Below are 113,858 nucleotides of genomic sequence, written 5' to 3' on the forward strand. Positions count from 1 at the left end.
GGCTTCATTGACCGCATGAAAATCAGCAAAGGTGGTGGAGACCAGCGCCGAGCCATCCTCGCCCATCTCCACGTCATCGGCGCCCGCTTCCAGGGCAGCTTCCATCAGTGCATCTTCGTTGACCCCAGGCGCGAAGCTGAGTAGCCCCTTGCGGTCGAACATGTAAGCCACCGAGCCATCGGTGCCCAGATTGCCTGCGCACTTGGTAAAGGCATGGCGCACTTCAGCGGCCGTGCGATTACGGTTATCGGTCATGGCCTCGACAAAGACTGCCACACCACTCGGCGCGTAGCCCTCATAACTCAGCTCGGCCATATTGTCGGCTTCGTCCGCGCCGGCGCCACGGGCAATCGCCCGGTCGATGGTGTCGCGAGTCATGTTGGCGGTCAGCGCCTTGTCAACCGCTAGACGTAAGCGTGGATTGTCGGCCGGCAGCGCACCGCCCTTGGCCGCCACGGTCAGTTCACGAATGATCTTGGTGAAAATCTTGCCGCGCTTGGCGTCCTGACGCCCTTTGCGGTGCTTGATGTTGGCCCATTTGGAATGACCAGCCATAACTCACTCCGTAATTCGTCAAATCAGGTTTTGTCACATCAGTAACCAAGAAGCCTGGAAAATCCAGGCTTCTTGTCGTCACTCAGGCTTACTCAGCCTTGGGTTGCTCACGCAGGCGAATATGCAACTCACGCAGCGACTTGTTATCCACCTCGCCCGGCGCCTGAGTCATCACGCACGCAGCGCTCTGGGTTTTCGGGAAGGCGATCACTTCACGAATCGACTGCGCGCCGGTCATCAGCATCACCAGACGATCGAGGCCGAAGGCCAGACCACCGTGCGGCGGCGCACCAAACTTCAGAGCATCAAGGAGGAAGCCGAACTTCTCCTGCTGCTCTTCTTCGCTGATACCGAGCACGCGGAATACCGTCTGCTGCATCGACTTGTCGTGGATACGGATCGAACCGCCACCTAGCTCAGTACCGTTCAACACCATGTCATAGGCGCGCGACAGTGCGGCGGCTGGGTTAGCCTCCAGCTCGGCCGGGCTGCAGCTTGGTGCGGTGAACGGGTGGTGCATCGCGGTCAGGCTGCCGTCGTCGCTTTCTTCGAACATCGGAAAGTCAACAACCCACAGCGGCGCCCACTCGCAGGTCAGCAAGCTGAGGTCGTGACCGAGCTTGATGCGCAGCGCGCCCAGCGCTTCGGAAACAATCTTGGCCTTATCAGCACCGAAGAACACGATGTCGCCATCGACCGCACCAACGCGATCAAGGATCACATTGATGTTGTCCAGCGGGATGTTCTTGACGATTGGCGACTGCAAGCCTTCGGCACCATTGGCGCGCTCATTGACCTTGATATAGGCCAGGCCTTTGGCGCCGTAGATACCGACGAACTTGGTGTAGTCGTCGATCTGCTTGCGCGGCATGCTCGCGCCGCCCGGTACACGCAGCGCGGTAACGCGGCATTTAGGATCGTTAGCCGGGCCACTGAACACCTTGAAGTCGACCGCTTGCAGCTGATCAGCTACATCCACCAGTTCCAGCGGGTTACGCAGGTCCGGCTTGTCGGAGCCAAAGCGACGCATGGCTTCGGCCAGGGTCATGTGCGGCAGCTCGCCGAACTCAACATCCAGCACTTCTTTGAACAACTGGCGAACCATCTTCTCGGTGATGGCCATGATGTCAGCCTCATCCATAAAGCTGGTTTCGATGTCGATCTGAGTGAATTCTGGCTGACGGTCAGCACGCAGGTCTTCGTCACGGAAGCACTTGGCGATCTGGTAGTAACGATCGAAACCCGCCACCATCAACAGCTGTTTGAACAGCTGTGGCGACTGCGGCAATGCGAAGAAGCTGCCAGCATGGGTGCGGCTCGGTACCAGATAGTCACGCGCGCCCTCAGGGGTGGCACGGGTGAGGATCGGCGTTTCCACATCGAGGAAGCCATTGTCATCCAGGTAGCGACGAATGCTGCTGGTGATGCTCGAGCGCAACTTCAACTTGGCCGCCATCTCAGGACGACGCAGATCGATAAAGCGGTAGCGCAGGCGGGTTTCTTCGCCGACGTCGGTGTATTCATTAAGCGGGAACGGCGGAGTTTCCGCTTCGTTCAGCACTTCCAGCTCATAACCCAGCACTTCAATAGCGCCGGAGGCCATGTTGGCATTACCGGCACCGGCCGGACGCAGGCGCACCTTGCCGGTGATTTTGACGACATATTCGCTGCGCACTTTATCGGCAGTGGCAAAGGTCTCGGCACGATCCGGGTCGAACACAACCTGAGCCAGACCTTCACGGTCACGAATGTCGAGGAAAATCACCCCGCCATGGTCACGGCGGCGATGTACCCAACCGCAAAGGGTGACTTCCTGGCCGTCCAGGCTCTCGTTCAGTTGGCCGCAATAATGGCTGCGCATCATGGTGGTGGTCGCTTCTCTTGAGTCTTGAATTCGTTGGGCCGCAGTGACTGCGACGCTCGTTGGCCGGACAACCGGCTGGCGCATGCGCCATTTTCCGCAATTGCACTGCATTTCAGGGGCATTGAATGCCCGGCGGGGCTCATTGCCCCCGTCCGCACCCACAAAACACAGTAAAGCGCGGGATTATATATGGTTAAGCCGCCACTTGCAGCCGCCGCCCCACGCGCTTTTGCCAGCCTTTCCTATACTCAGGCATGCAGCTATTTGACTGTCGATAAGTGGAGAGGCTTATGGCCACGCCGAACCTGGCTGAAATACCCAGTGATTTGCTGGCAGACTTTCGTCTGGAATCCAGCGAACAATTCCAGCGATGCGAGCAGTTGCTGATCGAACTTGAGCACGCCCCCGATGACCGCGAGCGTCTGCGCGAGCTGTTTCGCCTGGTACACACCCTCAAGGGCAACCTGGGTTATATCGGCCTGGATACGCTGATGAGCGTGCCGCAAGCCATGGAAGACGTACTGTCTTGCTTGCGCGAAGGCCAGCTGCACTTCGATAGCCTGCTGGGCGATATCCTTCTACTCACTCTCGACCATCTGAAAGAGCAGATCCAACACGCACTCGGCGGCCCGCAAGCACAACTTGATGCAGCCCAAAGCAAAGCACTCAGCCAGGCACTTAGCGCCCTGGCAATTGCCCCGCAAGCTCAACAAACCGGAATTCGCAGTGCATTGCTGCAACAACTCGACCCCAGCTCTCGCCCTCCCCAAGCCATTGCCACTAACGAACCGGCGGCCGCCGAGATACTAAGGCGCTATGCCATTCAGCCCGACGCCGACTTGCTGTTTTTTATCGAACTGATGCAAGCCAGCGAACGCCGCTCGCACTTCTGGCAAGGCCGCGGTCTGCGCCAGCTCGATCTGGCCCTGGCGATCAATCAGCTGGGCGGCAGCCCGGAGCAGCCCGAACAGCTCGCTGCCGCAATCTGCCTGCATGATTTGGGAATGGCCTTTCTGCCGTTGGACATGCTGCACAAGGAAGAACACTTCAATCGCGAAGAGCGTCGGCAAATGCAATCCCACCCGCGCCTAGCCTACGACCTGCTCAAGCGCATGCCGCGTTGGGACACGGCTGCGGAAATCGCCCTGCAACATCAAGAGCACGCCGACGGCAGCGGCTACCCAAAAGGCCTCAAGGAAATCGAAACTAGCCCCGGCGCGCTGATCATTAACATCGTCGACACCTTCGATGCACGCACCCACGAGCGCGCGCATCAGACGCTTAACAAACGTCCGCTGCTACGCGCCATCTTGGAAATCAACAACCTGGCAGGACGACAGTTCAGCGCACACTGGGTCGAGCTGTTTAACCAGACACTGCAACAGCACCCAGAGCTGGCGCATCGCTAAGCCCTAGATAAATTGAACCCACGCCAAACAATAGCCTCCAATCATCACTTTCATTGATATAAACCACGGTAAAGCTCGGCAAAACCCATGGTAGGCTCTGCCCATTAGCGGGCAGCCAAACCCCGAGCCACCTGAGAGGAGAAACGCTATGGAAATCAATATCGGAATTGCCGAGCCGGACCGCGCCGCCATCGCCGAAGGCCTGTCGCGCCTACTTGCCGACACCTACACCCTGTATCTGAAAACGCATAACTTTCACTGGAACGTCACCGGTCCGATGTTCAACACCCTGCACCTGATGTTTGAAGGCCAATACACCGAACTGTCGCTGGCCGTCGACCAGATCGCCGAACGTATACGCACCCTCGGTTTCCCAGCCCCTGGCACCTACGCCGCCTATGCCCGCCTTTCTTCTATAAAAGAAGAAGAAGGTGTGCCGAGCGCGCCAGACATGATCAAGCAGCTGGTTCAAGGCCAAGAAGCAGTGGTACGCACGGCTCGCGGCATTTTTCCTTTATTGGATAAGGTCAGTGACGAGCCAACGGCCGACTTGCTCACTCAACGTATGCAAGTTCATGAAAAAACTGCCTGGATGTTACGCAGCCTGCTGGCCGACTAGGTCAATCACACAAAGGCCCGCATCCTCGGGCCTTTTGCTAGGCGCTTGAGCCGCAGCTGTTCTATGCTTTGGTCAATTGCAACTTGGCCACAGTGACGTGCATGAACAAACCCGCAAAAGCCCCCAGCATTCTGGAACTGTACCCCGAGGAAACCCGCGATGCTGCGGCGCTTCTGAAGAAAGCGGTACCGCTGATGATGCGCCACGACATCCCCCCTAATCCGGTGCACTACGCTCTCTGGTACACCTACAGCAAAGGCTTGGAACCAGAACTCAATCGCCGCCTGGATAAAACCGTCGCTGACTTTGACAGCTTCCCTCCTGAAACTGCCGCCAAACTATTTCGCGACTACATTATCAACGGTGAACTCGAAGAAGCCCGCGCAGGGCAGCAACAGGTCATCGAACTGGTCGACGACATTGAGGGCAATGTTTCACGCAATATAGTTGGCAGCAGCAATTATCAGACTAGCCTGGAGCACGGCCTGGCTGCTTTGCAGGAACCGTTCATTGAAGACCTGCCCAACGTCCTCAATGAGCTGCAGCAAAGCACCCAATTGATGCAGGACCAACAAGACAAGTTCCTCTATCGCCTCAAAGCCGCCCAGCAAGAAATCAAAAGCCTGCGTAACCAGCTTGAACGGGCGCATATCGCGGCAACACTGGACAGCCTGACCCAAGTATTCAACCGTAACGCCTTCAGCCGTCTGCTCGAACAAACCTTGAGCAATGACCATGAAGGTGTAGTTCTGGTCATGCTAGACATTGACCATTTCAAACAATTTAACGATCAATACGGCCACCCGCTGGGCGATCGCGTTCTGCAGCATGTCGGACAATTACTGCGCGAATTTCTTCCCGCCCGTGCAATAGCTGCGCGCTATGGCGGCGAAGAGTTCTGCATCATCCTGCGCGATTGCGTCGACAATACTGCGGCCTACGCTTATGCCGAACAATTGCGAGTGAAAATCCAATCTTTGCGCATCAAAGTACGCCGCACTGACGAAGTACTCGACAGCATCACCGCCTCCTTCGGCTTCGCCCTTGCAGAGCCAGGCGACACTCTGGAAACATTGCTTACCCGCGCCGACGATGCGCTTTATCAGGCCAAACGCGATGGCCGCAACCAGGTTAACCCTAACCTTAGCGAAACAGCCCTCAGCGCCTGATTGAGAACCCCACCTCTTTGCTGTTAAATACGCCCCGTGTCGCCGAACCGTCTCCATGGTTCGGCGCACAGGCTGGTACCACGCGCTTTTACTCCCTCCCAGCAACGAAAAATACGCGCAGCCGGCCCTTCCTGTTGATTCTTTACATTAAGCGAGCTCATCCAACATGTTGAAAATTGTCCACCTTCTGACGGGCGCTCTAGCCTTGTTGTTGTCTTTTGCACCATCCCTACGCGACACCTATGAACCACTGCTACAACAGCCTGACGCCCTAAGCCTTGGCCTGTTCGGTCTACTCAACCTGCTGCTCGCCCCACAACTGCCGATTTGGCATGCAGGTCTGCGCCATCAATTGCAAAACCTGGTCTCCGCCCTACTGATTCTCGGCACACTGTTACAAGCTTTAATTTTGCTCGCGCCGCTGCCAGAAATCGCCAGCCAACCAGCCAACCTGTTCAGCTTAATCATCATCGCAGCAGCCGTAGCCCTGCACCTGGCGACTAACCTGCGCCTGAAATCACGCAACACCTCAAGCTCGCAAGATCTTGGCGACCGTGAGACAGGTACGGTCAAATGGTTCAACACCTCAAAGGGCTTCGGCTTTATCTCGCGTGACTCTGGTGACGATATCTTTGTGCACTTCCGCGCCATTCGCGGCGAAGGACACCGCGTACTGGTAGAAGGTCAGCGCGTCGAATTTGCTGTAATGCAGCGCGACAAAGGCCTGCAAGCTGAAGATGTGATCGCCGCATTACCTATACGGCGTTAATCGCACACATAAAAAGGCCCGCATGACGCGGGCCTTTTTGATTCTATAACCGTCAATAATGAGGCGGCGGCGCCTCATCTTCAGCCAGCCCGAATTGCGACCCCACTTCATCCTGGCGCTTGATCAATGCAGCCACCTGTAACTGCAACCGCTCCAGCAGGCGCTGCTGCGCCACCAACGCATCATTGAGCGCCTGAATGGTGTCGTCCTGAAAAGCCAAACGGCTTTGCAGGTCGTTAATGCGCTCGTCTATTCCCACTTATCAACCCTCAACAAAACAAAAATCACCCGCCAACACCGAGCGCAAGCGAGCTTTCAATGCAGCCACCTGCTCAACCGTATAGGCCTGCGTGGGATGCCGCCCCCATACGGGAGCAGGCCAAGACACATCATCACGACGGCGCACGATGACATGCATATGCAGTTGGCTCACCACATTTCCCAGGGTCGCCACATTCATCTTGTCTGCAGCAAAACAGTCCTTGAGCAGCTCAGCCAACCCCGTAGTTTCTCGCCAGAGCTGCAGCTGATCTGCTGCATCCAATTGAAATAACTCACTGACATCCTCACGACGCGGAACCAGGATAAACCAGGGGTACTGCACATCATTCATCAACAGCAGACGGCATAACGGGTACTCACCCAAGCAGACAGTGTCCTGCTGCAACCGCGAATCCAAAACAAACATAACCATTACCTTTAAGACAGACCCGCCAACACAGTTTTAATAAACGCACAAACAACACAAACGCCAGCACCTGCGCACGAATCAAACGATTGGCGACCAATCAGAATCGAACCGAAAAACACTGGCCATACAGGATACGCCGAAGCAATAAACCCAGCACTCAGATCAGCCCCACTCCCACGCACCAATAGACAGCACGCAGCAAGAGCACCTCACACACACGCACCAAAACTGTTCCCTTCGGTAATCCTCAAACAACCACACCTGGCTACACAGCAGTATTCATGTAAAAAAACAAGCGAAATGAAGCCACCGAAAACACCTTCCTCCCACCATAAAAATAGAAAAAAAACCTAAAAAAACACTTACCAGCCCGTACAACCCTTGAAATCCTCAAGGGTGTAGCCCGCTCGCGACTAAAAAATCTAGTTTTTGAAGTTTGTGCACGACTTTTGCTATGCAAACGATGACGAATCGCACAGCACCGTTAGACTGCCTAGGCAATCAGCGAGCACGCGCAAGAATCCGTCAGCTTTAGCTTCAAGTACGCCAGCGGCATCTACAAAATTGCGACATGAGTCATAAGCTTTTGCGACACAGCTGTGAAGAATTCGCGATGAATAGATTGCAACTATCGCCAACATAGGCAGCGTGCTATAAGTTATCGCCGACACAAAAAAAAAGAGTCGTCCATATAACAACCAGCCGGACGGCGCAACTTTTCTAAACCAAAGGAGCAATCACGATGCAAGTGATGAAGTGGAGCGTAATCGCACTCGCAGTAGCAGCGGGCAGCACCCAGATGGCATTTGCCTCAAGCCAGTCCGAATCCAAGGGCTTCCTTGAAGACAGTACCTTCAACATTTTCAACCGCATCCTGTACCAGAACCGTGACTTCAGAAATGGCGCGAGTAATGGCGCGAGCTCATCCGCCAATCCTGCTGGTTACCGTGAAGAAACTGGCCTGGGCATCCGCCTACTTGCAGAATCCGGCTTCACCCAAGGCACCGTAGGTGTAGGTGTAGACGCACACAGTCTGAGCAGCATCAAAATTGACGGCGGCCGTGGTCGCAATGGTACGGGTCAATTCGCAACAACCGACGATGGTCGTGGTGATGACACCCAGACTGAAGTTGGTGGCGCAATTAAGTTCCGTGTATCGGACACCGTACTGAAGTACGGCAACCAGATGACCGGCAGCCCAGTCTTCGCAACTGACGACAGCCGTATCCTGCCAGAAGTCGCTACCGGTACTTTGCTGACCAGTAACGAAATCGAAGGCTTGGAGCTGACAGCCGGTCGCTTTACCGGTCTGAGCAGCCAAGTGCGCACTTCGCGTGACTCTCTAGGCCTCACCGAAGCCAACATCGTTGGTGCAAGCTACAGCTTCACCGATAATTTTAGCGGCGCAATCCACGCTTCCGACGTTGAAGATCACTTTAAGAAGCAGTACATCAACCTGAACTATAACCTGCCTCTGGCAGAAGAACAGGCTCTGAACTTTGACCTGAACGGCTACAGAACTAACGATGACGGCCAGAAATTGTCTGGCGAAGTCGACAACAAAATCTGGAGCTTGGCTGCTGCCTACAGCTTCGGAGCACACACTGTAACGCTGGCCCACCAGCGCTCCTCGGGTGACACCGCTTATGCTTATGGCGTAGACGGCGGCGGCACAATTTTCCTGGCTAACTCGGTACAGTTCTCCGACTTCGACCGCGCCGATGAAAATTCCTGGCAAGTTCGCTATGACTTGAACATGGCATCTTACGGGATTCCAGGCCTGAGCTTCATGAGCCGCTATATCCGCGGTAATGGTATCGACACTGGTGTTGCGGGCGCTGACGAAGGCCAGGAACACGAATTTGACTTCGAAACCAAATACGTAATCCAAGAAGGTGCTGCAAAAGACCTTTCGTTCCGCGTACGTAGTGCGATCTGGCGCGCCAACAGCGCTATGAACGACGCTTACAGCGCAGACGTGAACGATTTCCGTCTGATCGTTGAATACCCACTGAGCGTTCTGTAATTCAGACTGCTTAGCTGGTAAGGAAAGCCCGACTTAGGTCGGGCTTTTTTTGCCTGCTAAAAACTTACAGTGGCAACGCATAAGTCCCCGTCACATGCGCCACCAGCTCTTCCTCATTGCCCTGCGAATAAACCGAAACCTCGCAAACAGCCTGGCGACGGCTCAGCCGCAATATCCGCGCTTGAGCCAACAGATCAACTGGTTTGGGTTTAACCAGAAAATTGATATTCAAATTCGACGTCACCGCCATCTCTACTCGCCCGAGACTGCCGAGTATCACCGCATACATCGCCGCGTCCGCTAGGGCCATAATGGTCGGCCCAGACAAGGTTCCGCCCGGGCGGACCAACTTATTGTGGAACGGCACCCGCGCCAGCGCTCCATTGGCATCCAGCCGATCGATACACAAGTTAATGTCTTCCGCCATCGGCAACCCTGCCCGAATCAGCGCCTGAACCTGCTCCGCCGTCAATATCGACACATCGCCTCCTTTAATAAGCACACACCAGCATCCTGTACGCATCTGTACAGGCACCGTACAATGCGGGCCATTCAAAATCTCTTGCAACCGACAGAACAGCCAAATATGCGTACCAGCCAGTTCCTGCTCTCGACTCTCAAAGAAACCCCATCCGATGCCACCGTCATCAGCCACCAGCTGATGCTGCGTGCCGGCATGATTCGCAAGCTGGCTTCTGGCCTCTACACCTGGCTGCCCATGGGCCTGCGCGTGTTGCGCAAGGTTGAGAAAGTCGTACGTGAGGAAATGAACGCTGCCGGCGCACTGGAAGTGCTGATGCCTGGTATTCAGCCTGCCGAACTGTGGCAAGAATCCGGCCGCTGGGAGCAATACGGCCCCGAGCTGCTGCGCATGAAAGATCGTCACGGTCGCGATTTTTGCGCAGGCCCGACTCACGAAGAAGTGATCACAGACCTGGCGCGCAACGAGCTAAATAGCTACAAGCAGCTGCCAATCAATCTGTATCAGATCCAAACCAAGTTCCGCGACGAAATCCGTCCGCGCTTTGGCTTGATGCGTGGCCGCGAGTTCATCATGAAGGATGCTTACTCCTTTCACGTCGACCAAGCGTCGTTGCAGCAGACCTATGACATCATGCATCAGGCCTATTGCAACGTATTTACCCGCCTGGGCCTGAACTTCCGCCCTGTGCAGGCTGACACCGGCTCCATCGGCGGTACTGGCTCCCACGAATTCCACGTACTGGCCGATTCCGGCGAAGACGATATTGCCTTCAGCGACAGCTCCGATTACGCCGCCAATATCGAGAAAGCCGAAGCGGTTCCGCGCGAAAGCAGCCGTGGCGTGGCGACTGAAAGCATGCGCATGGTTGAAACCCCAGACACCAAGACTATCGACGCGCTGGTTCAAGGCTTTGGTCTGGCCATCGAAAAAACCATCAAGACCCTGATGGTGCATGGCGCTAAAAAAGGCACCTTGGTGGCGTTGATCGTACGTGGCGACCACGAACTCAATGAGATCAAGGCCGCCAACCTTGAGCTGGTTGCCAGCCCGCTGGTGTTCGCCAACGAAGCCGAAATTCGCGCGGCCATCGGCGCAGGCCCTGGTTCGCTGGGCCCGGTTAATCTGCCGATTCCGTGCATCATCGACCGCTCGGTTGCCTTGATGAGCGACTTCGCCTCTGGCGCCAACATCGACGACAAGCACTATTTCGGCGTGAACTGGGAGCGCGATCTACCGCTGCCGGAAGTTGCTGACCTGCGCAATGTGTTGGCCGGCGATCCAAGCCCGGACGGCAAAGGCACTCTGGAAATCAAGCGCGGCATCGAAGTCGGGCATATCTTCCAACTCGGCACCAAGTACAGCGAAGCGCTGAACTGCCAGGTGCTCGGTGAGAACGGCAAGCCGGTAACTCTTGCCATGGGTTGCTATGGCATCGGTGTTTCCCGCGTAGTGGCAGCAGCCATCGAGCAGAACAATGATGAGCGTGGCATTCTCTGGAATGATGCTCTTGCGCCTTTCCATATCGCCCTGGTGCCGCTGCGTTACGAGACCGAGGCGGTGCGCGAAGCCACCGACAAGCTGTATGCCGAACTTACCGCTGCCGGTTTCGAAGTACTGCTCGATGACCGTGACAAAAAAACCAGCCCAGGCATCAAATTCGCGGACATGGAACTGATCGGCATCCCGCATCGCATCGTCGTCAGCGATCGCGGCCTGGCCGAAGGTAACCTGGAATACAAGAGCCGCAAGGAAACCGAAGCCCAGGCCGTGCCCGTGGCCGACATTCTGAGCTTTGTCCAGGCCCGCATAAGCCACTGATCTCAGCCCTTTCAGCAAGAGTCGTCATGTTCAAGCGAAACACCCTCAGCCTCATCGCCACCCTTGTGGGTGGCTCTCTGCTTCTCAGCGGTTGCGCCAACCAGTTGCCGCAACGCAGCGAGCATGAGGAGCGCGTCGAGCGCAAATTGCTCGACCACAGTCTGCAGATTGATGTCGGCGAACCACGCGTACTGGAGTTGCCACAACGTCGTGTGCGTGTGCATGAACAGAAGGCTTTCGAGGTCACCGCGTTTGATGTGACGCGCCGCTATGACCGCTACACCCCCTACCAACCCTGGCGCGAGTTGTATGAAGTGCCACTGGGGGCATTAGCGGTAGTCGGTGGCATCGGCGCCAACGCACTCAACGTGGTACTGCTCGGCAGCCTGCCTGATACCGTGACCAAGGACTGGATCAGTTACGGTTTTGCTGGACTCAACCCAGCGATGAACGTCGAATCCAACGGTCGCTCGCAGCAGAACCTCGCCAGCCTTGAGGAACGCCGTCAGGATGCGCGCATGGAGTATTCCAGCCTGCCGTGGGCCGAGCGCCCGGTACTGGTTAAAGCCGGCGAGCAGAACCATGAACTGCTCACCGACCGTAACGGCATCCTGCGCCTGAACCTGCTCGACAGCCCGTTTGCCGAAGAGGATGTCACGCGCATCAGCACGCTGCTGCTGACGGTTGAAGACGAACAGGGCTCTGCCCGTGCCGATGCCTCCCTACTGGTCAGCCGCACCCTACGCGGCAAGCTGCAGGAAGCTCACAGACTGATTTACGACGATCTTGAAGATGACGACGTTGCCCAGTGGGTACACCGGGTCAAACGCCTGTCTGAGCTGGGTCTCGAAGAGGAAGCTAGCGAGCTGGAACAAAGCCTGATCGAACTGACCCGCAATGATCCGGAATTGCAGAAGATATTCCTGCTGGCTCTGACCAAGGACGCCGGCCGCCTGGTTGCCGACCCTGGCAACGATTAACACGGGCATGTTGCCGCGCTTAATCTGCGCCCTCCTCGGCCTGCTGCTATGTGCGATGACGTATGCCGACGTGCGCCAGGCACCGGAACCTGAATTGCGCACGCTGCTGCAGCAGACCGTCGCCCAGGCCGACAGCTTTCAGGATCGCTTCGAGGCCGAAGTCTGGCTGCTGGATATGTCCACCCGCATGCGCCGCTATATACCGCATGAAGAAGAGCGCCTGAGCCTGCTCAGGCTCGTGCATCGCGAAGCCAGCAAAGCCAGCTTGCGCCCCGATCTGGTGATCGCGCTGATTCATGCCGAAAGCCATTTTGATCGTTTTGCCATCTCCTCAGTCGGTGCCCAAGGCATGATGCAGGTAATGCCATTCTGGAAAGCCGAACTGGGCCGCCCACAGGACAACCTCACTGACAACGCCACTAACCTGCGCTACGGCTGCACCATACTCAGCTTCTATCTGCGCAAAGAAAACGGCGATCTAAACCGGGCGCTGGCACGCTATAACGGCAGCCTCGGCAAGCTCACCTACTCGTCCAAGGTGGTCGGATTCTGGCACGACTTCTGGTACGTCAAACCGTAGGATGGGTTAGCGGCTCGGAGTACAAGGCACAAGCACAACGGGAAACCCTATGCGCCGCGTAACCCATGAACGACTCAGATGGGTATCGCTGCGCTCAACCCATCCAAGGGGCTGAGTAGATTTAGCGCCGCACGATAAATCCAGCAATCCCCTGCAGCGCCTGGTCCTGGAGTTCCAGCACAGCCACCTCAGCAGCTTCAGGCCCCTGTTGCAACCAGTCTGCCAGCTCGGCCACAGCCGCTTCATCACCCTCGAACAGCACCTCGACACGACCGTCTTCCAGATTGCGCACCCAACCATCGAGTTCGAGACGCTCGGCCTGCTCTGCAGTCGCCTGACGAAAGTGCACGCCCTGAACCCGACCGCTGATATAGCCATGTTTACAGATATGCGCCATGGTATTAGCCCTCGGCCTTGAGTTCCGTTAGGCGGACAGTCAAACCGGCGGCCGTCTGCTCACCCAGCAAGCGCTCACGCATACGGCCCTGATCGTCGACGATATAGGTCACGGGTAACACCTCAGCACGCGGTAACTGGTAACGCTCGGCAGGATCTTTAGCCAGGACGGTAAAGGCGATGCCCATGTCTTGCGCCGCTTGATTGAGTTTCTCGCCTTGTAGCGCATCGAAATTCACGCCCAATACCTGCACGGATTGCTCACTGAGCTGCGCGGCCAATGTATTGAGCTCCGGAATTTCGGTGCGGCAAGGTGCGCACCACTGTGCCCAGTAATTAATTACTAACCACTGGCCTTCCAGGCGCTCAACCGCTACCTTTCGTCCATATTGATCCACGCCTATGTCTTCAGCACAACCGGCCAGAATCAGACCTATGCCTACACCCGCAACAGCACGAATGACCGCCTGGAAACGCATTCCCATGCACTCGCTCCCTGATTCCATAAGGTTGATATGACATTAGATGCCTTGCGCCTGGAAGTGCCAGACATCCTCGAAACCGAGGTCGCGCCACTGGCCGACCTCAACGAGCAACTGACACAAGCGCGCCTGCAATCGCCGGAGGCGGCATTGCAGCAAGTGCTCAGCCTGCTTTTCAGTCTTAACCGTAGCGCCATGACCTTACTCGAAAGGCAGCGCGCACTGCAAAGCTTCAGTGACCATTACCGCCACTACAGCAAGGCCTATCAAGGCGAACATCCACCCACGGCATTGTTCGTGCATTTATGCGATGAACTGGCCATAGGCTTCAAACGTCTGCTCCTGCAAATCCTGCAAGGGCGTCAGCCATCACGCCCACACCTGGCCTGGTGCTTGTACATGGCCCAGCACTTTCTCGCGCAGAGCCTGCTGCGCCACTATCAGCTGTATCAAGAGCCGCCCTCAAGTCTGTGGCGCGATAGCCATCTGCTGTACTGGATTGGCGAACATCAAGACTGCCTGGACGAGCCAATCGCCGCTGCGTTTATCCCGCAGCCGGCAAACACGTTACGCGGCCTCTACCAACAGATGCTCCTGCTGGCACTGAGTAACCCATTCCACCTGGCTGACGGTGAATGCGCCCTGCTGTTCGGAGCACTCTCACCGCTGGCCGACCTGGCGCGCTTGCTGCCTTGGGATGAAGATGACGAGGTCGAAGGACCGACCATCGATCTCACTGAGGCTCAACCCTGCCTAAGTTATGCCCAAACCTCAGAAGGTGGGCCTGATTACTTACGCCGCTTTGAGCTAGGCGCTCTGCTGGTCGCCCTGCATGAGCCAGCACCACTACAAAGTAAGGCACAACGCCAGGTACTCGAGCGTGTGCAACAGCATTGGCTGGGCCGCCAACAGCGTCGCCACACCCGAGCGGACCATAGCTCCGAATGCAATTTAATCGTCGGGCTGCCCGGTATCCATGCGCAGTTGCTGGAACAGCGGCCGCTGCGTACCAGCGCCCAGATGCTGGATGCCAGCGCAGGCGGCGCACGCTTGTTATGCAATGCCGATCAAGCCGCGCAACTGTCGGTAGGCCAGCTTGTGCTATTGATCACCGGCAGCGACACGCCGACCCTGGCCCTGGTGCGTTGGCGCCACCTCAACAGCGAAGGCCTGCACCTCGGCCTGCGCTACCTGAAAGGCCTGCCGCGCCCAGTCTGGTTGCGGCGCGCGCCCAGCGCCCAGACCCACCCTGGCGTGCTACAAAGCACACCAGCGCCAGGTAATGGCTGGCACCATGGTTTGTGGCTGCCTAATGGACAGTTTGTTGAGGGGGAAAATGTCTGGCTACAACTGGCCAGCGCACACAACCAAGCAATCATGCCACTGCCGACTGCCAATCTGCTTACCGCATCCGTCACTCGCTACCCGATGCAACTGGCCTAAGCCTTTTTGCCGATACGCTAAAACTGCGAGAACGGTCACGCCGAACGTCGGCCGAGCGCACAGTTTCATCAGATGGCCCAAGCTTATAATTCATCGCACTCACGCTTGATGCGATCTGTTACTAGCCTGGAATACACCCATGACCCAAGCCCTCGATAAGTTAGTCGGCCCTGTGCCTTCTGCCATCGTTAATCTCGCCCGGTTACAGGTCACCCCGTACGAAGGGCGCGTTGCGGAATTCAACGTAGCCGCCTGGCTGCACTTGCCAGGGCTGGCCAATTTGCCGGTATCGCTGCTGATCAACTACCGCGATGGCAGCACACGCCGTGAGGTGATGGTCGACCATGGCAAAGTAAACCAGCACGGCAAGATTTTGCTTTCGAGCTTGGCCCGCCTTCCGGTGAAGCTAAAAATCGAAGAAATGCAGATACGTCTTCGTTCTGCCGTTCCAGCTACCAGCCTGGTCGTCGAAGAATTATTTGTGCAGGCAGTCGAGTTATCACAAACCGATAGCCGCCAAGCACTGGCCTGATAGCGCCAGACGGCTGCACAAATCCCGCGCGCTGACGCGGGATTTTGCGTTTAGCCCGAGAGCATTTCGGCAGACCCAAGCTCGGAGCCTGAATCAGGCTGCGCAACACCTTCAGGTTGCGCGGGACATACACTGGCACTGACCAGAGACTGTGGCCAGCTGCTGAAGCTCAATCCGGTAATGCGATTGAGGCGTTCAAGCGCCTCTTGAGGATCCCGCTGGTACAGATAAATCACATTGCCTTTAGTGGCTGTCATAACGCCTTTACACTCCGCCAATCCCTGCCCTGCTGGCAACTTGATTGCTATCTACCAGATAGATAGCCAGAAGCGTGCCAGCTTCCTTGTAGCCGCGTTTACCGACCTCCATGGTCACACGTGCCATCATGCGCCATCAGCACAACGCCGCAAACTGACGTTTTACGTCACTCGGCGGGTTGCGGCTGCAGCCACTGCGCCAGGTCTTCGCCAAACAGCGCGGCCTGCTCGTCCTGCAACTTCTCCAGGCCACTGCGCAGCGCTGGGTACCAAGCCTCATCAAGCTGCTCGGGTAAGTTTTCTGCCCTTGGCAGCGGCCAAGGACTATGACTAAGCAATTGCTGGAGTGAATAATTGCCCAGATCGCGGCTCAACACCCAGGTACCGGTCGCGGTCGGGGCAATCAGCTTTTGCTGCTCGAGAAAGACCAAAATCTCTTCCCACTCATGTTCTGCCAATAACCAACCCTGACGTTGTACATCACGCAGTCGTACTTTCAAGCCCGATTGCTGGCGCTCATAAAACACCCGCAAAACACCCAGCGCCATCAACAGGCGTGGCACGGCACGCTTGCGCCACTGCTGGGAAAACCCCAGGTTGCATACCAACTCCGCACCGAACAACACGATCAACCAAGACACATAGATCCACAGAAGAAACAGCGGCACCGTGGCAAATGCGCCATAAATCAGTTGATAGCCCGGGAACAAGCGCACATATAGCCCGAACAGCATTTTCGCCACTTCGAACAGCACTGCCGTAAACAAACCACCCATCAATGCATGTCGAATCGGCACCTGAGCATTCGGCACCGTGGCATATAACAAGGTGAACGCCGCCACGCTAAACAACAGCGGCATAAACTTCAGCAACGCCTGCGCACCGAGCAAGGCATCTGGGCCGGAAATCAAAGACAGCGAGGTAAAGTAGGTGCTGATCGCAAAGCCACCCCCAAGCAACAGCGGGCCCAAGCTGAGAATCGCCCAATACAGCAGAAAGCTCGAAACGCCCCGACGTGGCTGACGCACTCGCCAAATGGTGTTGAAGGTTTTCTCAATGGTCACCAGCATCCAGAACGCTGTCGCCGCCAACACCGCTACGCCAATCCAGGTCAGCTGGCGCGCCTGGGTCGTGAAGTCGCGCAGGTATTGCTGCAGAGCTTCACCGGCAGAGGGGACGAAATTACGGAAGATAAAACTCTGGATTTGCTCGCCGGTATCCTGAAACGCGGGAATGGCTGAGAGCATGGAGAAGGTCACAGTCATCATCGGTACCACCGCAAACAGGGTGGTATAGGTCAACGCAGCGGCATTACTGGTGCCTTGATCAGCAATAAAGCGCTGTAACAAAAAACGCCAGAAATCCCACAGATCATTAACGCGCTGCAGCATGCCCTCTCCTTAGCCATTTGCATTTCGGCACCTGCTACAGGCGCAGGCGTAGATGCCGTTAACGGTTAGAATAGCCGCCATCGAATGTATCAGGCGACCCGTACATGACCGACATGACGCTCTACCATAACCCGCGCTGCTCAAAATCGCGCAGTGCATTGCAATTGCTCGAAACGCGCGGACTCACCCCAACCATCGTTCGCTACCTGGAAACACCTCTGAGCGCCTTACAATTACAGGCGTTGTTGACCAAGCTCAGCCTGAGCCCACGGCAACTGCTGCGAACCGGCGAAGAGGAATACAAGACGCTTGGCCTGAGCGACCTAAAACTCACTGACGAGCAGTTGATTGCCGCCATGGTCAGCCAGCCAAAACTGATTGAGCGACCGATTTTGGTGGTGGGCGATAAGGCCGTCATCGGCCGCCCGCCTGAGAACATCCTGGAGATCCTACCGTGAGCGCCCCCTACATTCTGGTCCTGTATTACAGCCGTCATGGCGCCACCGCCGAAATGGCTCGGCAGATTGCCCGCGGCGTCGAGATGGGAGGGTTGGAAGCACGCCTGCGCACAGTGCCGGCCGTGTCCGCCGACTGCGAGGCGGTTGCTGCGGACATTCCGGCAGAGGGCGCGTTGTACGCCAGCCTGGATGACCTGAAAAACTGCGCCGGCTTGGCTCTCGGTAGCCCAACCCGCTTCGGCAATATGGCCGCGCCACTCAAGTACTTTATCGATGGCACCAGCGGCCTGTGGCTGACCGGTGGGCTGGTTGGCAAACCGGCAGGGGTTTTCACCTCAACCGCAAGTTTACATGGTGGCCAAGAAACCACTCTGCTGTCGATGCTGCTGCCGTTACTGCACCACGGCATGCTGGTGACCGGGCTGCCCTACAGCGAAGCCGCACTGCTAGAAACCCGGGGTGGCGGCACGCCATATGGCGCCAGTCATCATGCCAGCGCCGATGGCAAACGCGCCCTCGACGAGCATGAAGTCGCCCTGTGCCGAGCGCTTGGTCAACGCTTGGCGCACACAGCAACAAAATTGGAGAGTGCCCGTGGCTAAAACAGCAAAACCGCTGCCCACACTGGAGTGGCTACAACCACGCTTGAGCTTGAGCCGTGCAGCCAGCCTGCTGAGCTTTTTTGGCCTCGGTGCCTTGTTGCTGGTGTGGAACCTATGGTTTGCCAACGTCCCCAGCAAACTGCTTTGGGTGATTCTTGTCGCTCAACTCGCGCCGCTACTATTGCTGGCGCCAGGGCTGATCCTCGGCAACGCTCGCGCCCACGCCTGGGCCTGCTTCGTGGTCAACCTGTACTTTATCCAGGGCGTACTGGCAGCCTTCGACCCGAGTAAGGCGCTGTACGGCTGGTTATTGGCGGGCCTGAGCTTCAGCCTGTTCTGCGCCGCGCTAATGTTTACTCGCTGGCGCTTCCAGTACGAACGTAAGGTGGCTGGGGAAATCTAGGTGTGAAGCCCGATGTAACGCTCTAATCGCGCTCGACCAGCTTTACCAGCCCAGGGTTTCTTTGAGAAAGGGGATAGTCAGCTTGCGCTGAGCTTGCAACGACGCCTGATCCAGGCGTTCGAGCAGCTCGAACAGAGCACTCATGCTGCGTTCGCCACGGGTGAGGATAAACCGTCCAACGTCATCACCCAAGTGCAAACCACGGCGCGATGCACGCAGTTGCAGGGCACGCAGCTTGTCCTCATCGGAGAGTGACTGCAGCTGAAACACCAGTGCCAGCGTCAGGCGTGATTTGAGGTCTGCCAGTTGCACCGGTAACTCGCGCGGCGAGCTGTTGGCGGCCAATAACAAGCGCCGGCCGCTGTCACGCAGCCGGTTGAACAGGTGGAACAACGCCTCTTCCCAGTCATTACGCCCCGCCACCGCATCCAAGTCATCCAGACAGACCAGCTCACACCGCTCCAGGTTGTCCAGCAACGCAGGGCCATACTCGACCACCTCGGCAAGCGGCAGGTAAACCGCCGGCTCACCACGTTGCTCAAAGCGCAAACAGGCTGCCTGCAACAAATGGCTGCGACCAACGCCCTCGCCGCCCCATAGATAGATCAGGCTTTCCGTCCAGCCGGCGTCGGCTTCACACAAGCGCTCGACATAACCCAACGCAGCAGGGTTCGCGCCAGGGTAATAGTTCGCGAAAGTGGCGTCATCGCGCAGACGCACACTTAGAGGCAGCTGTATGGGTGTCATGCGGGATTGGGCGGCTCGACAGGAGCGCTCGCTGGTTCAGAGTAAAGATTTGAAAGTTTATATAAATCATGCAGATAGCGCACTAAAACCATAATAACCGCAGCCACCGGAAGGGCCAGCAAGATGCCGGTAAAACCAAACAGTTGGCCGCCGGCCATGATCGCGAAGATCACCGCAACTGGGTGTAGACCGATGCGGTCGCCCACCAGCAATGGCGTCAATAGCATGCCTTCGAGCATCTGCCCCACGACAAATACGGCCGCAATACCCAGCAGCGGGTAGACGTCCAAACCGAACTGGAACAGGCCAGCCGTGAGCGCCGCGCCGATACCCACTACGACGCCAAGGTACGGCACGATACTGGCCAAGCCAGCCAACACACCGATCAGCAAGCCAAGCTCCAAGCCTATCGCCATCAGCCCTGTGGCATACATCACGCCGAGCGCCAACATCACCAGCAGTTGGCCGCGTAGAAAGGCCCCGAGCACTTCATGGCATTCACCGAACAGCTGCACCACCAGGCCTTCACGGCCGCGTGGCAGCAGATTACGCAATTTGGCGACCATCAGATCCCAATCGCGCATCAGGTAGAAGCTCACCACTGGAATCAATAGCAGGTTGGCCAGCCAGGCCAGCAACGCCAGGCCCGAAGCGGTGACTTTGGACAGCAGCATGCCAACGATATCGGTGGTTTTTCCCAACTCACCGGACAGCGCTTCCTTCAATTGGTCAAACCGCCAGAAACCTTCATTTAAACCAAACTTGAGCTGAACCCAGGGCAACGCCTGGTGCTGCATCCAGTCGAGTACTTGCGGTACTAGCTCATACAGACGCACCAACTGCTTGCCCAACATCGGCACCAAAACCAGCAACAGAATGGCCATAACCAGGCTAATCAATGCAAAAACTACCACCACGCCCCAGGTCCGAGACAGCTTCCAGCGCTCTAAGCGATCAACCAGAGGGTCGCCCATATAAGCCAGCAGAACGCCAATCAGGAATGGCGAGAGTATCGGAGCCAACAGGTACAGCAGGCCGCCCAGCAGCAACGCGGCGACTATCCATATCCAACGATGCGAGTCGATCATGCCCTGCCCTCCATATGCCTACATTTCATCCGGAAAAAACCAGCCCAGTAACACTCACTGCATAGAAAAACCGCAGCTCAACAGGCTGCGGCACGTCAATGAACCGGGTAAAGGCTGCAGTCTACCAGCGAAACCTCAGCACATCGTCACGCGGCACTGTTGGCGCAACGGGCTCAGTGCCGCTGGAAAGCGGTGTCACAGGTTGGCCTGCATCAACTGCCGGAGCTTCTGCCGGCAACTCCTGCAACCGCGCCAGCCCCAGTTGTGCACGCAACTGTTCGGCATTGGCATTAACGGTAAAGGTCAGCGTATCGCCCTCAACCTTGCGCAGTTGCGCGGCAAAGGGTTCAAGAATGCGCTGCAATTCGGCGTAGCGCGCCAGATCGACGCCCTGCACTTGCACGCTCAGGCCAGTAGCAGCACCGGCCGCCACAGTAAAACGTGGCGCCAGACGCTGATTAACCGCCAACAGGATGGCATCCGCCAGCGCGGCCTGATCGGCGCCCTGCACAGTCCCCTGTTCACGCTCATCACCCAACCACAGTCGCCACTCTGCCTGCCACTGATCGTTAGCTTCGCTCGCCACGACGGCTAATAACGCATCAGCGGCGTAGCGCTCAGACGCATCTCGCAACGCGGCAGGATCATTCGCCGTGAGATTTTCGGGCACGGCCACCAGTTGCTCAGAAAGATCGGCCAAGGGTAAACGCAACGGCAAACCGCGATGCTGCGCGGCCTGATTGACCGATTTAGCAGCGGCTTGACCATCGCCGAGCAGGCGAGTGCCGTCGCTGGCATCACTCAACCACCACAGCAAAATGCTCGGGCGATTTGCGCCCCACAGTGCCAAACCTGCCTGACGTAGGCTACGGTCGGTGCTGAGCGGGTCAAAATCGACCAGCAGTGTCTCGCCCTCATAACCATATTGACTGACGATTTGCTGCGGGTCCTTACGCAGCGCCGCTAATGCAGGGCTCTGCGCAGCATCAGTGCTGCCGGTTAAACGCAGCACCAAGGTCGCCAATGCACGGTTCAATGCAGCAGCGCGCTCTTCCGGCTGCTGACTGCTAACCGCTTCGCGGACTTGGTACAGGCCATTCACGGGCGCAGCCAAGGCTGGTAGGCCGGACAGCGACAAACAGACAAGAAGCAGGCGAGCGGTCAAACGCATGGATGGATTCTCGACGGACGGAAAGTGGCGCGCAGGCCAAATTTAACAACAGTGGCGATCAATCTATGCCACACGGGATTAGCGCAAACGGCTAACACTCAGGAGTTTAGGGGCTGTTAACACCCATTCCAAAGCCATTTTCAGCCTCGGACCGCCAACAGCGAGCAGATTCGCAACACCCGGCTACCTTAAACAGCCACCTGCAGACCCGCAACCTTAGCGGGTGGCCGCTGCCGGGCAAGCCTGATAAAATCGCGCGCCTTCGCAGACCGCCGCCATAAGCGACGGTGCCTATCCGAACTCCCCCTTAAAGGCCTGGATCTATGAGCAAGCAACCCTCCATTAGCTACAAGGACGCAGGTGTAGATATCGACGCAGGCGAAGCCCTAGTCGAACGCATCAAAAGCGTGGCCAAGCGCACCGCACGTCCGGAAGTCATGGGTGGGCTGGGCGGCTTCGGCGCGCTGTGCGAGATCCCGGCTGGTTACAAGCAACCGGTGCTGGTCTCCGGCACCGACGGCGTGGGCACCAAGCTGCGCCTGGCGCTGAACCTGAACAAGCACGACAGCATTGGCCAGGACCTGGTCGCCATGTGCGTTAACGACCTGGTCGTATGCGGCGCCGAACCGCTGTTCTTCCTCGACTACTACGCCACCGGCAAACTTAATGTTGATGTAGCTGCCACCGTGGTTACCGGCATCGGCGCGGGTTGCGAGCTGGCAGGTTGCTCTCTGGTCGGCGGTGAAACCGCTGAAATGCCAGGTATGTATGAAGGCGAAGACTACGACCTGGCGGGTTTCTGCGTCGGCGTAGTAGAGAAAGCTGAAATCATCGACGGTTCCAAGGTCGCTGCGGGTGATGCGCTGATCGCCCTGCCGTCCTCCGGCCCGCACTCCAATGGCTACTCGCTGATCCGCAAGATCATCGAAGTCTCCGGCACCGAGATTGAAGCCACCCAGGTTGATGGCAAGCCGCTGGCCGACCTGCTGATGACCCCGACCCGCATCTACGTCAAACCGCTGCTCAAGCTGATCAAGGACACTGGCGCGGTTAAAGCCATGGCCCACATCACAGGTGGCGGTTTGCTCGACAATATCCCACGCGTACTGCCAAAAGGCGCACAGGCTGTGGTCGACGTGGCCAGCTGGACGCGCCCAGCGGTATTCGACTGGCTTCAGGAAAAAGGCAACGTCGATGAGCACGAGATGCACCGCGTGCTCAACTGCGGCGTTGGCATGGTCATCTGCGTGGCGCAGGATCAAGTCGACATCACCCTGCAAACCCTGAGCGCTGCTGGCGAGCAGCCATGGGTGATCGGCCAGATCGGTGAAGCTGCCGAAGGTGCTGCACAGGTCGTACTGAACAACCTGAAACAGCATTAATGCCGACACAGTGCAATGTGGTGGTGCTGATCTCAGGCTCCGGCAGCAACCTGCAGGCGCTAATCGACAGCATCGCCCATAACGGCAATCCGGCACGTATCAGCGCGGTGATTTCCAACCGCGCCGATGCTTATGGCCTGGAACGCGCGAAGCATGCAGGCATCGCCACCCGCATACTCGACCACAAACAGTTCGACGGCCGCGAGGCCTTCGACGCCGCATTGGTCGAAGCCATCGACGACTTCGACCCGCAGCTGGTGGTGCTGGCCGGTTTTATGCGTATCCTCACTCCAGGGTTTGTCCGGCACTACGCTGGCCGCCTGCTGAATATCCACCCCTCGCTACTGCCTAAATACAAAGGCCTGCACACCCATCAACGGGCGCTGGAGGCAGGCGATAGCGAGCACGGTTGCAGCGTGCACTTCGTCAGCGAGGAACTCGATGGCGGACCATTGGTCGTACAAGCAGTGGTTCCGGTACAGTCCAACGACTCGCCGACCAGCCTGGCGCAGCGCGTACACGAGCAAGAGCACGTGATTTACCCGCTGGCCGTACACTGGTTTGCCGAAGGCCGATTGCAGCTGACGGCAAACGGCGCAATGTTGGACCAACAACTGTTACCGAGCACCGGACACCTTATTCGAACGTAAATAGGAGACACCATGGGTCGCGCCTTATTGTTCGCACTTGCACTTCTGAGCTTGCCGGCATTGGCCGTAGAGCTAAAACCTTTCTCCGCCAGCTACACCGCCGACTGGAAACAACTGCCTGTAAGTGGCAGCGCCGAACGCAGCCTACAAGCGCGCGACAATGGCCTCTGGCAGCTGAACTTCGAAGCGTCCATGCTGGTTGCCAGCCTGAGCGAGCAAAGCACCCTGCGCGTGGATAACGATGTATTTTTGCCGCAAACCTACCTCTACGAACGCAGCGGCCTGGGTAAAAGCAAAAAGATCGAGCAGGACTTCGACTGGGACGCCAAGCAAGTCATCGGCAGCGACCGTGGCACACCCGTGCGTCTGCCACTGAATCGCGGCTTGCTGGACAAATCGACCTACCAACTGGCTCTGCAATACGACGTGGCTGCGGGCACCAAGAGCATGAGTTACCAAGTCGTCGACGGCGACGAAGTCGAAACCTATGACTTCCGTGTACTCGGTGAAGAAGTGGTACGCACCAAAGCGGGCTTGATTGATGCGATCAAGGTCGAGCGCGTACGTGACCCGACGCAAAGCAGCCGTAAAACCATTCTCTGGTTCGCCAAAGACTGGAATTACCTGCTGGTCCGTCTGCATCAAGTCGAGAAAGACGGCAAGGAATACCAAATCATGCTCAAGGAAGGCAGCGTCGACGGCAAGACCGTCGCAGGCCGCCAGGACTGAGCAGCACTGCATAAAAAAGCCGAGCTAAATGCTCGGCTTTTTTATGGGCTGTAATCCTTTACGGCCAAACTTCAGGGCGCCACGAACAATGATGCCTGGTTAATGTAGAACTGGGCAGCACGCGGCGGCGGTTACCACATCAAGTCATCCGGCACCTGGTAGGCCGCGTACGGATCATCGGCATCCGGCGCTTCGGTCGGCGTATTGAGCAAGACCACGCGCTGCGGGTCACGCTCTTGAATCTTCAGCGCGGCTTCACGCGGGATCACTTCATAGCCACCACCGTGACGCACGATCGCCAACGAACCACTGCTGAGCTTATTGCGCACCAGGGTGTTCACTGACAGACGCTTAACTTTTTTGTCGTCAACGAAATTGTAGTAATCCTCGGTGGTCAGCTTGGGCAGGCGCGAAACCTCGATCAGTTGTTTGACCTGGGCAGCACGCGCCTTTTGCTCGACCTTTTCTTGCTGCTGGCGGTTAAGCTCCTGGTCGCGCGCGGCCTTTTCAGCCATGGCCTGCTGCGCGGCCAGTTTCTGCGACTCGTCCTTCTCAACGTGGCCTTTTTGCTCCAAACGTTGCTGTTTCTGCTTTTCCTTGCCGACCTGCTTGGCCTGCTTTTCATTGACCAAGCCGGCTTTGAGCAGCTGATCGCGTAGTGAGAGAGCCATAACCTACCTTTCCAACCATCAATATTGAGTGGGCGTACCCAGCGTAATCGTAACGCGTTATTCGTAGGGTGGATGACGCTTAACCCATCCACCGTGTCCCTGGCAGCGGTGGATGAAGAGAGCGTCATCCACCCTACGGGCTCAGCAGCTGGGAGTCAGCTTTTCCAGCTTCTTGGCTTCGCCCCACAGCGCATCCAGCTCTTCCAAGGCGCAATCTTGCATAGCTCGCCCCTGCTCACGCAAGGCCTGTTCGATAAAACGGAAGCGCCGTTCGAACTTGCCATTCGCTGCGCGCAGCGCCGTTTCAGGGTCAACTTTCAAGTGACGGGCCAAGTTGCTGACCACAAACAACAGGTCGCCGATCTCCTCCTGAATCGCCTCTGGATCGTTTTCGCTCATAGCTTCGAGCACTTCATCCAGCTCTTCACGCACTTTATCGACGACCGGCAGCGCTTCAGGCCAGTCGAAACCGACTTGAGCGGCGCGCTTTTGCAACTTGATCGCCCGGCTTAGCGATGGCAAAGCGTTGGGCACATCATCGAGCAGCGACAACTGTTCAGGAGCCGCCGCGTGTTCGGCACGCTCCTCGGCCTTGATCGCCTCCCAGCGCTGCTTGACGGCGGCTTCATCGAGCTTGGGCACATCCACTGCGCCATACAGATCACCATCGGGGAACACATGAGGATGACGACGAATCAACTTGGTGGTAATGCCATCGACCACCTGGGCAAATTCGAAGCGCCCTTCCTCGCGCGCCAGCTGGCTGTAATACACCACCTGAAACAGTAAATCGCCCAGCTCGCCAGGCAGGTGATCGAAGTCGCCTCGCTCAATGGCATCGGCGACTTCGTATGCCTCCTCAATCGTGTGCGGCACGATCGTCGCGTAGTTCTGTTTAAGGTCCCACGGGCATCCGTACTGCGGGTCACGCAGCCGGGCCATCAGGTGCAGAAGATCGTCGAGTTGGTACATGACACGCCCCAGCTGTAGATATGCGCAGAGTGGTTTAGCGGCAAAAAAACCAATGATAGCGCGTTGATTAAATCAACGTGCCGCTCGCTCCACGCTACGCAACCGCCACATCCTCATTCAGCTGTTTGATTGGGCGCCAGCGGCGCAGCAGCATATACAGGGTCGGGATGACGAACAGGGTGAAGAAGGTGCCGACCAACAGGCCGCCGACTATCACCATACCGATCTGCTGACGGCTTTCCGCGCCAGCGCCGGTGGCAATTGCCAACGGCAGCGAGCCCAGCACCATCGCTCCGGTGGTCATCAAGATGGGGCGTAAACGCTGCACCGACGCCTCAATCACCGCACCACGCAACTCATGGCCCTGACGCAGCAGCACGTTGGCGAACTCGACGATCAAGATGCCGTGTTTAGTGATCAAACCAATCAGCGTCACCAGACCGATCTGCGAGTAGATATTCAGCGTGCCGCCGAACAGGGTCAGCGCCAGCAAGGCGCCGGCCATCGACAACGGCACGCTGAAGAGGATGATCAGCGGGTCGGTAAAGCTCTCGAATTGCGCCGCCAGCACCAGGAAGATAAACGCCAGAGCCAAGGCAAAGATCAGCGCGATACCGGCACTCGACTCTTTGAAGTCTCGCGACGTACCGGTGTAGTCGTACTGGGTCTCGGCCGGGAACACCGTGCGCGCTGTCCTTTCCAGATGCGCCAGGGCCTCGCCGAGGGTGTAGCCGCTGCCAACATTGGCACTCACCGTTACCGCACGTAGTTGGTTGAAGTGGTTGAGCTCACGCGGCGCCACGGTCTCGCGGACCTCGATCAGGTTGGACAGCTGCACCATGCTGTCATCGCGGCCGCGCACATAGACCCGGTTGAGGTCATCGGGGCTGCTGCGATCCACGCCTTGCAACTGCACCAGCACGTCGTACTGTTCGCCATTCTGTTTGAAGCGCGTCACCTGGCGGCTGCCGAACAGGCTTTCCAGGCTGCGGCCGATGGTCGCCACATCGGTACCGACGCTTACGGCCTGCTCGCGATTAACCGCGACCTTGAGCTGCGGCGCGTTGAGTTTCAGATCGCTGTCCAGGCTTTCCAGCCCCGGATAATCACGCAACGCACTGAGCAGTTCATCGACATAGCCTTGCAGCTCGCTGTACTCCATGGACGAGCGAATCACGAAATTCACCGGTTGATTACGCGCGCTCTGCCCCAACGGCGGCCGATTGACCGGGAAGGCCCGTACCCCGGCGATATCCTGCAGTTTGGGCAACAGCTCGTTGCGAATCTCGAACTGACTGCGTGAACGGTCGGCCCAATCTTCCAGCTTCATAAAGGAAATACCCTGAGCCACAGTCGGGAAGCCGGCGATGACCATATAACGGTTGGTCTCCGCGATGCTGGCGTAAGCCGCTTCGATCTCGCGGGCATAACGCCCGGTGTAGCCAATGGTGGCGCCATCCGGGCCGTTGAACACGCCGATAATGGTGCCGGTGTCCTCGGTTGGCGCCAGCTCGGACTTCAGCCCGGAAAACAGCAGTATGCAGGCCACCACAGTCAACAGCAGCACACCCACCACCAACACCCAGGCACTCAGCGCCTTGGCCAGCAGGTGTTTATAGCGATAGGTCAGACCGTTGAGAAAGTCTTCGATCAGGTTGTACAGGCGATTATGCCGTTCGCCGGCCTGATGCGGTTTGAGCAACAGCGCGCACATCATCGGAGTGAGGGTCAGGGCGACAAAACCGGACACCAGCACCGCGCCGGCCAGGGTCCAGGCGAACTCGGTAAACAGCTTGCCGGTGGTGCCCTGCATAAAGCCGATGGGGGCGAATACCGCGGCCAGGGTCAGGGTCATGGCGATCACCGCAAAGGCGATCTCGCGACTGCCCTTGAGCGCAGCCTGCAGCGGCTGCATGCCCTCCTCGATATGTCGGTGGATGTTCTCCAGCATAACGATGGCATCATCCACCACCAGGCCGATAGCCAGCACCATCGCCAACAGCGTCAGGGTATTGATGGTGAAACCCATCAGGCTCATCAAGGCAAACGCACCGATCAGCGACACCGGAATGGTCACCAGCGGAATGAGGGTGGCGCGCAACGAACGCAGGAAGATAAAGATGATCAGGATGACCAGCCCCACCGCTTCCCAGATGGTAATAAACACGTTGTCGATCGACTCGCGAATAAACAGCGAGTTGTCGTTGGCCACCGCCATCAGCATCCCTTGCGGCAACAAGGCACGCACATCGGGCATGGCTGCAGCCAGGCCATCAGAAATATCCAGCGGGTTGGCGGTGGCTTGCTTGATCATGCCCATCGACACGGCTGGCTGGCCCTTGTAACGGACGATACTGCGCTCGTCCGCAGCGCCGATTTCGGCATGCCCAACATCAGCCAGGCGCAACAGGTAACCGCGCGAGTCATCCAGAATCAGCTGATTGAACTGCTCCGGGGTGTTCATATCGGTTTCCGACAGCACGGTAAATTCACGTTGCTGCGACTCGATACGTCCAGCCGGAATTTCCACGTTCTGCCGGCGCAGGGCGTCTTCCACGTCCTGCACGGTGAGGTTGTGCGCGGCGAGCTTCTCCGGATCCAACCAGATGCGCATGGCGAAGGTGCGGGCCCCGCGAATCTGCACTTCGGAGACGCCGGGGATGGTCTGTAAGCGATCCTTGATCACCCGCTCCAGCACGTCGGTGATTTCCATGGCACTGTAGCGCTCGCTGTAGAACGCCAGCCAGATTACCGGTTGAGCGTCGGCTTCAACCTTCTGCACGATAGGCTCGGCGATTTCATCCGGGAGCAAACCGCGCACGCGCCCCAAGCGGTCGCGCACATCGTTCGCCGCTTCATCGGAGTTGCTGCCCAGACGAAACTGCGCGGTGATCTGGGTGTTTTCCGAGCGGCTGATGGAGCTGACAAAATCCAGCCCCTCAATACCCGACAACACGTCCTCGATCGGCTGAGCAACTTGGGACTCCATGATTTCCGGGCTGGCACCGGGATAGGTGACGTTAACCGTAACAATCGGTACGTCGATATTGGGGTATTCACGCACGGCCAGGCGGTCATAAGCCATCAAGCCGAGCAGCACCACAATCAACGACAGTACAGTGGCAAACACCGGCCGGCGGATGCAGATGTCCGACAGGGTCATGGCGCTTGCTCCACCACCTTGGTGCGTACCGACGCGCCGGCACGGACTTTCTGCCAACCGGCGCTAATCAAGGTTTCATCACCCTGCAAGCCTTCCAGCACCTCGACTTTGCCCGCCAGGCGCTTACCCAGTTTGACCTCGCGCAACTCGACCTTACCCTCGACCACCAGGTTAACCAGCAGTTGCTCGCCCACTGGCATGATGGCCTCTTCTGGGATCACCAAGGCGTTGGGTCGTTCGGCGAGAATCACCGACACCCGCACGAATTGCCCTGGGCTCAGGCGGCCATCGCGGTTGCTGATGTGGGCGCGAATCGCCTGGCTGCGCCCGGCTTCATCCAGGCGCGGATTGATGGCAAAGATCTCGCCGGTAAAACGCTCACCGGGATAAGCATCCAAACTAATTTCGATAACCTGCTTGAGGCGGATCTGGCTCACGGCTTTTTGCGGAATGCGAAAGTCCACCTTGAGCGGATCAAGCACCTCTAGATTGACAATGTCCTGGCCTTCGCTGAGGTAATCGCCAGGGCTAACCTGACGCAGGCCCAGCACGCCGTCGTACGGCGCCAGAATGCGGGTTTTATCCAGGCGTGCCTGCGACAACGCCAGACTAGCCCGTGAAGCCTGCTGCTGGGCATTGGCTTCATCCAGCGCTTGGGCATTACTGGCTCCGCGCTTGAACAGCATCTGTGCGCGGTTGAAGTTGTTTTCTGCCAGGTTGAGGTTGGCCTGCGCTTGAGCCAGTTCGGCCCGGGCAATCGAATCATCCAGGCTCACCAGCAACGCGCCGGCCTCAATGCGCTGGCCTTCACGAAAATGCAGCTGCGCGATCCGACCGGCGATTTCCGGGCGAATCATCACTGATTCGTCCGGGCGCAGCGAACCGAAGGTCACCAGCTCGTCGCGCACCAGATTTCGCTCAACCTTGACCACTTCAACCAGTGGCCCTTCATTGGCATACGCCTGGATACTGCTAAGGGAACACAGCAGAGCAAAAGCGACGAGCAAAGCAGGTGCACGGACGAACATATACAACCCCTAGTGTTTGTAGAGGCCGAGTCTAACGTCGAGCCGCATTGATCAGCCGTTAAAAATGTTTCCCCATATTAGGGCCTGCGCCTTGCTACTGGCGCATACCCCGGCCGCTAACCAACAGGCGGATACACACGCCGTAGAGCACCGCGGTGGCCACCAGCATAAAACTGATCGCCACCCCGATACGGATATCCGACACCCCAAGAATGCCGTAACGGAAAGCGTTGACCATGTGCAACACCGGGTTGGCCAGCGATACCGTCTGCCAGAATGGCGGCAGCAGGGTAATGGAGTAGAACACCCCGCCCAGGTAAGTCAGCGGCGTCAGTACAAAGGTTGGAATAATCGAAATATCGTCAAAGTTGCGCGCAAACACGGCGTTGATAAAACCGCCAAGGGAGAAGATGGTCGCTGTCAGCAACACCACCAGCACGGTGATACCCAGGTGATGCACCTGCAACTTGGTGAAGAACAGCGACAATAAGGTAACGATAAAGCCCACCGCCAAACCCCGCAGCACGCCACCCACCACATAGCCGGTAAGAATGATATGCGGCGACACCGGCGAGACCATCAGCTCCTCAATGGAGCGCTGGAACTTGCTGCCGAAGAAGCTCGACACCACGTTGCCGTAGGAGTTGGTGATCACCGACATCATGATCAGCCCCGGCACGATGTACTCCATATAGGTGAAGCCCGCCATGTCGCCAATCTGCCGGCCAATCAGGTTGCCGAAGATCACGAAGTACAGAACCATGGTGATCGCTGGCGGCAGCAAGGTCTGCGGCCAGATACGGGTGAAACGGCGAATTTCGCGGTAAACGATGGTGCGCAGCGCCACCATATTGGCGGCCAGTTCTGAGTTCAGATAGGTCGTGCTCATGCCGCGCCCCCCGCCAGGTTCTTCTCTACCAGAGACACAAATAACTCCTCCAGGCGATTGGTTTTATTGCGCAAGCTGAGCACCTCAATATTTTGCAGGGCTAACTGGCGGAACAACTCGGTAACGCCCTGAGCTTTGTCCACTTGCACCTCAAGGGTGTGGTGATCCAGCAGTTGCGACGGATAGCCCACTAGCTGCGGCGGTACCAGCAGCGACTCTTTCAAGTCGAGCAGGAAAGTCTCCACGTGCAGCGTCTTCAGCAAGTCTTTCATGCTGGTATTCTGGACAATCCGCCCGTGGTCGATGATGCCGATATTGCGGCACAGCTGCTCGGCCTCTTCCAGGTAATGGGTAGTCAGAATAATGGTGATGCCTTGCTGGTTCAGTTCGGTAAGAAAGCTCCACATCGAACGGCGCAGTTCGATATCCACCCCGGCAGTCGGCTCATCGAGAATCAACAAGCGCGGTTGATGCACCAAGGCACGGGCGATCATCAGACGACGCTTCATACCGCCGGAAAGCTCACGGGACGGCACGTCATGCTTACCCCACAGACCAAGCTGATTGAGGTATTGCTCGGCGCGTTCCTTGGCAATTTTGGCAGGGATGCCGTAATAGCCGGCCTGGGTCACGACGATGTCGAAGGCCTTCTCGAACTGGTTGAAGTTGAACTCCTGCGGCACCACACCCAGGCAGCGCTTAAGCGCCGAGGGTTGCTTGTCGAGGTCATGGCCGAACACATTGACTGTGCCGCTGCTTTTGGTCACCAAGGTCGAAAGAATGCCAATGGTGGTGGACTTACCGGCACCGTTAGGGCCGAGCAAGGCATAAAAGTCGCCTTCAGCTACATCCAGATCAATGCCGTGAAGTGCCTGGAAGCCGTTGCCGTAAGTCTTGGTCAACTGGCGAATGGACAGAGCAGTACTCATAAGAAATACACACACCGAAAAAATGAAAGGATTGAATGTCTGACCCACTCGGCAAGAACAGTGGCCAAGTCTAGCGCCAGAACGTTAGCTGGCTAGAGGTTTTTCTCAGTCACTGCCCTGCTTTGAGCCGCCTAGGTCAGCGCCGTCATCACAGACGTCCGATAGGCCGGGCGCTCCTGCAAACGTGTGTACCAAGCCTGCAGATGAGGCAGCGGTGGCCGCTCAATGGGCATCTCAAACCACGCGTAGATAAAGCAACCTAGCGGAATATCGCCCATGCCGAAGCTGGCGCCCGAGAGATAGGGTTGCGTGGCTAACGCTTGATCTGCCGCTTCCAGCAACTCGCCACAGCGCGTGAGTGCGGCCGCAATGACGGCATGATTGCGTTGCTCAGGCGGGGTACGCAGAGTGCCCAAAAATAGATCGCGAAACGGTGTGGCCAGCGTGGATGTAGTCCAGTCCATCCATTTATCCGCCTGGGCACGCTGTTTAGGATCTTTGGCATATAACTCGCCGTCAGCGTATTGCGCCGCCAGATAGCGAACGATGGCATTGGATTCCCACAACACCAGGCCGTCGTCTTCAATGACCGGCACCAGGCCATTGGGGTTCATCGCGAGGTAGGCCGGCTCATTGACCACGCCAAACGCTCCACCCGCATCGATTGCTTCATACGGCACGCCGACCTCTTGCGCACACCACAATGCCTTGCGCACATTGTTGGAGTTCTTGCGCCCCCAAATTTTCAGCATCGCCTGCGCTCCTTCGGCTGGGTTAATCAGAATTTTCTGACTGGCATCCTACTATCCCACCCAAAAGAAAACAGACACGGAAATTGATGTTGCCTATCGAGCCGCTTGATTTAACCCTGGGCCTCGCGGTGCATATCACCCACTACCGGCGGTGCATCGTCGCTGAATAAATGCGGGTAACACTGTTGTAAATGGCCGAAAAAAAGCGGCACTGGCACATCAGTAAAGTGACCATGTTCGCGCACATACTCCATATGCCGTTGGCCTTGCTCGTTATAGGGCTGGAATACGCTGTCGTGAATACCATCGAACTCCAGCGGCGTAACCTTGAGCAGCTGACACAGGGCCAAATTAAACGCCGGCGTAGCTTTGACCCAGCGCCCCTCCAAGTACAGCTCGGTATAACCATGCATGGCAAACACCTCACTGCGCAGCAATTCCAGCAAACGCGGTGTGGCCAGGTGATTACGCACATCGGCCAGGCCAATCCGCGAGGGAATGCCGCAATGCCGGGCGCAGGCCGCCAGCAAATTAGCTTTGGGCACACAGTAACTTTCCCCCGCCTGAAGTGCGTGACTGGCCTTCAAGGTCTCGACATCGCGGCTGAAGACGTAGGGGTTGTAACGAATCTCATCACGTACCGCGTAATACAGATTGACGGCCTGCTCACGCGGGTCGCGGCTGGCCCCGCGAAATTTTTCTGCGAACTCCACCAGCGCTGGGTGGTCACTATCGATGAAGCGGCCGGGCTCAAGGTATTCAGGCATTAGGGTTTCTCCGTGGCTGAGAAACCAGTCTAACGACGCGAGTCCGGCCAATGTCACGACGATTCGGCCAAGCTCACCGCTCTTGTCGCCATCTAAGGCGACTACGCTCATGATGGTGCGTCAAACACATTGTCATCACGGAGGATTCTGCATGCTCGCTCTCTGGTTACTCGCCTTGCTATTCGGCACGGCCTTTCTCGCCCATCGGCGTACGCCCCCACTTCCCGCCTTGGGCATAGTGGCTGGTTTTCTGCTTCTGATGGGTGTGTTCAGCCATGCCCCGGTTTGGCTGATGGGCCTGTTGTGGCTGGTACTGCTGGCCGTGGCTTTACCTTTGTTACTGCCGCAGCAACGCCGCAGCCTCTTCACCTCGCCATTGTTTACCTGGTTCAAACGTGTATTGCCGCCGATGTCAGCCACCGAACGCGATGCTATTGAAGCGGGTACGGTGTGGTGGGATGGTGAGCTGTTTAGCGGGCGGCCTGACTGGGACACCCTACTCGCCTACCCCAAAGCGCAACTCACTGAGGAGGAACAAGCGTTTATCGATGGCCCGACAGAAGCACTCTGCGCCATGGTCAGTGACTGGCAGATCGGCCAGCAGATGGACCTTCCTGCCGAGGCCTGGGCACATATCAAGGAGCACGGTTTCTTCGCGCTAATCATTCCCAAGCAGTATGGCGGCAAGGGCTTTTCCGCCTACGCCCACTCCCAAGTGGCGATGAAGCTAGCGACCCGTTCCGGCGATCTCGCCTCGACCGTGATGGTGCCCAACTCTTTGGGCCCTGCCGAACTGCTGCTGCACTACGGCACCGAGGCGCAGCGTGATCATTACCTACCGCGCCTGGCCCGTGGTGACGATATCCCCTGCTTCGCCCTCACCGGCCCATTGGCAGGCTCCGACGCCGGCGCCATGCCGGACAGCGGGATCATCTGCAAAGGCCAATGGCAAGGTGAGGAAGTCATCGGCCTGCGCCTGAATTGGGAAAAACGCTACATCACCCTCGGCCCGGTCGCGACCCTGCTCGGCCTGGCATTTAAGGCTTACGATCCCGAGCACCTGTTAGGTGAAGAGGAAGATCTAGGTATTAGTTTGGCCCTGGTGCCTACCGAAACGCCGGGCGTGGAAATCGGACGCCGTCACCTGCCACTTGGCGCGGCCTTTATGAACGGCCCTAACGCCGGCAAGGATGTGTTTATCCCGCTGGAATACCTGATCGGCGGCCAGGAGATGCTCGGTAAGGGTTGGATGATGCTGATGAACTGCCTGTCCGTGGGCCGCTCCATCTCGCTCCCAGCAGTCGGCACTGGTGCTGCCAAATTCACCAGCCTGACCACCGGCCAGTACAGCCAGATTCGTGAGCAATTCAACGTACCGCTCTCGGCCTTTGAAGGCATTCAAGAGGCTCTGGCGCGGATCGGCGGCAACGCCTGGTTGATGGACAGCGCCCGGATCCTCACCGCCAACGCAGTGGATCTGGGGGAAAAACCCTCAGTCCTTTCGGCCATCCTCAAGTACCACCTGACCGAACGCGGCCGTGAGTGCATCAGCCACGCCATGGATGTGCACGGCGGCAAGGGCATCATCATGGGCCCGAACAACTACCTGGCGCGCTCCTGGCAAGGCGCCCCAATTTTCATCACCGTGGAGGGAGCCAATATCCTTTCACGCAATCTGATGATCTTTGGTCAGGGTGCGATTCGTTGCCATCCCTACGTGCTTAAAGAAATGGCCCTGGCCAACCATGAGGATCAGGATCAGGCGCTCAAAGAGTTCGACGAGCTGCTACTGCAACACATCGGCTTTGCCGTCAGCAATGCCGCCAGCAGCCTGTTGCTCAGCCTTGGGTTCGGGGTATTTAGCCAAGTGCCGGGCGACCGTATCAGCCGCCCTTACTTCCGCGCACTCAATCGCCTAGCCGCCTCGTTTGCTCTGCTGGCAGACACCAGCATGATGATTTTGGGTGGCGAGCTAAAACGCCGTGAGCGCTTGTCTGCGCGACTGGGCGATGTGCTCAGCCACCTGTATCTGGCATCGGCAGCACTCAAGCGTTATCACGACCTCGGTTACCCGGAACATTCCCAGCCCATGCTGTGTTGGGCCATGGAAGAAAGCCTGTGCAAAGCCGAACAAGCGCTGGAAGAGCTGCTCAGCAACTTCCCCAGCAAGCTGCTCGGCTGCGCCTTGCGCGTTCTGGTCTTGCCGCTGGGTCGCCGCCATAAAGGTCCAAGCGATGAACTCGACGCACAAGTGGCCGCCATTATCGGCCGTAACAGCGGCGACCCCGCCCTAGAGGAACTGCTCGAAGGCTGCTATCGCCCACAAGCCGAGCAGGACGCGGTGGGGGCTCTGCAATACGCGATGAACCAACTGCAAGATGCACACAGCCTGCAGAAAAAACTGCACAAAGCCGTTAAGGCCGGTCAGGTGCAAGAGCAGCCAGGACAGAGCTTGATTGATGCTGCGCTGGCCGCTGGTGTGCTTAGCGCCGATGAAGCACAGAGCCTGCATCAGGCCGAAGCAGCGCGCCGAGTAGTAATTGATGTGGATGACTTCGCCAAAGAGGAGCTAACCCTCAGTCCCGGCAAGGTGCGTTAGGCAAACGGGACAGCGGGCAACGCCGGCTTTATACTGCGCCGCCCGCTTTACCTACAGGATTGACCCATGGCTAACGTTCACATCGACCACCACCTCGCACTGCTCCAGCACTTGCGCACCATCCTGGTGGCCTTGGGCGAAGCCGAGCAGATTCTCGATGACAGCCACGCCATGTACCTGGAGCGCTACGACGAATTGCTCGCTGACTTGCCGAGCGACCCGGAAGCCAGCCTCTACCTGGGCCAAGACCTGATCAGCCAGATTTTCCAGCGCTACCCGCAGATTGCCCACTTGGTGCCACGCGATCTGCTGTGGTTCTTCGGTGGCGACTGCCTGCACTTTATGCCGGATGACGAAATCGAAATGTATCAGGCCCTCGAAGAACGTCGCTTCTACGCCCTGGAAAACGACGAACCATTCGACTGGAACCAGGAAAAACAGCTGCTGGCCATGCCCGCCCAGGGCAGCACGCACTAGGCGGCCATCCAGACTCAGACACACAAAAGCCCGCACGGCATCACCGGCGGGCTTTTTTATACATATAAAAATGACAGATACAAAAACGCCGCTCAATGAGCGGCGTTTTGTTTGTTTGGAGCGGGAAACGAGACTCGAACTCGCGACCCCGACCTTGGCAAGGTCGTGCTCTACCAACTGAGCTATTCCCGCAATGTAACTTGGTACTAAAAATGGCGTCCCCTAGGGGACTCGAACCCCTGTTACCGCCGTGAAAGGGCGGTGTCCTAGGCCACTAGACGAAGGGGACCTTTGGAACTTGTTGAAAACCTGTCGAAACAGACTTTCTTAATTTGGAGCGGGAAACGAGACTCGAACTCGCGACCCCGACCTTGGCAAGGTCGTGCTCTACCAACTGAGCTATTCCCGCTTTAAAACCAACGCACTTCTTAAAGAAGTGGCGTCCCCTAGGGGACTCGAACCCCTGTTACCGCCGTGAAAGGGCGGTGTCCTAGGCCACTAGACGAAGGGGACGCAGCCCGGAAGCTAAAACTTCTATCCGGCTTCTACACGTTCCGCCCTAAGGCATTGCGCTACGAAGTGGCGCGCATTCTATGGAGCCTTGATAGGCTCGTCAACCATTGTGTAAAAAATTTTATAAATCAAAGACTTCAACACCGAATGTGAGGCAGCTCTATCAGCCTCCCGGCTAAGGCACTACACTCGGACGAAAAACCGGTGATCGAGAGGCTCCACCCATGTCCCCACTCGTGATTACCATATTGATTGCTTCTGGCATCGTCGCATTGATCGCCATTGCCTATATCAATCATATGGTCGAGAACAACAAACTGGAGAAGGCGCGCATCAAAGCCGATCTCAATGATCGTCTGCGTCGCTGCACTGATCTTGCCGAAGCCCTCCCCGGGCAATTGATGACACCCGCCCTAAAACTTCTGCTAAGCGGCCTACAACTGCACTTCAGTCAGCGCATGTTGCCTTTTGATAAAAGCAATAATGCCCTCAAAGCGCGCATTGAAGAATTGCGCAAGCTAATCGCTCAGGGCGAGTCCATCCCAGTCAACAACCCACCGCAGCCCATCCTGAATGAAGCAAAAGCCAAGGAAGTGCGCTTCCAATTGGAGAATCTGCATGGCCAGCTGACTCGCTGCGCCAAAGAAGGCATCGTTCCCGCCAACGAAGCCAAGCATTGGCTAAAAGAAGTACGGAATATGCTGACCCAAGTGCATATCGAGTTTTTTGGCAATTTAGGCCAGCAAGCGCTCCAACAGAATCAGCCCGGCCAAGCGCGTTTAGCGTTCGAGCGCGGCGTGCAGTATCTGCGTAAGCAACCTGACCCAGCCACTCACCAGAACGCCCTGAAAAAATTCGAAGCGCAGCTCGCGCGCGCTAATGCCATGGTGCTGGAAAGCGGCAAGCCTACCCCCGACCAACCCAGCGAACTGGATGCAGGCCTTGAGTCATTGGGTGGCGATAGCGAATGGAAGAAAAAGAACATCTACGACTAACCCCTCCTGCGCGCATCTTGCGCGCAACCGCCCTGCCAACGAGTGCTAAGCATGAGCCTGACTGTCTACGGCGCACCCCTGTCGCCTTTCGTCCGTAAAGTTCGTCTGTTTCTCGCGGAAAAAGCGCTGGATTACCAACTGGAAATCATCCTGCCGTTCGGTCAGCCGGAGTGGTACCGCGATCTCAATCCACTGGGACGTATTCCAGCGCTCAAAGACGGCGACCTGCGCCTCGCCGACTCCAGCGTGATATGTCAGTACCTCGATGATAAGCACGCCGAGCTCCCCAGCCTGCTCGGGGAGAACGCCGAACAGCGGGCCCAGGTGCGCTGGCTGGAAAAATATGCCGATTATGAGTTGGCCCCGCTATGCACCTTCACGGTGTTCCGTAACCGCGCACTCAAGCCAAGAATGGGCCAGAGCTGCGACGAAGCCGCTGTGCAGAAAGCCTTGCATGAAAAGCTGCCCGCGCACTTCGATTATCTGGAGAAAACCCTCGGTACGGCCGAGTACTTGGTTGGCAATAGCTTGACCCTGGCTGATCTGGCCCTCACCTGCCAACTGATCAATATGCAGCATGGCGATGAGCAACTGAATGCGCAGCGCTGGCCTAACCTGAGTGCTCACTATGCGCGTACGGTGGCACGCACATCGGTACAAGCGGTTCTGCCGGGCGAACAGAAAATGCTCGCTAAGATGGCTGCTAACGCCTAAGCGAGCGGCGGCCACTCAACAAAAAGCCCAGCGTTTGCTGGGCTTTTTGTAGTGGGCTTTGCCGACGACTTAACAGTCTGTCAGCTGCACAAACACCTCGACCAAACGCTCTACACCAGCCTGATCCGCCGCACTGAAACGCGCCTGTAAAGGACTGTCCAGGTCCAGGACGCCAATCAAGCGTCCCTCCTTGAACAACGGCACCACCAGCTCGCTATTCGAAGCACTGTCGCAAGCGATATGCCCGGCAAAGGCATGCACATCCTCAACCCGCTGGGTTTGCCCAGTGGCCGCTGCCATACCACAGACGCCACGACCGAAGGGAATGCGCACGCATGCCACCTTGCCCTGAAAAGGGCCAAGCACCAGCTCTTCACGCCGTGCCAGGTAGAAGCCAGCCCAGTTCAGATCACTGAGTTGTTGAAACAGAAACGCAGAAAACTGCGCCGCATTGGCAATAAAATCGCGCTCATCGCTCAGCAATGCCTGTAACTGCGCCGTTAGCAACGGGTAGCCATCGAGCCCTTGCCCGCTCTGCTGCAAATCAATCATCCGCTTTACTCAATAATTGCAGGCCAACCCAGTCACGAGCGAACTGGTAGGCGCAGCGGCCATTGCGATTCCCGCGGCCCAAGGCCCAGCGTATCGCCGCTTTTTCCAACTCGTCATGCCACGCCCACACTAGGCCAGCTTGCGCAGCGTGCACAGCCACCCAGTGCTTTACCACCTCAAGAAAGTGTTCCTGAGTAAACGGGTAAAACGATAGCCACAAGCCAAAACGATCAGACAACGCGATCTTGTCTTCAACTGCCTCATTGGGGTGCAATTCGCCGTCTACCCGTTGCCAATTTTCATTGTCGCTCTGCTTTTCTGACAACAAATGACGCCGATTGGAGGTGGCGTATAACAGCACATTGTCCGGCGCACGCTCCATCGAACCATCGAGCACGGTTTTCAGCATGCGGTAATCGCCCTCACCGGCGTCGAATGACAGGTCATCGCAAAACAGCACAAAGCGCTGCGGCTGCTCGCTCAACAACTCAACGATGCGCGGCAGATCGGCCAAATGATCACGCTCGACTTCAATCAAACGCAGCCCGGCTGCTGCATGCTCAGCCAGCAATGCGCGCACCAGTGACGATTTCCCAGTACCGCGCGCGCCCCAAAGCAACGCATGGTTGGCCGGCAGACCTTGGATAAATTGCTGGGTATTACGCGCCAACTGAGCACGCTGGCGATCCACTCCGATCAAATCATCCAGACTTACATCCAGACTGACCTTGAGCGGAGCCAGAAAGCCGCTGCGGCCCTCACGCTGCCAGCGCGCAGCAAGATGATGCTGCCAGTCGATAACCGGGCGCGGCACAGGCAATAAAGGCTCCAGCCGCGCCAGCACACCCTCGGCACGCAACAAAAAATCACTTAAACGCGAATCCACAACACACTCCAGGGTTTTCACATCATTTAGACACTGCCGCCCAACAAAACAGATGGGCTATGCTTGGCAGGCGAGCCAACACGAGAACAACTAGCCCATATGGATATAGCGCTAACCCAACGCCTGTCATTCAAACAGGCCGGCTTGACTGTGTTGGTAGCCTTTATCCTCGGCACGGCACTCAGCTTGATTCAAGTGGGCATCGATTATGCCAGCGAAGATGCCTCCATCAACCGCGAGATTCGAGCGCTGATGGAAATTAGCCACAACCCGGCTGCGCGTATCGCTTACAACATCGACGCAGAATTGGCGCAAGAACTGGTACTGGGCCTACTCCGTTCGCCTGCCGTGATCAGCGCGCAAATCATCGACAACAATCAGCTCACCCTCGCTAGCGTCAGCCGGCCGGCGATGCAAAGCCGTTACCGGGTACTGAGCGATTTTATATTCGGCCAGCGCCGACACTTCGAAACCGCTCTATTCGTCAGCCACTCGCCCAATGAAGCCCTCGGCCTGCTCAGCCTGGAGGTGGATACTTTTGCGTTTGGCAGCCACTTTCTGCGCCGTTCGCTACTCACCCTGCTCACTGGGTTTGCCCGTAGTCTGCTGCTGTCACTAATCCTGCTGGTGCTGTTCTATTTCATGCTGACCAAGCCGCTGACGGGCTTTATTCGCGCGCTAAGCGAGCGAGATCTGCGCAGCCCCAGCCACGCCAAACTGCCCTACCCACCCAATCATGAACGCGATGAGATCGGCGTTTTGGTCGATGTAACCAATCGCCAATTAGCCAGCATCGCCAGCGAAATCGAACAGCGACAGCACGCTGAAGACCGCTTGACCCGCTACCTCGCCGAATTGGAGGACATGGTCTCGGCGCGCACCGAGCAATTAGAAGCAGCTAACAGCCGCTTGCTCGACTCCAACCGCGAATTGGAGCAAGCCAAACGCACGGCGCTGGACATGGCCCAGGCACGCTCGGCCTTTCTCGCCAACATGAGCCACGAAATCCGCACCCCTCTCAATGGTTTGCTGGGGATGCTGTCGCTGTCACTGGACGGGCCGTTGAACAACGAACAACGCCAGCAGTTATCGATAGCCCATGACTCGGGCAAAGTGCTGGTCGAACTGCTCAATGACATTCTCGACCTGTCGAAATTCGAAGCGGGCCAGCTTGAGCTGGAAAAAATCCCTTTCGATCTCGCCAGCTTGGTCGAAGACACTGCCAGCCTGCTCTCGCAGAATGCTGCCTCTGACGTTGAACTGACTTGCCTGATAGATCCGCAATTGCCCCACCAACTTCTGGGAGACCCGACTCGGTTCAGGCAAATTGTCAGCAACCTGCTTGCCAATGCACTGAAATTTACGCGCGTCGGCCGCGTCGACATCACCGTCAGCGCCCAGCATGAAGGCGTCAAAATCACTGTTCGCGATACCGGCATCGGGATCGCCGAAGATGCTCAGACACGGATCTTCCACCCGTTCGCCCAAGCCGGCATCGGTATTACTCGCCAATTTGGTGGCACGGGTTTGGGCCTAGCCCTTACCCGCAGGCTCTGCGAGGCCATGCACGGTCAACTCAGCCTGGAAACCCGCGAAGGTGTTGGCAGCACATTCTGCGTTGAACTGCCGCTGCCTAGCCAAACCGGTACCCCCCTACAGCCACAACTGCGCGGACGCATTATCGGGCTAAGCCCAGCGGACTCCGGGCTTAGCGCACAACTGGCAAACCTGCTGCCGCGCTGGGGCTTGAGCTACCATCACCTCGACGCCGACAGCCCATTGTCCGGCATTGACGCCGACCTGCTGATCAGTGATTGCCCACAGCGGCTCCATGAGCTGCGCCAGCTTTCTAACCTGCCCATACTGCTCGTCAGTGCCTATGGCGACTTCCTTAGCAGCGAACAGGTGGACACTCTTGCGCCTGTCGAACAGCTGGCCAGGCCGCTGTCACGCCAAGCATTATTACAAGCCTTACGACGCACCCTCGGCCAAGGCGAGGCGCATGCCACCGAGCAGCCCAGCGAACCGGCACGTAATCGGCAGGCCCGCGTGTTGCTGGTAGAAGACAATCCAGTCAACCAACTGGTGGCCAAGGGCATGCTGGGCAAACTGGGCTGTGAAGTGCTACTGGCTAACCATGGCCAAGAAGCCCTGACTATGCTGGAGACCCAGGCGGTTGATCTGATTCTGATGGACTGCAATATGCCCGTCATGGATGGCTATGAAGCCACGCGCCGAATCCGCCAGAGAAGCGAACTCAACGAGTTACCCATCATTGCACTGACGGCCAACGCGCTGTCTGATGAACGCGAGCGTTGTCGCGCCGCCGGGATGGATGACTATCTGGCAAAACCCTTCCGTAAAGATGAACTGGCGGCCCTGCTCGATCAGTGGCTGAGTGCCGTAAATTGATCAAGCAACAACCCGACCTGAGCGCGCAATGCCGCAACCGCATCCAAATCGACGCCGCGCTCGCATAATAATTGAGCCTTCAGCGGCAACACCTGCTCACGCAGCGCCAAACCCGTGTCAGTCAGCGCCAGGTGTACCTCGCGTTCATCATGGGCTGACCGTTTACGTTGCAACAAACCTTGCAGCTCAAGACGTTTGAGCAACGGCGTCAAGGTGCCGGAGTCCAACAACAGACGCTCACCCAAGGCCTTGACCGTCGGCAACGCCGGCGGCTGTCTCTGCCATTCCCACAACACCAGCATCGCCAGGTATTGCGGGTAAGTCAGGCCAAGCTGGTCAAGCATTGGCTTATAGGCTCGGATCACCGCCCGCGAAGCGGCATACAGCTTGAAGCACAGCTGGTTATCCAGCTGCAGCCCCTCATCCTCTGCCAGGTTGGTTGGAGTCATTTGAGCAGCGCTTCGATCTCGGCAGTCAAGTCTTCAGGTTTGGTGGTTGGGGCGAAACGCTTGATCACCTGGCCGTCGGCACTGAGCAGAAACTTGGTGAAATTCCACTTGATGCCCTGACTACCCAACAAGCCCGGCGCACTCTTCTTCAAACTGACGAACAGCGGGTGTGCATCGCTGCCATTCACATCGACTTTTTTGAACAGCGGGAAGCTCACCCCGAAGTTGAGTTCGCAAAACTCGGAAATCGCCCCCTCGTTACCCGGCTCTTGCTTGCCGAATTGGTTACAAGGGAAGCCCAACACCACCAGACCCTGCTCCTTGTATTGCTGCCAGACGCTCTCCAGCCCCTTGTACTGCGGGGTGAAACCGCACTTGCTGGCGGTATTGACCACCAGCACGGCTTTGCCACCAAAGTCAGCCAGGGTTTTCTGCTCGCCCTTGATGGTGGTCACTGGAATCTCGAAGAGTGCATTGCTCATGTCTATCGCCCGCTGTAAGTTGAAGTGACAGGCACGATAGCGAGCAATTTAATTGCGTGCAATTTAATTACTTAAAAATAAGGCCCGCTGATGGCAGGCCTGCGTAACAACCTTAGGTGCGTGGCACCAACTTGAGCGACGCCGAGTTGATGCAGTAGCGCAACCCCGTCGGCACCGGACCGTCCGGAAACACATGGCCTAAGTGCGCGTCGCACTGGGCACACTTAACCTCGATACGGTGCATGCCATGGCTAAAGTCATCCACGCTGGCGATGGCCTCTTGGCTGACCGGTTGAAAGTAGCTGGGCCAGCCACTGCCGGAGTCGAATTTGGCCGCCGAATCAAACAACTCGGTCTGGCAGCAGGCGCAGTGGTAGATACCCGGCACTTTGCTGTCATGGTATTGGCCACTAAAAGCGCGCTCTGTGCCGCCCAACCGGCAGACATGAAACTGCTCCTCGGAAAGCTCTTCACGCCAGGATTCCAGGGGTTTTTCCAGCTTATCCATGGGCAAAATCCTCATTAGAAAAATCGCCAGAGCGACTGTTAACGTCGCACAGCGACGGTTCACGGGGGGGTGGCGGCCTATGGATGGCCCACCATAAAAAAGCCCGACCAGTACCTTTGCCAAGGTCGGGCTGGCACGTATCATTCGACCCCAGTCTGTCACCGGCGTTACAACCTGCCAAGGCGCATCAAATCGCGTCTTTTTTGCAGGGTAATTCAGCGGCGTATCACCATTCGGGATCACTTACATGCAGTTCAGCAAATCGAACAAGCTCGCTAACGTCTGCTACGACATCCGTGGGCCAGTGCTCAAGCACGCCAAGCGCTTGGAGGAGGAAGGCCATCGCATCCTCAAGCTGAACATTGGCAACCCGGCGCCGTTCGGTTTCGAAGCGCCTGAGGAGATTCTGCAGGACGTGATCCGCAACCTGCCTACCGCTCAAGGTTACAGCGACTCCAAAGGCTTGTTCAGCGCACGCAAGGCCGTGATGCAGTATTACCAGCAGAAGCAGGTAGAAGGCGTTGGCATTGAGGATATCTACCTCGGCAATGGCGTATCCGAGTTGATCGTGATGGCGATGCAGGCGCTGCTCAACAACGGCGATGAAGTGCTGATCCCGGCACCTGACTACCCCCTGTGGACCGCTTCGGTAGCCCTGGCCGGTGGTAAGCCGGTGCATTACCTGTGCGATGAACAGGCCGGTTGGTTCCCTGACATTGCCGACATGAAGGCTAAGATCACCCCGAACACCAAGGCCTTGGTGCTGATTAACCCGAATAACCCGACCGGCGCGGTGTATTCCAAAGAAGTGCTGCTTGATATCGTCGAGCTGGCGCGCCAGCACAACTTGGTGCTGTTCTCCGACGAGATCTACGACAAGATTCTCTACGACGACGCCGTGCATATCTGCACCGCCTCACTGGCACCAGACGTGCTGTGCCTGACCTTCAACGGCCTGTCAAAATCTTACCGCGTCGCTGGTTTTCGCTCCGGCTGGGTGGCCATTTCCGGGCCTAAACACCGCGCACAGAGCTATATCGAAGGCATCGACATACTCGCCAACATGCGCCTGTGCGCCAACGTACCGAGCCAGCACGCAATTCAGACCGCATTGGGTGGCTACCAGAGCATCAATGACCTGGTATTGCCGCAAGGCCGCCTGCTGGAGCAGCGCAACCGCACCTGGGAGCTGCTCAATGACATCCCCGGCGTCAGCTGCGTAAAACCGATGGGCGCGTTGTATGCCTTTCCCAAGATTGACCCGAAAATTTGCCCTATCCATAACGATGAGAAATTCGTTCTTGATCTGCTGCTCTCGGAAAAACTGTTGATCGTGCAAGGCACCGCGTTTAACTGGCCGTGGCCGGACCACTTCCGCGTCGTCACCCTGCCGCGCGTGGATGAGCTGGAAATGGCCATCGGCCGCATCGGCAGCTTTCTCAAGACCTATCAACAGTAACGGGAGAGCCGCATGAGCCAAGGCAAACGCTACCTGCTGACCGGAGCCAGTTCAGGCATCGGTACCGCCTTGGCCCGTGAGTTGGCGGCCAAAGGTTATGACCTGGCCCTGGCCGCACGCCGTGAAGACAACCTGCACCTGCTGGCCGCCGAGCTACAGGCACGGTTCACCTGCAAGGTGATGGTGTTGCCTTTGGATGTCACCGACTACGCCGCCTGCCAGGATGCCGTAGGCCTGGCTGCCAATGCCCTTGGCGGCTTGGATGGCATCATCGCCAACGCCGGCATCGCCCTCACCGGCAAAGTCGGCGGTGGGCATTTTGAGCGCGCCAGACGCACCGTAGAAACCAACCTGATTGGTGCAATTGCCTGTCTCGACGCCGCCTGCGCGCTGTTTCGCCAACAAGGCCATGGGCATCTGGTTGCCGTGGCCTCGGTCGCCGGTAAGCGCGGCCTGCCGCATAGCCCCGCATACTCGGCGAGCAAGGCCGGGCTGATCAGCTATATGGAAGCCACCCGCGCCGAGCTGCTGGGCAAGAATATCGACACCACCTTGCTGCTGCCCGGTTTTATCGATACGCCGCTAAACAGCAGCATGGCCAACCGTCCGTTTCTGATCGACGTGGAACGCGGTGCGTCACTGATCGCCAAACATATCGACAAGCGCCATGTCAGCGCCTACGTCCCTGGCTGGCCCTGGGCACTGCTGGGCCGTGTGCTGCCGTACCTTCCAACTTCTATGATTGGCAAATTCTGATGGACCTGCAGATCGACGACTTCTACAAGGATGCTGCCGCCGGCATGCTGACCCTGTACCAAGCGTTTCCCAGCAAAGCCGCGCTGTATGTCGAAGACCTGATTGGCCGCGAAGAACCCGACGAGTTCGGCCTGCCGACGCCACGCCATCAAAGCTGTCTAGGCGCCCTGCTGTGGCTGGCCGATGAAGGCTACATCCGCTTCGACACCACCATCGGCTACGACGCCTTGGATCAAGCGGTACTCAGCGAGAAAGGCTTTCTGCGCCTGACCCGGGGCGTACCCCACGCCCTGCGTGAGGGCGATGCACTGCCACCCAGCGTACGCCGCGTGCATGCCACCCTGGCGTTTCAGCTGCGCGAAGCGCTGGGCCAGCGCCACGGCGAACGCGTCGCCCGCCTCACCCGCCTGCTGTTCGAAAGCAACCTCAACGGCGCAAGCGACATAGTTTGAAATAGTCGCTCGGTTGAAGTGCCAGGGGGGTCGCCCTTATATAGCCGTCATAACCAATAGCAAGCCGCTGAAAACCGGGCGAAGCAGCCAAGATAGGGTTTTCAACAGCTTATAGATCGTTCCCGTGAGGAGTCTCAATACACCATGATGCGCATTATGCTGTTCCTGGCCACCAACATTGCGGTGTTGATCATCGCCAGCATCACCTTGAAGTTACTCGGGGTCGACCGCTTCACCGGCCAAAATTACGGCAGCCTGTTGGTTTTCTGCGCCGTGTTTGGTTTTGCCGGTTCGCTGATTTCGCTGTTGCTGTCCAAATGGATGGCAAAGATGAGCACCAAGACCGAAATCATCACCCAGCCGCGCACCCGTCACGAACAGTGGCTGCTGCAGACCGTAGAAGAGCTGTCCCGCGAAGCCGGGATCAAGATGCCGGAAGTCGGCATCTTCCCCGCTTACGAATCCAACGCGTTCGCCACCGGCTGGAACAAAAACGACGCCCTGGTTGCGGTCAGCCAAGGCCTGCTGGAGCGCTTCTCGCCCGATGAAGTGAAAGCCGTTCTGGCCCACGAAATCGGCCACGTGGCCAATGGCGACATGGTCACCCTGGCGCTGATTCAAGGTGTGGTGAACACCTTCGTAATGTTCTTCGCGCGTATCTTCGGCAACTTCGTCGACAAGGTAATCCTGAAAAACGAAGACGGCCCAGGTATTGGTTACTTTGTCGCCACCATCTTCGCCGAGCTGGTACTGGGCATCCTGGCCAGCATTATCGTCATGTGGTTCTCGCGCAAACGCGAATTCAAGGCCGACGAAGCCGGTGCGCGCTTGGCGGGCACGGGAGCCATGATCGCCGCCCTGCAGCGCCTGCGCGCCGAACAGGAAGTGCCGGTAAACATGCCTAATAGCATGATGGCCTTCGGTATCAACGGCGGCCTGAAAAACGGTTTGGCCGGCCTGCTGATGACCCACCCACCGCTCGAAGCCCGTATCGAAGCCCTGCGTCAACGCGGCTAGTCTGGGCAAGTGGTATAAAAATGGCGACCCTCGGGTCGCCATTTTTAATGCACCATCCCAACCCTGCACTTTCGCGAACCCTAAGGCTCAAGCGAACTTTAGTCACCTCCCCGAGTCGGATTTTATGAAGGTTAAACCCAAGGATTGATCGAATCCCGGTTATGCGCCGGGTCAAAGACAACGGGAGACACTCACATGAAATACGACTGGGACCTTATCGAACGCTTGCTGCATGAGGTGCAAAACACCGCTGAGCAGCGCTTTGCACCGCGTGTTTATGCCGAAGAATTAGCCGCAGAATCAGAGCATGCAGGGCATCACGTAGATGATCTTGATGCGTTCAAGGCTGAGGCAACCAAGTACGAAGCACAATTGCTTAAGGCTGACTTCATCGCCCCGCGACCAGAAAGCCAAGGCGGCAACGGTGAGAACTTTGTTCTAACCGACCGCGGCCTGCAGCTTTTAAGCATGATCGACAGCAGCTTCCCCGGCGAGCAGCACCCTCGCGAAGTGCTCGACAGTTATGGCTTGGCAGCACTAACGCCGGAGGTATTCGATAAGATTGCCGCCGAAGTTGTATGACCTAAGCTGAGTGCCGTATGCAACTCGCTGGACCGCTCATCAAACGGTTCAGCGAGCGCTGTAAATTCATCGGCCTAGCGGCCCTTCAGTCGATACACCCGTTCATCCAAACGGGTAAGCCCGCGCTGCAAAAACCTCCAGTTCTCCCCCAGCACATCACAGCACTTCAACAGCTCTATTTGCCAACGCTTGGCGAGCAAACGCTGAACCTCCCCTTCATTGACGGCAAAAGGCGGCCCCTCCATTTGCGCTTGATCGTAATCAAGGGTGACGAGCAATGCCTGGGTAGAGCTGGGCAGCAACTCAGCCAGGTGCGCGGCATAACGTTCGCGCATGGCTGGCGGCAGAGCAATCAAGGCCGCTCGGTCATACAGCGCACCACACTGCGCCACATGCCGCGGCTCCAACGCAAACAAATCCCCGCAATAAATCGTCACTGCACCGGCTTGGTAGACCTGAAATACCCCCTCCTGGCTAATATGCGGCTCAAGCTTGTGCTCAGTAAAAAAGTCTTCCACGGCGCGTTGCGCTAATTCAATGCCCACCACCTGATAGCCCTGATCTGCCAGCCAGGCCATATCCAGGCTCTTGCCGCACAAGGGCACCAGCACTTGCGTGCCCTGAGCCAACTGCAGTGCCGACCAGTAGCGCTGCAGATAAGGATTGACCTCAGACAGATGGAAGCCGATTTCACTGCGCGACCAACGCGCCTGCCAAAATTCTGCGTGCATAACGCCTCCTGTGGGTATCAAGCTGAGGATCCTGCCGCAGGCAGTCATGCAGGTCAAAGGCTTCGTCGCGCCTTGAATCCATCTAACTAAACGATCAAAACACTCGGGTAATTGCGCTTTTATGCGCAAGATGACTGATAGAAGATGCAGGTCATTGATCAGGAGCCCGCCATGTCATTGCCCAGCCTGTTTATCTCCCATGGTTCCCCCATGCTCGCCCTGCAACCCGGCGCCAGCGGCCCCGCCCTCAGCCGCCTGGCGCAGCAGCTACCCAAGCCACGCGCCATTGTGGTGGTTTCCGCGCACTGGGAAAGCCGCGAACTGCGAGTCGGCGGCGCTGCCAAACCGGAAACCTGGCATGACTTCCATGGTTTCCCAGCTGAGCTGTACGAGGTGCAGTACCCGGCGCCCGGCGAGCCACAACTGGCAAACGAAATCATCCACCTGCTCGCCCAGGCCAGTTTGCCTGCACAGCTTGATGCCAAGCGACCGCTGGATCACGGCGCTTGGGTGCCACTGTCATTGATGTACCCCAAGGCCGATATACCCGTGGTGCAGGTCTCGCTACCCAGTCAGCAAGGGCCAGCACTGCAGGTACGCGTCGGCAAGGCCTTAGCCAGCTTGCGCGATCAAGGCGTGCTGCTGATTGGCTCCGGCAGCATCACCCACAACCTCGGCGAGCTGGACTGGCAGGCGACACCAGATCGCATCGAGCCCTGGGCCCAGGATTTTCGTGATTGGATCGTCGACAAACTGGCTCAGCACGATCACGCCGCACTGCACGACTATCGCCGCCAAGCACCGCACGCCGTGCGCAACCATCCCAGCGAAGAGCACCTGCTACCGCTGTTCTTCGCCGAGGGCGCTGGTCACCAGCTCAAGGTCGAACACAGCGGCTTTACTCTCGGTGCGCTGGGGATGGATATCTACAGTTTCACTTAAGCCATACGCCCAACAAACAACGGAAATGAAAAAACCCCGCACTAGGCGGGGCTTTTTTATTCAGCGAAGGATCAATCCTCGCGATAACGACGCAGCTTCAGTGGCTTACCGCCGACGCGGGTGTCTTTCAGCTTGGTCAGCAGACGCTCAAGACCATCTTCGGGCAACTCAACCAGGCTGAAGCTCTCACGCACCTGAATGCGGCCGATGGCTTCGCGGACCAGACCGCCTTCATTGAGGATCGCACCCAGCAGGTTTTTCGCCGCGATACCGTCACGCGCGCCCAGCGCGGTACGGCAACGGGCACGGCCTTCGGCCAACGGCACTGGAGCACGACGCTCACGGCTACCTTCACGATCAGGACGTTCACTGCGCTCGCTACGCTCACGCGGAGCACCGCTGCTGCCAGGTACCAAAGGCTGATCACGCTCAACTTCAGCCAGGGTCAGCGCTTGGCCATTGGTGGCCTTGCGCAGCAGGGCTGCGGCCAACGCACGTGGGCTGCAACCGATGTCAGCCGTCAGGCGATCAAGCAACTCACCGTGACTGGCTTCAGCATCAGCAACCAGCGGCGCCAGGCTGTTGGTCAGTTTCTTAATGCGAGCGTCCAGCACTTGCTGGGCGTCCGGCAGCTTAACTTCGCCTACTTTCTGACCGGTCACACGCTCGATCACTTGCAGCATGCGGCGCTCACGCGGCGTTACCAGCAGCAGGGCGCGACCGGTACGACCGGCACGGCCAGTACGGCCAATACGGTGTACGTAGGACTCTGGGTCGTACGGCATATCCACGTTCATCACGTGTGTGATACGCGGCACGTCGAGGCCACGAGCGGCAACGTCGGTGGCAATCACGATGTCCAGACGGCCATCTTTGAGCGACTCGATTACGCGCTCACGCTGGTTCTGGGCAATGTCGCCGTTCAGCGCGGCAGCCTTGTAACCCTTGGCTTCCAGCGCGGCGGCCAGATCCAGGGTGGCTTGCTTGGTGCGTACAAAACCGATCAGTGCGTCGAACTCTTCGACTTCCAGCAGACGCAGTACGGCAGCGTGCTTCTGGTCGGCGTGAACCATCAGGTGTACCTGCTCAATAGCAGTTACGGTCTGGGTTTTGGTTTCGATCTTGACGTGCTTAGGGTCACGCAGGTGTTTCTCTGCGATAGAGCGGATCGAATGCGGCAGCGTGGCGGAGAACAGCACGCTCTGACGGCTTTCCGGCATGGCCTTGAAGATGACTTCGAGGTCATCCATAAAGCCCAGCTTGAGCATTTCGTCGGCTTCGTCGAGGACCAGGTGCTGAATAGTCGACAGCACTTTCTCGTCACGACGCAGGTGGTCAACCAGACGACCTGGAGTGGCCACAACAATTTGCGCGCCATTGCGAATGGCTTTGAGCTGGGGGCCCATCGGCGCACCGCCGTAAACGGCGATGACATTTACGCCTGGCATTTGCTTGGCGTAGGTTTCAAACGCGGTGGCAACCTGCAGCGCCAGCTCACGGGTCGGCGCCAGGATCAGCGCTTGCGGCTGACGCTTGGCCGGGTCGATACGGCTGAGGATTGGCAGGGCGAAGGCAGCGGTTTTACCGGTACCGGTCTGCGCCTGGCCGATCATGTCGTGGCCAGCAAGGATTACTGGAATCGCTTGAATCTGAATAGCCGAAGGCTCTTCATAGCCAGTAGCAATTACAGCAGCGAGAACATTGGGGTGTAGATCGAGAGCGGCGAAGCCGCCGATTTCCTGGGTCATGGGTCTGCCTCTAGTGCATCCGCAAAGACCCATATTCCAAAGCTGCGCATGCCGTGTAAGACCCGAGAGTCACCCTGGCAGCCATGTCGGCGGGGATTTGCGAAAACGTGTATTAAATGAATCGTCAAGGATAGTCCGCAAAACGGACTAACTGCCAAAGTTAACCTTCGGGCGAGTTGTACTACCTGAACGTGGCCAAGAATTGACCGGCGCGCACTATACCGGAAAACCTGGCCAAATGTACTGGTTTTTCCTGAAATAGAGCATATAGCACGCTGAATGGTCATCCTCTGATAGCCTGCAGCTGCCATGCTGTAACGGCTTCAGCCCCAGTTCACTAACCTGCGCACAAGGACTCTCCGCCATGACCCAAAGCACCAGCGGCCGCGTCAGCCGTGAAAAACGCGGCCAGATCATGTTGATCGGCCTGGACCGAGCGAGCAAACGCAACGCCTTCGACATGCCCATGCTCGACGACATGTGCCTGGCCTACGGTGAGTTCGAGCGCGACAGCGAGGCGCGGGTCGCGCTGGTATTTGCCCACGGTGAACACTTTACCGCCGGTCTGGACCTGGCCAATGTTGCCGCTCAGTTTGCCGCCGGCTGGAAAATCCCCGAAGGCGGTTGTGACCCCTGGGGTGTATTCGGTGGGCCGCGGGTGAGCAAGCCGGTGATCGTGGCCGCACAAGGTTACTGCTACACCATCGGTATCGAGCTGATGCTGGCCTCGGACATCAACCTGTGCGCCAGCAATACCCGCTTCGCCCAGATGGAAGTACAACGCGGGATCTTCCCCTTCGGCGGCGCCACCTTACGCATGCATCAGACCGCGGGCTGGGGCAATGCCATGCGCTGGTTGCTCACCGGCGATGAGTTTGATGCTCACGAAGCCTATCGCCTGGGCTTTATCCAGCAGGTAGTAGCCAGCGAGGAATTGCTGCCCAAGGCGCTGTTGCTCGCCGAACGCATTGCCGCACAAGCGCCACTGGGCGTGCAGGCCACCCTCGCCTCGGCACGCCAGGCGGTGGTTGAAGGCCCGGCAGCTGCAGCTGCAAACCTGCATCCCACCGTTACCAAGCTGATGGCCAGCGAAGATGCCCAGGAGGGCGTGAAAGCCATGCTGGAACGCCGTCCGGGTGATTTTAAAGGGCGCTAAGCCTGGTTATCCGGCGGCCTGATTAGGTCGCCGGACGCACTGCCTTAATCAACGACTCCAGCGAATAACCGAACTGCGGCGCCAGCAGCTCATTACGGCGACGCAGTTCGGCAAAGTCGATTTCCTGCTCCAGATCCGCCGGCACCAGCAACACCACATTGCCCTCCTTCACCGGGCATTCCCAGTAATGCCGATGGTAGAGACCACGCAGCAGCGGCGCGCCAAGCGGCTTGCCATCGTTGCCAGCCCACTGATTGATGATCAGCCAGCCGCCCGGATTGAGCTGCTTCTGGCAGTTTTCCAGAAAGCGCCAAGCCAGATGCCCGGTCGCAGGGCCGTGGTCGGTATACAGGTCGACAAACAGCAGGTCGGTCTTTTCCGCGCTTTCCAGCAGTTCCAAGGCATCGCCAATGCGTATGGTCAGGCGCGGGTCATCGACCAAGCCCATGTGCTCCATGGCCAAGCGCGGCACATCGGCGCGCAGCTCGATCACTTCGACATCTTCCAGCGGCAGAAAACGCAGGCAGGCCTGGGTCAGGTTGCCTGCGCCAAGGCCGAGAAACAACGCGCTTTCCGGGTGCTCATGGCACAAGGCACCAAGCAGCATGGCGCGGGTGTAGTCGTACTCCAGCCAGCTGGGGTCCGGCATATAGACGCAGCTCTGCTCGATCGCCTCGCCGAACTCGAGAAAGCGGTAAGCACCCATTTCGACGACCTGGATCACCCCGAAGGCATCATGCACTTCGGCGATCAACAGCGGGTCCGGCATCTGACCGACCGGGGGTAAACCTGGCATCCACCACTCTCCACCGTGACATCTCCGACCACTTCGGCCAGAGGAAAGGCGCTAATTGTCATTGAGGCACCCACCCCTGGTCACGCGATAATTTACCGCAGTCGAGAACGTCGAGTTCGTCGTTATGCGGCTACAACAATAAAAACAAATATCGAGGTTTGCCATGTACGCCATTATCGGTGCCGGCCCCATGGGGCTGTGTACAGCACGTCAACTGCACAAGCACGGCATCGACTTTGTCGGCTTCGAACTGCACGCGGATGTAGGCGGTTTGTGGGACATCGATAATCCGCACAGCACCATGTACGACTCGGCGCATCTGATTTCTTCCAAGGGCACCACCCAGTTCACTGAATTTCCGATGCGCGACGAGGTTGCGCCTTACCCGCATCACAGTGAGATGCGCCGTTATTTCCGCGACTACGCCGAGCACTTCGGTCTGTATGCGTACTATCAATTCAGCACTCGAGTCATAGAGGTGCAGCGCCTGGAGAAAGGCTGGAAGCTGATCAGCGAACACGATGGCGTGCAGCGCGAATGGCTGGTCGACGGCGTGCTGATGGCTAATGGCACCCTGCACACCCCCAACCAGCCAGCGCTGCCGGGCGAGTTCAGCGGCGAGCGGATGCACTCCAGCGACTACCGCTCGGCGGCGGTGTTCGACGGCAAGCGCGTGCTGGTGATCGGCTGTGGCAACTCGGCCTGCGATATTGCCGTGGACGCCGTGCATCGTGCGACCTCAGTGGATATCTCGGTACGCCGCGGCTACTACTTCCTACCCAAGTTCACCCTGGGCCGGCCAACCGACACCCTAGGCGGTGCAGTCAAATTGCCACGCCCGCTCAAGCAGTTTTTCGATGGTCTGCTGGTACGCGCATTGGTCGGCAAGCCCTCGCAATATGGCCTGCCAGACCCCGATTACAAACTCTATGAGTCGCATCCGGTGATGAACTCGCTGGTACTGCATTACCTCGGCCACGGCGACATCAAGCCGCGCCGAGATATCGCCAAGGTGGAAGGCAAGCTCGTCACCTTCAGCGATGGCGAGCAAGCCGAATACGACCTGATTCTGCAAGGTACCGGCTACAAACTCGACTACCCCTTTATCGACCGATCGCACCTCAACTGGCCAAGCAACGCCGGCGCGCCGCAGCTGTACCTCAACGTCTTCCACCCCGAATACGACGACCTGTTTATGCTGGGCATGGTTGAAGCCTCGGGCCTCGGCTGGCAGGGCCGCGACGAACAAGCCGAGCTGGTGGCGCTGTATATCAAGAGCCTGCAAGCCGGCACGGCCGCCGCCAAGGAGCTACAAAAGATCAAGCGTGAGCGAGCAAGCACTCGCCTGGACGGCGGCTACCGGTACCTGCAACTGGAGCGCATGGCCTACTACGTGCACAAAGACAGCTATCGTCAGAGCATCGCGCAGCACAGCACAGCCCTACGCGACGGTTTACCTAAGCAACCTGCGGCCAGCAACACTCAAGCGCACACAGCAGGAACTCTTTGATGGAAGCGGTGCATATCCAATTCGATCCCAGCAGCCTGGTGCTGATCAATATTATCGTCGCGATAATGATGTTCGGCGTTTCCCTTGACCTGCGTGGCGAAGACTTCAAACGCGTCCTGCGCGCCCCTAAAGCCCCGGTGATCGGCCTGATCGCTCAATTCCTGTTATTGCCGGCACTCACCTGCCTGGCCTGCTGGGCGCTGCGCATCGAGCCGCAGCTGGCTCTGGGCATGACCCTGATCGCGGCCTGCCCGGGCGGTAGCTTCTCCAACATCATGACCTGGATGGCGCGCGGCAGCGTCGCCGTATCCGTGAGCATGACAGCCGTGTCCAGTGTCGCGGCCAGCGTACTGACCCCGCTCAACTTCGGCCTGTACGCCTGGCTGAACCCGTATACGCGACCGCTGCTGACCGAAATCGCCATGGACCCACTAAGCCTGCTGCTCATGGTGATTCTGGTACTCGGCGTGCCGCTGGCCTTGGGCATGTTTATCGGCCGACGTTTCCCCGGCTTGTCACGCAAAGTGGAAAAGCCCCTGCGGGTCTTCGCCCTGACGGTGATGCTGGGCTTCGTCGCCCTCGCCTTCGGCAAGAACTTCGATCAGTTCCTTAATCATTTCCACCTGTTCTTCTGGTTGGTGGTCGCCCATAACACCCTGGCGCTGAGCATCGGTTACCTCAGTGCGCGATTGAGCGGTCTACCGGACGCCGAACGCCGCGCGATTACCCTGGAGGTGGGCATCCAGAATTCAGCCCTAGGCTTAGTGATCATCTTCACCTTCTTCCCGCAAGTGACCGGCATGCTGCTGATCGCTGCGTTCTGGGGTACCTGGCATTTGGTGTCAGGGATGGCACTGGCCACCTATTGGTCACGTCGACCGCTGGCAGAAGACCCGCTACCCCTGGCGCCTCTCGGAGAAAAATAATGCACACCGTCTTGATTACCGGGGCCGCCAGCGGCCTCGGCTGGGAGCTTGCGCGCGCTTATCACACCCACGGCTGCAACCTGCTGCTCACCGACATCAACGCCGAAGGCCTGGCCACCCGCGTTGCCGAACTGGGCGCTGAGCATGCACTGGGACTGGCCGGCGACATTACCGACCCGGCGCTGCACCAGCAGTTGCTGCAGGCCTGCGCTGAGCGTTTCGGCGGCCTCGACATACTGATCAACAACGCTGGCATCACCCATCGCTCGCCCACCACACAAACCGACCCGGCGGTATTTCGCAAGGTCATGGCGGTGGACTACCAAGCCCCGGTAGAGCTAACCCTCAGCGCCCTGCCACTGCTGCGTAAGAGCCGTGGGCAGATCATAGCCATCGGTTCCATGGCCGGTTGGATGCCGGTGCTGGGCCGTGCCGGTTATTGCGCGGCGAAAAGCGCCTTGAGTCAGTTCTTTGAAGTGCTGCGCGCCGAAGTGGTCCGCGATGGCATTCGCATGCTGCTGGTTTACCCCAGCTTTCTCGACACACCCATCGACCTCAACGCCTTGGGTGCGGATGGCCAGCGCGCCAAACACGGCCGTTCCACCATCGGCACTATTCGCGGCGCAGACTGGATGGCCGTGCAAATCATCCAGGCCCAGCAGCAAGGCCTGCAGCGCTTATTCCCGGACCGCAGCAGCTGGCTGGCCAGTTTGCTCTGGCGGATTGCGCCGAGTTTTTACTATCGCAAGATGAGCGCGCGCTTTGCCGCGGAGATGGATTGATGGACATCATCTGGCTGGCCCTCGGCTGCTTTATCCTCCTGGCCTACACCCTGGAAGCCATCACCGGCTTCGGCAGTATCGTCATCGCCTTGTCACTGGGCGCACTGCTGCTGCCGATTGAAGTGTTGCTGCCGATTCTGGTGCCGCTGAACATCTGCATGACCGGCTATCTGGCCTGGCGCCATCGCAAGATGATCGACCAACGCCTGCTGCTGGGCATGATCCTGCCCGGCATGGTGCTCGGCACCTTGCTCGGCTATGCGCTGCTGCCCTATCTGGATGCGGCCTTGGCCAAGCGCCTGTTCGGCGTACTGGTGCTGTGGTTCGCCGCCCACGAGTTGTGGCGCCTGCGCCACAACAGCGCCGCCCATTTGCGCCCGCTGTGGCTAAGCCGATTGATTAGCCTGTGCGCCGGCATCAGCCACGGCCTGTTCGCCTCCGGCGGCCCCCTGCTGGTGTTCGCCTTGGCAGGTACGGCGCTGGATAAAGCGCGCCTACGCGCCACCTTGGTCACTGTCTGGTTCACCCTCAACAGCCTGCTGACCATCGCCTTTCTGTTTGATGGCCGCCTACTCCCTGCCCTACCGCAAGTGGCGAGCTACGCGCCGCTGCTGTTAGTCGGCGTATGGCTGGGTGAGCGCCTGCATCAGCGCTTTAACGAGCAACACTTCCGCATCGCCATTTACCTGTTGCTGCTGGTCACCGGCTGCCTGCTGCTGGTAGCAGGCCGTTGAAAAGCGTTGGCGAGGCAGCCAGCGCAAGGCAAAAGCAGGCGAAAAGGCGGAGTTTACAAGCTGTAAATGAGCACTTTGAGCCTGTTTTTAACGCCGTGATGGCAACGCAGGTAGTTTTTCAACAGCCTGCAGCGCCTGGAGTCTGCTATGAGCTATGACATCATCATCAAAAACGGCCTGTACTTCGACGGCAGTGACCAGCCCGGACAACTGCGCCATGTCGGAATAAAAGATGGCCACATTGATGTGCTCAGTTTCAGCCCGCTGGATGAAAACGGCTGCCCGGAAGTGCTCGACGCCGTAGGTAAATGGGTCACCCCAGGGTTTCTGGAGATTCACTCGCACTATGACGCCGAAGTAATCGCCGCGCCGGCGCTGAAAGAATCCGTGCGCCACGGCGTCACCAGCGTAACCATCGGTTCCTGCTCGATCAGCATGGTGCTGGCCGATGCCCAGGACTGCTCGGACCTGTTCACCCGCGTCGAAGCCGTGCCACGTGAATACGTGCTGCCGATCCTGCAAGAGAAGAAGACCTGGCGCGACGCCGCCGGTTACCGTGCCTTCTACGACCAGCACGCCCTGGGACCGAATGTCAGCTCGTTTCTCGGCCACTCCGAATTACGCGTGGCGGTGATGGGCCTTGAGCGCGCCACCGCAGAGATAACCCCGAGCGAGGCAGAGCTGCAGCGCATGGAGCAATTGCTTGAAGAAGCCCTGGACGCCGGTTGCATCGGCCTCTCGGTAATGACCACGCGCCTGGACAAGATGGATGGTGACCGCGCTTGGTCCAGCCCACTGCCGTCGACCTTTGCCAGCTGGAAGGAGTTCTCCCGCCTGTTCGCCATCCTCCGTCGTCGCGGCGCGGTGATGCAGGGCGCGCCGAATGCGGTGACCAAGGTCAACGTGTTCGCCTTCCTCTATCAGGCCCACGGCTGGTTCCGTAAGCCGCTGAAATGCTCGATGCTCACTGCGCTGGACCTCAAGTCGCAGCCGTTGCTGCACCGTTTCACCCGTTTTTCCGGCTGGCTGGCGAATAAAGTGCTGCGTGGTCACTTCCGCTGGCAAACCCTGCCGGCACCGTTCACCCTGCGCTTGGAAGGGCTTAACGTGAACGCCTTCGAGGAGTTTGGCGCTGGCGAGATTCTGCGCAACATCAAAGACCCCGACGAACTCTACGCCAAGGTACTGGAACCCGAGTTCCGCGCGCTGTTCAAGAAACAGGTCAAAGCCGTATTGACCAAGGGCCTGTGGCACCGCGACTTTTCCGATTGCTGGGTCACCGAATGCCCGGACGCCAGCCTGGTTGGGAAAAACTTCAAACAGCTCGGTGAAACCCGTGGTCTGGATCCGGTAGACGCCTATTTCGAACTGGCCTGCCAGTACCGCGAAGCGCTGAAGTGGACCACCTGCTACGGCAACCAACGCCTGCCGGTGATGCACGCCTTGCTGGCCAGCCCCTGGACTCAGCCGGGCTTTGCCGACTCCGGCGCGCACCTGCGCTCCATTGCCCAGTACAACTTCCCGCTGCGTTTTCTCAAATACGTGCGCGACGCCGAACTGGCCGGCACGCCGTTTATGGACACCGGCCGCGCAATCCATCGCCTGAGCGGTGAGTTGGCTGACTTTATCGGCGTAGATGCCGGCTATATCCGCGTCGGCGACCGCGCTGATGTGGCCATCATTAACCCCGCCGGGCTGACCGATGAGCTGGACAAGATCCATGAAGCGCCGATGGAAGTGCTGGGGCTGGAGCGCGTGGTCAAACGCAACGATGACGCTGTGGACGCGACCCTGATCAATGGCCGCATCGCCTATCAGCGCAGCCTGGAATACCCGACTGAGCTGGGTCAGCAGCAAGGCTTCGGCCGATTCCTGCCAGGCCGCGATGTGCTGCCGCGCTAACCAGGCGATACAAACGCTCTATTGCGCCTATCGGCTTACTGGGCGAGGCGTATCGGTTACCATGCCGGTCCGCCTGAATTGACTAAAGCCGAGAGCCACAATGTCGCAACCCTGGAGCCCTGAAAGCTGGAGAGCCAAGCCGATCCAGCAACAACCGCAGTACCCGAATGCCGCGCACCTGCTGGCCGTTGAGCAAAAGCTCGCCAGTTATCCGCCGTTGGTATTTGCCGGTGAGGCCCGCGAACTGCGTCGCCAGTTTGCTGAGGTGACCCAGGGTCGCGCATTTCTGCTACAGGGCGGCGATTGCGCCGAGAGCTTTGCCGAATTCTCCACCCTGAAAATTCGCGACACCTTCAAGGTGCTGCTGCAGATGGCGATTGTGATGACCTTCGCCGCCGGTTGCCCGGTGGTCAAAGTCGGGCGTATGGCCGGCCAGTTCGCCAAGCCGCGCTCCGCCAACGATGAAACCATCGACGGCGTGACCCTGCCGGCTTACCGCGGTGACATCGTCAATGGCATCGGCTTCGACGAAAAAAGCCGCGTGCCGGACCCGGAGCGTCTGCTCCAGGCCTACCACCAGTCCACCGCTTCGCTGAATTTGCTGCGTGCCTTTGCCCAGGGCGGCTTTGCCGACCTGCATCAAGTGCACCAGTGGAACCTCGACTTTATCGCCAATTCGGATCTGGGCGAGAAGTACAACGCACTGGCTGGTCGCATCGACGAAACCCTGGCGTTTATGCGTGCCTGCGGCATGGATGGCGCCACGCAAGTGCGCGAAACCAGCTTCTTCACCGCCCACGAAGCGCTGCTGCTCAATTACGAGCAAGCTTTTGTGCGCAAGGACAGCCTCACCGGCGGCTTCTACGACTGCTCGGCGCATATGCTCTGGATCGGCGACCGCACCCGTCAGCTGGATGGTGCACACGTTGAGTTCCTGCGCGGCGTCGGCAACCCGATCGGGGTGAAAGTCGGCCCGAGCATGGACAGCGAAGACCTGATCCGCCTGATCGATATCCTTAACCCGGACAACGATCCCGGCCGCCTCAACCTGATCGTGCGTATGGGCGCCGACAAGGTCGAAGCCGGCCTGCCGCGCCTGATCCAGACCGTGCAGCGCGAAGGCCGCCAGGTGCTGTGGAGTAGCGACCCGATGCACGGCAATACCATCAAGGCCAGCAGCGGCTACAAAACCCGCGACTTTGCGCAGATTCTCAATGAGGTGAAACAGTTCTTCGCCGTGCACCAGGCCGAAGGCACTTACGCCGGTGGCATCCATATCGAAATGACCGGGCAGAACGTCACCGAATGCATCGGCGGCGCACGGCCGATCACCGAGGCCGGCCTGTCGGATCGCTACCACACCCACTGCGACCCACGGATGAACGCCGACCAGTCGCTGGAGCTGGCCTTCCTGATCGCCGAAACGCTCAAGCAGGTACGTCGCTAACCATTGTCGGCGGCTGATCTGACAGACCAGCCGCCGACAGGTTATGGTTAGGGCTCCCCACACGAGGAACTCCCCATGACCTGGTATATCTGGCTACTGATGCTTGTGGTGTTGGGCTCTATTGTTGGCGGCCTGATGGTGCTCTTGCGCACCGCCAAACCGCTGCCGTTGAGCGAAGAACAGCTGACCAAGATTCACCAGCGCGAACGAGAGCAGGAAGCCAAGGACATTCGCGAAGACTAACTGCGCACGACAAGGATGTGCCATGCCGCTGCATTTAGGCCTGTTGTTGCCTGCGTTATGTCTGGCAGTGGGCTTTGCTTTGGGCCATGTCCAGCCTGTGGCCTTGGCCGCCGGTGCCATGCTGGCGAGCCTGCTGCTGTTTGCCGAGCAGCGCTTACCCAACGCGCTATGGACGATTCTAAGCCTGCTCGCGTGTATTGCCCTGGCGGCTCACCTTGCGCCGGGCTTTAGCGCCACCGTTCTATGGCCAGCACGCCTGCTCAGTGCTGATGCCGCGCCTTATACTCTGCGACTTTCCTGGGACAAGCTGCTGGTTGGCAGCACCCTGCTAGCCTGGTGGCTGGGGCAGAAACAGCCAAACAAAGCATTCTCGACCCGTGTATGGCTGACAGCGGCACTGACGTTGCTCGTTGTACCGCTGCTCGCATTGGCGCTGGAGCTCGTTAGCTGGCAACCGAAGTGGCCACAAGACCTGTGGCTATGGTTGGCGGTCAACCTTGGGGTTACGGTGCTGGCCGAGGAACTGTTGTTTCGCGGCTTACTGCAAACGCGTTTGGTCAGCTGGCTCGGCGCCTGGGCGGGGATTGGCCTGACGACGCTGCTATTCGCCGCCGTGCATCTGCCGTTCAGTCCGTTGTTTGCTGTGGTCGCAGGTATCGCTGGCCTGGGTTATGGGCTGATCTTTCATTACAGCGGTCGTATCAGCCTGGCGATTGCGCTGCATGGCGCAGTCAATCTGCTGCACCTGCTGCTATTGAGCTATCCGCTACGCGTGGCATGACGGCAACCTGATAGCGACTGAAAATCTTCTCCAACTGACCGTTATCGCGCAACGTTTCATAGATCGCCATAAATTGCTCAGGCGTGATCGGCGCTTGCGGACGTAGCAACACGTGGTGACGGTAGCGCTGATCGGTACGCTCGGAAATCAGCAACTGCCCCGCATATTCCCGATTGCGCTCAAGGAAGTCGCCAATATAAGAGCGCGTCACCAAGGCAATTTCCGCGCGCTCACGCAGCACCATCAGCAAGTTGCTTTCGTGGGAGTGGGTCAAGGTGGCGTTGAAGGTTTTGGCCAGGTACTCGGGTTCGGCGTTGAAATCGGCAAAGGCGTAGTGATAACCGTGATACAGCGCCAAACGTTTATCGTTAAACGAGTCGAAATAACCTTGGTCGCGGCCCGGCTCAGCGCGAGCGACAAATACCTCTGAGTCTTCCAGGCCCATATCCAGAGCAACATGCGGAGTTTCCTGCCAACCCCAACCGGGGTTCTCGAAAATCGCCAGGTCGATACGCTGCTGCTCGAGGTCACGAAAACGGCGCTTTACTGAGGTTGGCACCATAACGAAACGGTAGTCCGTTTGGGCCTGATTCAACGCCGCAACCAGTTCATCAAGCAAACCCGTGGCTTGGCTCTGCTCAGCCTTGAACACGTAGGGTGGGAAATACACAGCCGCCACGCGCACGTCCTGCGCAGCCATAACCGATCCGGCCAGCAGCAACGCCAACCCCATGCCGAAAAATTTACTTACCCCATGCCTGAAGAGCCGCATTTGACTACAACTTCCCTATTTTTCGAGTAACAGCAGACTACCCCAGGCAAATCTGACCGAACAGAGCATTTTCAGTCATTTATCAGCACTGACGCGTCGCGCAGGTAATAGTGGGCAAGCAGCTCATCCAGCTGCTTGTCACGATTAAATTGTTTGAGCAGGCCTGCCAAGGTCTCCGGCTGCAATACCGACTCTGGCCGGAACAGCGCCTGATGCTGATAAACCTGATCGACACGCTGAGAAACCAACAAGGCGCTGCTTTGCTCCGGGTAACGCTGCAGGTAGGCCTGCAGGTAAGAACGCGTAACCACCGCCACATCCGCTCGACCCCGTAGCAGCATGACCAGATTGCTGTCATGGGAATAGGTCAGCACGGCACTGAAGGTGTCCGTCAGGAACTGTTTGTCCGAGTTGAACCCGGCAAATCCATAGTGATAACCACTATAGAGGGCCATGCGCTTACCTTTGAATTCATCGAAATAGCGCTCGTCGCGACCCGGCTGTAAACGCGCAACATAGACTTCGGCATCTTCGATATGCAGGTTCAAAGCCGTATGCGCAATGCCCTGCCAGCCCCAGGCCGGTGACTCAAAAAACATCAGATCAAAACGACCGCTTTGCATGTCGCGGTAACGGCGCATGGTAGACGTGGCAACGAGGGTAAAACGGTAATCGCTTTGTGATTGATTGAGCGCCTGCAACAACTCGGGCAAAAGGCCGCTGACGCGCTCACTTTCCGGCTTAATCACGTACGGCGGAAAATGATAAGCACCCACTCGCACCTCTTGCGCAGCCTGCACAACGCAGGCAACCGAAAGCATCAAACCGAGCAGGAAACCTCTGAACAACGTGGCCAAGCAGTAGACCTCACAACAAACGCAGCAACTTCGTCCTTGACCTGAAAACGCTCAAAATCCATTGACGCCAAAATACTATCAATATGCCAGCTTAGCGTAGCTCAGTTTGCTCAAACATCCTTGATAACCAGCGATAACGCCTCTTCGGCTAACTGGTCGAGGCTCATCAACCCGTCCGGGCGAAACCAGGTTGTGGTCCAACTCAATGCCCCGGTAAGCAAGCGGCGTAAGATAAATGGGTCCGCCTTAAAATAGCCGGCCGCTCCTGCCTCACCCAGCACCTCAAGCCAGAGTTGTTCGTAGCTGTCGCGCAGCTCGAGAATAAAGGCTTGGCCCTCCTCTGACAGCGAACGCCACTCATACACCAGCACGGCCATCGCCTCGCCAGTGCCCCCCATGATCGATTGCAACTCACAGCGAATCAGCGCCAGCACGCGTTCGCGTAAATCGTTGCTCTCAGCTAAAGACGCCTGCATCAAAGCAATGTTGTAGCGGATGGTTTCCTCCATCACTGAGCGCAAGATTTCATCCTTGCTCTTGAAGTGATGAAAGATGCTACCCGACTGAATACCCACCGCGCTGGCCAGGTCGCGCACCGTGGTGCGCTCATAGCCCTTGCTGCGAAACAGGTGCGCGGCGGTTTGCAGCAGCTTGCCGCGCGCGCTGTCTGGGTCGGTGATCTGCCCGCTGGCCACCAGATCGCGCATCACCGCCTGAGCTTGTTGATCATCCACGCTAAATACTCTCCAACTCTTTTGTATGCCTCAAGCCAACCCGCCAGCCTGCAATTGCACGCTCATTCTCAGCAGATATACCCAAGTGCTTGTCGTTATTAGTGAAATTTATGCTGCGCAGGCCTACCAAGCAAGCGCTCGGCCACACTTTAGGTTAGATAAATGCACTTAAGGGCTTTTCAACCAAGCGCTTGCTTGGTAGCCTTCGATTCATCTTATTCATGTGCCGCGGACTTATTCCAATGACTAACACCGTACGCATCGGCTGCGCCTCCGCTTTCTGGGGCGACACCAGCACAGCTGCCGCCCAGCTTGTTCGGGGCACCGAACTGGATTACTTGGTATTCGATTACCTGGCCGAAGTGACCATGTCGATCATGGCCGGCGCGCGCATGAAGAAACCGGACGCCGGTTACGCCACCGACTTCGTTGAAACCCTGGCGCCATTGTTGAAAGACATCGCAGCCAAGAACATCCGCGTGATCAGCAACGCCGGCGGGGTTAACCCCAGTGCCTGCGCCGCCGCTTTGGCTGCAGCTTGCGCGCAGGCCGGGGTCGAGCTAAAGATTGCCGTGCTGCATGGCGACAACCTGCAACCCAAGCTCGGCGAACTGGCCAAGGCTGGCACCGTGGAAATGTTTAACGGTGCTGCATTGCCGCCCTTCTGCGTATCGGTCAACGCCTACCTGGGTGCACCCGGCATAGTCGAAGCCTTGAAACTCGGTGCGGACATTGTAATTACCGGCCGCGTGGTCGACAGCGCGGTGGTCAGCGCCGCCTTGGTGCATGAATTCAACTGGGCTTGGAACGACTTTGACAAGCTCGCGCAGGCGGCACTAGCAGGACACATTATCGAATGCGGCGCGCAGTGCAGCGGCGGCAATTTCACCGACTGGGAGAGCGTACCGGACTACGAGCACATCGGTTTCCCGGTGGTGGAAGTGGCGGCCGATGGCAGCTTTGTCGTCAGTAAACCAGAAGGCAGCGGCGGCCTGATCACGACGTTTACCGTGGGCGAGCAAATGCTCTATGAGATCGGCGACCCGCGGGCCTATTACCTGCCCGATGTGGTCTGCGATTTCACCGAGGTCGAGTTGAACCAGGTGGGCCCGAACCGGGTTGAGCTAAAAGGCGCGCGCGGTCTGCCGCCGACCGCTCAATACAAAGTCAGCGCGACCCATCCCGATGGCTTCCGTTGTACCGCCAGCTGCCTGATGGCCGGCATCGATGCGGTGAAAAAAGCTGAACGGGTCAGCCAGGCGATCATCAACAAGACCGAAGAGCTGTTCGCCGAGCGCGGCTGGGGGCCGTACAAAGAAGTGAGCATCGAGCTGCTGGGTTCCGAAGCCACCTACGGTCCACGCGGCCAGCGTACCGACAGCCGCGAAATCGTGATCAAAATCGCCGTGCGCCACGCCAAGAGAGAAGCGTTGGTGCTGTTCTCCCGCGAAATCGCTCAGGCTGCCACGGGTATGGCACCGGGCTTGACCGGCATTGTTGGTGGTCGCCCTACTGTTTACCCAGTGATTCGCCTGTTCAGCTTCCTCACTGACAAGACCGACTGCGCTCTAGAAGTAGAACTGAACGGTGAACGCACGCCCGTGAGCCTGCCGCAGCTCGCCGTATTGGATAGCGCGCAGATAGCGGCTGACGTTGCCGCGCCACTGCCGAGCGGTGAGGCCGACACCACAGTGCCGCTGATCAAACTGGCCGTGGCGCGCTCCGGCGACAAAGGCAACCACAGCAATATCGGCGTCATGGCCAGAAAGCCCGAGTACTTGGCTTGGATCGCCGCTGCATTGAGCGAGGCAGCCGTGGCCGAATGGATGCAGCACGTACTAGACCCGCAAAGCGGCAAGGTCACGCGCTGGTACTTGCCCGCCAGCCATAGCCTGAACTTCTTGCTGGAAAACGCCCTGGGCGGCGGCGGCATTGCCTCCTTACGCATCGATCCGCAAGGCAAGGCCTTTGCCCAACAGTTGCTGGAGTTTCCGATTCCAGTACCCAAGGCGCTAGCGCTGGCTTTAGCCGAATAAATTATGTGGGAGCGGCTTTAGCCGCGATGCTCTTGCTTTGCCCCATCGCGGCTAAAGCCGCTCCCACGCAGACTGAAAAGGACAACAACAATGACATACGACTCAGTCTTTAAACCCGGCCTGTTTAGCGGCCAGACCATCATGGTCACCGGTGGCGGCAGCGGTATCGGCCGTTGCACCGCCCATGAGCTGGCTCACTTGGGCGCTCATGTGGTGCTGGTCGGGCGCAAGCTGGAAAAGCTTGAAGCCACCTGCGGTGAAATCATCGAGGACGGCGGCTGCGTCAGTTATCAGGTCTGCGATATCCGTGACGAAGAGGCGGTCAAGGCCATGGTCAAAGCCGTGGTCGCCGAGCGCGGGCAGATTCATCACCTGGTCAATAACGCCGGCGGCCAATTCCCCGCCCCATTGATCGGCATCAACCAGAAAGGCTTCGAGACCGTAGTACGCACCAACCTAGTCGGCGGCTTTCTGATTGCCAAGGAAGTGTTCCTGCAGAGCATGAGCAAACACGGCGGCAGCATCGTCAACATGCTCGCCGACATGTGGGGCGGCATGCCGGGCATGGGCCACTCGGGCGCAGCGCGCGCTGGCATGGAGAACTTCACCAAAACCGCCGCCTACGAATGGGGCCACGCCGGCGTGCGGGTGAATGCCGTGGCACCTGGCTGGATCGCCTCCAGCGGCATGGATACCTACCCCGAGTCGATGAAAACCATGATCCGCTCACTCAAGGATCACGTGCCGTTGCAGCGCATTGGCAGCGAATCGGAGGTGGCATCCGCCATCGTCTTCCTGCTTACGCCAGGGGCGAATTTTATCAGCGGCAACACCATCCGCATCGACGGCGCCGCCAGCCAAGGCACCCGTGCCTGGACCCTGGGCAAGGCGAAAAACAGCGAAACCTATAACGGCTTTCACCGGGCTTACATGCCCGATGTACTGAAAGATCAGGAGTAAGCCCCTAATGCCGGTTATCCAGTCAGAAATCGACGTGCATGGCGAAGACTTCGCGAAAAATCGTGAGGCCATGCTCACCGCCGTAACCAGCTTTCGCGAAATCGAGCAGAACTGCCTGAACAAGGCCGCTGCGGCCAAAGAGAAATTCGACAAGCGCGGCCAGTTGCTGCCGCGCGAACGCCTCAATCTGCTGCTCGACTCAGGTGCGCCGTTTCTCGAACTGTCGTCACTGGCCGGCTACAAGCTGCACGATGACAAAGACGGCACCCAAGCCGGTGGCGGCATCATCTCCGGCATCGGCTATATCGCCGGCGTGCGCTGCCTGATCACCGCCAGCAACAGCGCGATCAAGGGCGGCACCATCTCCCCCACCGGACTAAAAAAGACCCTGCGCCTACAGCAGATTGCCGTCGAAAATAAATTGCCGGTAGTGACCCTGGCCGAGAGCGGCGGCGCCAACCTCAATTACGCTGCCGACATCTTCGTCGAAGGCGCACGCGGCTTTGCCAACCAGGCGCGCATGTCCGCCATGGGCCTGCCGCAGATCACCGTGGTGCACGGTTCCAGCACCGCTGGCGGGGCTTACCAACCGGGGCTGTCGGACTATGTGGTGGTAGTACGCGGCAAGGCCAAAATGTTCCTCGCCGGCCCACCGCTGCTAAAGGCTGCCACCGGCGAAATCGCCACCGATGAGCAATTGGGCGGCGCCGAGATGCATGCGCAGGTCGCCGGCACCGCCGAATACCTGGCCGAGAACGACGCCGACGCCGTGCGCACGGCGCGGGAAATTGTCGCCATGCTGCCGTGGAACGCTCAACTGCCCGCCCGCCCGGCCAAGGCTTACCGCGAGCCGCTGTACCCGGTCGAGGAGTTGCTCGGACTGGTCCCGGCGGATGCCAAGAAGCCCTATGACGTGCGCGAGATCATCGCCCGCATCGCCGACGGCTCGGCCTTTCTCGATTTCAAGAACGAATTCGACAACCAGACCGTTTGCGGTCACTTGCAGATCGAAGGCCAGAGCTGCGGCTTTATCGGCAACAACGGCCCGATCACCCCGCAAGGTGCGGCCAAGGCGGCGCAATTTATCCAGCTGTGTGAGCAGAGCAACACGCCGATTCTGTTCTTCCATAACACCACCGGTTTTATGGTTGGCACCGAGTCGGAACAACAGGGCGTGATCAAGCACGGCTCGAAGATGATCCAGGCAGTGGCCAATTGCACAGTGCCAAAACTGACCATTGTGGTCGGTGGCTCTTACGGTGCAGGCAACTACGCCATGTGCGGCCGCGGCCTGGACCCGCGCTTTATCTTCGCCTGGCCCAACAGCAAAACTGCGGTCATGGGCGGCGCTCAAGCCGGCAAGGTGCTGCGCATCGTCACCGAAGATAAACACCTCAAGGAAGGCAAAGAGGCCGACCCGAAGATGCTCGACATGCTAGAAACCGTTACCGCGCAGAAGCTCGACAGCCAGTCTACTGCGCTGTACGGCACCGCCAGCCTGTGGGACGACGGCCTGATCGACCCGCGCGATACGCGCAAACTGCTCGGCTACCTGCTGGATATCTGTGCCGAAGCCGCTGTTCGCCCGCTTAAAACCACCACTTTCGGCGTAGCCCGCCTGTAACCCTTCGGAGAATAAGCAATGATCTTTACCCAAGAACACGAAGAGCTGCGCCGTACCGTTCGTAATTTCGTCGACAAAGAAATCAATCCACACGTTGAGCAGTGGGAAAAAGACGGCCGCTTCCCGATCCACGAGATCTTCAAGAAAGCCGGCGACCTCGGTTTGCTGGGTATCTCCAAGCCGGAGAAGTTCGGCGGTATGGGCCTGGATTACAGCTACTCGATCGTCGCCGCCGAAGAGTTCGGCACTATCGCCTGCGGCGGCATCCCTATGTCCATCGGTGTGCAGACCGACATGTGCACCCCTGCCCTGGCGCGCTTTGGCTCCGACGAGCTGCGTGAAGAGTTCCTGCGCCCCTCCATTACCGGCGAGATGGTCGGCTGTATCGGCGTGTCCGAAGTCGGCGCTGGCTCGGATGTGGCCGGGCTGAAAACCCACGCCAAGAAAGACGGCGACGACTACGTGATCAACGGCAGCAAGATGTGGATCACCAACTCGCCGTCTGCCGACTTTATGTGCCTGCTGGCCAACACCAGCGACGACAAGCCGCATATCAACAAATCGCTGATCGTAGTGCCGATGAATACGCCAGGCATCAGCGTCAGCCCACACCTGGATAAACTCGGCATGCGCAGCTCGGAGACCGCCCAGGTGTTCCTCGACAACGTCCGTGTGCCGCAGCGCAACCGCATCGGCCATGAAGGCGCGGGTTTTATGATGCAGATGCTGCAATTCCAGGAAGAGCGTCTGTTTGGCGCGGCCAACATGATCAAGGGCCTGGAACACTGCATCAACGCCACCATTGATTACTGCAAGGAGCGCAAAACCTTCGGCAACCCGCTGATCGACAACCAGGTCATCCACTTCCGCATGGCCGAGTTGCAAACCGAGGTCGAGTGCCTGCGTGCCCTGGTTTATCAGGCCACCGAGCAGTATGTACGCGGCAAAGATGTGACCAACCTGGCCTCGATGGCCAAACTCAAGGCCGGCCGCCTGGGCCGTGAAGTCACCGACAGCTGCCTGCAGTATTGGGGCGGCATGGGCTACATGTGGGAAAACCCGGTGGCCCGCGCCTATCGCGACGTGCGCCTGGTATCGATTGGCGGCGGCGCCGACGAAATCATGCTGGGCATTATCTGCAAGCTGATGGGCATTTTGCCGGGGAAGAAGAAAGGCTAAGAGCAACCACAAGTAGGGTGGACGTCGCTTTCACGTCCACCGTCAGGGTGGATCGATAACGCGTGATCCACCCTACGAACTAACGCGGCACAGCCGTAGGGTGGGAGGAGACGCGTAGCGTCGATACCCATCGCCACCAATCCGATGGGTATCGCTGCGCTCAACCTGCGCGGCCCGACCCATCCTACGTTCCTGCGCTCTGTTCGAGGATTACCGGATGCTTGCTCTACCCGATTGCGAAACCCTGTTGCTAAACCTTGAAGGCGGCGTGCTGCACGTCACCCTCAACCGCCCGGACAGCCGCAACGCCATGAGCCTGACCATGGTCAGCGAGCTGCGCGCGGTGCTGGAAAGTCTGCGTACTGACATCAGCGTGCGCGCCATCGTGCTGCGCGGTGCCGGCGGGCATTTCTGCGCCGGCGGCGATATCAAGGACATGGCCGGCGCACGCGCCAAGGGGGGCGACGCCTACCGCAGCCTGAATCGTGCCTTCGGCAGCCTGCTGGAAGAAGCGCAAAACACGCCACAGGTGCTGATTGCCGTACTGGAAGGCGCGGTGCTCGGTGGCGGCTTTGGCCTGGCCTGCGTGTCGGATGTTGCCATCTGCCATCAGGACGCCAAGTTCGGCCTGCCGGAAACCACCTTGGGCATTTTGCCGGCGCAGATCGCGCCCTTTGTGGTTAAGCGTATTGGCCTGACCCAAACCCGTCGCCTGGCCCTGACCGCCGCACGCTTTAACGGCAGCGAAGCCGAACGCCTGGGCCTGGTGCACTTCAGCGAAGCCAGTACAGACGCCATCGAAGCGCGCCTACAACAGTGCCTAAGCCAGGTGCGTAGCTGTGCGCCGCAGGCCAACGCACAAACCAAGGCCCTGCTGCTCGCCGCCGAAAACGAAGCGCTCGGCCCTCTGCTAGACCGCGCCGCCGAACAGTTCGCAGCGGCCGTTACAGGCGCCGAAGGTATCGAGGGCACCATGGCCTTTGTGCAGAAACGCGCGCCGAAATGGGCCTCTGAATAAATCCGTGGGAGGTGCTTTAGCCGCGCCCGGTATCGCTGACTCGCGGCTAAAGCACCTCCCACACAACCTGACCACCACGCTTACGAACAGACCGTAGGATGGGTTAAGCGCAGCGCTACCCATCAAATTGCCCAAGAGCCACGAGCAGCAGGAGCACCCAGATGCCCGCCTTTAACAAGATTCTGATCGCCAACCGTGGCGAGATCGCCTGCCGAGTGATGCGCACCGCGCAAGATTTGGGCTACCGCACCGTGGCCTTGTATTCCGAGGCCGACGCCGACGCGCGGCATGTGCAACAAGCTGATGAGGCTGTGTGTATTGGCCCGGCGCAGGTCAACCAGTCGTACCTGGTGATCGACAACATCATCGCAGCCGCGCAGAAAACCGGCGCCGATGCCATTCACCCCGGCTACGGATTTCTCTCGGAAAACGCCGACTTTGCCCGCGCCTGCGAGGCTGCCGGCATCGTGTTTATTGGCCCGACGGTTGAAGCCATTCACTTGATGGGCAGCAAACGCCTGTCGAAGATCGCCATGCTCGAAGCTGGCGTGCCGTGCATTCCTGGCTATGAAGGAGCGGCGCAAGACGACGACATTCTCGCCCGCGAGGCTGAACGCATCGGTTATCCGCTGATGATCAAAGCCAGCGCCGGCGGCGGTGGTCGTGGCATGCGTTTGGTGCATGAATCGTCCGAGTTGCTGGCGCAGATCCGCACCGCACGCTCCGAGGCGCAGAACGCCTTTGGTTCCGGCGAGCTGATTCTCGAACGCGCGGTGATCCAGCCGCGCCATGTGGAAATCCAGGTGTTCGGCGATAGCCAGGGCAACATCGTGTATCTGGGTGAACGCGACTGCTCGGTGCAGCGCCGCCACCAGAAAGTGGTCGAAGAAGCGCCCTGCCCGGTTATGACGCCCGAACTGCGCCAAGCCATGGGCGAGGCCGCCGTTAAGGCCGCTGCATCGGTTAACTATGTCGGTGCCGGCACCGTGGAGTTCTTGCTCGATCAGAGCGGCGAATTCTTCTTCCTGGAAATGAACACCCGCCTGCAGGTCGAGCACCCAGTCACCGAATTGATCACTGGGCAAGACTTGGTGGCGTGGCAGATTCGTGTTGCCGAAGGTCAGCCGCTACCGCTCAAGCAAGACGAAATCCGCCTGACTGGCCACGCCATGGAAGTGCGTTTGTACGCCGAAGACGCCACGCAGAACTTCCTGCCACAGACCGGCACCGCGCTACGCTGGGAACCGGCGCTGCGTGACGGCATTCGCATCGACCACGGTCTGGTTGAAGGCCAGGTCATCAGTCCGTTCTACGACCCGATGCTGGCCAAGGTCATTGCCTACGGTGCCACCCGCGAAGAAGCGCGGCGCAAGCTGGTGCGTGCGGTGGAGGATTGCGTGCTGCTCGGCGTGAATGGCAACCAGCGTTTTCTCGCCAACCTGCTCAGCCATCCCGAATTCGCTGCCGGTAACGCCACCACCGCGTTTATCGCTGAACACTTTGCCGATGACCCCAGCCTAAGTCCGCAACCGCCCAAAGCCTGCGAGCTGGCTGCCGCTGCCGCCTTGCTGTTTCAGCAATCGGCCAATGCTCGCGCGCATCAAGGCGGCCTTGCTGGCTGGCGCAACGCCGGCAGTGCGCCCTGGCGCTTTGTGCTGAAACACGGCGAGCAGTCGTTCAACGTAGCACTGGACGTACTGAGTGATGGCACGCAGCCCAAGCTGCTGGCCACGCTCGGCGAACAGCAGATCAGCCTCACCCTGCTGGCCAGCGATAGTCGTTGGGTCACGCTGGAAGCGGACGGTATTCGTCAGCGCTTGGCTTACCACCTGGAGGGCGACAACCTCTGGCTGTATGGCCATAACGGTAACCTGCAACTCATCGACATCACCCACCAACCGGTCAGCAGCGCGGCTGGCGCCGGCTCGGGCAGCGTCAAGGCGCCGATGGATGGCGCGATTGTCGAGGTATTGGTTGAGGAAGGCAGCAGCGTCAGCAAAGGCCAACTGCTGGTGGTACTGGAGGCGATGAAGATGGAGCACCCGCTCAAAGCCAGCATCGACGGTGTGGTACGCCGTATAGGCGTAAGCCGCGGCGATCAGGTGAAGAATCGCCAGCTCTTAGTGGAAATCGAAGCCAGCGAGGGTTGAATACACCTCCCACAGAGAATCATGAGCATTTCATGATTGGTGGGTATCGCTACGCTCAACCCACCCTACAAAAAAGCATCTACCGAATAACAACAAATCACGGAGCAACCCCATGTCACTGCTAGGCAAAACCCTGTTTATCTCCGGCGCCAGCCGTGGCATCGGCCGTGAAATAGCCCTCAAAGCAGCAGCCGACGGCGCCAATATTGTCATCGCGGCTAAAAGCGCCGAAGCCCATGCCAAGCTGCCCGGCACCATCCATTCGGTGGCCGCCGAAGTTGAAGCTGCTGGCGGTAAGGCCCTGGCCTTGCAATTGGATGTGCGTGACGAAGTGGCGGTAAAAGCCGCCATGGCCCAGGCAGCCGAACACTTTGACGGCATCGACGCGCTGATCAATAACGCCGGCGCAATCAAGCTGATGGGCGTCGAGCACCTGCCGCCCAAGCGCTATGACCTGATGTTTCAGATCAATACCCGCGCGGTAATGGTGTGCAGCCAGGCCGCGCTACCCTATTTGAAGCAGAGCAAAGGCCACATCCTCAGCCTCAGCCCGCCGATCAACCTAGATCCCAAGTGGTTCGCCAATTACGGGCCCTACACCACCACCAAATACGGCATGAGCATGCTCACCCTGGGCATGCACGAGGAGTTCAAAAAATACGGCATTAGCGTCAATTCGCTGTGGCCAAAAACCGTCATCGCCACCGCCGCCATCGAGTTCGAAGCCGGCGGCCCGGCGGTGATGAAAGCCGCGCGCCTACCCGCAATCATGGCGGACGCGGCTTACGCCATCCTTTCAAGCCGCGAGCGCAGCATCAGCGGCCGCCTGCTGATCGACGAAGAAATTCTGCGGGAACAGGGTCAAAGCGATTTCGAACAATACCGTTACGACCCGGCCAGCAAGCTGATGACCGACCTGTTTGTCGACTGAGTAGAAGGCCACGCCACCCTGCTCTCACTGAGTAGGGTGGCGTGGCGGATTAGGCGTCCTGGCTGAGCCGCCAGGGCGGGCTCAAGCGATTTTCGCCGGCGTGATACAGACACAGCGGATTGCCATCGGGGTCCTCTAAATAGGCCTCACGCCACAGCCAAGGCTGATCGGTTGGCAACATGCTGAACTCGACGCCCTGGTTCTGCAGACGGGCGACGGTCTGATCCAGTTCGGCGCACTCGAAATAGATCAACGTCTGGCTAGCCGGCACCTGCGCCACTCGGCTCAGGGAAAAGCTCGCCTGCCCATCCGGGCAGCAGAAGCGTGCATAGTCCGGCAGGCTTTCGACAATCAGTTGCAGGCCCAGACCCTGATAGAAACGAATAGCGCGCGGCACATCGGTGACCGCCACGGTGACTTGGTTCAGGTTCATCGCCCCTCCTGGTTCTGCGCGCCATCGCGCCAGCCTCTCGGACTAATGCCACAGCCCCAAGCCTGCTGGCAATACACAGATGCGCCGCTATTTGCCGATCTGCCCTGTCAGCCTTGCGCCAGAGCCATGGCAAGCATGCAAGCGGGCAACTAGAGTTGAGCCTCGCCCTCGCATAACAACCCTAAGCACGAGCGCCATGAGCCAGACCGATCTGATTTCCCCGCTGCGTTTTCTTACCCATCTTCCCCAGCATCTGCCACGCGTACCGCGTCTGCTGCGCGGCCTGTATTACGCGGGGATTCGAAACCGCGAAAAGAGCCTGTCACTGGCCTGGGCGTTGGAGCGCGCGGCACGACTCAACCCTCAGCGACCGGCGCTGCTGGATGAGTCGCGCAGCCTCAACTACACCCAGTTCAACGCCTGGGCTAATCGTCTGGCGTGGGCCTTCAAAGCCGAGGGCGTGCAGCACGGCAGCGTAGTGGCGGTGATGCTGGAAAACCGTTTAGAACTGCTGGCAAGCCTCGCCGCGCTGAGCAAGCTCGGAGCGGTCGGCGCGCTGGTCAACACCACCCAGCGCGGCAAGGTCCTGGCCCACAGTCTGAATCTGGTAAACCCGGGATTTATGCTGATCGGCGCGGAATTGCTTGAGGCTTTTACCGAGATTGCCGAGCAGCTGAACAACCCACAAGCCCCGCGCTATTGGATTGCTGATCAAGACTGCTTAAACGACGCCGGCCAAGCCCCCGATGGCTGGACGAACCTGATGCAATTGGCGCGCAGCCAAGCCAGTGACAACCTGCCCGACAGCGCCAAGGTACGGATGAAAGACCCCTGCTTTCTGATCTACACCTCCGGCACCACCGGCCTGCCCAAGGCCTCAATCATGAGCCACGGCAAGTGGATCAAGGCGTACGGTGGCTTCGGCCATTCCGGCTTGACCCTGAACAATCAGGACGTGCTTTACCTGACCCTGCCTTGCTACCACAACAACGCCGTGACCGTGTGCTGGAGCGCCGCGTTGGCCGGCGGCGCAGCCATCGCCCTGCGTCGCAAATTCTCCGCCAGCGCCTTCTGGCCGGATGTGCAGCGCTATCAAGCGACCTGCTTCGGCTATATCGGCGAGCTGTGCCGCTACCTGCTTAATCAGCCCGAATGCGCCGCAGAGAAGAACAACAGCCTGCGCTGCATGATCGGCAATGGTTTGCGCCCCTCGATCTGGGCCGAGTTCAAAGCACGCTTTGGGGTCGAGCAAATCACCGAATTCTATGCCTCCAGCGAAGGCAATATCGGCTTTACCAACGTATTCAATTTCGACAATACCGTGGGTTTCTCTCCGGCCACCTACGCCATCGTGCGCTATGACCTGGAGAACGATTGCGCCATCCGCACCGTCAAGGGCTTTCTGCAGAAAGCCGACAAGGGTGAGCCTGGCCTACTGATCAGTGAAATAAGCGCCAAGTGGCCGTTCGACGGCTACACCGATCCGGCCAAGAGCGAAGCGGCAATCCTGCGCAATGTGTTCAAGAAAGGTGATGCCTGGTTCAACACCGGCGACCTGATGCGCGACATCGGTTGCAAACATGCGCAATTCGTCGACCGCTTAGGTGACACCTTCCGCTGGAAAGGCGAGAACGTCTCCACCACCGAAGTAGAAAACGTGCTGGGCGCCTTTCCCGGCGTCGAAGATGCGGTGGTGTATGGCGTGGAAATACCCGGCACCAATGGCCGCTGCGGCATGGCCGCATTGCGTTTGAGCGAGGGTCAGAGATTGGATGGTAATGCGCTGGCAGCACATCTGGATGCCGAATTACCGGTGTACGCCGCGCCGCTGTTTATCCGTTTGCTGGGCGAGGTGCAAACCACCGGCACCTTCAAATACAAGAAGGCTGACCTCAAACAAGCCGCTTACAACCCCGCCACCGTGCGCGAAGCGTTATGGGTACGCCTGCCTGGCGAGCCACACTTCACGCCACTGGATCACACCCTGTTCACCGCCATCGGCCAACAGGCGTATCGCTTCTGACTGCAAGTAGCAGTCCGGCGAAGGCTTGCCTGCTACTGCTTAAACTCGAATTGCAACTGCGCGCCTTCAACCGACTGCCAGTAGTCATCGTCGCGCTCGTTGGTGATCAGCTTGCCATTGAGTTGAAAGGGGCCCTCTGTCTTATCCTTGTCACCAAACATAGGCGGCAGTATCGGGATCGACAGGTCGCTAAGCGGTGCAACCGGCTGTAGGGGATCAAACACATTGGTATGCAGGCTCAGGTCCAGCGGCGCTGTCGGCTCGGTGGGCTCAGGCTTGGGTATAACCACAGCAGGTTTCGGCTTAGCTGGAGCTACTGCCGCCGGTTTGGTTACAGGAGCGCTGGGCTGGGGCGTTTTTTTTACAACGGGCGCGGGCTCGGTCTTCGCTGGCTTGCTGGTAACCACGGCGGGCGCCGGTTGTACTTTGGTGGTTTCAACTTTGGCTTTCGCAGGAGGGCTGGAGCTTTGCTCACAGGCCGCCAGTGATAAGACAGTCAACAGCAGCATGAGGCTTCGGATAGGCAGCATGGGCAGGTACAAAGGCAGTGACATAAGCCGCTATGCTGGCCCCTGCCCCACACTCTGGCAAGCATACAATCGGCACGGCACGTAACAGGCAGCGCTCTAGCAGGCTGTTGAGAAACTACCTGGGTTGCCGATACGGCATTAAAAACAGCCTCGGCTGCCTCGCCTACGTTTTCAACGGCCCGCTGGTATAAGCAGCAGGCCGACAGCCATCGTCATTGATGACCGCCGACAACTGACCTCCACGGCCTTATTGCGTGGTCTGTAGCTGCTGCAACAGCGCGTCTATATCCAGCTCTGGGTACTTACGCATCAGCTGCAGCAGCAAGGTATCGGCTTCATCCGTCCAGCCATCACGGCGTAATTTGAGCACGCGTTGCAACTCGCGGCGCAGTTGCTGTTGAGCCTGGCTGGCGGCCGCTTCTGCAGACTTTTCGGGGGCTGATACAGCAGGCGCACGGGCTGCTTGTGGCAGTTGCTCATGCAACGCATCAGCCGAAGATTCTTCATGCAAAAGCTGACTGGATGCACCGGCCGAAAGCTTTTTCTCGGCCTTGGCGCCATCGGCGCTGTAGCCCTGGATCACCGGTGCAGGCTGCGCTGCCCGTGAACGCTCTGCTTCATCAGCCACTGCAGCGGATTCTGCCAGTGGTGCAGATTGAGGTGCCATCCTCGCCGCAGCAGGCGCCATGGGCGCGCCGCTGGGCAAGGCGTCGAAGGCATCTGGAGCCTGCTCGACGGTGCGCCAGGTCAGGCTCACGCCAATGCCCAGGCAGGCCACTCCGGCCAACGCCACCGACCAACGCTGCCGACCGCCAGCGCCAAATAGCCAGCTATGCAGACGAGCGGCCAAACCCGGCCGGGTCTCATCTATGGCCACGTTACGCACGGCGGCACTGGCCGCCGCGAGAATCTGCGCATCCAGCTGCGCGCTGGGCTCGCCGCCGCTGTGCTGGCGGAAATGCTCAAGCATTTGCCGTTCCTGCTCATCGGTCATGTGTTGATCGTGGTTCATACGGGCAACTCCTCGGCGGCCGGGTCAGCCAACAGCCGACGTAACTTCTGCAGGGCATAGCGCAATCGGCTTTTCACCGTCTCGGCGGGTATCTGGGTCAACTCGGCAATCTCGGCCAGCTCCAGATCACCTTGAGCGCGCAGCAAAAACACTTCACGCTGCTCATCTGGCAAATCTTTCAGTGCAGCCTGCAAGCGTTGCTGATCACGACTGAGGCTCAGCAGCTGCTCGGGGTTCGGTTGCGGGTCGTGCGGGGCATGCTGCTGTTCATCGTACTCAGCATGCCCCGTCTGATGCCGACCATGCTTGCGCCAATGATCGATCAGCCGGTTGCGACCGATCTGATACAGCCAAGTCTTGAACTGAACAGCTTCACGCTGCTCGCTCTGGCTGCGGATCAAGCTCATCCAGGTGTCCTGAAACACTTCCTCGGCCAAGGCGTGGTCGCCACACAAGCCGAGCAGAAAGCGGAACAAGCCAAGCCGATGGCGTTGATACAACTCGGCAAAAGCCGCCGCATCACCGTGGCGGTAACGCCGCAACAAGGCGGCGTCGTCATCCGGGAGGGATTGGTTCACTGCTGTACTCGTGCGGTAGTGGTACGGGAATCCGCAGTTTGCAGGCTCTGCGCCAGTTCCACCAGCTGCACAAACTCGCCGCGCAGACCGAAACGATCGTCGCCCCTGGCGTTGCGCGCCAGCTCGGCGCTGTCGGCCAGGCTAAAACGCCCGGTGTATTTATCACCTTTCAGCTGTTGAGCGAAGGCCGCCACCGCGGCGGCAAAGCGCAGGTCTTCACTGGCCTGGCTAACGGCACGTACATCGGCGGCCTGAATCGGCTGCTCCAACAACTTGCTCACACCCTGCCCTGGCGCTTTGTAGCGAATGCGCAGCCAGGCCAGTTCGCCCGACGGGCTGCCCGCTTTGACCGCGTGCTGATAACGCAGCGGCTCCAGCCAGCCTTTGCCACCCACCGGCACCACTTCATAGAGCGCTGTCACCGTATGGCCGGCACCGATTTCACCGGCATCGACCTTGTCGTTACTGAAATCCTCACGCTTCAGCGCGCGGTTCTCGTAACCCAGCAGGCGGTACTCGCTGACCTGCGCCGGGTTGAACTCGACCTGAATCTTTACATCACTGGCCACCGTGGCCAGGGTCGAGCTGAGCTGATCAACCAACACCTTGCGCGCTTCACGCAGGTTGTCGATATAGGCGTAATTGCCATCGCCGGCATCGGCCAGTTGCTCCATCAACTGTTCGTTGTAGTTGTCGGTGCCAAAGCCCAGGGTGGTCAGCGACACGCCCGTTTTGCGCTTGTCAGCAGCCAGCTGCTTAAGGCTTTCAAAGTCGCTGATGCCCACGTTGAAGTCGCCATCGGTGGCCAACAGAATGCGGTTGATCCCTCCCTCAATAAAGCCCTGCTGCGCCTGTTGGTAGGCCAGCTGGATGCCCGGCTCGCCGGCAGTGGAACCGCCCGCTGTAAGTTGATCGATCGCCGCACGAATCTTGGCCTTTTTGCTGCCGGCTGTAGGCTCCAGCACCACACTAGATGAGCCCGCGTAGACCACCAGCGACACCTTATCCTCGGCGCGCAATTGCTCAACCAACAGCTTCAAAGTGCTCTGTACCAGCGGCAAGCCGTCACGGCGATCCATCGAGCCGGACACATCCACCAAAAACACCAGATTGGCCGGCGGCAGCTCGTCTACCCGCAAGTCGGAAGCTTTGATGGCGATACGCAGCAAACGGCTTTCTGAATTCCACGGCGTCACCGCCAGCTCGGTATTGATACCAAACGGCGCATTACCTGTCGGCAATGGGTAGGCGTAAGGGAAGTAGTTGACCAACTCCTCCAAGCGCACCGCATCCTGCGGCGGCAGCTGCCCGCCATTGAGAAAGCGTCGAACATTGGCATAGCTGCCGGTATCCACATCAATACTGAAGGTCGAGACCGGCGTCTCGGCGACTGCATGCACAGGATTATTGGCCAGCTTCTGGTATTGCTCACGACCCTCGTCGCGGTAACCAGGCGGCAGCGCCTCGGCGACCACACTGGGCATGGGTGCATAAGCCATATCGGCAATAGCGGCTCCCGCGGCCTCGGCCTTGCGCTCTATCTCGGCGGCTGGAGGTGCAGCCAGTTTCGCGCGTGACTCGGCGTGCCTTAACGCGCCAAGCTGCTCCGCCACCTGCGCCGGGCTGCCCGCCGTGGCAACGGTGTTAGCACTGTCTTGCGCATCGGGGCCGGACGCACTGCAGGCACCGAGCGCAACCAACATGCCGGCAGCGAAGCCTACCAGCAGCAGGCGAGTGAGCAAAACGGGATAAGTAGACATGGGGCACCTCCTGAGCGAACGAATAAAGCATTCACTCAGGTAGACGGCTAGGGCTACTTATACGGGTTAATTGCCGCACAAATAAAAAGGCCCATCTCTCGATGGGCCTTTCTTGTTCACCTAGCGTTTGGCGTTACTGCCAGTTGGCCGCAATCACCATATTCAACTGATCACGTTGGTCGGCCGTAAGATTACCCTCGCCACCTGGCGGCACGCCGAAGGAGGCCATAGCATCGACTAGGTTCTGCACCTGACCATCGAGCAAGGTTCTACCATCGGCCGTCTTGAACTGGTCCAGATGGAAATTGCTACCGGAGTACCAACTACTGATGCTCGCCTTGTCGCCGGTACCTATGATGCTGACTTCCAGACTAGAACCGCTCTTTCTAAACCACAGCTGTACCATCGATATGCCATCGCTAAAAAGTAAGGTATCTAGGCTATCGGGGGAACTGTCGTTGTTGGTAATGCGGTCCTGCCCCGACCCAACACCAAACCTATAAGTATCGGAACCCGCCCCACCATCAAGGCTGTCGTTGCCGGCACCGCCGTCCAGAACATCATTACCGGCCCCGCCATAGAGCCGGTCATTGCCGTCACCACTGAACAGGACGTTATCAGCGCTGTTGCCACGGATGTTGTTGTCCAGCTCGTTGCCGCCCCCCATCACTGCGGTGCTGCCGGTCAGGATCAGGTTCTCGATATTGGTACCCAGGAAGAAATCTACGCTCGACTTAACCGTATCAATACCCGCATTAAACTCCTCGACCACCACATCCCCAGTCGAATCGACCGTATACAGGTCATCACCCGCACCACCGGCCATAAAGTCATCGCCCGTGCCGCCATTCAGGCTGTCGTTACCTTCGCCGGCATGCAGACGATCATTACCAGCGCCACCCTGCAGATTGTTATTACCCTCGAAATCAAACAGATGGTCATCACCTTCACCGCCCGAGAGACGGTCATTGCCCGCCATTCCCATCAGATGGTCATCACCGGCGCCGCCTTCGAGTGTGTCGTCACCCTCTCCGCCCTCCAGCATGTCATTGCCGTCGCCGCCGTTCAGATAGTCATTTCCGGCCTGGCCAAGCAATTCATCATCACCTGCGTTGCCGTAGAGACGATCATCACCCTCGCCGCCATCAAGGCGATCATTGCCATTGCCGCCACTTAGACGATCATTGCCTTCACCACCAAACAGTCGGTCATCTCCCGCGCCACCCTCTAGGCTGTCATTGCCGTCACCACTGAACAGGACGTTATCAGCGCTGTTGCCACGGATGCTGTTGTCCAGCTCGTTGCCGCCCCCCATCACGGCGGTGCTGCCGGTCAGGACCAGGTTCTCGATATTGGTACCCAGGAAGAAATCCACGCTCGACTTAACCGTATCGATGCCACCGTCAAACTCTTCGACCGCTACATCACCAAACGAGTCGACCGTATACAGGTCATCACCCGCACCACCGACCATAAAGTCATCGCCCGTGCCGCCATCCAAGCTGTCGTTGCCTTCGCCGGCATGCAGACGGTCATTGCCAGCGCCACCCTGCAGATGGTTATTGCCCTCGAAATCAAACAGATGGTCATTACCTTCACCGCCCGAAAGACGGTCATTGCCCGCCATTCCCATCAAATGATCATCACCGGCGCCGCCTTCGAGCCTGTCGTCACCCTCTCCGCCATTCAGTATGTCATTGCCGTCGCCACCGTTCAGGTAGTCATTTCCGGCCTGGCCAAGCAATTCATCATCACCTGCGTTGCCGTAGAGACGATCATCGCCCTCGCCGCCATCAAGGTGATCATTGCCATTGCCGCCACTTAGGCGATCATTGCCTTCGCCGGCATGGAGACCGTCATTGCCAGCTCCGCCCTGCAGATTGTTATTGCCTTCGAAATCAAACAGATAGTCATCACCTTCACCGCCCGAAAGACGGTCATTACCTTCACCACCAAACAGCCGATCAGCGCCCAATCCACCGTTCAAATAGTCGTCACCGCTGCCGTCATGCAATTCGTCGTTACCATCACCGCCATAGAGCCGGTCATTACCGTCACCACCGAACAGGACGTTATCTGCGCTGTTACCACGGATGATGTTGTCCCGTTCGTTGCCGCCCCCAATCACTGCGGTGTTGCCGGTCAGGGTCAGGTTCTCGATATTGGCACCCAGGAAGAAATCCACGCTCGACTTAACTGTATCAATACCCGCATTAAACTCCTCGACCACCACATCCCCAGTTGAATCGACCGTATACAGGTCATCACCCGCACCACCGGCCATAAAATCATCGCCCGTGCCGCCATCCAAGCTGTCGGTGCCTTCGCCACCGATTAATCGATCATCTCCTGCTAATCCAACTAGATGATCATTGCCTGCATTACCTGTAAGAGTGTCGTCTAGGGAGGTGCCAATCAGAACATCATCATGCTCCGTACCCAGCAATGTGACAGCGACCTGACCTGGATCATATATTTGCCCCTGAACCCCTTTGTAACTTGACCAGGACACAAGAAAACGACCATCGGCCAACGTAACCAATTGCGGACTGTCGGGAAAACCCTCAGGCCAGGTTATTACAGAAAAATCCTCGCCATCCTTATTGCCATTGGGACTGAACATCTGACATCGAATAGTTTTAAAGCCACCGCTGCCCGCGAGTGGAGCATCCTCCCAAGCGATAACAAAGCGCCCATCAGCCAAGGCAGTCACCGTAGGATTATGTTGCCAACCATCAGTAGTGGAGTTCACTAAAAACTCTGAGGCAGACCTACTGCCATCCGCATTGAATATCTGCGCACGCACCTCATGGTTATTGTTGTAGGCAACCACAAATCGCCCATCAGCCAGCACAGCGACTTCCGAGTAGGAGCCAAAATCGTTCACTGTAGTATTAACTACAATCTCCTCCCCCACTTTTCCAGCACCGCCATTAAATACTTGCGCTCGGACTTCGCTACTTAAATTCTTAGCATTCAAGTCCGCCGCATATGTAACAACAAAAATTCCGTCAGCCAGCGCACTCACCGAGGGCGCATATTGCGAATTAGCTGTAACAGTATTTACCAGGAACTCGCCCCCCGACTTGCTACCATTCGCCTCAAATACTTGCGCACGCACAGCCGAACCACTGCTATCGTCCTGACTTTCGCTACCATCGGCCCACGCTGCGACAAACCTCCCATCCGGCAAAGCACATAAGGCAGGACTATGCTGCCAACTTTCTGTTGTTGTATTAACCAAAAACTCACTATTTAATTTACCCCCATCCGAGTTGAATAGCTGAGCCCTTACTTCAGCACTGTTATTGCCATCCATGCCTTGATCAATACCTCCCCAAGCGACGACAAAGCCCCCACCAGCTAATGCCGTCACCACAGGATCACCACGCAAAGCGCCCATGCTGCTGACGAAAAAATCTGCGCCCACCTTACTACCGTCTGAATTAAACAGCTGCGCCCAAACTTCGCCACTCTCGGAGCCCTGAACTTCAAGAGCCCATACAGCAATAAATCGACCACCTGTCAATAAGGCTAACTCTGGATGGCCTTGTTTTCCCTCAGTATTACTTAAAAGAAATTTACTTCCTGATTTTTCCGGCGTAGACATCTATAGCTCCTTAATAGAATTTACATCCCAACCTTGGTTTACACTCATTACAAAAGCATTATTTTCCAGGGACTCCGAATTGATGCAGTAAATTTGAACAACAGCTACTAAACACAACAGAAAAGCACACAGGCCTTACCGATAGCAAAAATACACCCACACGGTAAAGCGCGCAAAACCTAATAGGGATGATTGAAGTAGCCATGTATTTCTAGCTGACTTCACCATTGTTGATTTTTAAAAAAAATCGATCAGATATTCCGCTCAGTTCAGTATTTTTAGCCGCTGCGAGCACCTCGCAGCGGCTATTCTCCGCATTACAGGCGCACCTATCCTGCTCTTGCATTCGCCAGTAAATGTCTGCGCGCCATCCACAGTTTCGACAGCGCGATCAGCGTCACCAGTTGGGCCGTGTTCTTCGCCAGGCCACGAAAGCGCGTTTTCACATAACCGAACTGGCGCTTGATCACCCCAAACGGATGCTCGACCTTGGCGCGCACCTGCAGCACATAAAGGGACAGATTTATTTCTATCTGAGCACATAAAATCGCTCTGTTTACCCCATTACCCTTGGCGCATTTATACCGCGCTCCCAGCAGTGGATATCGCCATTAGAGTGGGTTACGTCGCTGCGCGGCCCACCCTACCGCTCGTCCAAACTTTCCGCCGCGTGCTGTTGCAAGGGGCTTAGGAAGTAATCGATAACCTTCCTCTTATCCGTCTTCACTTCCGCCCTGACCGCCATACCCGGCGACAGCGCGATCTTGTTGGCCCCCACCTGAATACTGTCCTGCTTCAGTTGAATGCGTGCGCTGTAGACCAAGCCCAGCTTCTCGTCTTCGATGGCGTCGTTGGAGATGCTGATCACGATGCCGTCCACCACGCCGTATTTGGTGAAGCTGAAGGTCTCGACTTTGATCTCGACGGTTTGCCCTGCCCTCACAAAGCCAATGTCTTTGTTCTCTAGCATGGCTTCCACTTCCACCGGCTGGTCGCTGGGCACGATGACCATCAGTGGCTGGGCTTCGGTAACTACCCCGCCATTGGTGTGGATTGCCAGTTGCTGCACGGTGCCGTCTACTGGGGCGGTGAGGCGCCTTAGGCTGTCGCGTTGTTGAGCCTTCCTAAGCTCCTGGGTAAGTGCAGCGGCGCGTTGTTCGGATTCGTGTTGCAGATCGAGCATGGCGCGGCGGGTTTGCGCGATCACACTGTTCTGTTGGCTTTGTGCGGCCTTTTTCGCAGCACTGAGTTCGCGTACGCGCGATTGTTGGGTGCCCAGCTCGCGCTCCTGATCGAGGAGGATCTGCTGCTTTTCCAGGTAGGCATGTTTGGCAACAAACTGTTTGTCGAGCAGACGCTTGTAGTCGGCGGCCAGTTCGCGAGTGATCGGCAAACTTTGCTGCAGCGAGGCCACCGTGCTTTGCGCCGCCTGCATTTCGGCACTGCGTTGCTCAATGGCGGCTGCGCTTTGCTCCAAGGTGCTTTGCAGCTCTAGGTATTGACCTTGCAGCCAGCGCTGCGCCGCTAATTGCTGTTCGGCGCTGGCATGGGGAATCAGTTGCGCCAGGCTGGCGGGCGACGCGTTGGTCTGAATCGCCTCAAGCAAGGCTGTTGCGCGAGCACTGTCGATTTGGGCCGCAAGCAGGTCGCCGTTCAGGCGCTCGACATCGGCGCGGGTCTGACTGGTGTCCAGCTCAATCAGCAGGTCACCGATTTTGACTTGCTGCCCGTCGTACACGTGAATGGCTTTGACTACGGCCACTTCACTGGGCTGGATAACTTTGCTCTTACCGCTGGGCACGATCTTGCCACTGGCTGTGGCCACCACATCAATTTCGCCCACACAGGCCCACAGCAGGGTCAGGGCGGCAAAGGCCATGATGATCCATTGGGTATAGCGTGGCGCTGGATGCACCGGCTGTTCCTGCAAGGCCAACGCAGCCGGCAGAAATTGCACTTCGTGGTTTAGCCGCGCCGGCGCGTCCATGGCTTTGCGGTTTTGCCAGGAGTGTCGCCAGGCCTGGCGGTAGCGGTTAAGCAAGTCACGTTTAGCGCTCATGCGGCACCGCCGTGTTGCAGGCGGTGTAAGCGCGAGTAATGCCCCGCTTGATGAGTCAGCAGTTCGTTATGGCTGCCTTGCTCGACGATCTGGCCGCGGTCCATCACCAGGATGCGGTTGGCGTCGCGTACGGCAGACAGCCGGTGGGCGATGATGATCACCGTACGGCCTTTGCAGATGGCCTGCATGTTCTGCTGAATGATGCGTTCGGACTCGTAGTCCAAGGCACTGGTGGCTTCGTCGAAGATCAGGATGCGCGGGTTGCCGATCAGCGCGCGGGCGATGGCGATGCGTTGGCGCTGACCGCCGGACAGTGAGGCGCCGTGTTCACCGACTACGGTGTCGTAGCCTTCCGGCAGCTCCAGGATAAACTCGTGAGCACCGGCCATCTTGGCCGCCTGCATCACCGCTTCGATGGGGGTGCCCGGGTCAACTAGGGCAATGTTCTCGCGGATGCTGCGGGCGAACAGCATGTTGTCTTGCAGCACCACGCCGATCTGCCGGCGCAGGGAGGAGACATCGGCCAGGGCCAGATCCATGCCGTCAACCAGCACGCGGCCCCGCTCGGGGGTGTAGAGGCGCTGCAGCAATCTTGTCAGGGTGCTTTTGCCGGAGCCGGAACGGCCGACCACGCCAATCACTTCACCCGCTTGGATGGTCAGGCTGATGCCGCGCAGCACTTCCGAGCCATCGGGGCGATAGCGGAACTGCACTTGATCAAACTCAACATCGCCGCGCAAGGGTGGCAGCGCGCTACGCGAGTCCTGAGACAGTTCTGTACGGGTATTGAGAATGTCGCCCAAGCGCTGCACGGAAACGCCAGTCTGCTGGAAGTTGGTCCACAACTGAGCCAGTCGCATGATGGGTTGCGACACCCGGCCAGCGAGCATGTTGAAGGCGATCAACTGACCGACACTCAGGTCACCCTCAACCACCAAGCGCGCGCCCAACCATAGGGTCGTCACGGTTACCAGTTTCCCGATAAAGCCGACACTTTCATTGGCGATGGTCGAAAGGGTTTGAGTCTTGAAGCTGGCGGCCACATAACCGGCCAACTGGTTGTCCCATTTGCGGTTGATCTGCGGTTCCACCGCCATCGACTTGAGGGTGTCGATGCCGTTTATGGTTTCCACCAGAAAGGCCTGGTTTTCCGCGCCACGGGTAAAGCTCTCGTTTAGGCGCGCCCGCAACACCGGCGTGATCAGCAACGACACAATGAAGTACAGCGGCAGCGACAAAATCACCACCAGGGTCAGCCAGCTGCTGTACATAAACATCACGGCAATAAACACCACCGAGAACAGCACATCCAGAATCAGGGTGATGCTGTTGCCGGTGAGGAAGCTACGGATGTTTTCCAGCTCGCGTACGCGTGCAACCGAATCACCGACCCGCCGTGCCTGAAAATAGGCCAGTGGCAAAGTCACCAGATGGCGGAACAGTCGCGAACCCAGTTCCACATCAATGCGGCTGGCGGTGTGGGCGAAGACATAGCTGCGTAAGCCACTGAGCACGGTCTCGAAGATCATGATGCCAAGCAGGCCAATTGCGATCACGTCCAAGGTGGTCAGGCCGCGGTGCACCAGCACCTTGTCCATCACCACCTGGAAGAACAGTGGCGTGAGCAGTGCAAAAATATTGAGGACAAACGACACCAGCAGCACTTCGCCGAGCAGCTTGCGGTACTTAACAATGGCCGGGATAAACCAGCTGAAGTCGAAACGCGCCAGATCGCCAGCCAGCGAGGACTCAGAACGAATGAGGATCAACTCGCCGGTCCAGCGCGCGTCCAGATCTTCGAGACTCAACACTTCAGGCCGCTGTGCCTGCGGGTCATGGATCAGTGCTTTACCGTCATCCAGGCGGGCGATGATAAAGAAGCGCCCATCGCCATCAGCGGCTATGGCCGGCAACGGTGTATGGCTCAAGCGGGACAGCGAGCTGCGTGCAGACTTGGCTTTTAAACCAAGCTTCTTGGCCGCCAAGAGCACCTCAGTGCGACCAAACAGACGGCCGTCTTCGGCGTATTCGTGGATGAGTTGTTCGGGGGATGCAGCGACGTTGTGGAAACGTGCAAGCATTACTAGGCAGGCAAGGCCCGTGTCGAGCGGGGCTGGCTCGGAGAAGACTTCTGGCATTTGCATCCTTGCAATGTGCAAAATTTTATTGCAGTTGTCAGCAATACCGCCAACTGCTCTATCCATGAACTTATGCCGAACAGCGAATTGCTCTCGTCAATAAGTTGCGAGGAGGCTTTTTACGTAATGGCGAGGTGCCGGTCAAATGTTCTAGGCAAAAAAGCGGGCCAGATCACCTCCCACACTTAAAAATGCCGTTGACCATCCATCCCCTCTCCGACCTCCTGACACAACTGTCCGGCCAACATGCCCAGGGTCATCAACGCCCGCTCAGCCTCACGGTTCCACGGGATGCCACAATTGAGGCGGATGCAATGGTTGAACTGCTCGGTGGTGCTAAAGATCAACCCCGGCGCAATGCTGATGCCCTGCTGCAGGGCACTTACGTGCAGGTCCTTGGTATTAACCCGCGCGGGTAGGCTGACCCAGAGAATAAAACCGCCCTTGGGCCGGCTCATCTGCGTGCCTTCGGGGAAATACTGCTGCACCGCCAGCTGAAAAGCGCTGAGGTTCTTGCGGTACTCCTGACGGATAAAGCGCAGGTGGCGGTCATAGCCGCCGTTTTCCAGATACGCCGCCACCGCCATCTGGGTCACGCTACACGCCGAGTGGGTGCTGAAGGTCTGCAGGCGCTGGATCTCTTCTTGATACTTACCCGCGATGATCCAGCCGATGCGCACACCAGGTGAAAGCGTTTTCGAGAAACTCGAGCAGTACACCACTCGCCCTTCTCGATCGTGAGATTTGAGCGCTTTGGTCGGGCCTTGTTCAAACATCAGCTCACCGTAGATATCGTCTTCGATGATCTGAATATCGTAGTCACTCGCCAAACGCAGCAGCTGACGCTGACGCTCTTCGGGAATGGTGCCACCCAGCGGGTTACTCAACCGTGCAGTCAGTACCAGCGCCTTGATCGGCCACTGGTTGGCCGCCAGTTGCAAGGCCTCCAGACTGATGCCGGTGGTCGGGTCGCTGGGAATTTCGATCACTTTCAAACCGAGCAGATCGGCAAGTTGCAGCAGCCCATAGTAGGTCGGTGATTCGGCGGCGATCAGATCACCGGGTTTTGTCAGCACGCGCAGGCTCATCTGCAGGGCATCGACGCAGCCATGGGTGATCACCACCTCAGTCGGATCAACCACTACGCCGGCATCGCGCATGCGGATCGCCACCTGACGGCGCAGCGGTTCGAAACCTGGGCTGAACATATAACTAAAGGCTCGCGCGCTATGGAAGCGGGTAACCTTGGCCAATTGCTGGTGCAACGCGCGCACCGGTAGGTAATCCACATGCGGCACCGCCGCTCCGAGGGGGAACACACCCTCGCGGCGCGACTCAGCAAGCACCTGATTGATGATGCTGCTGCGCGTCACCAGGCCAGGGCGCTCTACGCGGGCGATATCCGGGGTTGGCGCAGTCAGGGCCGGAGTCTGGTGCACATAGAAACCGGATTGAGGGCGCGCGCGAATCAAGCCCTGATCTTCCAGATTGGCGTAAGCCTGCAACACGGTAGCGTGGCTGACGCTGAGCTGCGCACTCATCTTACGCACCGAGGGCACCCGCTCGCCGGGCTGGTAAACACCACGGCGGATGTCTTCCGCCAGCTGTTGAGCGATGCGCTGATAAAGCAACAGATTGGTCATGACCGCGTTCCTGCTTGACTGAACCGTAACAGTAAACCGGCAATATGAAATTGCACCGGTACAGCTCAGTTAATTGTGGGCGATACAATTGCAATCCGCCAGGACTGTAACGGAGCAATAGCAATCAGCTAAAACTGTGCTAGAGCACTCCGCAATCGACAACGAGTGTTCGGCGCGCTTTTAAACGCCGCATTCGGGGCTGTTAGCCTGAATGGCGGGCAATAAAAAGCCCCGGTAAACCGAGGCTGTGCACTGCGCGAGGCAATCTAGCGTGAATCGCCCAGGCGACCCTGTTCATCAGAGAAGACAATCTCGACCCGACGGTTCTGCGCGCGCCCCTTGACGGAGGCATTCTCGGTAACCGGGAAGCTTTCGCCATGCCCCTGCACCGTGATGCGTTTAGCCTCAATGCCGAGATCAACCAGCACGTCCGCCACCGCCTGCGCGCGAGCACGCGAGAGTTGCAGATTTTCCTGAGCATCACCACGGCTGTCCGTGTAACCCTCAATGCGCACGACACGGCGCGGATTGAGCTGGAGGAACTGCACCAATTTGAGCACGGTGCGATTGGCCGAGGCCTTGAGGTCAGAGTGACCGGCATCGAACAGCACATCCCCCAGGGTCATCACCAGGCCACGTTCGCTCTGGCTGGTGGCCAAGCTGACCATCTGCTCTTCGAGCCAATTACTCTGATCCTGCACGCTGAGCAACTTAGCTTCACGCAACGCCAACTGCAGACGCTGGCGCTCCAACTCTAGCTTGACCGCACGCTCTTGGTTCAGGTTAAGCGTGCTCTTTTGCTTGGCGATCGCACTGTACTGCTGGCTGAGATAAGCATAATGCGCGACATCATCGGCGCTGCCCCAGTAGCTCGACAGTCGCTCGGCTTTGGCCAGCGACTCGCCGGCGCGGATCAGATCCTTGGGTGCGCTGCGCAGCACATCAGGATCTTCCTTGACCTGCTGAAAGGCTGTATCCGCGTCTTTTAGGGCCAGGTCACTGGACGTGTGCGATGACGCACAGCCGCTCAACAATACCGCAGCGAAAACAGCGCAAAAGCTTAACTGAGCAGGCTTCATTGCAAGCCTCCCAGCTGTTTGCGCAAGCGGTTGATGGCATTACTCAACTCGGCCAGCTGCATCTGGCTTTTCTGGGTCAAGTGCTCTGCTTCGGCGAGGCGCGCATCCAATTCAGCCTGCTCGGCATACACTCGCGCCTGCTTGAAATCTGTGCCTTGCATGGCCGTTTGCGCCAGGGCGAGCTTTTTCTCAGCCAAAGCCAACGAAGCCGATTGCTCAGCAGAAACACCCAGAGCTTGGGCTTGGCTAAGCGCCTGCTCAGTCAAGCGCAGCTGTTCATTAGGCGCAGGGGCCGATGCACAGGCGCTGAGCATGAACGGCAGCAGTGCCGCACAAATATGTCGATAAATCACAGAATTCCCCTACTGTTCAGCGTCACCGGCGGGGGTGGGCTGTTGATCTTTCCAGCGCTGCAAGTTGCGCTGCAACAAGGTTTCAGGCAAACCGCTGGCGACTGCCTCGGTCATTTTCTTCGCCAACATGCCGCGCAGCCAAGGGTCGTTGCAGGCCGAGTTATGTGACAGCGTCAGGTACAACCCTTCACTGGAGATCGGCGGGTCGAGTACCAGCAGGTCATCCTGTATGCCCAAGCTATCGGCCAGTGCCTGCCCGGGATAGCGTTCATACAGCACATAATCGGTACGCCCCAACAGCAGCTTCTGGAAGGCCTGGGTCAGGCTGGATACGCCTTCCAGAGTCAGATTGCTCTTGGCGTAGGCATCGAACTGCTGGCCAAAACTGTTGTTGACCAAGGTATCGCCCGTACGATCGCGCAGGTCTTCCCAGCCGGCATAGGGAAACTCGGCACCACGATGCACCCACACCACACTGGAGGTGTAGTAGAACGCTGGATGTACATAATCCATCACTTGCAGACGCGGCAGAGTCAGGAATGCGCCGGCAATCAAGTCAACACGTCCAGTTCTGACTTCATCCTGCGCACGCGACCAGGGCCCGGTATAGATGATGTCCACCACCACACCCAACTCTTTGGCCAGGTGCTGGAGCAAGTCAGCATTGGCACCGATCAATTGCTGAGGATTCTGCGGGTCGCGCCAGAGGTATGGCGGGTACTCCGGATTACCGGTAGCCACCAGGCGCTCGCATTTGCCGGCGGCAACGGCAAACGCCGGCATCAGCAGTGCAGCGAACAGCAGGAGAAACGACCTATAAAAACCACGTTCGAGCATTGGCGACTTCTCGGCTTAACCTTGGATGGGCGTCTGGGCCATACATCGGAAGACTTCTAGATCATGCTAGCTTAATACGCATCCATACGAATTCGCGATAAAGACTAACCATGAAAAAACTGATTGCAGCATTGATGCTACTGCTCGCTGGCACCGCCGCCCTGCTCTACCTGTCACCCGCCGCCTTATTGACGAGCATTCAGCTGCTGGAGCGACAGCGTGCCGGACTAAGCCTGAAGCATATCAGCGTGGGCGATCTTAGCATTCATTACTACGAGGGCGGCCCAAGCAGCGCACAAACCATTCTGATGGTGCACGGCTTTGCCGCCAACAAGGACAACTGGCTACGTTTCGCAAGACACCTTAGTCAGGATTACCGAGTTATTGCCCTCGACCTGCCCGGCTTCGGCGCCAGCGACAAACCTGCCGGTAGCTACGACGTGGGCACCCAGACCGAACGCCTGGCCAGCGTGATTGATGCATTGGGAATTGCACAGCTGAACTTGATCGGCAATTCCATGGGCGGACATATCAGCGCGCTATATGCCGCACGCTACCCTGAAAAAGTGTTGACGCTGGCCCTACTAGACAACGCCGGCATCACCTCATCGCAATCTAGCGAACTGCTGCAAAGGCTGCAGCGCGGCGATCCCAATCCGCTGGTGGTGAAAAAACCCGAGGATTTTCAACACCTGCTCGACTTTATCTTCGTGCAACCGCCCTACCTGCCGGAATCGCTCAAAGGCTATTTTGCCGAGCAAGCCATCGCCAATAGCGCACATTACGACCAGGTGTTTGCCCACTTGGTCGGGCGCTATATTCCGCTGGAGCCGGAGTTACCGAAGATCCAGGCACCCACGCTGATCATCTGGGGCGCAGAAGACCGAGTACTGCATGTATCAAGCATTGAAGTGATGCAACCTCTGCTGCGCAAGCCACACGTGGTGATCCTGCCTGACACCGGGCATGCGCCGATGATTGAGCGCCCGGAGTTGACGGCACACCACTACCGCGCCTTTCTCCAGGCCGCACAGAACTAACGAAACGACCCAGCATAAAAAAACCCGCTCAATGAGCGGGTTTTTTCTGGGCGGGGGAACCGGTTAAACCAGTTTTTCCAGCTCAGGTACAGCGTCAAACAGATCAGCCACCAGACCGTAATCGGCCACCTGGAAGATCGGCGCTTCTTCGTCCTTGTTGATCGCAACGATCACCTTGGAGTCTTTCATGCCGGCCAAGTGCTGGATCGCGCCGGAGATACCGACGGCGATGTACAGCTGTGGAGCAACGATCTTGCCGGTCTGACCGACCTGCATATCGTTCGGTACGAAACCTGCGTCGACTGCGGCGCGCGAAGCACCTACAGCCGCGCCCAGCTTGTCGGCCAGGGCGTACAGGTGCTTGAAGTTGTCACCGTTTTGCATGCCACGGCCGCCGGAAACGACGATCTTGGCAGCAGTCAGTTCAGGACGGTCGGACTTGGCCAGCTCTTCACCGACAAAAGCCGATTTACCAGCGTCAGTTGCGCCGCCGACTGCTTCAACGGCAGCAGAACCACCTTCAGCAGCAACCGGATCAAAACCCGTGCTACGCACAGTGATCACTTTCACGGCAGCCGAAGACTGCACAGTAGCGATGGCGTTACCGGCGTAGATCGGACGCTTGAAAGTGTCAGCGCTTTCAACAGCGATGATTTCCGAGATCTGATCAACGTCCAGCGCAGCGGCAACGCGCGGCAGGATGTTCTTACCGTTGCTGGTAGCAGCAGCCAGGATGTGGCTGTAGCCCTTGCCCAGCTCGGCAATCAATGGCGCAACGTTTTCCGGCAACTGGTGAGCAAAAGCAGCGTCGTCAGCAACCAGCACCTTGGCCACGCCAGCAATTTTGCCAGCAGCTTCGGCGGCTGCGCCGCATGCGGCACCGGCAACCAGAACGTGGATGTCGCCGCCGATCTTCGCAGCAGCTGCCACGGTGTTCAGCGTGGCAGGAGCCAGGGCGGCATTGGTGTGTTCAGCGATAACCAGGATAGTCATTTAGATTACCTTCGCCTCGTTCTTCAGTTTCTCGACCAGTTCAGCCACGGACTTGACCTTGATACCAGCGCTGCGAGTAGCAGGCGCTTCGACTTTCAGGGTCTTGACGGTGGAAGCAGTGGAAACACCCAGGTCAGCCGGGGTAACGCTTTCCAGCGGCTTCTTCTTGGCCTTCATGATGTTCGGCAGCGACGCGTAGCGCGGCTCGTTGAGGCGCAGATCGGTGGTCACGATAGCCGGTAAGCTCAACGCAACAGTCTGCAGACCGCCGTCGATTTCGCGGGTTACGTTAACCTTGTCGCCAGCCACTTCAACCTTGGAGGCGAAGGTGCCCTGGCCAAAGCCAGTCAGCGCGCCCAGCATTTGCCCGGTTTGGTTGTTGTCGCTATCGATGGCCTGTTTGCCCATGATCACCAACTGCGGTTGCTCTTTGTCGACCACTGCCTTAAGCAGTTTGGCCACAGCCAGGGAGTTCAGCTCATCGCTGGACTCAACCAGAATGGCGCGATCAGCACCCAGCGCCAGCGCGGTACGCAACTGCTCTTGAGCAGTGGCCGGGCCGATGGTGACGACAACGATTTCGCTCGCCACGCCTTTTTCTTTCAGACGTACAGCTTCTTCCACGGCGATTTCGCAGAAGGGGTTCATCGACATCTTGACGTTGGCAAGATCAACGCCGCTGTTGTCCGCTTTGACGCGAACTTTGACGTTGTAGTCGACCACTCGTTTGACAGCTACAAGAACCTTCATGGATTCCTCGTTACTCTCCGGTGAATAAGAATGTCGCCAGAAGCGAACATGGCGGGAACAGCAGGCCGGCCGGAACCGGGAGTCGGCCAATAACGGCAGACATAAAACCGCCCACATCTTGACCGCACGACCTAGACTGGTCAATACAACGGAGCGGCCAATCGTCAGCGATGTAGTAAGATTCTAACAGCCCTACAGAAAATTCAAACAAACGTTTGTATTGGCCCATTCGAAGGGTCTGGATATAATGCGCCAGCATCGCTCACGGAACGAGCTCGATCGCCAAATAAAATTAGAGAGCCCTGAGTAGGAGATAGCCTGTGGAACGCGAATTTATGGAATTCGACGTCGTCATCGTCGGCGCCGGCCCAGCTGGTTTGTCCGCCGCCTGCCGACTGAAGCAGAAAGCCGCCGAAGCCGGCAAAGAAATCAGCGTCTGCGTGGTCGAAAAAGGCTCCGAAGTCGGCGCACACATTCTGTCCGGCGCGGTGTTCGAACCACGTGCATTGAACGAACTGTTCCCTGACTGGAAAGAGCTCGGCGCACCGCTGAATACCCCGGTCAAGCGCGATGACATCTACGTACTGACCAGTGCGGAAAAATCTACTCGGGTGCCCGACCTGTTTGTGCCCAAGACCATGCACAACGAAGGCAACTACATTATCTCGCTGGGTAACCTGTGCCGCTGGCTGGCTCAGCAGGCAGAGAATCTCGGTGTAGAAATCTACCCTGGCTTCGCCGCTCAGGAAGCGCTGATCAACGAAGCAGGCGCGGTCTACGGCATTCTCACCGGTGACCTCGGCGTCGACCGTGAAGGCAACCCGAAAGAGGGTTATTACACCCCTGGCATGGAACTGCGTGCCAAATACACCCTATTCGCAGAAGGCTGCCGTGGCCACATCGGCAAGCAACTAATCAAACAATACAACCTCGACTCCGAAGCCGACGCCCAGCATTACGGCATTGGCATCAAGGAAATCTGGGACATCGACCCCGCTAAACACGAACAAGGCCTGGTCGTTCACACTGCCGGCTGGCCGCTGGATATCGTTGCCAGTGAAAACACCGGCGGCTCCTTCCTCTACCACCTGGAAAATAACCAGGTAGTAGTCGGCCTGATTGTCGATCTGTCTTACAGCAACCCGCATCTTTCGCCGTTTGATGAATTCCAGCGCTACAAGCATCACCCGGTGATTGCCCAGTACCTGGAAGGCGGCAAGCGCGTTTCTTATGGCGCCCGCGCCATTTGCAAGGGCGGCCTCAACTCGCTGCCGAAGATGGTCTTCAACGGTGGCGCCCTCATCGGTTGCGACCTTGGCACCCTGAACTTCGCCAAGATCAAGGGCAGCCACACCGCCATGAAATCCGGCATGCTCGCTGCCGACGCCGTGGCTGACGCACTGTTTGCTGGCAAAGAAGGCGGTGATCAGCTGACTGGCTACGTAGACGCATTCAAGGCCAGCTGGCTGTACGACGAGCTGTTCCGCAGCCGTAACTTCGGCCCGGCACTGCACAAGTTTGGCCCGCTGATCGGTGGTGGTATCAACTGGCTCGACCAGAACATCTTCGGTGGCAAGATTCCTTTCACCCTGCATGACACCAAGCCGGATTACGCGTGCTTGAAGCTAGCTGCAGACGCGCCGAAAATCAGCTACCCGAAACCCGACGGCAAGCTCAGCTTCGACAAGCTCAGCTCGGTATTCCTCTCCAACACCAACCATGAAGAGGAACAACCCTGCCACCTGAAGCTCACCGACCCGAGCATTCCGCTGGACAAAAACCTGCCGATGTACGACGAACCGGCACAGCGTTACTGCCCGGCCGGCGTATACGAAATCGTGACCAAGGAAGACGGCGAGAAGAAATTCCAGATCAACGCGCAGAACTGCGTGCACTGCAAAACCTGTGACATCAAGGACCCTGCCCAGAACATCAACTGGGTCGCCCCTGAAGGCACAGGCGGGCCTAACTACCCCAACATGTAAGAACCGCCTCGTATCGCTGCGCGTCGGCGAGAAAAGCTCTTAAAGCACGGAAAAGGCTCTCTCGGGAGCCTTTTTTATTTACATTGTCCCGTCCTGAATAAGGTTTACACCTTTATGTCCTTTTTCAGGAGAGTTCCATGACAGAAGGTGAACGACGCAGTCAGCGAGATTATTCGTTGGCTTTTAAACTGGCGATTGTCGATCAGGTCGAAAAAGGCGAACTTAGCTACAAAGCAGCTCAAGACCGCTATGGCATCCAGGGACGATCAACCGTGTTGGTTTGGTTGCGCAAGCATGGTCGTCAAGATTGGAGCCAAGGCGCCTCCATCCGAGCTGGCAGGAGCCGTGTCATGACCGGCCCCAAGTTACCGCTGACTCCCGAGCAGCGCATCAAAGAGCTGGAGCAGCGGCTCGAAGTGGCGACACAGAAAGCCCAGCTTTTCGAAGCCGTGGTGGATGTATTGAAGACCGACTACGGTGTCTCGATCGTAAAAAAGCGACCCGGCAAGTCCTCACGCATAGACACGTCGAAGGGCTAACTATTGGCAGGGCTTGCCAGTTCATGGGGATTAGTCGTCAGGCTCACTACAAACGCAATCGAGCGATTGACGGTAGGACAGATGAAGCAGAAAGCGTCGCGCGGTACGTTCGCCACATTCGGATGCGCCAGCCGCGAGTGGGCACCCGCAAACTGCATTATCTTCTGCATCAACAATCGAACCCTGAGCTGAAAGTAGGCCGTGATCGACTCCTCAGCATCTTGGCCGAGCATCGTCTACTGGTGCTGCCCAAGAGGGCATACCACAAAACCACGCAGAGTTTTCATCGCTTTTATCGGCACCCCAACCTGCTCAAGGAAGGGCCTGGACAGGTGATTGCAACAGCCTCCGAAGATGTCTGGGTGGCCGACATCACGTATCTCCCCGGGCAGCGTGATCCGTTGTATTTGAGCCTGGTTACAGACGCGTTCTCACGCAAAATAGTGGGTCATCACGTGCACCAAAGTCTGCATGCAGACTCCGTTGCTAAAGCCTTCACGGCGGCGTTACGTACACGGCGTAAAGCAGTTCGCTGATTCATCACTCAGATCGTGGGATCCAGTACTGCTCAGCGCTGTACCAAGCGTTGCTCCAACGCCATGAGGTGCGCTGCTCAATGACTGACGGCTATGACTGCTACCAGAATGCGCTGGCTGAGCGGGTGAATGGGATTTTGAAGATGGAGTTTTTGCCTGAGCGCTTTGAAAGCCTTGAACAGGCCCGACAGCTCGTTGGTGAGGCTGTGCATATCTATAACACCGAGCGACCCCATTTAGCCCTGAAATACAAAACGCCCGATGCAATGCATCGGGCGCTGTAGGCCTCACGGGCTAGCTGAAACGGTGTAAACCTATTTAAGGACTAGACACATCTCACTCAATTGGTAAGTACCCGCGCCAACACGGCCTTTACCGTACCCATACCCTCATCCAGCGCGCGCTCGATTTCGGCCATGGTAATCAGCGCGCGGGACTTGCCAGCAGCCGGGTTTACCACCAACGCCAGGCAGGCATAAGGCAGCGCCAGTTCACGGGCCAGCACCGCTTCAGGCATGCCGGTCATACCGACGATGTCGCAGCCATCGCGCTCCATTCGCGCGATCTCGGCAACGGTTTCCAGTCTCGGTCCCTGGGTGCAGCCGTACAAGCCGTGGCTGCTGAACGTACAGCGCTCAGCAGTCAGCGCACTGGCCAACTTGGTGCGCAGCCCAGCGTCATAAGGGTGGCTGAAATCGACGTGCGTAACGTGCTCCAACTCCCCTTCGAAATAAGTGTGCTCACGACCATAGGTGTAGTCGATGATCTGGTGCGGCAAGCAGAAGTGTCCGGTCCCCATAGCCGAGTGAATACCGCCCACCGCATTCACCGCGATAATCGCCTTGGCACCCGCCTCGCGCAACGCCCAGAGGTTGGCCCGGTAATTCACCTGATGCGGAGGGATACGATGGGGATGCCCGTGACGCGCCAGAAACAACACTTCACGACCGGCATAGTCGCCTCTGAGCACCGCCGCAGAAGGCGCGCCATAAGGCGTATCGATATGCAGCGCCGCCTTGATGGTAAGCCCATCCAATTTGGTCAGGCCGGTACCGCCGATAATCGCGTAAACCGTCATGTACTTATCCTCAATCGATTAATTGCGCGGCACGCAGGCTGCCAATCGCGGCCAGCCAACGTGGATCCTGCCGATACTCAACACCCGGATAAGCCTGCCGACGCATACGCGCCAGGCCCTTAGGCGGCAGCACCTTAAGCCGTTGCAAGGCAGTCAGAGCCAACTCTGCAGCAGCGCGGTCATTACACACCAAGCCCATGTCGCAGCCAGCTGACAACGCGGCCTCGATACGACAAGCAGCATCACCCACAACATGGGCGCCAGCCATGGACAGGTCATCGCTGAAAATAACCCCATCGAAGCCCAACTCTCCACGCAGGATTTCCTGCAACCAGCGTCGCGAGAATCCGGCCGGGCCAGCATCTACTTGCGGATAGATGACATGGGCCGGCATCACGGCGGCCAGCTGTTGACTCAACTGACGGAACGGCACGAGATCCGTCGCTCGAATCTCGTCCAAGCTACGCTCGTCTACCGGGATAGCGACATGGGAGTCGGCCTCAGCCCAGCCGTGGCCAGGGAAATGCTTGCCACAGGCCGCCATGCCCGCCGCGTTCATGCCTCGAATAAACGCACCGGCCAGCAAGGTGGCACGCTGTGCATCGCCCTCAAAAGCACGGCTGCCGACCACCGCACTGCGTTGATGATCGAGGTCCAGCACTGGTGCGAAACTCAAATCCAGCCCCACTGCCAATACCTCGGTGGCCATGAGCCAGCCGCACTGCTCAGCCAGGTGCTCGGCATTGGCGTTATCGGCCAACGCGCGCATCGCCGGCAAACGCACAAAGCCCTGGCGTAAACGCTGCACTCGGCCGCCTTCCTGATCCACCGCCAGCAGCAAATCGGGGCGCACAGCACGAATGGCTGCAGACAATTCACGCACCTGACGTGGGTCTTCGATATTGCGCGCAAACAGAATCAAACCACCAACCTGAGGCTGACGCAGGATCTGCCGATCCTCAGCGGTCAGCCATGTACCGGCGACATCCAGCATCAATGAACCGTGCATGGGTGAACTCACAATCAATCCTTAATAAAGAGGCGCAGCAGCCCAGACCGGGCAAGCAGCCTCATCAATCTGAACCGCACAGTGAACCGGCACCCGCGCAAATAGCGCCAACACGTCGCTGTTGCGCATGCGCACACAGCCGTGCGACAGCGCTACGCCCATGGGCTCACTGTCCGGCGTACCGTGTATGTAGATGTAGCGGCGGAAGGTATCGACCTGGCCCAAACGATTGCGCCCAGGCTCGCGACCACTCAACCAGAGGATGCGGCTGAGAACCCAGTCACGCCCGGGAAACTGTGCATGCAATTCAGGCGACCAGACTTCGCCGGTCCAGCGCCGCCCGCGTAGCACCGCTGCGCCTGGCAAGCCATCACCTATCTTCGCACGCACCTGATGCAAGCCTCTGGGCGTGCAGCCGGAACCATTTTGCTCGCCAGAACCATTAAGCGCGGTGGAGACAGGCAGACGCACTTGCAGCTGCCCATTGGCAAAGCCATACAGACACTGATCAGCGAGGGAGATATGGAGGAAATCGAGGACACTCATGGGCAGCTAGCTTAGCGGATAGCATCCACCAAGCCCACCCGAGCAAGTCAAACTTTACTAGGAATAACTGACGCTTTCGCACGTGGCCTGAGCTGGGCACTGGCCAACGCTTCGTCGGTCAGGCCGGTTTCCGAACGCATACCCGCAGCCAGGAACGGCACCATCAGGCGCATGACCTGCTCGAGCGAGGTACTCACACCAAAATCAGTTTCGGACATGGCCCGTAGCGCCTTGATCCCCGACATGCTGAACGCTGCAGCTCCCAGCATAAAGTGCACACGCCAAAACAACTCAAGCGGCGGAATACGCGGAGCGGCTTCATGCACCAACTGCATGTAACGACGGAACACCTTGCCGTAAACCTCTTCCAAATACTTGCGCAGGTGACCCTGACTCTGGCTAAACGCCAAACCCAGCAAGCGCATGAAGATTGAAAGATCGTTACCACTGCGCGGCTTTACCGCCAATGCCTGCTCGACCAGCAACTCAAGCAGTTCTTCCAGGCTAACTTTGCTTTCCGGCTTAGCCTGCCGGCGATCCAGCTCACGTTCCAGGCTTACGCAGAAAGGCCCGAGAAAGCGTGAAAAAACCGCCTGAATCAGGGCCTTCTTGGAGCCGAAATGATAGTTCACTGCGGCGAGATTGACTCCCGCCTTGCTGGTGATCAAACGCAGAGAGGTTTCAGCGAAACCCTTCTCCGCAAAAAGCTGCTCTGCCGCATCGAGAATGCGTTCAACGGTTTCCGACTGGGCCATGACTCTTTTCATCTGAACAAACACTTGTTTGAAACATACGTTTCAGCTGCCCGCCTTGTCAAGCCGGACAAACCATCTTGTGGCCGGGTAGTCACACACACCTGACTGAACACAGCCGTCCTAACTAGACGCCCAGTGGACACCGCAAGTAACAGTGCAGTGCAGCCAACCTAAAGAAGGTGAATTGAGTAGAGATCAGAACGCAAGGATTGCCAATCGTCGATCACTGTATATAATCCCAGTCACTGTACAAAAAAACAGAGCCGACCATGCTAAAACTAACGCCGCGCCAAGCTGAAATTCTCGCCTTCATCAAGCAATGCCTTGAAGACAACGGCTACCCGCCTACCCGTGCGGAGATCGCCTTGAAACTGGGGTTCAAATCACCCAATGCAGCGGAAGAACACCTCAAGGCCCTGGCTCGCAAGGGTGCAATCGAAATGACCCCGGGGGCTTCGCGCGGCATTCGCATTCCAGGTTTTGAACCTCACGCCGAGGAAGATGAAGGCCTGCCGGTGATTGGTCGCGTCGCCGCAGGCGCGCCGATTCTGGCGCAGCAACATATCGAAGAGTCTTGCAAGATCAATCCAGACTTCTTCCACCCCAAAGCCGATTACCTCTTGCGTGTACGTGGCATGAGCATGAAAGACATCGGCATCTTTGACGGTGACTTGCTAGCCGTACATACCACACGTGAGGCCCGGAACGGGCAGGTGGTAGTGGCACGCATTGATGATGAAGTCACGGTCAAACGCTTCAAGCGTGAAGGTAACAAAGTCTGGTTGATCGCCGAAAACCCGGAGTTCGCGCCGATCGAAGTAAACCTGGAAGAACAAGATTTGATTATTGAAGGCCTAAGCGTCGGTGTTATACGCCGCTAGCAGGGCATTAAAAAAGCAGGTGGGGCCTTTCTAACGCACTATCGATAACGCAGGCGGTTTGCTAACACCTGCTGGTGGAGGATCTATGCAGTTCCCGCAATCACTGGACCGTACACAACTGCCGCTGTTCGATGCGTTTATGGCCTCGACAGTGCCACCATTACTTGCCGATAGCAGCGAACTGCCTTGGCAGGATAGCGAGGGCGATGCATTCAGTGAGTTGTCGCTACGCGGCCCCGCAGGGCATTGCCTCAATCTACTTGCACCCATATTGCGTGAGCTCAGCGAGAACCACGACGAGCGCTGGCTGACCCTTGTAGCGCCGCCCTTAAGCCTGACTCAGAGCTGGCTTCGCGAGGCAGGCCTTAACCGCGAACGCATCCTGCTGCTGCACCCGCGCGGCAAGCAGAGCGCATTAGAATTAGCGCAACACGCTCTGAAACTGGGGCGTAGCCACACGGTCGTCAGCTGGCTGCATCCGCTTGAGCGCCACGCACGTCAACGCCTCGAGCACGCGGCCCGCCAAGGTACGGCGCAAAGCTTGAATATCAGCTTGGGATGATTAGTCACAGAGGCGCACAAGGATTGTGCGTGTCAGCCGTCAGATAGAGTCAATATTTGCTGTGAGAAGGGTCTGCGTAAGGGCAGTAGCATTTTAAAGCAGCACTCAGCCGAACTCTGCAATCAATGCAGAACCCGCGGCCCTTCTTCATGTTGAAAGTTATTTTCTGCCAAACGACCAGCCATCTGCACGCCTACGTTAAGCATGGCCTTGGCCACCTCGACATGCTGGCCCTGTAGGAACGCTTTGGCGTCGGCAGAAAAATCCAGCACCACTAACGACTCTTCATCCTCTGCTCGGCGCAAAGCAATGCGCCCATCAGGCAGTTCGACAATTTCTAGGAAGGATGTAGGCATTGGTTTAGCTCTCCACGTAAGACCACCATTGTAACAGCCGACCTAGGCTCCCCCTAGTCCGCCGGTCCAATCAGCGGCTTACCACTCGCTCAATGTTTCCCGAAAGCGCTGCGCTAGAGCCTTCAACTGCTGCCGCCACGTCTCCAAAGCCTGATGAGCTAGAGGCTCAACTTCTTCGTCGAGGCTGATCGCTGTGATTAGCGCTGTAGTCGGGTCAACTTTGCTTTTCTTGCCGGCTTGCGGTGGCTGAAAAAGCGCTGCATAGGCATTGAGCAACTCAGTTACCCAGCTACCGGGGGACTGCGCCAGCTCAACCAGCTCACCTAACTCCTGACTCGGCGCAGCGCTCAGCACCGCTGACGTGAGAAAGCTTTCAACGCGCGGGGCCGCACTGTCGGGCAAACGATAGTAACCAGCAATTTCATGGCACAACCCAAGCAGAGCACCATAAAGATGGAACAGCGCTGCTTCGCGCTCTGCCTGAATCAAAGCCAGCGCATTCATGCTTTGCGCTTGTTCGGCCTTACGCCAGGACTCCAGTGCCAAGCCTGCATAGAAAATTTTCTGATTGGTACGGGTATAGAGTTCATTGGCCATAGCGGCACCCTCCAAAACGGATCGAATAAACAAACGCGCGCCTGACAACAGGCGCGCTCAGCTCGATCAGCTGTTCTTATCTTCGACCTTCCACTTACCGCCATCAAAGAACGCACGCCAGCCGGACGGTTTTCCGTCGACTTCGGTCTGTACGTACTGCTCCTTGGTCTTACGGCTGTAACGAATTACTGCAGCGCGACCTTGAGGATCCTTCTTTGGTGCATCACAGAGAAAATGATACTTGGGATCAATTTCATCGCGGTGCGGAATAATCTCAACAACCAATGGCGCGCGCGTTTCGCGGTTCTTGGGGAATTGACTGGCCGCGAGGAACAGGCCAGATGCGCCATCACGCAGGATGTAGGTGTCGTTGACCTTCTCACACTTGAGCTCCGGCATTTTCACCGGATCCATCTTCGGTGGTGCCGCTTCGCCGCTCTTCAGCAGTTTGCGGGTATTCTTACACTCGCTGTTGGTGCAACCAAAGAACTTGCCGAAGCGCCCGGTTTTCAACTGCATCTGACTGCCGCACTTATCGCAATCCAGGCTCGGACCTTCATAGCCCTTAATGCGGTACTGGCCCTGCTCCACTTCATAACCTGGGCAATCCGGGTTATTGCCGCAAATATGCAACTTGCGGGTTTCATCGAGCAGGTAAGCATCCATGGCGGTCGAGCAGATCGGGCAACGATGCTTGCCCAACAACACCAGCGACTCAGACTCACCTTCGTCGTCAGCGGCAATCTCATCACCCGGCACCAGGTTGACGGTCGCCTTGCAGCGCTCTTTAGGCGGCAATGCATAACCCGAGCAACCCAGGAACACCCCCGTAGACGCCGTACGAATAGTCATTGGCCGCGCGCAATCGCGACAGGCTATATCAGTCAGCGTCGGCGTGTTAGCACGCATACCGCCATCACTATCACCTGCGACCTCAAGCTTCTTCTTGAAGTCACCGTAGAACTCGTCCAAGACGTTTTTCCACTCACGCTGCCCTTGGGCCACGTCGTCCAGGTGCTCTTCCATGCCAGCGGTAAAGCCGTAGTCCATCAGATTGGAGAAGCTCTCGGATAGGCGCTCGGTAACAATGTCGCCCATTTTTTCGGAGTAGAAACGGCGGTTATGCAGGGCCACGTAACCGCGATCCTGAATGGTGCCAATGATCGCTGCATAGGTCGACGGACGACCAATACCGCGCTTTTCCATTTCCTTGACCAAGCTGGCTTCAGAGTAGCGCGCCGGCGGTTTGGTGAAGTGCTGGCTCGGGTCGAGCTTGATCAGCTTGAGCGCCTCGCCCTGCCCCATGTCCGGCAACACATCGTCATCGCCTGGCTTACTCATTTGCGGCAATGCGCGGGTGTAACCGTCAAACTTGAGGATACGACCTTTAGCACGCAACTCGAACTGCGCGGCAGTCACGGTCACGGTGGTAGACAGGTATTCGGCTGGCGGCATTTGGCAGGCCACAAACTGACGCCAGATCAGCTCATACAGACGCTCGGCATCACGCTCCATACCGGACAACTGAGTCGGTTTGAGGTTGACGTCAGACGGACGAATCGCTTCGTGCGCCTCTTGCGCCCCTTCTTTACTGCTGTAGGCAATCGGATCGGCCGGCAGATACTTCTTGCCGAACTCGCCCTGGATAAAGTCGCGCACCATGCTCACGGCGTCAGCCGAGAGGTTGGTCGAATCAGTACGCATATAAGTGATGTAACCCGCCTCATAAAGACGCTGAGCCATCATCATGGTCTTCTTCACCCCAAAGCCCAGACGGTTACTCGCCGCCTGTTGCAGGGTGGAGGTAATAAAGGGGGCCGAGGGCTTGCTGCTGGTCGGCTTATCTTCACGCTTGCTGATGCTGTAGCTGGACGCTTTAAGCGTGTTCAGCGCAGCCATGGCCTGGGCTTCGTTCAATGGTTTGAACGCAGCACCGTTTTCGCGGGCCACTTCGAAGCGCACGTTGGCGCCTTTGGTAGTACCCAGGTCAGCGTGCACTTCCCAGTATTCTTCTGGGACGAAAGCGCGGATCTCTTTCTCGCGCTCGACCACCAGCTTCACGGCCACCGACTGCACACGACCGGCGGACAAGCCACGGGCAATCTTGGCCCACAGCAGTGGCGAAACCATATAACCCACGACGCGATCGAGAAAACGTCGCGCCTGCTGTGCGTTAACCCGATTGATATCCAGCTCGCCAGGCTTGGAAAACGCCTCTTGAATGGCCTTTTTGGTGATCTCGTTGAACACCACGCGCTTATAGCGACTGTCGTCACCACCAATGGATTCGCGCAGGTGCCAGGCAATGGCTTCCCCCTCGCGATCCAAGTCGGTTGCGAGATAGATGGTGTCGGCATCTTTAGCCAAACGGCGCAATTCCTCGACCACCTTCTCCTTGCCTGGAAGGATCTCGTACTTGGCTTTCCAGCCGTGTTCGGGATCGACCCCCATGCGCGCAAACAGCTGACGCTTGGCTTTCTCCTTGGGCGACAGCGCGGGCACTTCACCAGCTGCGGCCTTACCACGCTTAACGGGCTCTTTGGCGGTGCTTGCCGAGCCACTGGTGGGTAGGTCACGGATGTGGCCGATGCTCGACTTCACCACGTACTCGTTGCCCAAGTACTTGTTGATGGTCTTGGCCTTGGCCGGGGATTCCACGATGACCAGCGATTTGCCCATGGATTGGAAAATTCCTGAATTCGGTAAATAAATGCGGGAGGCGCTGTACTGCCTGCTAGCGCGGCACCGCTATATATAGTGGCGGTCCGGCCGAGGTCAAGCGCAGCTATGGCCCGGTGTCAGCTCAAGGCCGAGTAAACAGTGTGCTTTCAGCCTGAAGCAAAGCAAAGCGTGGAACCGTCTCGCCGTCCACTTCAACACTTTCACAGAACATCTCCAGCGGCCGCACCCAGAGGCCAAACTCGCCGTATAGCGCCTGATAGACCACCATCTGCTGCTCCGTCTCGGAGTGCTGGGCCACACCAAACACACGGTATTCAGGCCCTTTGTAATGACGGTAAAGGCCAGGCTGTAATTGCATGGGTGAATTCCTTGAAGATTTTCTGCTGATAAAAAATTTCCGGGATAAATCTCTTACGCAACCTTGCGGCGACCCGAAAAGTGGCTGCCATAAATGGCTGGCCAAAAACAAAAACCGGGGCACTTGGCCCCGGTTCTTCCATCTCTTACACCCTGTAAAGCTTAGAGGCGTTCGAAGACGGTGGTGATGCCTTGGCCGAGACCTACGCACATGGTCGACACACCGAAGGTGCCGCCATTCTGCCTCATCACGTTCAGCAGGGTACCGGAGATACGCGCCCCGGAACAACCGAACGGGTGACCCAGTGCGATTGCGCCGCCGTGCAGGTTGACCTTCTCTTCCATCTTATCGAGCACTTTCAGGTCCTTCAGCACAGGCAGGGCCTGGGCAGCGAAGGCTTCGTTGAGCTCGAAGAAGTCGATGTCATTGATGGACAAGCCAGCACGCTTAAGAGCTTTCTGAGTCGACGGTACTGGACCGTAACCCATAATTGCTGGATCAACACCGGCCACGGCCATGGCACGAACCACTGCCATTGGCTGAATGCCCAGATCCTGAGCGCGCTGGGCGCTCATGACGATCATGCAGGAAGCGCCGTCAGTGATCTGCGAGGACGTACCTGCAGTCACGGTGCCGCCTTTCGGGTTGAACGCAGGCTTCAGTGCAGCCAGGCTTGCCAGGGTGGTCTCCGGACGAATGGTTTCGTCGTAATCGAAGACTTTCAGGAAACCGTTCTCGTCGTAGCCTTGCATCGGGATGATTTCATCCTTGAACTTGCCTTCGACGGTGGCTTTCTGAGCCAGGCGATGCGAACGCTCACCGAACGCATCTTGCTGCTCGCGGCTGATGCCATGCATCTTGCCAAGCATTTCAGCGGTCAGACCCATCATGCCCGAGGCCTTGGCCGCGTACAGCGACAGGTGCGGGTTTGGATCGACGCCATGCATCATGCCAACGTGGCCCATGTGCTCCACACCGCCGATGACGAAAACGTCACCGTTGCCGGTCTGAATTGCCTGCACAGCTGTGTGCAACGCGCTCATGGACGAGCCGCACAGGCGGCTTACCGTCTGGCCAGCAGCGGTATGCGGGATCTGGGTCATCAGCGACGCCATGCGCGCGATGTTCCAGCCCTGCTCCAGGGTCTGGTTAACGCAGCCCCAGATCACGTCTTCCACTTCGGCCGGATCGACCTTGGTGTTACGCGCCAGCACGCCGCTGATCAGGTTGGCCGACATGCTCTCGGCACGGGTATTGCGATGCATGCCGCCCTTGGAACGACCCATCGGGGTACGACCGAAGTCGACGATGACTGCATCTCTAGGATTCAGGCTCATAAATTCACTCTCGCTCTAGTCTGTCCGCGATTAACCGAAAAACTTCTGGCCGCTAGCAGCCATTTCGCGAAGCTTGGCAGTCGGGGTGTACAGCGCGCCCAGCTCGGCGTACTTGTCGGCCAGGGCAACGAACTCAGCTACACCGACGGTATCGATGTAACGCAGCGCACCACCGCGGAACGGCGGGAAGCCGATGCCGTAGATCAGGCCCATATCGGCCTCAGCTGCGGTATCAACGATGCCGTCTTCTAGACAACGCACGGTTTCCATGCACAGAGGAATCATCATGAAGTTAATGATGTCTTCATCAGTTACTTCACGCTGCTCGGTCACGATGGACTTCAGCAGCTCGTAAGCAACTGGGTCGATAACCTTTTTCGGCTTACCGCGCTTGTCCATTTCGTAGACGTAGAAACCTTTGCCATTTTTCTGGCCCAGGCGATCAGCTTCGTACATCACGTCAACTGCAGTGCGACCTTCAACCGCCATGCGGTCAGGGAAGCCTTCAGCCATTACGTCACGGCCGTGGTGACCGGTGTCGATACCGACCACGTCGGACAGGTACGCCGGACCCATTGGCCAGCCGAACTTCTCCATGACCTTGTCGATACGCACAAAGTCTACGCCCAGCTCCAGGAGCTTGGAGAAGCCACCGAAGTAAGGGAACAGTACGCGGTTAACCAGGAAGCCCGGGCAGTCGTTGACGACTACTGGGGTCTTACCCATTTTCTTGGCGTAGGCAACGGTGGTGGCGACTGCCACTTCGCTGGACTTCTCACCACGAATCACTTCAACCAGCGGCATCATGTGCACGGGGTTGAAGAAGTGCATGCCGACAAAGTTTTCCGGACGCTTGAGGGCCTTGGCCAACAAGTTGATGGAAATGGTCGAGGTGTTGGAAGCAAGAATTGCATCCTCCTTCACCACGCCTTCTACTTCGGCCAGCACGATCTGCTTAACCTTCGGATTTTCGACCACAGCCTCTACAACGATGTCGACAGCGCCGAAATCACCATAAGACATGGTTGGACGAATTGCAGTGAGGGCTTCAGCCATCTTCGCCGGGGTCATACGACCTTTAGCAACGCGACCGCCAAGCAGCTTGGAAGCCTCTGCCAGCCCCATCTGGATACCCTCTTCACGGATATCCTTCATCAGGATCGGAGTACCTTTGGACGCCGACTGGTAAGCGATACCGCCACCCATGATGCCAGCGCCGAGCACGGCAGCCAGTTTCACGTCTTTAGCGATTTCGTCGTATTGCTTGGCTTTTTTCTTCAGGTCCTGATCGTTCAGGAACAGACCAATCAGGCTCGCAGCAACTGGGGTTTTGGCCAGTTTGACGAAGCCAGCAGCCTCAACTTCCAGAGCCTTGTCGCGCCCCATGTTGGCGGCTTTCTGGATGGTCTTGATCGCTTCAACTGGCGCCGGGTAGTTCGGGCCAGCCTGACCTGCAACGAAACCTTTGGCGGTTTCAAAGCACATCATCTGCTCAATCGCGTTGAGCTTGAGCTTTTCCAATTTCGGCTGACGCTTGGCCTTGTAATCCAGCTCACCGGAGATGGCGCGCTTGATCAGGTCCAAGGCAGCGGCTTGCAGCTTGTCAGCGGCAACCACGGCATCCACTGCACCCATTTTCAGGGCGTCAGCCGCTTTGTTTTCTTTACCACCAGCAATCCACTCAACGGCGTTATCGGTACCGATAACCCGCGGCAGACGCACAGTGCCGCCGAAGCCTGGGTAGATGCCCAGTTTGACTTCCGGCAAGCCAACTTTAGCGCTTTCAGCCATGACGCGGTAATCCGCGGCCAGGCACATCTCAAAACCACCGCCCAAGGCGATGCCATTGATCGCGACTACAGTCGGAACAGTGAGGTCTTCAAAATCACTGAAGATCTTGTTGGCTTCGAGGTTGCCAGCCACCAGTTCTGCGTCCGACAACTTGAAGTTGTCGACGAACTCGGTGATGTCAGCGCCGACGATAAATACGTCTTTGCCACTGGTGACAATCACGCCCTTGATCGAACCATCAGCCTTGATCGCATCAACAGATTGACGCAGTTCATTGAGGGTAAGACGGTTGAATTTGTTGACGGATTCACCCTTGAGGTCGAATTTCAATTCGACGATGCCACTCTCAAGAGCCTTAACCGTGATGGCTTTACCTTCGTAAATCATCAACTGATCTCCACGGTATGGAAGCTGAACAGTACACATCGGAGCCAACCAGCAAGCTACTCCACGGCATAGCCGTCTCAGAGTAGCCCCTATCAGCCTGGCACACCCACCGACGCGATAATCGGGCTGTAAAGGCGCTGCCTTTGGAGGCAAACGCTCAATTCATACGCCCGTTTGATTTGGGTGTGCACACCTTCAAGGAAAAGCATCTGCTTGTCAATTGGCCTGTAGTGTCTGCGAAGGCGTACAAAAAATTACGTTCGCGCTGACAGAGGTACAGCGATGACTGTGTCGCAAACAGGCGGACATTCGCGGCGATATTAGGCTTACACGTTAACTTTATGCGCAAAAGTGTGATCCAGCGCATACCTAGCAAAATGATAAACCTACAGGTACAGTCGTCTCAATATCGCCGCCCCGGGCCGGCCGTAAGCAAAACAAAAACAATTAAAGCCCAACAAAGGGCGTACGGAGTTTTCCCATGTCGAGCCGCATGCTTGCCATTTTCTTGAGCACCCTGCTCGCAAGCACCCTCCCCCTGATCAGCACCTCTAGCCAAGCTGCAGATGCCGCTACTAATTTGCTTAAGCTGCATCAACTTCGTCTCGCCACACAAAAAACCCTTGGCGACTTTTATATGTTCAACGGCATGGAAGGCGATCAACGCTACTCGCGGATGATCAGTGAATCGCTGACAGAGGTGAACACCCAGCTCAACGCGCTCACCGAGATGCCAGGCGAAGGATCAAAGGCCTTACGCTCGCAGCTTGACCAGCAATGGAAGGGTTATCAAATAGACCTCAACAACCTGACCAGTGCATTGAAAACCCAAGGTTATACCGACCTACAACCGGTGGCCGACCTGGCTGCACGCAATCAGCAGTTGATGAGCCTGAGCCAAGAGCTGTATAGCAAGATCCAACAGGAAGGCAGTTACAGCGTTCCTGCCCTGGCTCAGCGCAGCCGTGAGCAAAGCCTATTGATGCAAGGCATTGCAGTTGATTATGCCTCGCGCAGCGCCTCAGTCGGCGCAACCTTTATGGGCGGCGGCGATGCGCGCCCCATGGAAGAACTGGTCGCTGAGTTCGCCAGCAAGATGGCTACACTGCAGAAAGAGCCGACAAACACACCACAACTGAAGCAGTCTTGGGACGGGGTAGGCACCAAATGGCGCTACATTGAAAAGTCGTTGATCAACTACAACGAGAACAGCGTGCCATTTCTGGTTAACAAGTACTCCAACACCATTATTCAGGGAATCGAACAGATTTCCAGCCAATACGCGGCCGCCAACCTCTGATTGCGCGACCGTTTCTGCATTCGCTTTACCGGCCTGCCTGGCCGTACTCCAGCCCAGTGCTTGCACTGGGCTTTCTTTTATAGGCCTGCCATCCGCTACGCGACGTTAAAAATTGCTCCAGGCAATTTTTTGCTCAGGCTTTGGCCTGGAGGAAATCCACAACTTGCTGCAACGCCTCATCAGCACCACGCTCGCCCCAGCATACCGATAGCATCTGATCAGTTGCCTCAACCTTAAATACATCCGCCGGCAATGCCTGCAGTTGAGCTAAGAACGCTTGATCGGTGCAGGGCTCACGCCATTTATTAACCCATTGACCGGGCTCCAGCTGCCAATAACACCAACTGTCAACCTGACCCCGCCGCCTCCCCCGATGGTATTGCGGGCAGGTTTCTGGTGGTTGGCATGGTAACCAGTGCGGCCATTCCTGCCGCGACAACTGCATGGCCACTCCCATGCGACGGGCCTGCAAACGTACATCCATTTGCCCGCGCTGACGCCGCGACGGAGCCAACCACGCCAAAGGACTTAACATTACAGCCAGGAGCAAAACCACAAACCAAGGACTCATATCATTATCTCGCAGGCAAAAACCTGTCATATGCACTCAAGAAGGCCATACTAAAACCATCGATACACTTGTAAGGAGCTAGCTATGCCCTACCTGCACATATTGGTCGCTGTCGACCTTACCGAAGAATGCGACCCGGTCATGCACCGCGCGCAAAAACTGGCCACCAGCAGTGGGGCCAAGCTGTCTGTGGTGCATATTGTCGAACCCATGGCGATGGCCTTTGGTGGCGACGTACCCATGGATTTGTCGATGTTGCAACAACAACAGTTTGATCAGGCTCGCGAACGCCTGGGCAAATTTTCCGCAAGCTACCCGGAATTGGGCACTGACCACTGTCATTTGGCATATGGTCAGCCGCGCCAGGAAATTCACCGCTTAGCCGAAGAGCAGCAGTGCGACCTGATCGTCGTCGGCAGCCACGGGCGCCATGGCCTGGCTTTACTATTGGGCTCAACCGCCAATGATGTGCTGCACGGCGCGCCTTGCGACGTGCTGGCGGTACGCCTGAAAAAAGCGGAATGACAAGGATGGCGACGAATAACGCGCCTGCGTTATTCGTCGCCGTCGCCGGGAATCATGACTAGAGGGCGGATCTTCTGCAGCTGGGTTTCCAGCGAGTAAGTCATGCTCGATGCCATGGAGAAGAAGGTCAGGAACGCTTTGAGGTTAGAGTCCCCTTCACAGGTCGCATGAATACGCTGCCAAAACGCCTGATTGACCAGCTGCAGTTGTTGAAACATGCGCACCAGCCCCTTCAGCTCCCAGTCAGCTGCATGCCCTTCGCGAAGATTGAAGTACTGCTGCGTCAGGTATAACGACACCGTACGCAAAATGAACTCTTGGCTGTTGGCAAATGGCAGATGATGCTGGGCCATGGGCTTGAGTTTGCCCAGAACAGGGCAGGCGCTGGTCGCCATAATGACGCCAAGCAGCGCCCGCAAGCCCTCCTCCAGACCTACCTGCTTGTTGTACTCACGCTCCGGCGTACGCACCCATACAGAGACTTTCTTGAAGGCTGGCAAGCCTTGGAAGTCCTCGATCACCCGATGCAGATCGACTGCCGCCGGAC

107 protein-coding genes, 4 tRNA genes and 3 pseudogenes (2 of these 114 cut by a window edge) are annotated in these 113,858 nt (G+C 57.9%); 52 read left to right on the forward strand and 62 right to left on the reverse strand.

Annotated features, from left to right (window positions below; all coding sequences use genetic code 11):
* A protein-coding gene (locus tag D8779_RS13545; protein ID WP_136665001.1) for a YebC/PmpR family DNA-binding transcriptional regulator crosses the window boundary here: on the reverse strand, positions 1-555 show its 5' portion. 192 nt of this gene lie to the left of the window's left edge; the window shows 555 of its 747 coding nt (coding positions 1-555); it begins with the start codon at positions 553-555; its stop codon lies off the left edge, out of view.
* A gap of 88 nt (positions 556-643) precedes the next feature.
* Positions 644-2,419 (reverse strand): aspartate--tRNA ligase, encoded by a 1,776-nt coding sequence (aspS, locus tag D8779_RS13550; RefSeq protein WP_136665002.1) that lies wholly within the window; start codon positions 2,417-2,419, stop codon positions 644-646.
* 290 nt (positions 2,420-2,709) lie between these two features.
* Between aspS and D8779_RS13555 the strand changes: the two genes are divergently transcribed.
* The 5 genes and pseudogenes from D8779_RS13555 (at position 2,710) to D8779_RS20835 (ending at position 6,385) form a co-directional block, all read left to right on the forward strand.
* Positions 2,710-3,828: an HD domain-containing phosphohydrolase gene (locus tag D8779_RS13555; RefSeq protein WP_136665003.1), complete on the forward strand. Its 1,119-nt coding sequence runs from the start codon at positions 2,710-2,712 to the stop codon at positions 3,826-3,828.
* Between the two features lie 148 nt (positions 3,829-3,976).
* Positions 3,977-4,447, forward strand: a complete 471-nt coding sequence (locus D8779_RS13560) for a Dps family protein (protein ID WP_136665004.1) — start codon at positions 3,977-3,979, stop codon at positions 4,445-4,447.
* A 101-nt stretch (positions 4,448-4,548) separates the two neighbouring features.
* Positions 4,549-5,616, forward strand: a complete 1,068-nt coding sequence (locus D8779_RS13565; RefSeq protein WP_136665005.1) for a GGDEF domain-containing protein — start codon at positions 4,549-4,551, stop codon at positions 5,614-5,616.
* Between the two features lie 166 nt (positions 5,617-5,782).
* Positions 5,783-6,103: pseudogene (locus tag D8779_RS20970) on the forward strand (cold shock domain-containing protein membrane protein); the annotation flags it as partial.
* Positions 6,104-6,127: 24 nt separating this feature from the next.
* Positions 6,128-6,385, forward strand: coding sequence for a cold-shock protein (locus D8779_RS20835; RefSeq protein WP_240789741.1), 258 nt, complete (start codon positions 6,128-6,130; stop codon positions 6,383-6,385).
* 52 nt (positions 6,386-6,437) lie between these two features.
* Here the strand turns inward: D8779_RS20835 and D8779_RS13575 are convergent, their stop codons facing one another.
* Together D8779_RS13575 and D8779_RS13580 are read right to left on the reverse strand one after the other, a co-directional pair.
* Entirely contained in the window at positions 6,438-6,644 is a 207-nt protein-coding gene (locus D8779_RS13575) for a SlyX family protein (protein WP_136665007.1), read from the reverse strand.
* Between the two features lie 3 nt (positions 6,645-6,647).
* A complete protein-coding gene (locus tag D8779_RS13580; RefSeq protein WP_136665008.1) occupies positions 6,648-7,073 on the reverse strand; it encodes an HIT family protein in 426 nt (141 codons plus the stop codon).
* Positions 7,074-7,818: 745 nt separating this feature from the next.
* Here D8779_RS13580 and D8779_RS13585 point away from each other — a divergent pair.
* Positions 7,819-9,102 carry an OprD family porin gene (locus D8779_RS13585; protein ID WP_136665009.1) on the forward strand — a complete coding sequence of 428 codons (1,284 nt, stop codon included), beginning with the start codon at positions 7,819-7,821 and terminating at the stop codon, positions 9,100-9,102.
* 64 nt (positions 9,103-9,166) lie between these two features.
* On the opposite strand, the gene D8779_RS13590 is transcribed toward D8779_RS13585, so the two are convergent.
* A complete protein-coding gene (locus tag D8779_RS13590) occupies positions 9,167-9,574 on the reverse strand; it encodes a PaaI family thioesterase (protein ID WP_136665166.1) in 408 nt (135 codons plus the stop codon).
* Positions 9,575-9,688: 114 nt separating this feature from the next.
* Between D8779_RS13590 and D8779_RS13595 the strand changes: the two genes are divergently transcribed.
* Genes D8779_RS13595 through D8779_RS13605 form a run of 3 tightly spaced genes read left to right on the forward strand, consistent with a single transcriptional unit; the run spans position 9,689 to position 12,964 of the window.
* Positions 9,689-11,404 (forward strand): proline--tRNA ligase, encoded by a 1,716-nt coding sequence (locus tag D8779_RS13595; RefSeq protein WP_136665010.1) that lies wholly within the window; start codon positions 9,689-9,691, stop codon positions 11,402-11,404.
* 26 nt (positions 11,405-11,430) lie between these two features.
* The gene (locus D8779_RS13600) at positions 11,431-12,384 is read left to right on the forward strand and encodes a hypothetical protein (RefSeq protein WP_136665011.1); all 954 of its coding nucleotides are present in this window, start codon (positions 11,431-11,433) and stop codon (positions 12,382-12,384) included.
* Between the two features lie 7 nt (positions 12,385-12,391).
* A complete protein-coding gene (locus D8779_RS13605; protein ID WP_136665012.1) occupies positions 12,392-12,964 on the forward strand; it encodes a lytic transglycosylase domain-containing protein in 573 nt (190 codons plus the stop codon).
* A 121-nt stretch (positions 12,965-13,085) separates the two neighbouring features.
* Here D8779_RS13605 and D8779_RS13610 read toward each other — a convergent pair whose 3' ends face one another.
* Together D8779_RS13610 and D8779_RS13615 are read right to left on the reverse strand one after the other, a co-directional pair.
* Complete coding sequence (locus D8779_RS13610) at positions 13,086-13,361, reverse strand: acylphosphatase (RefSeq protein ID WP_136665013.1); 276 nt, start codon at positions 13,359-13,361, stop codon at positions 13,086-13,088.
* Between the two features lie 4 nt (positions 13,362-13,365).
* Positions 13,366-13,845 carry a TlpA disulfide reductase family protein gene (locus tag D8779_RS13615; RefSeq protein WP_136665014.1) on the reverse strand — a complete coding sequence of 160 codons (480 nt, stop codon included), beginning with the start codon at positions 13,843-13,845 and terminating at the stop codon, positions 13,366-13,368.
* A gap of 30 nt (positions 13,846-13,875) precedes the next feature.
* Here D8779_RS13615 and D8779_RS13620 point away from each other — a divergent pair, with 30 nt between their 5' ends.
* Positions 13,876-15,285: a PilZ domain-containing protein gene (locus tag D8779_RS13620; RefSeq protein WP_136665015.1), complete on the forward strand. Its 1,410-nt coding sequence runs from the start codon at positions 13,876-13,878 to the stop codon at positions 15,283-15,285.
* 139 nt (positions 15,286-15,424) lie between these two features.
* Positions 15,425-15,817, forward strand: a complete 393-nt coding sequence (locus D8779_RS13625; RefSeq protein WP_136665016.1) for a hypothetical protein — start codon at positions 15,425-15,427, stop codon at positions 15,815-15,817.
* Between the two features lie 50 nt (positions 15,818-15,867).
* On the opposite strand, the gene D8779_RS20840 is transcribed toward D8779_RS13625, so the two are convergent.
* Both D8779_RS20840 and D8779_RS13635 read right to left on the reverse strand, forming a co-directional pair.
* Positions 15,868-16,074 (reverse strand): hypothetical protein, encoded by a 207-nt coding sequence (locus D8779_RS20840; protein WP_136665017.1) that lies wholly within the window; start codon positions 16,072-16,074, stop codon positions 15,868-15,870.
* Positions 16,075-16,241: 167 nt separating this feature from the next.
* Positions 16,242-17,465 (reverse strand): virulence factor BrkB family protein, encoded by a 1,224-nt coding sequence (locus tag D8779_RS13635; RefSeq protein ID WP_136665018.1) that lies wholly within the window; start codon positions 17,463-17,465, stop codon positions 16,242-16,244.
* A gap of 104 nt (positions 17,466-17,569) precedes the next feature.
* On the opposite strand from D8779_RS13635, the gene arsC reads away from it, so the two are divergent.
* From arsC to D8779_RS13650, 3 genes are read left to right on the forward strand one after another with little or no spacing between them, the layout of a single operon-like run.
* On the forward strand, positions 17,570-17,923 hold the full coding sequence (arsC, locus tag D8779_RS13640; protein WP_136665019.1) for an arsenate reductase (glutaredoxin): 354 nt from the start codon (positions 17,570-17,572) through the stop codon (positions 17,921-17,923).
* Entirely contained in the window at positions 17,920-18,525 is a 606-nt protein-coding gene (gene wrbA / locus D8779_RS13645; RefSeq protein WP_136665020.1) for an NAD(P)H:quinone oxidoreductase, read from the forward strand. The genes arsC and wrbA overlap by 4 nt, the downstream gene beginning before the upstream one ends.
* Entirely contained in the window at positions 18,518-18,928 is a 411-nt protein-coding gene (locus tag D8779_RS13650; protein WP_136665021.1) for a DUF2069 domain-containing protein, read from the forward strand. The genes wrbA and D8779_RS13650 overlap by 8 nt, the downstream gene beginning before the upstream one ends.
* Before the next feature lie 42 nt (positions 18,929-18,970).
* Here the strand turns inward: D8779_RS13650 and hda are convergent, their stop codons facing one another.
* The 3 genes from hda to D8779_RS13665 all read right to left on the reverse strand — a co-directional run bounded on the left by hda (position 18,971) and on the right by D8779_RS13665 (position 21,934).
* Entirely contained in the window at positions 18,971-19,675 is a 705-nt protein-coding gene (hda, locus tag D8779_RS13655; RefSeq protein ID WP_136665022.1) for a DnaA regulatory inactivator Hda, read from the reverse strand.
* Positions 19,672-20,763, reverse strand: a complete 1,092-nt coding sequence (locus D8779_RS13660; RefSeq protein ID WP_136665023.1) for an AI-2E family transporter — start codon at positions 20,761-20,763, stop codon at positions 19,672-19,674. Before D8779_RS13660 ends, hda begins: the two co-directional genes overlap by 4 nt.
* Before the next feature lie 121 nt (positions 20,764-20,884).
* Complete coding sequence (locus tag D8779_RS13665; protein WP_136665024.1) at positions 20,885-21,934, reverse strand: DUF2066 domain-containing protein; 1,050 nt, start codon at positions 21,932-21,934, stop codon at positions 20,885-20,887.
* 323 nt (positions 21,935-22,257) lie between these two features.
* Here D8779_RS13665 and purM point away from each other — a divergent pair, with 323 nt between their 5' ends.
* Genes purM through D8779_RS13680 form a run of 3 tightly spaced genes read left to right on the forward strand, consistent with a single transcriptional unit; the run spans position 22,258 to position 24,695 of the window.
* A complete protein-coding gene (gene purM / locus D8779_RS13670) occupies positions 22,258-23,316 on the forward strand; it encodes a phosphoribosylformylglycinamidine cyclo-ligase (protein ID WP_136665025.1) in 1,059 nt (352 codons plus the stop codon).
* Positions 23,316-23,966 carry a phosphoribosylglycinamide formyltransferase gene (gene purN / locus D8779_RS13675; protein ID WP_136665026.1) on the forward strand — a complete coding sequence of 217 codons (651 nt, stop codon included), beginning with the start codon at positions 23,316-23,318 and terminating at the stop codon, positions 23,964-23,966. Before purM ends, purN begins: the two co-directional genes overlap by 1 nt.
* 12 nt (positions 23,967-23,978) lie before the next feature.
* Positions 23,979-24,695, forward strand: a complete 717-nt coding sequence (locus D8779_RS13680; protein ID WP_136665027.1) for a DUF3108 domain-containing protein — start codon at positions 23,979-23,981, stop codon at positions 24,693-24,695.
* 131 nt (positions 24,696-24,826) lie between these two features.
* Here the strand turns inward: D8779_RS13680 and D8779_RS13685 are convergent, their stop codons facing one another.
* The 8 genes from D8779_RS13685 to D8779_RS13720 form a co-directional block, all read right to left on the reverse strand.
* The gene (locus tag D8779_RS13685; RefSeq protein WP_136665028.1) at positions 24,827-25,366 is read right to left on the reverse strand and encodes a DUF2058 domain-containing protein; all 540 of its coding nucleotides are present in this window, start codon (positions 25,364-25,366) and stop codon (positions 24,827-24,829) included.
* Between the two features lie 141 nt (positions 25,367-25,507).
* On the reverse strand, positions 25,508-26,338 hold the full coding sequence (mazG, locus tag D8779_RS13690; protein WP_136665029.1) for a nucleoside triphosphate pyrophosphohydrolase: 831 nt from the start codon (positions 26,336-26,338) through the stop codon (positions 25,508-25,510).
* Between the two features lie 94 nt (positions 26,339-26,432).
* Positions 26,433-29,501, reverse strand: coding sequence for an efflux RND transporter permease subunit (locus D8779_RS13695; RefSeq protein WP_136665030.1), 3,069 nt, complete (start codon positions 29,499-29,501; stop codon positions 26,433-26,435).
* Complete coding sequence (locus D8779_RS13700) at positions 29,498-30,529, reverse strand: efflux RND transporter periplasmic adaptor subunit (RefSeq protein WP_136665031.1); 1,032 nt, start codon at positions 30,527-30,529, stop codon at positions 29,498-29,500. Before D8779_RS13700 ends, D8779_RS13695 begins: the two co-directional genes overlap by 4 nt.
* Before the next feature lie 94 nt (positions 30,530-30,623).
* Positions 30,624-31,403: an ABC transporter permease gene (locus D8779_RS13705; RefSeq protein ID WP_136665167.1), complete on the reverse strand. Its 780-nt coding sequence runs from the start codon at positions 31,401-31,403 to the stop codon at positions 30,624-30,626.
* 11 nt (positions 31,404-31,414) lie between these two features.
* Positions 31,415-32,347 (reverse strand): ABC transporter ATP-binding protein, encoded by a 933-nt coding sequence (locus D8779_RS13710; protein WP_136665032.1) that lies wholly within the window; start codon positions 32,345-32,347, stop codon positions 31,415-31,417.
* Positions 32,348-32,478: 131 nt separating this feature from the next.
* Positions 32,479-33,099, reverse strand: a complete 621-nt coding sequence (locus D8779_RS13715) for a glutathione S-transferase family protein (RefSeq protein WP_136665033.1) — start codon at positions 33,097-33,099, stop codon at positions 32,479-32,481.
* A gap of 110 nt (positions 33,100-33,209) precedes the next feature.
* Complete coding sequence (locus D8779_RS13720; RefSeq protein ID WP_136665034.1) at positions 33,210-33,866, reverse strand: transglutaminase-like domain-containing protein; 657 nt, start codon at positions 33,864-33,866, stop codon at positions 33,210-33,212.
* 151 nt (positions 33,867-34,017) lie between these two features.
* Between D8779_RS13720 and D8779_RS13725 the strand changes: the two genes are divergently transcribed.
* Together D8779_RS13725 and D8779_RS13730 are read left to right on the forward strand one after the other, a co-directional pair.
* On the forward strand, positions 34,018-36,465 hold the full coding sequence (locus D8779_RS13725) for an acyl-CoA dehydrogenase (protein WP_136665035.1): 2,448 nt from the start codon (positions 34,018-34,020) through the stop codon (positions 36,463-36,465).
* 66 nt (positions 36,466-36,531) lie between these two features.
* Positions 36,532-36,942 (forward strand): PA2817 family protein, encoded by a 411-nt coding sequence (locus D8779_RS13730; protein ID WP_136665036.1) that lies wholly within the window; start codon positions 36,532-36,534, stop codon positions 36,940-36,942.
* A gap of 116 nt (positions 36,943-37,058) precedes the next feature.
* On the opposite strand, the gene D8779_RS13735 is transcribed toward D8779_RS13730, so the two are convergent.
* The 4 genes from D8779_RS13735 to D8779_RS13750 form a co-directional block, all read right to left on the reverse strand.
* Positions 37,059-37,134: transfer RNA gene (locus D8779_RS13735), tRNA-Gly, on the reverse strand.
* Positions 37,135-37,155: 21 nt separating this feature from the next.
* A tRNA-Glu gene (locus tag D8779_RS13740) sits at positions 37,156-37,231 on the reverse strand.
* A gap of 44 nt (positions 37,232-37,275) precedes the next feature.
* Positions 37,276-37,351 (reverse strand) — tRNA-Gly (locus tag D8779_RS13745).
* A 28-nt stretch (positions 37,352-37,379) separates the two neighbouring features.
* Positions 37,380-37,455: transfer RNA gene (locus D8779_RS13750), tRNA-Glu, on the reverse strand.
* Positions 37,456-37,679: 224 nt separating this feature from the next.
* Between D8779_RS13750 and D8779_RS13755 the strand changes: the two genes are divergently transcribed.
* Both D8779_RS13755 and D8779_RS13760 read left to right on the forward strand, forming a co-directional pair.
* Positions 37,680-38,450 carry a hypothetical protein gene (locus D8779_RS13755; protein WP_136665037.1) on the forward strand — a complete coding sequence of 257 codons (771 nt, stop codon included), beginning with the start codon at positions 37,680-37,682 and terminating at the stop codon, positions 38,448-38,450.
* A gap of 51 nt (positions 38,451-38,501) precedes the next feature.
* On the forward strand, positions 38,502-39,164 hold the full coding sequence (locus tag D8779_RS13760) for a glutathione S-transferase family protein (RefSeq protein WP_136665038.1): 663 nt from the start codon (positions 38,502-38,504) through the stop codon (positions 39,162-39,164).
* Positions 39,165-39,233: 69 nt separating this feature from the next.
* Here D8779_RS13760 and D8779_RS13765 read toward each other — a convergent pair whose 3' ends face one another.
* Positions 39,234-39,716, reverse strand: coding sequence for a GAF domain-containing protein (locus tag D8779_RS13765; protein ID WP_136665039.1), 483 nt, complete (start codon positions 39,714-39,716; stop codon positions 39,234-39,236).
* The gene (locus tag D8779_RS13770) at positions 39,709-40,602 is read right to left on the reverse strand and encodes an ATP-binding protein (protein ID WP_136665040.1); all 894 of its coding nucleotides are present in this window, start codon (positions 40,600-40,602) and stop codon (positions 39,709-39,711) included. The genes D8779_RS13765 and D8779_RS13770 overlap by 8 nt, the downstream gene beginning before the upstream one ends.
* Before the next feature lie 99 nt (positions 40,603-40,701).
* Here D8779_RS13770 and D8779_RS13775 point away from each other — a divergent pair, with 99 nt between their 5' ends.
* Entirely contained in the window at positions 40,702-43,014 is a 2,313-nt protein-coding gene (locus tag D8779_RS13775; RefSeq protein ID WP_136665041.1) for a response regulator, read from the forward strand.
* On the opposite strand, the gene D8779_RS13780 is transcribed toward D8779_RS13775, so the two are convergent.
* The 3 genes from D8779_RS13780 to msrB all read right to left on the reverse strand — a co-directional run bounded on the left by D8779_RS13780 (position 42,990) and on the right by msrB (position 44,453).
* Positions 42,990-43,463, reverse strand: coding sequence for a MarR family winged helix-turn-helix transcriptional regulator (locus tag D8779_RS13780; RefSeq protein ID WP_136665042.1), 474 nt, complete (start codon positions 43,461-43,463; stop codon positions 42,990-42,992). The genes D8779_RS13775 and D8779_RS13780 overlap by 25 nt on opposite strands.
* The gene (locus D8779_RS13785; RefSeq protein ID WP_136665043.1) at positions 43,460-43,945 is read right to left on the reverse strand and encodes a glutathione peroxidase; all 486 of its coding nucleotides are present in this window, start codon (positions 43,943-43,945) and stop codon (positions 43,460-43,462) included. Before D8779_RS13785 ends, D8779_RS13780 begins: the two co-directional genes overlap by 4 nt.
* 112 nt (positions 43,946-44,057) lie before the next feature.
* A complete protein-coding gene (msrB, locus tag D8779_RS13790; protein WP_136665044.1) occupies positions 44,058-44,453 on the reverse strand; it encodes a peptide-methionine (R)-S-oxide reductase MsrB in 396 nt (131 codons plus the stop codon).
* Positions 44,454-44,700: 247 nt separating this feature from the next.
* Between msrB and D8779_RS13795 the strand changes: the two genes are divergently transcribed.
* The 5 genes from D8779_RS13795 to D8779_RS13815 all read left to right on the forward strand — a co-directional run bounded on the left by D8779_RS13795 (position 44,701) and on the right by D8779_RS13815 (position 48,719).
* A complete protein-coding gene (locus D8779_RS13795) occupies positions 44,701-45,912 on the forward strand; it encodes a pyridoxal phosphate-dependent aminotransferase (protein WP_136665045.1) in 1,212 nt (403 codons plus the stop codon).
* Positions 45,913-45,924: 12 nt separating this feature from the next.
* Entirely contained in the window at positions 45,925-46,668 is a 744-nt protein-coding gene (locus D8779_RS13800) for an SDR family NAD(P)-dependent oxidoreductase (RefSeq protein WP_136665046.1), read from the forward strand.
* Positions 46,668-47,120: a hypothetical protein gene (locus D8779_RS13805; protein ID WP_136665047.1), complete on the forward strand. Its 453-nt coding sequence runs from the start codon at positions 46,668-46,670 to the stop codon at positions 47,118-47,120. Before D8779_RS13800 ends, D8779_RS13805 begins: the two co-directional genes overlap by 1 nt.
* 144 nt (positions 47,121-47,264) lie before the next feature.
* Complete coding sequence (htpX, locus tag D8779_RS13810) at positions 47,265-48,137, forward strand: protease HtpX (RefSeq protein ID WP_136665048.1); 873 nt, start codon at positions 47,265-47,267, stop codon at positions 48,135-48,137.
* Positions 48,138-48,332: 195 nt separating this feature from the next.
* Positions 48,333-48,719 (forward strand): transcriptional regulator, encoded by a 387-nt coding sequence (locus D8779_RS13815; protein WP_136665049.1) that lies wholly within the window; start codon positions 48,333-48,335, stop codon positions 48,717-48,719.
* 74 nt (positions 48,720-48,793) lie between these two features.
* On the opposite strand, the gene D8779_RS13820 is transcribed toward D8779_RS13815, so the two are convergent.
* Entirely contained in the window at positions 48,794-49,450 is a 657-nt protein-coding gene (locus D8779_RS13820) for a thiopurine S-methyltransferase (RefSeq protein ID WP_136665050.1), read from the reverse strand.
* Positions 49,451-49,621: 171 nt separating this feature from the next.
* Here D8779_RS13820 and D8779_RS13825 point away from each other — a divergent pair, with 171 nt between their 5' ends.
* Positions 49,622-50,392, forward strand: a complete 771-nt coding sequence (locus D8779_RS13825) for a DODA-type extradiol aromatic ring-opening family dioxygenase (protein WP_205895820.1) — start codon at positions 49,622-49,624, stop codon at positions 50,390-50,392.
* Positions 50,393-50,463: 71 nt separating this feature from the next.
* Here the strand turns inward: D8779_RS13825 and D8779_RS13830 are convergent, their stop codons facing one another.
* A complete protein-coding gene (locus tag D8779_RS13830) occupies positions 50,464-52,140 on the reverse strand; it encodes a DEAD/DEAH box helicase (RefSeq protein WP_136665052.1) in 1,677 nt (558 codons plus the stop codon).
* A 364-nt stretch (positions 52,141-52,504) separates the two neighbouring features.
* Here D8779_RS13830 and D8779_RS13835 point away from each other — a divergent pair, with 364 nt between their 5' ends.
* Positions 52,505-53,296 (forward strand): crotonase/enoyl-CoA hydratase family protein, encoded by a 792-nt coding sequence (locus tag D8779_RS13835; RefSeq protein ID WP_136665053.1) that lies wholly within the window; start codon positions 52,505-52,507, stop codon positions 53,294-53,296.
* 22 nt (positions 53,297-53,318) lie between these two features.
* On the opposite strand, the gene D8779_RS13840 is transcribed toward D8779_RS13835, so the two are convergent.
* The gene (locus tag D8779_RS13840) at positions 53,319-54,092 is read right to left on the reverse strand and encodes a spermidine synthase (RefSeq protein WP_136665054.1); all 774 of its coding nucleotides are present in this window, start codon (positions 54,090-54,092) and stop codon (positions 53,319-53,321) included.
* Positions 54,093-54,255: 163 nt separating this feature from the next.
* Here D8779_RS13840 and D8779_RS13845 point away from each other — a divergent pair, with 163 nt between their 5' ends.
* The 8 genes from D8779_RS13845 to D8779_RS13880 all read left to right on the forward strand — a co-directional run bounded on the left by D8779_RS13845 (position 54,256) and on the right by D8779_RS13880 (position 62,417).
* Positions 54,256-55,602 (forward strand): flavin-containing monooxygenase, encoded by a 1,347-nt coding sequence (locus tag D8779_RS13845; RefSeq protein ID WP_136665055.1) that lies wholly within the window; start codon positions 54,256-54,258, stop codon positions 55,600-55,602.
* Complete coding sequence (locus tag D8779_RS13850; RefSeq protein WP_136665056.1) at positions 55,602-56,528, forward strand: bile acid:sodium symporter family protein; 927 nt, start codon at positions 55,602-55,604, stop codon at positions 56,526-56,528. The genes D8779_RS13845 and D8779_RS13850 overlap by 1 nt, the downstream gene beginning before the upstream one ends.
* Positions 56,528-57,310: an SDR family NAD(P)-dependent oxidoreductase gene (locus D8779_RS13855; protein WP_136665057.1), complete on the forward strand. Its 783-nt coding sequence runs from the start codon at positions 56,528-56,530 to the stop codon at positions 57,308-57,310. Before D8779_RS13850 ends, D8779_RS13855 begins: the two co-directional genes overlap by 1 nt.
* Positions 57,310-58,044, forward strand: a complete 735-nt coding sequence (locus D8779_RS13860) for a sulfite exporter TauE/SafE family protein (protein WP_136665058.1) — start codon at positions 57,310-57,312, stop codon at positions 58,042-58,044. The genes D8779_RS13855 and D8779_RS13860 overlap by 1 nt, the downstream gene beginning before the upstream one ends.
* A 147-nt stretch (positions 58,045-58,191) precedes the next feature.
* Positions 58,192-59,946 carry an N-acyl-D-amino-acid deacylase family protein gene (locus tag D8779_RS13865; protein ID WP_136665059.1) on the forward strand — a complete coding sequence of 585 codons (1,755 nt, stop codon included), beginning with the start codon at positions 58,192-58,194 and terminating at the stop codon, positions 59,944-59,946.
* A gap of 100 nt (positions 59,947-60,046) precedes the next feature.
* On the forward strand, positions 60,047-61,393 hold the full coding sequence (locus D8779_RS13870) for a class II 3-deoxy-7-phosphoheptulonate synthase (protein WP_136665060.1): 1,347 nt from the start codon (positions 60,047-60,049) through the stop codon (positions 61,391-61,393).
* A 75-nt stretch (positions 61,394-61,468) separates the two neighbouring features.
* A complete protein-coding gene (locus tag D8779_RS13875) occupies positions 61,469-61,636 on the forward strand; it encodes a DUF2897 family protein (RefSeq protein WP_136665061.1) in 168 nt (55 codons plus the stop codon).
* Between the two features lie 22 nt (positions 61,637-61,658).
* A complete protein-coding gene (locus D8779_RS13880; RefSeq protein ID WP_136665062.1) occupies positions 61,659-62,417 on the forward strand; it encodes a CPBP family intramembrane glutamic endopeptidase in 759 nt (252 codons plus the stop codon).
* Here the strand turns inward: D8779_RS13880 and D8779_RS13885 are convergent.
* From D8779_RS13885 to D8779_RS13895, 3 genes are all read right to left on the reverse strand, one after another.
* The gene (locus D8779_RS13885) at positions 62,368-63,150 is read right to left on the reverse strand and encodes a substrate-binding periplasmic protein (RefSeq protein WP_136665168.1); all 783 of its coding nucleotides are present in this window, start codon (positions 63,148-63,150) and stop codon (positions 62,368-62,370) included. The genes D8779_RS13880 and D8779_RS13885 overlap by 50 nt on opposite strands.
* A gap of 110 nt (positions 63,151-63,260) precedes the next feature.
* A complete protein-coding gene (locus D8779_RS13890; protein ID WP_136665169.1) occupies positions 63,261-64,010 on the reverse strand; it encodes a substrate-binding periplasmic protein in 750 nt (249 codons plus the stop codon).
* A gap of 146 nt (positions 64,011-64,156) precedes the next feature.
* A complete protein-coding gene (locus tag D8779_RS13895) occupies positions 64,157-64,780 on the reverse strand; it encodes a TetR/AcrR family transcriptional regulator (RefSeq protein WP_205895821.1) in 624 nt (207 codons plus the stop codon).
* 242 nt (positions 64,781-65,022) lie between these two features.
* Here D8779_RS13895 and D8779_RS13900 point away from each other — a divergent pair, with 242 nt between their 5' ends.
* The 7 genes from D8779_RS13900 to D8779_RS13930 all read left to right on the forward strand — a co-directional run bounded on the left by D8779_RS13900 (position 65,023) and on the right by D8779_RS13930 (position 74,678).
* The gene (locus D8779_RS13900; protein ID WP_136665063.1) at positions 65,023-66,816 is read left to right on the forward strand and encodes an acyclic terpene utilization AtuA family protein; all 1,794 of its coding nucleotides are present in this window, start codon (positions 65,023-65,025) and stop codon (positions 66,814-66,816) included.
* A 90-nt stretch (positions 66,817-66,906) separates the two neighbouring features.
* A complete protein-coding gene (locus tag D8779_RS13905; protein ID WP_136665064.1) occupies positions 66,907-67,776 on the forward strand; it encodes an SDR family oxidoreductase in 870 nt (289 codons plus the stop codon).
* A 7-nt stretch (positions 67,777-67,783) separates the two neighbouring features.
* Positions 67,784-69,400, forward strand: coding sequence for a geranyl-CoA carboxylase subunit beta (gene atuC / locus D8779_RS13910; protein WP_136665065.1), 1,617 nt, complete (start codon positions 67,784-67,786; stop codon positions 69,398-69,400).
* 18 nt (positions 69,401-69,418) lie between these two features.
* On the forward strand, positions 69,419-70,579 hold the full coding sequence (atuD, locus tag D8779_RS13915; RefSeq protein ID WP_136665066.1) for a citronellyl-CoA dehydrogenase: 1,161 nt from the start codon (positions 69,419-69,421) through the stop codon (positions 70,577-70,579).
* A gap of 217 nt (positions 70,580-70,796) precedes the next feature.
* Complete coding sequence (locus D8779_RS13920) at positions 70,797-71,597, forward strand: enoyl-CoA hydratase/isomerase family protein (RefSeq protein WP_136665067.1); 801 nt, start codon at positions 70,797-70,799, stop codon at positions 71,595-71,597.
* A gap of 161 nt (positions 71,598-71,758) precedes the next feature.
* Positions 71,759-73,747, forward strand: a complete 1,989-nt coding sequence (locus D8779_RS13925; protein ID WP_136665068.1) for an acetyl/propionyl/methylcrotonyl-CoA carboxylase subunit alpha — start codon at positions 71,759-71,761, stop codon at positions 73,745-73,747.
* Between the two features lie 112 nt (positions 73,748-73,859).
* The gene (locus D8779_RS13930) at positions 73,860-74,678 is read left to right on the forward strand and encodes an SDR family oxidoreductase (RefSeq protein ID WP_136665069.1); all 819 of its coding nucleotides are present in this window, start codon (positions 73,860-73,862) and stop codon (positions 74,676-74,678) included.
* Between the two features lie 49 nt (positions 74,679-74,727).
* Here the strand turns inward: D8779_RS13930 and D8779_RS13935 are convergent, their stop codons facing one another.
* Positions 74,728-75,111: a VOC family protein gene (locus D8779_RS13935; protein ID WP_136665070.1), complete on the reverse strand. Its 384-nt coding sequence runs from the start codon at positions 75,109-75,111 to the stop codon at positions 74,728-74,730.
* Positions 75,112-75,307: 196 nt separating this feature from the next.
* Between D8779_RS13935 and D8779_RS13940 the strand changes: the two genes are divergently transcribed.
* On the forward strand, positions 75,308-77,134 hold the full coding sequence (locus D8779_RS13940) for a long-chain-acyl-CoA synthetase (protein WP_136665071.1): 1,827 nt from the start codon (positions 75,308-75,310) through the stop codon (positions 77,132-77,134).
* A 32-nt stretch (positions 77,135-77,166) separates the two neighbouring features.
* Here D8779_RS13940 and D8779_RS13945 read toward each other — a convergent pair whose 3' ends face one another.
* The 12 genes and pseudogenes from D8779_RS13945 to D8779_RS14000 all read right to left on the reverse strand — a co-directional run bounded on the left by D8779_RS13945 (position 77,167) and on the right by D8779_RS14000 (position 92,733).
* The gene (locus D8779_RS13945; protein WP_240789735.1) at positions 77,167-77,676 is read right to left on the reverse strand and encodes a hypothetical protein; all 510 of its coding nucleotides are present in this window, start codon (positions 77,674-77,676) and stop codon (positions 77,167-77,169) included.
* Between the two features lie 235 nt (positions 77,677-77,911).
* The gene (locus D8779_RS13950) at positions 77,912-78,676 is read right to left on the reverse strand and encodes a hypothetical protein (protein WP_136665072.1); all 765 of its coding nucleotides are present in this window, start codon (positions 78,674-78,676) and stop codon (positions 77,912-77,914) included.
* Positions 78,673-79,254, reverse strand: coding sequence for an RNA polymerase sigma factor (locus D8779_RS13955; protein ID WP_136665073.1), 582 nt, complete (start codon positions 79,252-79,254; stop codon positions 78,673-78,675). Before D8779_RS13955 ends, D8779_RS13950 begins: the two co-directional genes overlap by 4 nt.
* The gene (locus D8779_RS13960) at positions 79,251-81,014 is read right to left on the reverse strand and encodes a vWA domain-containing protein (RefSeq protein WP_136665074.1); all 1,764 of its coding nucleotides are present in this window, start codon (positions 81,012-81,014) and stop codon (positions 79,251-79,253) included. The genes D8779_RS13955 and D8779_RS13960 overlap by 4 nt, the downstream gene beginning before the upstream one ends.
* A gap of 133 nt (positions 81,015-81,147) precedes the next feature.
* On the reverse strand, positions 81,148-84,624 hold the full coding sequence (locus D8779_RS13965) for a calcium-binding protein (RefSeq protein ID WP_136665075.1): 3,477 nt from the start codon (positions 84,622-84,624) through the stop codon (positions 81,148-81,150).
* 329 nt (positions 84,625-84,953) lie between these two features.
* Positions 84,954-85,127: pseudogene (locus D8779_RS13970) on the reverse strand (transposase); the annotation flags it as partial.
* Between the two features lie 140 nt (positions 85,128-85,267).
* Entirely contained in the window at positions 85,268-86,683 is a 1,416-nt protein-coding gene (locus D8779_RS13975) for an HlyD family type I secretion periplasmic adaptor subunit (protein WP_136665076.1), read from the reverse strand.
* Positions 86,680-88,821 (reverse strand): type I secretion system permease/ATPase, encoded by a 2,142-nt coding sequence (locus tag D8779_RS13980; RefSeq protein ID WP_167492576.1) that lies wholly within the window; start codon positions 88,819-88,821, stop codon positions 86,680-86,682. Before D8779_RS13980 ends, D8779_RS13975 begins: the two co-directional genes overlap by 4 nt.
* A 185-nt stretch (positions 88,822-89,006) precedes the next feature.
* The gene (locus tag D8779_RS13985; RefSeq protein WP_136665078.1) at positions 89,007-90,464 is read right to left on the reverse strand and encodes an aminotransferase-like domain-containing protein; all 1,458 of its coding nucleotides are present in this window, start codon (positions 90,462-90,464) and stop codon (positions 89,007-89,009) included.
* Positions 90,465-90,730: 266 nt separating this feature from the next.
* A complete protein-coding gene (locus tag D8779_RS13990) occupies positions 90,731-91,543 on the reverse strand; it encodes an OmpA family protein (protein WP_136665079.1) in 813 nt (270 codons plus the stop codon).
* The gene (locus D8779_RS13995) at positions 91,540-91,896 is read right to left on the reverse strand and encodes a DUF4398 domain-containing protein (RefSeq protein WP_405120628.1); all 357 of its coding nucleotides are present in this window, start codon (positions 91,894-91,896) and stop codon (positions 91,540-91,542) included. The genes D8779_RS13990 and D8779_RS13995 overlap by 4 nt, the downstream gene beginning before the upstream one ends.
* Positions 91,897-91,905: 9 nt before the next feature.
* Complete coding sequence (locus tag D8779_RS14000; RefSeq protein WP_136665080.1) at positions 91,906-92,733, reverse strand: substrate-binding periplasmic protein; 828 nt, start codon at positions 92,731-92,733, stop codon at positions 91,906-91,908.
* A 110-nt stretch (positions 92,734-92,843) separates the two neighbouring features.
* Here D8779_RS14000 and D8779_RS14005 point away from each other — a divergent pair, with 110 nt between their 5' ends.
* Complete coding sequence (locus D8779_RS14005; RefSeq protein ID WP_136665081.1) at positions 92,844-93,773, forward strand: alpha/beta fold hydrolase; 930 nt, start codon at positions 92,844-92,846, stop codon at positions 93,771-93,773.
* A gap of 63 nt (positions 93,774-93,836) precedes the next feature.
* Here the strand turns inward: D8779_RS14005 and D8779_RS14010 are convergent, their stop codons facing one another.
* On the reverse strand, positions 93,837-94,766 hold the full coding sequence (locus D8779_RS14010) for an electron transfer flavoprotein subunit alpha/FixB family protein (RefSeq protein ID WP_136665082.1): 930 nt from the start codon (positions 94,764-94,766) through the stop codon (positions 93,837-93,839).
* The gene (locus tag D8779_RS14015) at positions 94,767-95,516 is read right to left on the reverse strand and encodes an electron transfer flavoprotein subunit beta/FixA family protein (RefSeq protein WP_136665083.1); all 750 of its coding nucleotides are present in this window, start codon (positions 95,514-95,516) and stop codon (positions 94,767-94,769) included. It lies immediately after the preceding gene.
* Between the two features lie 320 nt (positions 95,517-95,836).
* On the opposite strand from D8779_RS14015, the gene D8779_RS14020 reads away from it, so the two are divergent.
* Positions 95,837-97,501 carry an electron transfer flavoprotein-ubiquinone oxidoreductase gene (locus D8779_RS14020; protein WP_136665084.1) on the forward strand — a complete coding sequence of 555 codons (1,665 nt, stop codon included), beginning with the start codon at positions 95,837-95,839 and terminating at the stop codon, positions 97,499-97,501.
* A 137-nt stretch (positions 97,502-97,638) separates the two neighbouring features.
* Positions 97,639-98,860: pseudogene (locus D8779_RS14025) on the forward strand (IS3 family transposase).
* A gap of 56 nt (positions 98,861-98,916) precedes the next feature.
* Here D8779_RS14025 and D8779_RS14030 read toward each other — a convergent pair.
* The 4 genes from D8779_RS14030 to D8779_RS14045 are packed head-to-tail and all read right to left on the reverse strand — an operon-like array spanning position 98,917 to position 101,964.
* Complete coding sequence (locus D8779_RS14030) at positions 98,917-99,654, reverse strand: S-methyl-5'-thioinosine phosphorylase (RefSeq protein WP_136665085.1); 738 nt, start codon at positions 99,652-99,654, stop codon at positions 98,917-98,919.
* A gap of 10 nt (positions 99,655-99,664) precedes the next feature.
* Positions 99,665-100,663: a beta-N-acetylhexosaminidase gene (gene nagZ / locus D8779_RS14035; protein ID WP_167492577.1), complete on the reverse strand. Its 999-nt coding sequence runs from the start codon at positions 100,661-100,663 to the stop codon at positions 99,665-99,667.
* A 21-nt stretch (positions 100,664-100,684) separates the two neighbouring features.
* A complete protein-coding gene (locus D8779_RS14040; RefSeq protein ID WP_136665087.1) occupies positions 100,685-101,209 on the reverse strand; it encodes a L,D-transpeptidase in 525 nt (174 codons plus the stop codon).
* 47 nt (positions 101,210-101,256) lie between these two features.
* The gene (locus tag D8779_RS14045; protein ID WP_136665088.1) at positions 101,257-101,964 is read right to left on the reverse strand and encodes a TetR/AcrR family transcriptional regulator; all 708 of its coding nucleotides are present in this window, start codon (positions 101,962-101,964) and stop codon (positions 101,257-101,259) included.
* Positions 101,965-102,233: 269 nt separating this feature from the next.
* Between D8779_RS14045 and lexA the strand changes: the two genes are divergently transcribed.
* Together lexA and sulA are read left to right on the forward strand one after the other, a co-directional pair.
* Positions 102,234-102,845 carry a transcriptional repressor LexA gene (gene lexA / locus D8779_RS14050; RefSeq protein WP_136665089.1) on the forward strand — a complete coding sequence of 204 codons (612 nt, stop codon included), beginning with the start codon at positions 102,234-102,236 and terminating at the stop codon, positions 102,843-102,845.
* 85 nt (positions 102,846-102,930) lie between these two features.
* A complete protein-coding gene (sulA, locus tag D8779_RS14055; RefSeq protein WP_136665090.1) occupies positions 102,931-103,407 on the forward strand; it encodes an SOS-induced cell division inhibitor SulA in 477 nt (158 codons plus the stop codon).
* A 122-nt stretch (positions 103,408-103,529) separates the two neighbouring features.
* On the opposite strand, the gene D8779_RS14060 is transcribed toward sulA, so the two are convergent.
* The 6 genes from D8779_RS14060 to fadB all read right to left on the reverse strand — a co-directional run bounded on the left by D8779_RS14060 (position 103,530) and on the right by fadB (position 110,915).
* Positions 103,530-103,763: a hypothetical protein gene (locus D8779_RS14060; protein WP_090238248.1), complete on the reverse strand. Its 234-nt coding sequence runs from the start codon at positions 103,761-103,763 to the stop codon at positions 103,530-103,532.
* A 78-nt stretch (positions 103,764-103,841) separates the two neighbouring features.
* On the reverse strand, positions 103,842-104,360 hold the full coding sequence (locus tag D8779_RS14065) for a DUF6586 family protein (protein ID WP_136665091.1): 519 nt from the start codon (positions 104,358-104,360) through the stop codon (positions 103,842-103,844).
* A 66-nt stretch (positions 104,361-104,426) separates the two neighbouring features.
* A complete protein-coding gene (gene topA, locus D8779_RS14070; RefSeq protein WP_136665092.1) occupies positions 104,427-107,039 on the reverse strand; it encodes a type I DNA topoisomerase in 2,613 nt (870 codons plus the stop codon).
* Positions 107,040-107,163: 124 nt separating this feature from the next.
* The gene (locus tag D8779_RS14075; protein WP_136665093.1) at positions 107,164-107,400 is read right to left on the reverse strand and encodes a DUF1653 domain-containing protein; all 237 of its coding nucleotides are present in this window, start codon (positions 107,398-107,400) and stop codon (positions 107,164-107,166) included.
* A gap of 161 nt (positions 107,401-107,561) precedes the next feature.
* Positions 107,562-108,737, reverse strand: coding sequence for an acetyl-CoA C-acyltransferase FadA (gene fadA / locus D8779_RS14080; RefSeq protein ID WP_136665094.1), 1,176 nt, complete (start codon positions 108,735-108,737; stop codon positions 107,562-107,564).
* Positions 108,738-108,767: 30 nt separating this feature from the next.
* A complete protein-coding gene (gene fadB / locus D8779_RS14085; protein WP_136665095.1) occupies positions 108,768-110,915 on the reverse strand; it encodes a fatty acid oxidation complex subunit alpha FadB in 2,148 nt (715 codons plus the stop codon).
* Between the two features lie 481 nt (positions 110,916-111,396).
* On the opposite strand from fadB, the gene D8779_RS14090 reads away from it, so the two are divergent.
* Positions 111,397-112,215: a hypothetical protein gene (locus D8779_RS14090; RefSeq protein ID WP_136665096.1), complete on the forward strand. Its 819-nt coding sequence runs from the start codon at positions 111,397-111,399 to the stop codon at positions 112,213-112,215.
* Between the two features lie 133 nt (positions 112,216-112,348).
* Here D8779_RS14090 and D8779_RS20845 read toward each other — a convergent pair whose 3' ends face one another.
* Positions 112,349-112,786: a hypothetical protein gene (locus D8779_RS20845; protein ID WP_136665173.1), complete on the reverse strand. Its 438-nt coding sequence runs from the start codon at positions 112,784-112,786 to the stop codon at positions 112,349-112,351.
* Positions 112,787-112,870: 84 nt separating this feature from the next.
* Between D8779_RS20845 and D8779_RS14100 the strand changes: the two genes are divergently transcribed.
* Positions 112,871-113,311, forward strand: coding sequence for a universal stress protein (locus tag D8779_RS14100; protein WP_136665097.1), 441 nt, complete (start codon positions 112,871-112,873; stop codon positions 113,309-113,311).
* Between the two features lie 29 nt (positions 113,312-113,340).
* Here the strand turns inward: D8779_RS14100 and D8779_RS14105 are convergent, their stop codons facing one another.
* Positions 113,341-113,858: the 3' portion of a DUF6901 family protein gene (locus D8779_RS14105; protein WP_136665098.1), read on the reverse strand. The gene runs 169 nt beyond the window's last position; 518 of the gene's 687 nt are visible here — the last part of the coding sequence; the start codon falls outside the window, past its right edge — the gene reads right to left on this strand; it ends in the stop codon at positions 113,341-113,343.

It is taken from the genome of Pseudomonas leptonychotis (assembly GCF_004920405.1).
Lineage (GTDB): Bacteria > Pseudomonadota > Gammaproteobacteria > Pseudomonadales > Pseudomonadaceae > Aquipseudomonas > Aquipseudomonas leptonychotis.

Excerpts from the sequence above, each read along its gene's own strand:
- aspS (WP_136665002.1), bottom strand. The coding sequence starts at position 2,419 with ATGATGCGCAGCCATTATTGCGGCCAACTGAACGAGAGCCTGGACGGC.
- D8779_RS13555 (WP_136665003.1), top strand. The coding sequence starts at position 2,710 with ATGGCCACGCCGAACCTGGCTGAAATACCCAGTGATTTGCTGGCAGAC.
- D8779_RS13560 (WP_136665004.1), top strand. The coding sequence starts at position 3,977 with ATGGAAATCAATATCGGAATTGCCGAGCCGGACCGCGCCGCCATCGCC.
- D8779_RS13565 (WP_136665005.1), top strand. The coding sequence starts at position 4,549 with ATGAACAAACCCGCAAAAGCCCCCAGCATTCTGGAACTGTACCCCGAG.
- D8779_RS13580 (WP_136665008.1), bottom strand. The coding sequence starts at position 7,073 with ATGTTTGTTTTGGATTCGCGGTTGCAGCAGGACACTGTCTGCTTGGGT.
- D8779_RS13585 (WP_136665009.1), top strand. The coding sequence starts at position 7,819 with ATGCAAGTGATGAAGTGGAGCGTAATCGCACTCGCAGTAGCAGCGGGC.
- D8779_RS13595 (WP_136665010.1), top strand. The coding sequence starts at position 9,689 with ATGCGTACCAGCCAGTTCCTGCTCTCGACTCTCAAAGAAACCCCATCC.
- D8779_RS13600 (WP_136665011.1), top strand. The coding sequence starts at position 11,431 with ATGTTCAAGCGAAACACCCTCAGCCTCATCGCCACCCTTGTGGGTGGC.
- D8779_RS13605 (WP_136665012.1), top strand. The coding sequence starts at position 12,392 with ATGTTGCCGCGCTTAATCTGCGCCCTCCTCGGCCTGCTGCTATGTGCG.
- D8779_RS13610 (WP_136665013.1), bottom strand. The coding sequence starts at position 13,361 with ATGGCGCATATCTGTAAACATGGCTATATCAGCGGTCGGGTTCAGGGC.
- D8779_RS13615 (WP_136665014.1), bottom strand. The coding sequence starts at position 13,845 with ATGGGAATGCGTTTCCAGGCGGTCATTCGTGCTGTTGCGGGTGTAGGC.
- D8779_RS13620 (WP_136665015.1), top strand. The coding sequence starts at position 13,876 with ATGACATTAGATGCCTTGCGCCTGGAAGTGCCAGACATCCTCGAAACC.
- D8779_RS13625 (WP_136665016.1), top strand. The coding sequence starts at position 15,425 with ATGACCCAAGCCCTCGATAAGTTAGTCGGCCCTGTGCCTTCTGCCATC.
- D8779_RS20840 (WP_136665017.1), bottom strand. The coding sequence starts at position 16,074 with ATGACAGCCACTAAAGGCAATGTGATTTATCTGTACCAGCGGGATCCT.
- D8779_RS13635 (WP_136665018.1), bottom strand. The coding sequence starts at position 17,465 with ATGCTGCAGCGCGTTAATGATCTGTGGGATTTCTGGCGTTTTTTGTTA.
- arsC (WP_136665019.1), top strand. The coding sequence starts at position 17,570 with ATGACCGACATGACGCTCTACCATAACCCGCGCTGCTCAAAATCGCGC.
- hda (WP_136665022.1), bottom strand. The coding sequence starts at position 19,675 with ATGACACCCATACAGCTGCCTCTAAGTGTGCGTCTGCGCGATGACGCC.
- D8779_RS13660 (WP_136665023.1), bottom strand. The coding sequence starts at position 20,763 with ATGATCGACTCGCATCGTTGGATATGGATAGTCGCCGCGTTGCTGCTG.
- D8779_RS13665 (WP_136665024.1), bottom strand. The coding sequence starts at position 21,934 with ATGCGTTTGACCGCTCGCCTGCTTCTTGTCTGTTTGTCGCTGTCCGGC.
- purM (WP_136665025.1), top strand. The coding sequence starts at position 22,258 with ATGAGCAAGCAACCCTCCATTAGCTACAAGGACGCAGGTGTAGATATC.
- purN (WP_136665026.1), top strand. The coding sequence starts at position 23,316 with ATGCCGACACAGTGCAATGTGGTGGTGCTGATCTCAGGCTCCGGCAGC.
- D8779_RS13680 (WP_136665027.1), top strand. The coding sequence starts at position 23,979 with ATGGGTCGCGCCTTATTGTTCGCACTTGCACTTCTGAGCTTGCCGGCA.
- D8779_RS13685 (WP_136665028.1), bottom strand. The coding sequence starts at position 25,366 with ATGGCTCTCTCACTACGCGATCAGCTGCTCAAAGCCGGCTTGGTCAAT.
- mazG (WP_136665029.1), bottom strand. The coding sequence starts at position 26,338 with ATGTACCAACTCGACGATCTTCTGCACCTGATGGCCCGGCTGCGTGAC.
- D8779_RS13695 (WP_136665030.1), bottom strand. The coding sequence starts at position 29,501 with ATGACCCTGTCGGACATCTGCATCCGCCGGCCGGTGTTTGCCACTGTA.
- D8779_RS13700 (WP_136665031.1), bottom strand. The coding sequence starts at position 30,529 with ATGTTCGTCCGTGCACCTGCTTTGCTCGTCGCTTTTGCTCTGCTGTGT.
- D8779_RS13710 (WP_136665032.1), bottom strand. The coding sequence starts at position 32,347 with ATGAGTACTGCTCTGTCCATTCGCCAGTTGACCAAGACTTACGGCAAC.
- D8779_RS13715 (WP_136665033.1), bottom strand. The coding sequence starts at position 33,099 with ATGCTGAAAATTTGGGGGCGCAAGAACTCCAACAATGTGCGCAAGGCA.
- D8779_RS13720 (WP_136665034.1), bottom strand. The coding sequence starts at position 33,866 with ATGCCTGAATACCTTGAGCCCGGCCGCTTCATCGATAGTGACCACCCA.
- D8779_RS13725 (WP_136665035.1), top strand. The coding sequence starts at position 34,018 with ATGCTCGCTCTCTGGTTACTCGCCTTGCTATTCGGCACGGCCTTTCTC.
- D8779_RS13730 (WP_136665036.1), top strand. The coding sequence starts at position 36,532 with ATGGCTAACGTTCACATCGACCACCACCTCGCACTGCTCCAGCACTTG.
- D8779_RS13755 (WP_136665037.1), top strand. The coding sequence starts at position 37,680 with ATGTCCCCACTCGTGATTACCATATTGATTGCTTCTGGCATCGTCGCA.
- D8779_RS13760 (WP_136665038.1), top strand. The coding sequence starts at position 38,502 with ATGAGCCTGACTGTCTACGGCGCACCCCTGTCGCCTTTCGTCCGTAAA.
- D8779_RS13765 (WP_136665039.1), bottom strand. The coding sequence starts at position 39,716 with ATGATTGATTTGCAGCAGAGCGGGCAAGGGCTCGATGGCTACCCGTTG.
- D8779_RS13775 (WP_136665041.1), top strand. The coding sequence starts at position 40,702 with ATGGATATAGCGCTAACCCAACGCCTGTCATTCAAACAGGCCGGCTTG.
- D8779_RS13780 (WP_136665042.1), bottom strand. The coding sequence starts at position 43,463 with ATGACTCCAACCAACCTGGCAGAGGATGAGGGGCTGCAGCTGGATAAC.
- D8779_RS13785 (WP_136665043.1), bottom strand. The coding sequence starts at position 43,945 with ATGAGCAATGCACTCTTCGAGATTCCAGTGACCACCATCAAGGGCGAG.
- msrB (WP_136665044.1), bottom strand. The coding sequence starts at position 44,453 with ATGGATAAGCTGGAAAAACCCCTGGAATCCTGGCGTGAAGAGCTTTCC.
- D8779_RS13795 (WP_136665045.1), top strand. The coding sequence starts at position 44,701 with ATGCAGTTCAGCAAATCGAACAAGCTCGCTAACGTCTGCTACGACATC.
- D8779_RS13800 (WP_136665046.1), top strand. The coding sequence starts at position 45,925 with ATGAGCCAAGGCAAACGCTACCTGCTGACCGGAGCCAGTTCAGGCATC.
- D8779_RS13805 (WP_136665047.1), top strand. The coding sequence starts at position 46,668 with ATGGACCTGCAGATCGACGACTTCTACAAGGATGCTGCCGCCGGCATG.
- htpX (WP_136665048.1), top strand. The coding sequence starts at position 47,265 with ATGATGCGCATTATGCTGTTCCTGGCCACCAACATTGCGGTGTTGATC.
- D8779_RS13815 (WP_136665049.1), top strand. The coding sequence starts at position 48,333 with ATGAAATACGACTGGGACCTTATCGAACGCTTGCTGCATGAGGTGCAA.
- D8779_RS13820 (WP_136665050.1), bottom strand. The coding sequence starts at position 49,450 with ATGCACGCAGAATTTTGGCAGGCGCGTTGGTCGCGCAGTGAAATCGGC.
- D8779_RS13825 (WP_205895820.1), top strand. The coding sequence starts at position 49,622 with ATGTCATTGCCCAGCCTGTTTATCTCCCATGGTTCCCCCATGCTCGCC.
- D8779_RS13830 (WP_136665052.1), bottom strand. The coding sequence starts at position 52,140 with ATGACCCAGGAAATCGGCGGCTTCGCCGCTCTCGATCTACACCCCAAT.
- D8779_RS13835 (WP_136665053.1), top strand. The coding sequence starts at position 52,505 with ATGACCCAAAGCACCAGCGGCCGCGTCAGCCGTGAAAAACGCGGCCAG.
- D8779_RS13840 (WP_136665054.1), bottom strand. The coding sequence starts at position 54,092 with ATGCCAGGTTTACCCCCGGTCGGTCAGATGCCGGACCCGCTGTTGATC.
- D8779_RS13845 (WP_136665055.1), top strand. The coding sequence starts at position 54,256 with ATGTACGCCATTATCGGTGCCGGCCCCATGGGGCTGTGTACAGCACGT.
- D8779_RS13850 (WP_136665056.1), top strand. The coding sequence starts at position 55,602 with ATGGAAGCGGTGCATATCCAATTCGATCCCAGCAGCCTGGTGCTGATC.
- D8779_RS13855 (WP_136665057.1), top strand. The coding sequence starts at position 56,528 with ATGCACACCGTCTTGATTACCGGGGCCGCCAGCGGCCTCGGCTGGGAG.
- D8779_RS13860 (WP_136665058.1), top strand. The coding sequence starts at position 57,310 with ATGGACATCATCTGGCTGGCCCTCGGCTGCTTTATCCTCCTGGCCTAC.
- D8779_RS13865 (WP_136665059.1), top strand. The coding sequence starts at position 58,192 with ATGAGCTATGACATCATCATCAAAAACGGCCTGTACTTCGACGGCAGT.
- D8779_RS13870 (WP_136665060.1), top strand. The coding sequence starts at position 60,047 with ATGTCGCAACCCTGGAGCCCTGAAAGCTGGAGAGCCAAGCCGATCCAG.
- D8779_RS13875 (WP_136665061.1), top strand. The coding sequence starts at position 61,469 with ATGACCTGGTATATCTGGCTACTGATGCTTGTGGTGTTGGGCTCTATT.
- D8779_RS13880 (WP_136665062.1), top strand. The coding sequence starts at position 61,659 with ATGCCGCTGCATTTAGGCCTGTTGTTGCCTGCGTTATGTCTGGCAGTG.
- D8779_RS13885 (WP_136665168.1), bottom strand. The coding sequence starts at position 63,150 with ATGGGGTTGGCGTTGCTGCTGGCCGGATCGGTTATGGCTGCGCAGGAC.
- D8779_RS13890 (WP_136665169.1), bottom strand. The coding sequence starts at position 64,010 with ATGCTTTCGGTTGCCTGCGTTGTGCAGGCTGCGCAAGAGGTGCGAGTG.
- D8779_RS13900 (WP_136665063.1), top strand. The coding sequence starts at position 65,023 with ATGACTAACACCGTACGCATCGGCTGCGCCTCCGCTTTCTGGGGCGAC.
- D8779_RS13905 (WP_136665064.1), top strand. The coding sequence starts at position 66,907 with ATGACATACGACTCAGTCTTTAAACCCGGCCTGTTTAGCGGCCAGACC.
- atuC (WP_136665065.1), top strand. The coding sequence starts at position 67,784 with ATGCCGGTTATCCAGTCAGAAATCGACGTGCATGGCGAAGACTTCGCG.
- atuD (WP_136665066.1), top strand. The coding sequence starts at position 69,419 with ATGATCTTTACCCAAGAACACGAAGAGCTGCGCCGTACCGTTCGTAAT.
- D8779_RS13920 (WP_136665067.1), top strand. The coding sequence starts at position 70,797 with ATGCTTGCTCTACCCGATTGCGAAACCCTGTTGCTAAACCTTGAAGGC.
- D8779_RS13925 (WP_136665068.1), top strand. The coding sequence starts at position 71,759 with ATGCCCGCCTTTAACAAGATTCTGATCGCCAACCGTGGCGAGATCGCC.
- D8779_RS13930 (WP_136665069.1), top strand. The coding sequence starts at position 73,860 with ATGTCACTGCTAGGCAAAACCCTGTTTATCTCCGGCGCCAGCCGTGGC.
- D8779_RS13935 (WP_136665070.1), bottom strand. The coding sequence starts at position 75,111 with ATGAACCTGAACCAAGTCACCGTGGCGGTCACCGATGTGCCGCGCGCT.
- D8779_RS13940 (WP_136665071.1), top strand. The coding sequence starts at position 75,308 with ATGAGCCAGACCGATCTGATTTCCCCGCTGCGTTTTCTTACCCATCTT.
- D8779_RS13950 (WP_136665072.1), bottom strand. The coding sequence starts at position 78,676 with ATGAACCACGATCAACACATGACCGATGAGCAGGAACGGCAAATGCTT.
- D8779_RS13960 (WP_136665074.1), bottom strand. The coding sequence starts at position 81,014 with ATGTCTACTTATCCCGTTTTGCTCACTCGCCTGCTGCTGGTAGGCTTC.
- D8779_RS13965 (WP_136665075.1), bottom strand. The coding sequence starts at position 84,624 with ATGTCTACGCCGGAAAAATCAGGAAGTAAATTTCTTTTAAGTAATACT.
- D8779_RS13975 (WP_136665076.1), bottom strand. The coding sequence starts at position 86,683 with ATGAGCGCTAAACGTGACTTGCTTAACCGCTACCGCCAGGCCTGGCGA.
- D8779_RS13980 (WP_167492576.1), bottom strand. The coding sequence starts at position 88,821 with ATGCCAGAAGTCTTCTCCGAGCCAGCCCCGCTCGACACGGGCCTTGCC.
- D8779_RS13985 (WP_136665078.1), bottom strand. The coding sequence starts at position 90,464 with ATGACCAATCTGTTGCTTTATCAGCGCATCGCTCAACAGCTGGCGGAA.
- D8779_RS13990 (WP_136665079.1), bottom strand. The coding sequence starts at position 91,543 with ATGAAGCCTGCTCAGTTAAGCTTTTGCGCTGTTTTCGCTGCGGTATTG.
- D8779_RS14000 (WP_136665080.1), bottom strand. The coding sequence starts at position 92,733 with ATGCTCGAACGTGGTTTTTATAGGTCGTTTCTCCTGCTGTTCGCTGCA.
- D8779_RS14005 (WP_136665081.1), top strand. The coding sequence starts at position 92,844 with ATGAAAAAACTGATTGCAGCATTGATGCTACTGCTCGCTGGCACCGCC.
- D8779_RS14010 (WP_136665082.1), bottom strand. The coding sequence starts at position 94,766 with ATGACTATCCTGGTTATCGCTGAACACACCAATGCCGCCCTGGCTCCT.
- D8779_RS14015 (WP_136665083.1), bottom strand. The coding sequence starts at position 95,516 with ATGAAGGTTCTTGTAGCTGTCAAACGAGTGGTCGACTACAACGTCAAA.
- D8779_RS14030 (WP_136665085.1), bottom strand. The coding sequence starts at position 99,654 with ATGACGGTTTACGCGATTATCGGCGGTACCGGCCTGACCAAATTGGAT.
- nagZ (WP_167492577.1), bottom strand. The coding sequence starts at position 100,663 with ATGCACGGTTCATTGATGCTGGATGTCGCCGGTACATGGCTGACCGCT.
- D8779_RS14040 (WP_136665087.1), bottom strand. The coding sequence starts at position 101,209 with ATGAGTGTCCTCGATTTCCTCCATATCTCCCTCGCTGATCAGTGTCTG.
- D8779_RS14045 (WP_136665088.1), bottom strand. The coding sequence starts at position 101,964 with ATGGCCCAGTCGGAAACCGTTGAACGCATTCTCGATGCGGCAGAGCAG.
- lexA (WP_136665089.1), top strand. The coding sequence starts at position 102,234 with ATGCTAAAACTAACGCCGCGCCAAGCTGAAATTCTCGCCTTCATCAAG.
- sulA (WP_136665090.1), top strand. The coding sequence starts at position 102,931 with ATGCAGTTCCCGCAATCACTGGACCGTACACAACTGCCGCTGTTCGAT.
- D8779_RS14060 (WP_090238248.1), bottom strand. The coding sequence starts at position 103,763 with ATGCCTACATCCTTCCTAGAAATTGTCGAACTGCCTGATGGGCGCATT.
- D8779_RS14065 (WP_136665091.1), bottom strand. The coding sequence starts at position 104,360 with ATGGCCAATGAACTCTATACCCGTACCAATCAGAAAATTTTCTATGCA.
- topA (WP_136665092.1), bottom strand. The coding sequence starts at position 107,039 with ATGGGCAAATCGCTGGTCATCGTGGAATCCCCGGCCAAGGCCAAGACC.
- D8779_RS14075 (WP_136665093.1), bottom strand. The coding sequence starts at position 107,400 with ATGCAATTACAGCCTGGCCTTTACCGTCATTACAAAGGGCCTGAATAC.
- fadA (WP_136665094.1), bottom strand. The coding sequence starts at position 108,737 with ATGAGCCTGAATCCTAGAGATGCAGTCATCGTCGACTTCGGTCGTACC.
- fadB (WP_136665095.1), bottom strand. The coding sequence starts at position 110,915 with ATGATTTACGAAGGTAAAGCCATCACGGTTAAGGCTCTTGAGAGTGGC.
- D8779_RS14090 (WP_136665096.1), top strand. The coding sequence starts at position 111,397 with ATGTCGAGCCGCATGCTTGCCATTTTCTTGAGCACCCTGCTCGCAAGC.
- D8779_RS20845 (WP_136665173.1), bottom strand. The coding sequence starts at position 112,786 with ATGAGTCCTTGGTTTGTGGTTTTGCTCCTGGCTGTAATGTTAAGTCCT.
- D8779_RS14100 (WP_136665097.1), top strand. The coding sequence starts at position 112,871 with ATGCCCTACCTGCACATATTGGTCGCTGTCGACCTTACCGAAGAATGC.